Genomic DNA, 115,343 nt, shown 5'->3' with positions numbered 1-115,343 from the left:
ATTATCTTGATAATAATGAATGTCTAGACTATATCCTAATCCTTCATTTATGGTAGAATCTTTTATCGTATCTCCAACTTCAATCGTTGCTACAGCATCTGATAATGCTCCATCAATCTCCCACTTAGTGTTACTTCCATTTATATTGTATTGCTTTGCAAATAAGTTGACTGCTGGTGCGCTTGTAAGTACAAGTACAAATGCCATTATTAATGTTACTAACTGCTTTTTCCTTTTCATATTCTTCCTCCTCTAATTGTTATCTATTTCAACGCTGCCTTTAGCATGAAGTCCAAATGTCTAAATCCATCTCTAAAACTTCTAAGATGGGATTTTCCATCCCTACAATCCTTATTTAATACAACAGGTATTTCTACTATTTTAAAATCACTTCTTGCAAAAGCACCTATCATTTCTGTAGCAAACTCCATGCCTTCTGCACTAAGATGAAGGCTTAATATCGCCTCCTTATCAAACCCTCTTTGCCCACAGTGAAAGTCGGAGATTTGGGTGCCATAAACGCTTCTTCCTACAAAGGATAATAAGGGTACCCCAAAGTATTGATGTAAAAATGGCATCGCCCCCTTTTGAATGCCGCCTCTAAAGCGGTTTCCCATCACCAAACCATTACCTTGTCTTAGTGCTTCTAAAAAAAGATCTAAATGCACAAAGTCGTAGCTCATATCACAGTCTCCCATGATAATATACTTACCTTTAGCTGCTTCAATCCCACCTCTAAGGGCACTTCCATACCCCTTTTTTGCAATATGTACAACTCTCGCGCCAAGCCTTTTTGCCAGATTCACTGAATCATCTGTGCTGCCGTTATCGGCAATGAGTATTTCTGCAACCAGCTTATTTTTATCAATAAACTGCTGTGCCGCTTTGATGCAGCTCTCTATGGTTTTTTCTTCATTTAAGCAAGGCATTAAAATTGTAAGCTCCATTTCCCTCTCCATTGTTTTCATTTTTTGATACAGCTTTTTATCTTTTTAAAGTCTTTTTGTAAAAGCTTTTGATCTAAACTACTAAGTACTGCATATAGAAGTACCGTGACTGTCACAATCTGGGCTCTATAGGTAAAAAAGTAATGCAAATACGAATGATTACTTAGCACACTATATCTTATATAGGGCACTAGCCCTATGAGCATCATAAGGTATAAAAACCAGGTTTCTTGTTGCTTTTTTTTGTATAAGAACAGCAAGCAAAACATTGCAAAGGCTGCTCCTAATATCAGTAATATGACTTCTCCATAGGTCTTTCCAAAGTTAAACGGCACTAAGAGTGCTATATTACGAAATACTGCTCCAATCCACTGATCAGCTAGGCTGCTAGCTACGTCACCAACTGCCCTTACTTGTGCTTGTTCTAAGGCTTCCTTAAAGATATTTGTCTTTAATACCAGGGTACTTATACTCCACTTAGAGAGCCACATCAGTGCATAAGCGCCTGCCCATAAAGCCCCTGCCTTTATACTTAGGCTAAACCCACTTTTAAAATCTTTTAATACACCCTTTCTTTGCCTTATGCAAAGTACCATCACTAGCGGCATTGTGAGCGTAATCGTCTCTGTGGTCAAAAAATCAAAAAATGAGGTTAGCATACCTGCTGTAAAGAAAAGCGGTAAGAGTTTTTCATCTCCTCTGTCTTCCATAAATAATGCAGCTATAGAGACTCCCAGCATAAGGATAAAAGTAGAAATATACTCTAGGCACCAAGGCACCATCACTCCCCCTACACTGATAAATCCTATTATAAAGGCACCCAAAAGTAGCTTTTGCTGCTTCTTAATAAGGAGTACCCCAAGCCAGCTTAGTAAGGCTGTCATCACCACAGCATTTATCCACCTAATCCCTCTTATATCTAAAAACAGCAAAAGCGGTCTTAGGAAAATTATTTGTCCGTGCCAATAACGTGTATAAGGCTGATTGGGTGGTTTATGCTTTGTTACCGCTGCCCTATAAGCTTCATTGGCATTTTGCCACTCCTCTTTGTAATAACTTGCCAGAAGAACAGATTCTAGGGGATGCTGTACATCTAAGCTATAGACAATATTTAAGAGAATCGTATCTGCATAATTATCAATCGTTGTTAATTTCTGCCCCTCAACGACTGTATGAAATAAGGCTTCCTTTTCATCCAAATAGGTGGCTGACTTTTGCGAGTTACTTTCAATACTGCTCCTTGGAATCTGGGCTGTCAAAATCAGTAGCAATACTAAACTTACATTTGTAATACCAAATAGCAATAAGTATTTACATACTTGTTTCATGAATTGTTAGTCCTTTCGCTTTGCTTCACAAGATACTAAAGTTGTATATCATTAGTTTTTATAGTAACAACATTGATTTTCTCTTACAATATTTCCGAACTGAGTGGTAAGTTTTTGCACCCAGTGGTCACTTATTCCATAAATTAGTAGTTAATAAATTGTTTTTATAGTATAATTAATAAATATTCAGACTTTTTACCTTTATAAAAGTGAGGCAGATCATCTTATGAAAATCCTTGTGGTTACTTTCGCGATTACTTTGGCACTCATCCCTGGTGTTATTTTGCGGTATCTTCCTTTTTCAAAACTCCTTGCAGCCAAACAAAAAAAACACCTTATGTTATGCTATATTTTGTGCTTTATCACACAGAATATTGCTTTCTTTACGATTCTAAAAAATACACAAGCTAATCCTGCTGTTTATAAGACTTTAATTACTATTGGTGGTATTTTATATTTATTTGTAAATCTAATGATGATAAAAAATATGTTTTTTCAACATCTCTTTATCTTAGGTATGGTTTCAAATTATGCTCTTGTTCTTCATTCCTTTTCAGCCATTGTACTTAGCCAATATGTCCATAGAATTCCCCCCCATAGACAGCTTATTATGCAAACAGGGATCTATTTACTTCTATTAACTCTTAGCATATATCCTGTTTGGAGACTTCTTAAACATTCTTTTATCTTTAATATATCAAGGGAAGATCATTATTATTGGCATATTATTTGGTTGATTCCCTTTTTACTTTACATAGGCAATACTGTAGTTACAATGAATAGCTGCTGGATTAATACATGGCAGCAGCTTGTTGCAAGGATAACTACAGGCTCTGCTGCATTAGTTGCATGGAAAACAGTGAGTCTTGATTTTAAAACACTACAAGAAAAGCTCTTTCTACAATCAACCAATAAACTTTTACATATTCAAATAGAAGGGATCAAACAGCAAGCACAAACCATCCATGAAAACAATGAGAAAATGCATATTCTTAGGCACGATATGCGTCATCATGTTCAGGTACTCTCTTCCCTGATTCATAGCGGAGAGCTTTCTGCTGCTTCATCACTTCTTGCAGAGCTTAGTGATAACTTACAAAGTATAAAGCCTATTGCTTTTTGTAATAATCCTGTGATCAATTCCGCTTTGCTGGTGTATATTAGCAAAGCCAAAGAAGAACATATCCTTGTTACCTCAGAGGTTGCTATCCCTCAGGATATTCCTTGGAACAGTAATGATATCGCCATACTATTTGCCAATGTCTTAGAAAATGCCATCCATGCAAGCCGCCAACAAAAAGAGGGGCATAAAGAAATCCATATCTTTACAAAATATGATGATCAAAAGCTAGGCATTGAGGTCAAAAATCGTTTTGAAGGTGAGATTTTGTTTAACGACCATGGTATGCCTATTTCACTGGAGAAAGGACATGGTATAGGGATGAGTTCTATTCATGCCATTGTTTCAAAATATCGTGGCAGTGTAATTTGTTCCCACGCGGATCATTGGTTTACTATTCGTTTTATGTTTTCGGAGTGTTTGCTTACAATATAATTATGGTGAACATTTTATACGCATAGGAGGCATTGTATGGAAATTGCAATTGTTGATGATTTAAAAGAAGAACGTATTTTAATTAAAAACCTTGCTGATAAGTATTTCAAAGAAAGAAAAGAACGCTATGATGTGACTCCTCATTTCGAGGAGTTCAAAAATGGAGAAGATTTTCTTAAAAGTTATGCACCCGGTAAATACCAACTTGTTTTTTTAGATATTTACATGGATAAGCTGACAGGTATTGATGTAGCAAAACGCATTGCGTCCTTAGACAAAGCATGTAGTATTATTTTTTTCACTTCAAGCAATGATCACCTATTAGAAGGGTATGATGTCCATGCTGTAGGCTATATTCTTAAACCTGTGGAAAATCATATTGCTTCATTCTATACAGCTCTGGATTATGTCTGTAGCAAAATAGAGCTCGATCAGAAAGGATTGATAGTCCTAACAAATTATGGAGACCTATTTTTGTATTATAGAAATATTTTGTATGTAGAATGCATGGATAAGGCTCTATATATTCATCTTATTGATAGGACACTAAAAGTTATTGGAAAATATAAGGACTACCAACATGTGCTTCTTTCCGATGACCGTTTTTTAGAATGTTATCGCAACATTATTGTTAATATGCACTATATTGATGCCTCTACAGACTGTGATTTTATTTTAAAATCTGGAGAAAAAATTCCCATAAGCAGAAGAAAAAAGGCTTCTGTTATGGGAAAATATATGCTGTATTTTATGAAAGGCTCTGTTGTAAACCATGTATCCATTAACACATAATCGGCAAAGATACCCTGTTTTAAAGTCTTTTTGATGCTTCAGACCAAATGATGCCTTCCTTTTAGATGCTCAAAGTAACTCTAGAAACCATTCTTTTCCCAAATTCTTATTTTTTAATACATAGTTTATTTTCACTTGTACATACTATTTTAAAAAAGGTTAGATTTAATCAATGCCGCCACTCTACTTGAAAGTTCTTTGTTTCAATTAAATGCATTAAATAATACTACTTCTGATGTAGAAAAAATGATTCTTTTAGAAGATTATTTTAGATTCAAAGTAGAAGCTACAGATATTCTAAATATTGTTAATAAACTCATAAATGAATAATAAAAACTGTCTTAAGTAGTAGCTCCTTGATTATAGGAGCTACTTTCATTTTAAAAATTCATTTTGTTTAACACCCTATGTCCACATTTATTTCTTTGAATTACATATACTACTCAATATAGATTAAACTTAAGGAGGTATAAAATGCATTTTTCAGATAGTAAAACTAAAGAAAATCTCATGCGCGCATTTGCTGGAGAATCCCAAGCTCGTAATCGTTATTTATTTTCTGCTGGACAGGCTAAAAGTGCCAAATTGCATGTGGTACAATCTGCTTTTGAATATACGGCTGATCAAGAAAGAGCCCATGCTAAAGTTTTTTATAATCATCTTAAAACTTTCGCAGGTGAAAACATTTGTGTAGATGGTTGTTATCCAGTAGATATCTATGAAGATATTGTTAAACTTTTAAGAGCTGCTCAACATAATGAATATCAAGAATATGAGCATGAATACGCTACATTCGCTAAAATTGCTCGAGAAGAAGGTTTTCCTGCTATTGCTTATTCTTTTTCAAGTATCGCAGCTATCGAAAAGACTCATGGGGATAGATTTGGACAATTTGCAGACCTTATAGAGCAAGATAAACTCTTTAAAGATGATCAAGAAGTTGAATGGCTATGCTTAAATTGTGGTCATATTCATAAAGCTACATCTGCTCCTCAAATGTGTCCCGTTTGCCTACATCCACAAGGATTCTTTATACGCCTTTCTTTATCACCATTCCAATAATCTCTCTTTCTAAGGTATGGTTACTTGTAAAAATAGTCATACCTTTCCTATCTAATGAAAAATTGTTTTTTGCTTTAAGAATTACATATAACGCAACTATCATTAGTGCTACTAATATAGACATAGCTGCAACAACATCATCCAAATTTACTACATATGTAGATAATAGCTAGTCTGTTTGTAGTAAGCGAACTGAAATAATACCTTTTAGAATTAATGTCATCTAATTTACACCAGTCATTTTACTTTTGCCCACTACTGCGATACTCACATATATCCTGAGTCCACTGGTTCAGTCTATAGATTTTAATTGCCTCCCTAGTAGCCACTCTAAAATCACTCCTTTAGAGTTTTTTGACTAACTCAAAAAACTTAAATGTTTTACTTTAAAGTAATTATCTCATAAAAAAGAGGCTACTACTATCTACCTGCTTATTTGACGCTTGCATTAGATCAAGAAAATACAAAAAATAAACCGCTTGAACAACAAAAGAATGTCGTTTAGCGGTTTACTAAAAAGCTCACTGTATATCCTCAAGAAATCTTAATAGAATCGATTGTGGATACGTACAATGGAGGTGAGTTATGGCAAGAACAACTCACGAAATCCATTATATTACATCATTTAAAAACACCCTATACACTTAATTGATTATCTATAAGTTTATGTAAATAATTATTTATCTCTATTTTAGTAAATTTTTCACTTCCGTAATGATTAAATTGTATACTGTATAATCTTTCATAATAATTATTGTTTTCTTGAATAAGTTCACTTATCATATATCTCAATTCCTCTGATAAACTCATATTATATTTTTCAGCAAAATTAATTGCTCTTAAAATATTTAAATCTAAATGAGGATTTTCATGCAAAACAATGTTTAAACACTGTTCTTGCTTAGCTTGCTTATATATTTCATCATAAAGCATTTCTTTTTCAAGATTATATACTATTGCATCAAGATTCAAGAAAACTGTATTTACTAAATTTTCTTCAGATGCTTTAACTTTATTGTTTACAAATGCCCATGTATCTTCAAGTTTCCAAATATCGAATTCTAATGAATTAATTCTAACTTTGTAACCGCCAAATCTATTTTTTTTGTGAGGATATTTGCATAATATATCTTCTAAACTATTTTTTCTTTTTTTCTTGATTACGATATCAAAATCTCGAGGTATATTTCTAAACCCACTTTCTAAATATTCTCTAACACTTCCACCAAATAATAATAATTCATTATCTATACTTAGTTCATTAATCATTTGCTCTGCCATAGGATATACTTGCATTAGCTCTATGAAATCCCTCGATAAATTACTATATGGCATTCTCTCACATCCTTAAGGTAATTTTATTCCTATTAGCTCCTTATATAAATTAACCGCATACGAATCCGTCATTCCTGTAATAAAGTCCGTAATTAAAATTAGTTTATCATATAGCGTAAAGTTTTCAAATGTCTTTTCTGGTTTGCCTTCTTCATTTAATTTGCATATATAAATAAAATTATCAGAAATCAATTTATACAGTTTACCCTCTTTAACTTTTGCACTAGGTTCTTTTTCTGAAAATGCAATAGCTGCTACAAACCTATCTAGTAACCCTTCAATTACATTCTCTCCTACTAACTCTAATGTTAATACTTCTCTATCTATAAAGCAGGTTTGCCTAGTAACCTCTTGAAGTTGCTTCACCAAGTTACTAACTTTTCCCTTACCTAATAGGTCACCTTCAAATTTACAATTCATTATATCATCATAATATTCCATAAATGTATTGCGACAATCCACAAATAAAATTCCTTGCATCGCTACTTTAAAATTTTGCATTGAAATCAAAGAGCTCCCTGGCACCATATTTTCTTCTGCCTTTTTATTTTTTTCATCAAGTTCTTTGAAGATCTCCTTAAGTTGTTCTTCATTTTTTAGAGCCTCCTTTATATTCTTATATGTTAAATCCCAATCTATAATTCCTTTTTTCACTCCATCTTCTACATCTGCTAATAAATAAGCAATATCATCAGATGCTTCAAGTAAATATGTTGCTGCATGACGGCCTTTATCTATACCAGTCTTTTCAAATATCTTATTCGCTACATTATGTTCTGCCACAAAAAAACCAAATTTATTTTTCACTCTAGCTCGTGAATCTGTAGATTTCCAAGGATATTTCATAATTGTTGCCATTGTAGCATATGTAAAATTAACTCCATATTGATCATTCATAAATTGTAGTTTAGATATTATCCTTAGTGTCTGTGCATTCCCCTCAAATCTAATAAAATCTTCTTTTTCTTGTTCTGTTATCGAATCTTTTTTATTCTTTCTTCTGTATTCTTCATTAAATTCATTAAACTCCACACTATGGAACCACTTTGTAAACCATTTTCTAATAATATCTTCCCCATAATGCCCAAATGGTGGATTTCCTAAATCATGAATTAATCCAGCTACAGCCAATAAAGATGATAGCTGGTATATTTGCTTCACTTCACTAAATTCTCCTTTTTCCACTAATTTTTCTCCTATTGCTAATCCAAATGACCTTGCAATAGCAGAGGCTTCTAATGAATGAGTTAACCGTGTTCGTGTAAAATCATTTTCTTGTAAAGGAAATACCTGTGCCTTATCCTGCAATCTTCTAACCGATGAAGATGCTATAATCCTATCATAATCTTTATCAAACTCATTTCTATGACTTGTGACATTAGAACTTGAAATTCTTTGTCTTTCTGTACATAATAATTTTTCCCATTTTAAAATTGTTTCCATTATATTTCCCCCTAAAATAAAAACTCCTCATACAACACACTCTTACTCTGCTGTACAAGGATTAGTTAATTTATCTCTAGCTTTCCAATATAAGTAATTTTTCGTAAATACTCCAAAATCCCCGAAACACTTTTTTGTCAGAGTATTTCGAGGATTTAGTACAATGGAGGTGAACCTATCACTGCGGTATCCACAATTACTTTCAGCGACTATAAATATATGTTCTCATAGGCTTGCCTTTTATGGTAGGCCTATGATATAGGTCTAGGTAGTTTAGTAATAAACCGCGCATATCCATCACTCGTTTTTATAAGGTTTAAGCTATGGTACCTTTTCATGTGTAATAGATCATCTACATTATACGGATCTAGCTCCTCTTTTAATTCATTATAATTCATTTTATCACATCCTGCAATCAACATGTATGATGTATTAGCAGCTTTTAGCTCTCCTCGTATAATTGGAATTTGGCCCAAGTAGTGACAACTAATGATTGGTTTAGCTCCAAATTTAGCAATCTGACTTAATTTACTTCTGAGGAAATCTTGACAGTTTGGGGTTTGGTATAGCTCATCAAAGTACATATTAACCTTTATTAGATTATCCAGCTCCTTAACCAGCCACTTCCTTTGTTGAAGTGCTGCCCATAACTTAGTGAGCCAGTATGTCGCATAGATATCCTTTTCTATTTCTGTAGAAAACATGGTCTCTGGCATTTTTATAAATATAGCTTGTGATTTCATTATCTCTTCTGTTAGGTTAAAATTCTTAGAGCAATCTTTTTTTAACATCATTTCCACATAGGTATTTTGCTTTAGCTTATTTGCTCTATTAAGTATCCCTTGAATAGCACTTATCTTTGTACCTATTACCTCACTGCTTTTCTTATCAACCTCATCTAACTCATTAAGAGCCTCTATATACTCTTGGCAATTCACTTGCTGATTAGTAGGTATTTTATTAATATACTCAGCACGTAATTGGTGCCTTTGAAGTATCCCGAATACATCCCTGATAGGACCATTAGAGATAAATACTGTAACAGCTGCCGCCTCTAGGTATCTCTCCATTCTCGCTCGAAGTTCAGTCTCATCACCTTGAACAGAATTAATAAGTGTCATGAGTTGGCTTGATTGAGCTTTTGAACTTCGATATCTATCAAATACATCATTGCTGTTAGAATATAATTCATTGTAACCTAGCCCTTGCAAGTCCTTTGGGTCTGAGCAATCAATTACCAGACATTTAATACCTTGCTTTTGTAATGCTACCTTAACTTCTTCTGTTAGCTCACAGTTACCACACCAATCAAAAAATACATTTATTTCACTTGCCCTCGCTGAATCTACCCCCATGTTTGATATAAGAGTAGTTTTTCCTGCTCTGGTAGGCCCTATTACGCAAGTTGTTAGGTATTTAAAGTTTCTATCCATAGAAAGATATGCCTTAATACTATTTCCCTTATAAGTGCTTTCTCCTATACACATAACCCCTTTTTGTAGTTCTTCTGGCACCAATACCTCTAGTGTGTTAATATGCTCTATCTTATGTTTTTCTAATAATTCTCTTCCAGGTAACTGTAGTAAATTTTGACACTCTGAAACACTCATCTTATTCCTTTCCACTGATCTATACACACAACTATCATTTAAAGCTTCGAATTTTTTGTTTTCCTTATAAATCAATTCATTATCCCCTTCTATGCTATTAAACCCTTGACAAACAGAAATCACATTGCTTTTACTCCTAGATAGATTAGGACCACTACCTAAAATAGCTATCTGAGTGTCTAGTATTATTTCATTTTTCTTTCGTTTTGTCTGCTCAGATAATTCTATTCGAGTTCTATTAAGTGCATCCGTGAGATTTGTAAGTGTACTAACCTCATTTTTGTTTTCCCCAAAAGCATCGCATATACCATCTAAAACGCTTTGAATAAGCCACAACAGACATATAGCTGAATATTTAAGCAAGTATCCTACTGATACTTTGTTTCGGTCAAGAGGCTTGTATTGCTTCCATTTGTCGAGTGTATGCTTATAGTCAGCATTCCAATATCTCTGATTAATTGGTACAAAATTATAAAATATTCCCACCCTATCCTCTTCTTCTATCACATCAACTATATTTAATATACTGCTAAGAAGAGTGTTGCCCCTAGCATCCGTATCTAGACTAAGGGCATCCTCTTTCTTGTACCCAAGGTTATAACTAACCTTATCCCCTTCAAACTCTTTCACTTTATCAGTTTTCTCTATAGTAACCCTAGGCCATACGCTAGATATTTTCTCCCTAGCAATAGATTCATACTGTCCAGGCACAATAAAATAAAAGCTAACATCATTCTTTTGTATATCAATAAAATAGCTACATCGCATAGGAGATTTAAAACACCATGTTTTTTCTTGTTTGTAGATACGCTTGTTAATCCCTTGGTACATATTTGCTATCATCTTAGCTAAAGCTGAGCTGTTATAGTTACGAATTGATGTATCTGGTATAAGTTTAAGGTACACATATTCAGGCTTAATCATCTTAAAATAATCACTAATTGTCATAGTTTTAGTTAGGGTAAGCTCCATCAATAAGCACCTCCTAACATAGCATTAGCAATCTGTATAAACACGTACACTATAATGGGAATGATTATCCACTTCCTTGCACTTTTTACTCCTACCATGTAGAGCATGAGAGCTACTAATGATACCGTAGTACAAGCTGGTAGACTAGTATCAACAGTCCACATCCATATGCCATGGCACCAATTTTGAAAAGGCTTCACTATCATGTTATCTATAACACCTTGCATAGCACTCTCAATAGTTTCTTTTATCCCTAAATCTATAGCACACAGAGTAGGTGTAGTTACTGCTGGTATATAGCAAATTTGCATAATTACCCCTCCCATCCAGCGAATGCGTTTTTTATATAAAAGTATACTGTAGGAACTGCATAAACACATATAACGCCTATACCATACTTAGCTACTATACTAGGTATACGCTTTGGATCTCCTTCAAGCATTGCTTTACCTATTTCAAATAGAGCCATAAAGATAGCTATAAATGTTATGATTAGCTGAACTAATCCTATACCATCATACCCAAGTTTCTTTACTGGGTTTTCATCAGCTGCTAATAAGCTTTGACAACACATCATAAGTGTGAATCCTATAGTTATTAATCTTATGGCTTTTTTATTTCCTTTTGTCATAACTTCGGTTAGAGCCCTTTCGTATAATGTAGACCCAACAGGTCTTATATAATAGATTTTCAAAATTATTTCCCCTTCCATGTATAATTTCCGTATATTCGGAGATACTTAGATAAATAAAAAATTACGAGGTGATACAAATGATATTTACAACGGCTTATTGCACATTTTTAGTTTTAGATGCAACATGTATCGTTTTGACTTGTATGTTAAGATAAAATTTTCATAAAACAAGCAAAATAGGAATATTTAGCTGACACGAAATCATATAGTGAAGTATGAACGTTGTGAGCGCCAGCGAGCAAGTCATCTTCACGTCTATGCCATATCTATAACCCTTTTAAAATTGATTGAACACTATCTTCTAAACCGCCCCTCATGGCGGTGTTTTTATGTTCTGGAGTGTACTTTTTAATAAGTTCTATTACTTTTTCTTCCGTTATATTCTCTTCCTCTCTCTTGAGTAAATCCACAATGTAGCTACTTAGTTTTTTATTTTCCTTAAGTTCTAGTATCTTTTGTATTACTTCTATCTCACGATCAGGAATATAAACCTCTATTCTCATTTCCACACCACCTGACTTAGCAAATAAAGACCCCTCACATTCTCCCAAACTGCGTAATCGGATATAAATGCTTTAAAGTAATTCTTAAACAACTCTCTGAATTTAAGAGCTCCTCCACCTGTAAATCTAAAATCAAGTTGCGTAGGATAATTCATCTTCCTGAACTCTAAATTAAGTTCCTCTATATAATTTTCTAGTACCTTATCAGTAACCTTGTCACCATTCTTAATAAGATATTTAATCTGATAGTCTGGTATATTTACAAGTCCTGTCTGCTGTAATGCCATTCTGATACGGTTTTCTAAGATGATTGCTCCGAGTTGACAACCAAAAGCAGTACCTGGTACCAACTTGCCATTATCAAATATCATAGCGTTAATAGTAAGTCCCCCTACATCAATTAGGCACACTAACTTATTATTATACCAAGACAAATCACTTAAAGTAGCAGCAGCTCCCTCTGGATATACTTCACAATCTTTTATTCTATCCAAACTTAGTAACCACTCCTTATAATTTCGCCTTGCTTCAATATTACTATAAGTATTAATAGGTAATGCACTCATTACTCTTACTTCCTTATCAGTAGTTGCTTTTTGAATAGCATAAGATACACAAGCCTTTTGAGTAAAACTAGTAGTCTTATCTAATTCTAAATCATGATTTCCTGAACCTACTTTATACTGTTCTCCTGCTATCTTTAAATTAGATTCATATTTATCTAGCGCTTTAGTGACCTTACTCTCAAACATAAATTCTTTGGTATCTGTCCTAACCTTTGTCGCAAAGTATCCGTTATTTATACACATATTCTCCATACATTCACCCTTTCTTTATACGTTGTTTATCCTTACAATATACGTATATTCCGAAATATTTCTGTTTATGACTATTTCTATAGATTTTTTTTACAATAAATGGTATTTTGTATTTAGGGGTGATTTTGTGATAAGTTACATAGGATTAGAAGAGATATTAAGAGAAAGAGGTAAAGATCGCAGATACTTACATGAGGTTGTAGGATTAAGTAATGATACCATTGCTAAGTTTAAAAAAGGAGAAAGTGTAAGTGTATCAGTTTTAGAACGTATATGTTTAGCTCTAAATTGTGACATAGGAGATATTTGTAAGATAAAAAAAAGTCCAAGAGATTGATTACTCTTGGATTTTTAATTCTCCACTAAACAAGATTTTGTCATTTTTTAAATCTTCTACATCATAACTATATCCTTCTTCTCCTACATATGCTGTAATGGCATATAGTGCATTCTTATACATATCACTAGTGTTTTTCATAGCATAGCCTTTTTCATAAATATAAATGATAATTTCCTCTATACCATATGATTTTGTATAGATATCAAGAAAATCGCTAAGTACATCTATAGGATTATTAACATCAAAGTCATCAGGTATTTCTATACCTACTCTAATGTATTTATCCTCATCAACAATCCCAGTCTTTATTTTACTTGCTAATATCTTATATTTACTTAGGATATCATTATTTAGCACCTGTACCATTTGACCATCTATTTGATACTTAGTATTGCTATTTTTTATTGTGTATTTTAATTGTTGTGCTGCCCCAGGCATTATCTCAATCCCTCCATACTGTCCCATAAAACCAGCGCCATCTATATATATACTGCCTACAAACTTACAATCTTGACTTGTATTTTCTACAGATAGATATATATCTTCTTCATAAGCTAGTTTATCCTTCGTAATACCTTTATCTATATAGAGTTGCTTCCCATCAGAACCTATAAGCTCTACTGATATGCAGTCTTTTACATCACAGTGTAAATTGCTATTAGCTTCATTATTAGTTTGTACTATATTCATTTTGCCATTACTTGCTGATTCAACTCCAGAATCACTAGCTTCTATATCACCTATCACTATTCCTATACCTAAAATCAGTAAAAAAACTATAACTACTACTGTAAAAATAAAACCCATAGGATTTTTATAAAAGCTTATTTTTAACTTTGATATCATATTATGCACCACCCTATCTTTTTATAATTATATAAATTATCTGACATATTATCAACTCAATTTAATATTAAATAAAATTTTCGAACAAATAAAAAACGTGGAGCACATGGCCCCACGTTGGCAGTTATTACGGTTATAGCACTATTGCTTAGCTAATTAGATTCTCTTCTAGTCTACCTAGGTGCACAACTCAATCTTATTGGCTAGGCAACTTTCTCGGAAGAAAGGATTGCTTTTGGATCTGCCAACCACCTATTAGTAGTATGTGCAGTTTTTAGTATTTAATACATTCGCTATTTACTTCCTGGTGACATTTCTGCAACTACTTGCTTTGCATCGAATAATAATAGCGTACCTGTAATAAATTTATATTTACCTTCAATAAGCCTATATATTCTAAAGTCATTTACAGTAGGAACTATCTTATATAATAAATCATTAGTATAATACACTCTAACCCCATTCTCTTTCTTGTATTTCATAATATCATCCCCTAATGACATTATTTATAAAAAGATATTTTTAATAATGTAAAAATGCTATTGTCTTTCCTAAGAACATTAATAAAAATTCTCCTATAGCATCTATAAACACAGCTAATATGAGACTGATAAACCCTATCATAAACCCGTATATTATAATAAATAAATTCTCTTTATCAACAAAATATTGAAGCAAAGCTATAGCACTAATTAAGCTACATAGTCCTCCGATAAAAAATAGTATCCATTTCACAACCATTCCAGTTACCTGAAATACAAAAGCAAAAAAAGCTATTATAGGTATTAAAAATAATGCACCTATCTTTAATACAACTATTAGTATTTTAAGCATAATACCTTTTGATTTGTTTAATTCATTATAAATTTCTTCATCAGTAACTGGAGATATTTGTATATCAATATCGTTCTTCATATTCCCCCCTAATTAATAGCATGTACTTAATTGCGTTTTTATATAATAGTATCATATTTCACTATATTTATACAATAAAAAAGACCAAGCTCTGCACCTGGTCTATCTAAAACGATATTTTTATAAAGTAAAAGACCAGGTTCCGCACCTGATCCACCAAAAACTATTATTACTTTACAAATTCACCATTAAACAACCCTATACTAGATTTTTCGTATTCACCTAGATGAAATGCCTCTATTCGTAACTTATTACCTTTTGAAATATCTATAACAATATCTTTAGGCATATCTCCTTTAATTAATGTATGCTCATATCTTAAGTTATCATCTACATATATCTTTATAAGTCTTTCACCTATAGAATCTTGTGAAGCTTTAGGAATACCTAATTTAGCCCTAAACTCTTTATATTCACTATTTAAAGGAAATTCTATATAATTCCCATCTTCCATATGATAACTAGCTTCTAATACCAAATAATTAGTATATTTATTGCCTATATTATCTTCTTCAACTACATTCCATTTATCATTATACGCATAATTAACAAAATCCATACCTATAGCATTTACTCGTTTAGACATATCTTTTATGTCCTGTCCCCAATATGAAATATTTTTGCTACCATCATTTCCTAAATATACCACCCCGTCTTTATAATTTACGGGAATATTTACTAATTCACCAAACTTTCTAAGTGGAACATAAGTACTACCATTGTAAGCTATTACTTCTTGATCTGATACATTCCCATTATAACTAACTTTTTGTGTTTTTAACTCAGCTGTAATTTTAACTCCTGAAGCGCCTATAGTAGCACCTAATAATAGTACCCCAAAAAATCCTAAAATCTTCTTCATATTAATCCTCCTTAAATTATAAACTATATAAATTTTAGCATATTTTAGTATATTCTTACAATAAAAAGAGGTAGGGTTTCTTCCCTACCTCTCAAAACTATTCTTTTATAAATTAAAAAATAACGAAAAACGCTCCAGCATAAATATCCTTTTGTTATATTTTAATTATAAGCTGGTACCCACAACTCATAGAATTGTAGGTACCAGCCCAGCATACTAATTATTATTAAAGCTAGTTGTTCTTAGTTAATAATTGTTTTAATACTATAAACATATATTTTACACTTTCGTTTATTACAGCTACTACAAAAGCTATAAATAATGCCTTTAGCATATACACAACCCAGCCACCTTTCTTGCTATAAGTAACTGGTACCTTAATTATAGTATACTAATATCATAAAAAAATATTCCATATAAAGTTTTACCCATAATAAAAGACCAGGCTCAGCACCTGGTACTTCTAAAACTATTCTTTATCTCAGTATTATTCTTAAAATTAAGCAAGCCTACATAAGTTATCAAATTTATCTCTATAACTAGTTTTAGAACTTCTGTATTGATCTTTAGGTTTCTTTTTATACTTTTCTTGTGCATCCATTACAGCTGTGCAACCTAATCCAATTAATATAGGTGTTTGTGATATTATAAAAAATAATATCTTATATCCTACAACAATCTTCTCAAACAATGATAATGTTCTATTCTCTTTTAATATTTGAGTTATAAAATTTACAGTAAAAGCACATAATAATACAGGAATGTAAATAGAAAAAATTAGTATGTTTTTTACCCCTACGATGTATAATCTTATTGCTGTTCCTATGATGATTGATAAAAATAAAACTGCGATTAATATAAAGAGATTAATACCTGTCATACTATCATCCCCTTTCTACTGATGGCTTCAAAGATTCCCTATACTTATTTTCACATGTTCTAGGAGTTGCTATCCAATCAATTCCAGTACATAAAACAAATATAAGTAAAAGATAGTATACTATACTAATATTTATTTTAAAATTAGTGCCTTTAAATGCTAAATGATTACTTGTAGGAATCATAACAAGATTATTTCCATCATTTATAATATTTATACTTCCACTTATACCAATATATGCAAAAATTAAGACTCCGATACAAATTGATATTTCAAAAACCTTCATCCACTTTCTTGTATTTTCTTGGGGAATAAATGATAAATAATCAATTAACAAAGGGACTATAAACAATCCAAGTGAAACAAAAAAAGCATTCCCATCAGTTACGCCATAACCTAACCACAACCAAGATACGAAAGTATATATAACTCGAAATCCTAAGTTAGCAATTTTATTAGGTTTATCACTTACTTGATATTGAATGCAATTTGTGCATATTTTATGTTTTGTATCATTATCTAGCTTATTACTAGGTTTTTGTCCTTTAGTATTCATACTACACACCCCATCAAATTGTCTGTATATTAAGTATTTTAACACACTTTGTCAATTACAATATGTTGTAGTAAATTAAACACCAAATACAATATGTTGTATATGATTTTTTATACTATATCTTATACTATAAGTATACATCTTATATTTATTTTTTTCAACTAAACAATTCTGCAATTTAGGCATAAAAAAAGAAGGTAGAGCCTAAGCCCTACCTAAACTAATTTTGATACTCTTATTAATATTGTTCTAATGTACTTAGGCACAAACTCTTTCCTATCCCATAACGTACGGTCTGTAATGACTTCCTTGCCTTGTAAGTAATCTATGGTAGCTTTATAGTCACTAAAGCCAAACAATGCTCCTATACGAAGTATGAGTGTTTCTGCATACCTTAAATCCATCTTATCTATAGAGTTCCAATTGCACGCATTCATTTTCACCCCAGCTACCACTAATTTATCTATAGCGGTTACAAGTTCTTGGTCTACTTGCTTAGGTGGTATATAAGTAGGTATTTTAGCCCCGGCATTGAGCTGCTTTATAGATAACCCATAAGTATATTGAAAATGTGGGGCATCTTTAAAGCTACTCCACCCTCCACCCCATTCTAATCCTAAACTTTGTCCAATCTTACCTAACTTAGCTAAAAAGGCTGCATTGTAAGGGTCAGTCTTGGAGTTCTGGATGCAGTCAAAAGCTAAACGCCAATTATGGTAAGAGCTTTTATCTTTACCTCTAGCATTAGTCACAATAGCACCTGGCTTAGTACGACCTTGCGCATACAAGAAATCTTGCCTTTCTGGACTACGATAAGTATCTATAATCTTAGCATCAAGTCCTTGTTTCTTAGCTTCTACTAGTAACTTCTCTGCCAACTCCCTAACCTTTGGGTGTAACTCTTTTATATCGTCACATCTGTCTATACTCATTTTAAAGCCTCCCCTATAGCATTCATTTTAGTTACTATATCTTCTATTAATTGTTCTCTTTCTAGTGCTGTGAGCTTAGGCAATAACTGTTGTAATAGTTTATCTACCCAAGCAAATTTATCAGGTCCAGCGTTAGCATAGCTAAATAATGTCTCTGCTACATTAACTAAAATAACTGTAACCATGCTAGGTACATTCTTCTTTATCCATGGTATAGCTAACACCACAACTACTAAAAATACTACTTGTACAATTGCTAAAATTAAATCAAACATTTTATTTACCTCCTCTATTTTGATACAGCTTCTTTAATATCTTTCATATCTTCTTTAATGCTTGCTAAATCATTTGTAAACTGTTCTACTAGCTTCCTATTAGTCTCTGATAGTTCCTTATTTGTTTCGCTTAGCTCCCTATTTGTGGTGTTAACTTCTACGAGTGTCATTGTTAGCTTATCTTGATTCTCTTGCATCTTCTGCCATATCTTATAAATAAAAAAAGCCAAACCCAATACACAAATAATAGGAAAACCTACCATTTGTATGGCTTGACTTGTGGATGTTATGTCCATAAGCAATTCCTCCTGTCCTAAAAAAAGCATAAAAAATACACCATCTCTGGTGTCTCTCCTATGCCTTATTCAACTTAACAACTGATTATTTGTTTATGCTGCTACTAACTTTTGTTGTGCATATGCTAGTATCTCTGCGGATTCCCCAGCATTAATCCAACCCATAGCCAAGTATAGTGCCACAAGTTCCTGCATCCCCCTAAGTGATTGTGTTCTTTGCTCTACTGCTGCCACTCCAATCCTTGTAAAAATATTATCCTTTACCATAGTTTGCAATGCTTCACTCATTTTAATTTCCTCCTGTTAACAAAGTATTTTTTGCTACTTGTTCCGCTAAAATCCCTATAGCTTGCTCTATTTGATTTAACCTGTTTTCTTCCTGTGGTTTGTCTATATACTCATCTAGCCACACCATATTATTAACATCACATTTCCTTCCTAGATATGATGTATCATATGATAAAATATTTATCATATTTTCCTTAATTACTTCATCACTTAATTCTGATATACATATACAATAACCTAAATCGTTTATTTGTGCATAATATCTCATTAAATCATTCCTCTCATTTTAGTAAAACTCTAAAACTTGCCAATACAGGTCATTCTCACTCACATTAGCTGCATAGACACTTAATGAGGTACTGCTAGTAAGTTCAGCATGTGCAGGTGCTTTACTTGTACCTCCGTATGAGCTTGATAGTATTACTACTGCTTTACTTATATTTACACTAGCTATAGCTACTGTAGTACCACTTGCCGTACCAGCTGCAACAACACCTCTTTGCACACTCTTAATCATGCTAACACCTCCATTCTGTACCTGATATTGTAATAAGGTCTTAACTAGTGCTGGGGTCATATACTTTACATTGCTTGTTGCCACCTGTGCCTCTGCTGTAGTTGCTACCCCATAATTAAGTACACTACCGAGCCCTACATCTGCCTTAGTCGTTCCATGTGGATTCGTCCCACTACCAGGATGCACATAGTTATTTGCACCTATAGCTATCCCATCAAGCTTATTCTTATCTTCCTTGCTCATAAGCCCATTAACTGTTGTACTTGCTAATGTACATAAAGAGTTAATAGCAGCTACTATATTCGTCTTAACACTAGTCATAAGCCCTGTTAATGGCCCCATTTTCTCTAAACAACCACTTATTTGTTCAGCTTGCTCTCCAAGCTTCTGATCTATAATGTCCATGTTTCCATTCTGGTCTTCTATGTTGTAGTTTTCGGTACCTAATGGCTTTTTTAGGTTGTAATTCGTTGTGTAATTAGCCATTTGTTAAATCCTCCTCTCTTATGCCACTGTGAGTGAAATTGGCAAGATAATTATGAGTATATAGCCCTGCTGTATTGTAGGTATTATATGTGTACTCAAAGGTGTAGCTTAAGTGAGCCGGTTTTATCTCATCTATAGTCAGCGTAAGGTCTCCCATATTCTCCGGTATCCCTATCGTACCTACAAACTTAATAATGAATCTATAATTAGCATTATCTTCTATTACTTCAACCTCACCATTTGAATATGACTTGGCTACATCCTCAATCATTTGCTTAGTAGTGGTACCTGTTCCTGCTATCTTTGCCTTAATTCGCTCACGTCTAAAAGTAGTGCTCTTGCTAACATCTACACTAAGACCGAATATCGTTTCATACCTACTAAGTAATTCAGTAGCTGTATTGATAAAGCATTGGTCTATTGTTGTGTCCTTTGCTGTAGCAAGAGCATTAACCTTGGTACTTAGGATTTTTTGAAGCTCCTCCATAGTGGTATTACCTTTATAATACTCTGGAAGTAATTCCATTAAGTCCATTAGTCCACCACCTCTGTTAGAGTCACAGCCCCAAGTATTGGTATCTCAGTACTTTCAATAGCAATATTAGCTGTGCCACTATTTACAAGCAGATTTTCGTAGTCGCTTACTCCAGGAGTAGTGAGGAGGATACTTCCTATCATGGCATAGCTTATAGAGTAGGTCTTAAAGACTGTACTGTTTAGATATTTCTTTAACTTCTCTTCAAAGCTTGCCTTTACTTCTTCTAACGTTTTAGATCCATCCAAAGTGATAGTTGATGTAGCTTCTATTGTTTTAGCTGTAGGGCTGTCTACTGTTACTGTGGCACCTATTGGTCTAACCTCTTCAATATGTGTTGCTACCGTTGCTTCAAGCGTTTCATCAACTTCCTTATTAGAATCTACTATAAGTACCTTTACTGTACCTGCACCGTTCCAAATAGGAAATACTTTACAATCTCCTATCCCTTCAACCTCAAGAGCCCATTGTCTATAGTGATAAGTGTTTCCGCTTGTCGCAGGCATACGAACCTTATTGTAGAACCGATCACGTAAATTTTCATCGTTTTCCTCTTCCTGACCACTTAATAAAATAGCCGTAAGGTTAGCTGTTATTCCACTGATGTTATCTAAGCTTTGTAGAGTTCCAGTATAGGTGTTACCGATATCACCATATTGCTCACATTCTGCCTTGTATTCACCTACAGTGATAAACTCTATAACTTTATAAGTTGTATCTTCTATTGCCCACCTAGTCCCTATGGGGACTACACCACTGGTAATTATTTTACGAATAGCCTTTGTCGCTTGCTTCCTACTTAAACCAAAATCAGCTACACATCTGTCTAAGTATATCCCAACCGTAGTATCACTAAATACAAGATTTAAGAAGTTGTTTAGCTCAAAGTAAGTCTCTGCCAGCTTCAAGGCACATGGAGCCAATGCATCATAAATGATACTTCCCTCTCTCTTGTCTACATCACTTGTTACACCTTCAAGCATACTGCTTAAAATATTTTCATAAGTCATATTTTCAAACACTAAATACTCACCCCCTTGCTGGCAGTAATCATTCCATAAATCGTTACGGCATCGAATTCACACAGTACCTCATCACCCTCAAAGGTAAAGTTGAAATTGACTACATCTGTTATTCTGTCATCTTGAAGCAAAGCCTCCCTAATGAGCCTTTTCATTTCAATACGTACATAGGTCATATCTTGACCAATAAGCTTGTTAAACTCAATCCCATAATTAAAGCTATAGATAGGATAATCGTACTTTTCAGTATCAAGTATCTTATATATAGCTTGTTTGAGTGCTTCTATATCGCTTGTAGTGCCTTGTATCTTTTTGGTAGTAAGTTTATACGTCTTACTCGTTTCTGTTTCTGTAGCGTCTATTTCCATGTCATACAGCTTGCTACTAGGAAGCATCTTCAATCACCTCCTCAAGAATGTAGAAATGAAGTGAAGCACTGTTTTTTAGGAGCCTAACCTTCTTCCCTATATCCTCAATTTTATTATAGTTAGCCTTTTGGTTTCCTATAATTCTTTCCTCAACCAATTTTAATGGTCCTTCTCCTATTTCCATAACTAATGGATTAACAGCTGTGATTGTACCTACACTGATTGAAGGTATATTAGTAATTTCTTCAAGGATAACAAACTCTTGACCACCTTCATTTCTAATGAGATTAAGTTTCATACCCACTTGCCAGGATTTAATGATAAACCTCTTAAGCTCACCACTAATTAACTCAGAAGGTATGACAAGTTCCTTGCTTATTCTAATGGCTAAAGGGTTGATACTCTCCACTGTTCCTGATAAAACTTGTGTAGTCTTTAAGTTATTCAGATAACCTACTATTATTTTTTTAATCGATTCTATATACATAGCTCTACCTCCATGGTATGGACTGGCAGGAAGTGATGAGTCACATTTTTGACAATAAGTCTCTTGTTTACTCCGATATCTGAAAGCTCAGCTAGTACACTCGTTCCTGCCCTTACTCTTGTATCTCCAAGGCACTTTAACTCCAATGTTTCTAATTCTCTATTATAAAGTTTTAATAAGGCATCTGCCTTACTCTTAATAGTTGCATCATTAGAGCTTTTATCTTCTTCCTCGTAATACTGCAATATGCCCCATTTTGAAAAGGAATCACTATCCTTGGCTATATATACGTCTACTCTACCACTTTCTTCATTCTTTTTGATAAGCTTAATAAGGTTGTAGGTATTCGTATCTATAGATTTCTCATAGTTAAAATCATAGCATAGACTACCTTCACCTAGTATCAGATTAAGCTTTAGTTCCTCAAGATTTCTAAGAGCAATATATCCAAACTCATCTCTTAGACAATATTTTCTAGATGTAGCTAAAAGTGTATCTCTTATAGCCTCATAAATCACATCTAACCATGTTTTATTATCTTGCACACTCGTTGGAAGTTTATACCCTGTAGGGGTGACATTTCCTTTTCTTAGATTAAAATAAAGGCAAGCTCTAGTTATAATGTCAGCCACCTCCATGTTTTGAATGACCATGATGTCTTTCGCCTTTAAGTATCGCAGTTGATCATAAGCCACAATAGGTACTTTTTTAGCCTTACTCCTTGAGTTTTTAAAGACATAACCATAAAATATGTTGGTTCCTTGGTACCTAAATCGAATAACTGATCCATTATAGATATCAAGCTCATCATCTAGATAACTAAATTCAAGCTTTCCACATCCATTATTTAGCGGATCCGAGTAGCTAATAGAAGTAACTAACTCACTTATTTCAGATATTTTACCATCTTTTTTATTCTCTACAAAAAATTCAAAACTCATGGTATATTAATCACCTGCCCTACACGAATAAGGTTAGGATTTTTAACTTTATCCTTATTTGCATCATATATGGTCGTATATTTGGCTCCATTCCCATAAAATCTCTTAGCTATACCCCACAATGTATCGCCACTTTGAACCATATAGGTAGTAGGTTTTTTAGGATTACTTGCCTGACTAGATGCATTTGCTTTTTGAGCAATCGTCACTTTTTCCTTGATGACTACATCTTGTCTTTTAGCAAACTCTTGGTATTCAATAAGTTGAAAGGTTACAAACTTATCACCTTCCTCACCTGCACGCTCAATTATAGTCATGCTCTCTATAAGTACCTTTGTGCTGATATCTTCTCCAATACCATTAGAAGCAATAAACCACATCGGCTTTTTGTATCCCTGCCATGCTCTAAATATCTTCAAGTATTCATCAGGACTAATAAAGTAATTGGGTGTTTCTGTGTATATCGGTGGCTTAGCTGGTAATTCACATTCAAAGCTAAAAGATCTCAATTCAACATGTGTAGGAATGACAACTTGACCTAATTTGAGCACTTCATACTTTTCATTAGCCTGTGCATATTTAACTTCTATTTCTTCTGGATTAACTGGAAGTACTAGCTTAGTTGTTCCACTATCAAAGTACACTTTATAATTACTCAACTTATCACCCCTCTGCACAAATTTCTATTTCTTCAATCATAATGTCCCTTATATGCTTAGCCACCATGTCAACATCTGTTTCTTTACTTATTGGACCAGTAAACTGTATGTTAGTATTAGGTGCCAACGTAGCTGTAGAAAATTTATTGATATACTCCCTCTCAGCAATATCCTTTAGGTATTGCAAGTCTTGTTTATCCATATTAATTTCTACTGCTTTACCACCTTTACCTGTGACTTCTATTGGATTATCAAAACCGGTAAAAGGGGTTCCGAACTGTAAGCTTTTAAAGATATGGTCTATCTTGCTAAAATCACCAAATGAACCTAATACATCTTCTCCATTAAACATATTTCGCAAATCATCAAGCATTGTACTTATACCATTGCTCATTCCTTTACTTCCATAACTTCCACTTTGGTATCCTGTTTTAAATTCTTCGTTTAAATCCAGAAAAGGGGCCTCTGGCATAAATCCTTTCCAGTAATCCTTTTTACCTAAATTAACACCAGGTAACATATTTAATAAATCTATTGTGGAATTTGTAAGCCATACAAAACTATTAAATATAGCTTTAACAATATTATCTATTGTATATCCTACACCTATGAATGCATTCACTATAGCACCTGTAATAACGTATACTGTTCCGTACACATTACCCATTACGCTATTAAACCAATCTCCAAAAGTTATCCATGCATAAGCTAGTCCCATTGTGAGGCCTATTCCAATTGATAAAAGACCACCTGTCACAAATAATCCTTTAGCAAGCGTAGATATATTTGTTATAGCCGAACCAATCATGGAGCCACCTAAAATTGATACAAATAATCCTGCAACTTCTCTATTTTGATCTATAATAGTCCCTAGCTCAATAAAACCATTTATAAGCCACAATACACCATTAGCAGCTCCATTAATTCCATTTATTATGCTATTTGTAAAAGCATCAAACTTAGGATTATTTATAAGGTCACTTATTTTTTCCATTGTAGGTTCAAACTTTTTAAGTGCATTGTTTGAAATATCATTCCAAACATCACCAAATGTACGTTTCATCTTTTTTAAGTCATTATTAATATCATCACTCATTCCAAACATAGCATTTTTAATAATATCTGCTGTTAACATACCTTTTGAGGATAAAGCCTTTAATTCTCCTTTTGATTTACCTGTATATTTTGCTATAGCCTCTGCGATTTTAGGAGCATTTTCGATAATACTTCTAAACTCATCACCTTGAAGTCTTCCTGCTGCCATTGCCTGTGATAACTGTAGCATTGCACTTTGTTGTTCTGTTACACTTGATCCACCTAATCTAAATGACTTCTGTACTAACTCAGTAAACCCTATAAGCTCATCATTACTTCCAAATGCATCACCAGCCAGCATACCCATTTTTGAAACAGCACTTGCCATATCAGCATACTTTCCTCTAGACCTTTCAGCTGCATTAAATATCTTTTCTTGTAATTCAACCTGAGTCTGTAATCCATCATTAATTAACGCAAGCCTTGATCCTGTATTTGCATATGAATCAGTAATATCAATAGCTTTTTTAACAGTTATAAGAGAACCTAATGCTACAGCAAGCTTACTTATGCCACCAGCAGCTAAACCTGCGCTTGCTCCTGATTTTGAAAGTTTAGTATTAAAAGTGTCAGTAGCTCCTGAAGCTTTTAATATTTTATTTGTAGCCTTGTCCGTACCAGCTATAACTTGACTAATTGTCTTATTGTAGCCATCATATAGTTTGAATGTTGCTTCTAATGTAGGCACATACTCACCTCCTTCCTTTTTTAGCTTTTAGCCTATTAAGCTTCTCTTGTTCTTTTTTCTCTTGTTCCATCCTTTCTATGATGGATGCATAGACCAAGGCTTTCTCAGTTTTTGGTAGTTCAGCTAATTCATGTGGAAACCGATGGAGCTTTTGGAGAACAAAATGAGCTACTAAGAACTCAAAGTTATTCTCCTTAATTAGTTTTTTGCCTCTTCTATTAATTCCTCATCTTCAACATCTAATCCACTAAGTTTCTGGACTTCTTGTGTTAACACAGAAAATTCACCTACATAAAGCAATTCTTTTAGTGCATCTACATTGCCTAATGCACCAAGTGTTTTTTGCAATTCTGCATTATTTAAATCTGGGAATACTACCGCACTTGCTGTGAGCGCTTGCACATATTCAGTTTGATTGAATGTCTGATTACCTTTTTTATCCATTTTAGTATACTTTTTAATAAGTAGCTCATTCTCTTTTTGAGTAATAGGTTTGATTACAAACGGTACTACTTTACCATCCTCAACAAACCTATTACTTACTATAACCTCTTTGTTTTCTATTCTTACTGGGTTTAAAAAGGCTTGTAAACTTTTACTCATTATCTAATCCTCTCCTTTTATAAAAAATTAGAGGGACGTAAGCCCCCTTTAGTGATTAACGATAGTTTTGTGGTAACTGGAACAACTCAAGTGCATCAATGTCGTCAAAAGTAAAGTCCGTATCAATAGTGATAGGGTCTTCTGATTGATCATCTAGTTTAGCAACTGGTATGGTAGAAAGTAGCACGTTACTTAATACCACATCCTGCGTACCGATAGTACTTTGTTCATCCATGTTTTTAACTTGGATTTTTAGTCCACCATAATTACCATTCTTAATATAATCTACTGCTAAGCGAAGCATATCACTATTCATAAAGTACATAGTCATAGAACCAGTACCTTCAGCTCCAGTGACTTTATGCTGTACCATCCTATGCCCGAGCATTCTTCTTGACTGCACTTGTAATTCCAGTTGAGCTGAAAATGACGAGATTTCAAAGAGTTCTCGGTTTTGTCCATCAATAGTAATATAGGCTTTACCCTCTTTAGAGGATATGGTGTCGGCCAATCTTACGTAATTATCTGACATACTCATTCTCCTTCCTATCTAAGATTTACAGTGATGTAGAATTTCTCTGCACTATCCACTGTTTGGATATAGCAATCAATAACGACTGCATCTTTATCTGCACCTATCGTAACCGTTACATCATCCGGCACAAAGTTCTGTATAGCTTGCAAGCGTTGCAATTCTTTGAAGTATTCTACAAGGCTAGCTTTAAGTAAACTTCTACCTTCCTCATTATTATTAATTTTACCCATGTAATTTGCTTCAAAAATCTTGGTTACATCATTATTGATATTATCAATCACTCTTACCGTTCTGTTTTTTCTAAAACTTTTTGCTTTATCTGCAGTAAAGGTAATAAACGAGTTAATATCATAGACTGCTGTAACATTCTGCGAAGTATCTACTTTAAAGATGAATTTACCTGCGTTAATGGCCGTTTCCATTTCTGTTTTTGTCATACGTGGACTTACATCAACAGCACCTATATACTTTTGATTGGTATTAGACTGATTGATATACGCCCCTGCTGTGGCTCCTGCTACCCAAGCTGTGCACTGTGCCGCCGTAAGCGTTGTTCCATCAACCATTTTCACCCCATTAGCTACATTGATAACAGCTTCGCTATCTGCAGCATGGTTGGCTAATACGGCTTGACAATAAATTCCCTCGTCACTTCTCATGGCTTCAATCCAGGTGTTAATGGCTGTTTTAGCCGATGTGTCGATAGATCCTTCCTCTAAACTATCATAGGGATAGCACAGGGTGTTGAAAATAACTGTCTTTAAAGCTGTAAGAGCCGCCGTAATCGCATCTGAATCTCTAGCAATTCCTAAATTATACACAATAACCTTCTGTGCTAGTTTAAGTGCTTCACCTGTTAAGAATTTATCTGCTGCTGTAGCATTCTCTGGCCATTCGGAAACATCGGTTGCTGTAATAGCATACATGTCTCCTTCAGTTCCTACTGACATCTCCTGAAGAATAACGACTATTCCTCTATCACCTGGCATAATACTGAGTGGTTCATTGGTTTTAAAATTAATGTAACAACCTGGAAGGACTTTGTTTTGTGAATTCCATGTACCTGCCATTTTTCTCCTCCTTTACAAACGTGTATTCGTTGTTTCTTTCTGCATTTTTATAAATGCTTCTTGGTTGATTTCTCTATAATTCACATCAAATAAAAAGTGCAACACCTTATCCGTAGTGTTGCACCGCTTATTGAGTATCCTTATTTTAAAATCATCTTTCTTAATTAAATCAAATTTTCTTAGTAGGCTTGTTTGAACATCTTGTATATCATTATTGATTGCTTTACTCCCACTAAAATAGGCTACATCAAAGCTAAGGGTTGCTTTTGACTTCATATGAAGTAACTTAGAATAGTCTTCCTGAATAAGGTTAATCATAAAAGAAGGTGTTTTGAAGTTTTGAGGAATATCCTCATCATAAACCGTATAAGCTGGATAGATTTCCTTAAGCTTTCTAGCTATGCATCCTTTAATGCTACTTATCATGCTTTCTATTCACCCTCTCTACTTCTTTTTTAAACTCTGTTTCTAATGTCTTATTGACCTTAGCTACTGATTTTTCTAGCATAAACCTACCTTTAACAAATCCAACTGTAACCTGTGCTTTTACAATGCGATGACCATAATTGACATAGGAGGCGTAATCTGCAATATTGTAAAGTCTTTTCTCTACACCATTAGCTGTTCGCTTAGTAGGTGATACGTACCATTGCTTCTTCATAAATCCGGTATCTACTGGTGTATTTTGTTTAACTTCTGATTCCCCTACATTAACAGCTTTAGTTAACACACGCTCATCAATCTCTTTAATATCACTTATCATAGCCATTAATTCCTTGCGATACTTCTGAATAGCCATTTGATTAGCACGCTGATTCGTATTCATAGGAATTCCTTCCTCTCAACGCTAAACTCAATATGACTGGTGTAAGGAAAGCCTTCACCTACTGCAAGCTCTACAGTATTGCCGTTACGTTGTGTAACAACTACCTTGTCACCTTCCTTGATATCTGTATCTCTTGCACAAAATAAGATATGTCGATTAACAAGCTGAGGAGCTCCCTCGCTTGCTTCGGTTAAGCTACTTTTGCTGTACTTACAAGGTATATTATCACAAACCATTCCATCTTTTTCATGTGTAATGTCTCCCTCAGTTATTTCTTGAAAGCGATAAACGGTCATCTTATCTTTCCAGAGCCTAGCTAATGGATTCATCTTCTTAGCCTCCTAAAAGTATTAAGCTGTGCGGTATAGTTGAACATAAAAGAAGGGTTTTTGATACGCTCTACAATCATTTCTGTAGTGGAAACATATTGGATAGTTGTATCCCCTTCACGTATGCTCTTAACGTGATCCTCCTTATCCTCAGACAGAGAGAGACCACTTTGCTTAATAACATCAAAGCACATCATGGCTACTACGTTCTCAAGCCTTTCAGGGATACTTGTTAGATTACAGTAATTAAGTACTTCATCGGTAACCATGCCTACTGTAAAAGTAACTAATGGTTCATCTTGTGATAACTTAAGCAAGCCTTTTACTTTATCAAGTACCATTTAGCTTCCTCCTTTACAATAATAAGGGTAGCAAATACTACCCCTATTAAGATACGGTGATAACGCCTACTTGGTCTGCATAGGGGAAGGATGGCATAGCTGTTGCTACTGCCTTAATCCACTTAGCTACTGGATCATTTGTTGCATATTGCTCTACTAAGATGTTTCCAATCATTTCGATATCTACATCACCTTTTGTAGCCAATTCGATTTCCTCAGCTGTAGGACCATAGAAAGTATCACCCATCTTACCCTCTGGCATTAAAACAAGAGCATTTTCAGCTAAATAGCGTTTAGTTGTATATGTACCTGCTTTAGCTTGTACACGATACATAGCATCATATACTGCGATTTGTGGAAGGGATTGAGCTACTAAAAACTGATTAAGCTGAGCAGAGGTAAGCAACATGGCTGAGTTAACACCAAATACCGCCGAACGAATAGATGCATCTTTAAGTAAGATATTAAGATTTTTTGTACTGGTTAAGATACGAGAAGGTTTAAAGCCTGTGTTCGTGTTGATTGTAGTACACATATCAAAAATATCTTGAAGGATATCTGGTGTACCAGTAGCCCATGTTTTACTTGCTTTGTGGGCTGCATTCATTCCATAGTCAATGGTTGCCTTTACACCATTCTCATTGACTTGAATCTTTCCTGTACTGAGGGCTTCAAGGCGCATAGCCTCCACTCTAACTAATACTGAATTTACAAGTCTATCCACTGTGTTGAACAGATCACTGATAATACGTTTTTCTTCTGCTGATGTCCTTGGATTGTTAAGTGCAATAAGTGTTTTCTCATCCACTTTTTCTTTTCTTTTGATTAATGCAAGGTCTTGGAAACTTTTGCTTCCACCCTCTCTGCTTCCAATTTCGGCTTCAGTATCAAAAGCATGTACGCTTGCTGCTACTGGCAAATTGCTAGCACCTTTAATCATTTCAATGTCTAATGCATCTGTTTTTTGGCTTGGAAAGAGTGTTTCACCTACCATTGGTGGTAATGCTCTTGCCTTTGTATAATCAATCAATTCTTTTGGGGTTAATAATTCTTCGATTCTTGGCATTAGATAGCCCTCCTTATCTTAATTTAATTTCTGGACATGCTGTTTTAAATGCTGCTGTTGCTACATATCCTGCTACATTATCACCTTGTAATCTCTCAGCCATTACATACCCTTCAACCATTAGTGATGCTGGTTGTGAGCCCTCTGTAACGTCTACAGTGTGGAATAAAATCCCTACTGGTGTTGCGGATGGTGTATAGGTACTTGCTGAATAAGTAACTGTTACCACGTTACCTGTGGCATCAATCAAACTACCTGCAATAGCCCATTTCTTTCCATTGCTATCTGCTGTAATTCCTGTGTTGTTAATTGTAGTAGAAAAGCATACATGATGCTCTGCTGCTAAAAACTCTGGTGTATTATCATAATTCACTGTTTTTGCGTACATTTTTCTATTCCTCCTTTATTTAATTGCCCAAGGGTCAAACGCTGGTGCCTGTGTTGTATTTCTTTGAGCTGCCATGCTAGCCCCTAAACCTTCTTTACCAGGATTCCCACCACCATTTGGATTATAGTTTTGTTTGATTTGGGCTTCACCAAACATAAACTTAGTATCATCTGCCTCACTTAAAGCCTTAAGCTTAGCATCTAGTAATGTCTTGTAATCCTCATTGTCTTTGGCTTCAAACGCATCAATAAGAGCCATAACAGCCTTCGCATTTTTAGCCTTGTACTTACCGACCAACTCTGTATTAATGGCTTCTCGTGCAAGCTTGGTAACTTCCGCTTCATGTTCTTGCTTCTGTTTAGCAATAGTCGCTTCATGCTCCTTAATTTTAGTTTGCAAAGCTTCAACATCAGGGTTACCTTTCTTTAGATCCTCGATTGTTCCATTAGCTGTGGTAAGCTGACCTTCAAGGTTCTTCTTTTCACCTTTTAACGTCTTTACTTCATCCTCCAGTTTCTTGGTGTCTCCTTTAGCTGCATTGATATCTGTCCCATTTTCAGCCATAATTTTGTCAACAATAGCTTTTCTGTCCTCTTCTTTGATGTCTTTTAATAATCCTTCTAGAAATTCTCTTTTCATCCCTATATCCTCCTACGATTTTTACGTGTTATCATCACATGGATTTGATAGTTTTACGTCATTCCGGACATATAAAAAGCACTAAGTAGAAGTTACTCACCACTCCCCCTCTCAACTGGTGGTTTTCGCTTAAGATTTACTTAGTGCTTTATTACGACACAATATTCAGTTCTCTTATTCTATAATTCATTTATCAGCTTGGCAGAGCTGAAATACATAAGGAAAGGCGGTGTTGCATATGGTAGCAAAAAATACTAAACAAACTAGTTCTAAAGTTGCTTCTACTGCTTCTAAAATATTACAAGATAGCAGAACAAGCAAAGCTTCAAAAAGTGTTGCTGGAAGTGCTTTATCACAAGCTAAACCAAAAAAGAAATAGTTTTACAAGTAGAGCGTGGCAATTAAATGTCACGCTTTTTCACATTGCTTAACAATATCTAAATTATTATCTTTCAATACCGTATAAATTGCCTCCGCAAGCCTTTTTACAGTTTCTTCTCCCAAGTCCAAGTAATACATATCTTCTATCCCATGGAGAACTTCATGTATTAGTGTAACCTCATTTAGAGCATTGCTATTAGTGGTGCTTAAATCAATCTGTTGTTTGTCATAATCAATAGTTCCATAGCATTCTTTGCCTTCAATAAATAACGTTTGTTTTGGTTCTACAGATTCAACCTTATAAGTTTTCCATCCTATTTTTACTTTATCTATCATCTTACAACCTCATTTTTTACATAAAAATAGCACCTACTCATTCAACTAAGTAAGTGCCTATTTGGTATTTATTACTTTATTAGCATCATCTTCTGATATTTCATCATACATCAAATCTTCACCAATATAGATGCAAGATTGTTCTGGAGCATCAACCCATGTTTTAGTATCAAAATCATACCTTTCAAAACTTCCATCAATTCTTCTGTATAACCTATCTACCTTACCTTTGCTATACCCATATGCAAAATAAAAATCTTCCATATACTCCACCTCCCTCTATATTTGTTCAATATTTAATGGTCTTTCTAACTTTGACGATAGTTCAAACATCTTAATTGTTAAATTTTTCTTTTCTTCTTGACTTGTTGTATCAAGTCTCATTTTTTCATATAACTTGTGCATATCTCCATTTTTCAAATTGAAACTCTCTGGAGTATGAAACTGCACTTCAAATCTTTGACCATTTAAACCTTCAAATATACAGTTCACTCCATTATATGGGTTACGCTTATCTAACCATGTATTCTTTACCTTTATTGTCTTATACCCTTTATCTACTAAAGAATTACAAACAGATTTATATGAATCAACAAACGTATTTTTATCAGATTGATATGTATATCTAATAACATCATTAGTATTGCTAATAGTTTTAGAAATAATATCTCCATCAAAGCTATTCATACTATCACTATTAACTTTCCGAATAAATGACTCTTTGGTCTTTAATCTGTATTCCAATCCAACCATACTAACACTAGTTCGGTTAGATATCTCTACAAGGTCTTTTGTAATATCTGGCTCATTTTTAATGATTGTATTGTATGAATTAGTTTTTCTATATTCAGTATTTAATAATTTCCACTTCTCATTATCAGTATACTTCAACTCTTGGAAGGCTTCAATAGATTGAGGTACTTCTTTTCCAAGGACTTCTTTATACTGGTTCCATTGCTTTCTGTCTTCATAAAGTCCTTTGAGTTTCTTCTCGGCAAGTTCTGCTTCTGGTACTCCTTTAACATATCGGTCATACCATTGATCATATTTCATATCTTCCCATACTTGTATGCTCTTACCTGTCTCAGGGTTACGTGCTGTTCTCTCGCTAATATACTTATCAACATCATTAAAATAAGGTAGTGTGGTGCATCTGCAACGGTTATGCTTGGGTGGAAGTGTTTCCCCTACAATACCTTTGCCTACATCAAATACTTCACCATCTAGTGGGCTACAATCATGGCAAGTTCTTAGATCCAGTGTAGCTGACCACTCGTACTTCTCTATTCCGTCCTCTATGTACATCTTTTGAGTAGCCTGCTCCATGATAAAGCTTCCCTCAGTGTGTAGTAATCTATAAGCATCCTTTGTCTTTGCATCAAATTGCTTTGCAAATTCTGGTGCCAATACTTTAGGATTTCTCCCTTGTATGAGCATTGTAGTAAGAGATTCATTCAGCTTGTATAGCATATGATCCTTTTGTTTCCACAACCTAGCAGAATAATTGGCCCCATTAAATGGGTAGTTAATAAGCTCATCAATAAGCACTGGATTAATCTGAGCAAATTCTGAATGAAATCCCTTATAACAATCTATATTCCACCAAGTTCGGTAATAGGACTCTGTATAAGCATTTTGCAAAATCTCTCTACCTTTTTGTTCATATTCAGTAGCATAGAGTTTTTGCAATACGACATCTATTTGCTTTTGAAGTGCTTCATACCTGGTTATTCTTGCCTTTATTGACATGTTATTAAGTTCAAGGTTATACTCTCCCATATATTCTTTAGCCATGTCAATAAACTCTTGAAGCTCCCCTATCTCTGCACGTGTTAAAAGCTTCTGTGCTTCTTGAAAGGTAACATTATTTTCATTTGCATAACGAATATAAAAAGCATTAACTACGTTAGTGATTTCCTTTTGTGCTTGCTTAAAAGCTTTTTCCAAACCCTTATAGTAATCTGTAATAAGTTTTTCTCCAGCTAGATATTTAGCCTCTTGCCTTTTAATCCAATAAGTATGATTATCCATTAACTACCACCACCTATTAGTGGAGGCTCCTGATCTGGCTCCTGTTCCTCAAGGTAAATGAGTTCTTGCTCTACATCTTCCACCCATGGATGATTCTTTAAGAGTGTTCTTCTAGATATAACACCGAAACTATTTTGAGCAATTTGAGAAGCCTCTAACTCATTCTTTATAGAGTTTCTAGTCCATGTTTGATTAATGGAAAAATATTCGTTCTTTCCTAGACTCTTTGCCATGAGCCTAATGAGTTTATTAAAGCCTGGTCTAAACTCAATTTCCATGAGTGATGCCTTTAGTTCAAGTGGTGCATACATGAATTTAAGTGCTTCTCCTGAGCTATTCGAATAACCACCTTCTGGATGAGGGTCTAGTCCTTGCCCTTGTTCATAGATTTGTTTTCTACAAATTTCTAAAAGCTTGTTTCTCGCTTCTACTGGAATATCAACAGCTATCGTTTGAACTCCTGACTTATCATCAGCTCCCATACTTTCCATGTTGATAGCCTTATATTTCTTTAAGTCTTTTCTGAACTCATCTAAATCAGTACCTCCATAGTTAGTAAGTACCCATATGAGCTGCTGAATGTCATCAATATCATTAACATACCCACTTAATACGTTATCCATAACATCAATAAATGGTTTAATCTTAGTTAAGTCACTATCTTTGATGTTATTATTGGGAAACTCAATAAATGGTACCTCTCCAAAATCATGTTGATAATAATTACTTTCTGTGCTCTCACCAGTATCAATATTGACTGAAACAAATCGATTAATGCTTTCAATATCATTCAAGCTAATAGCATTCTGTTTCTTGCGAAATGTAGTACATCCCTCTTTATCCCAATACTCATATACTGTGTAATAGTTGTTTGTTGAATACGTACTACCATCATCAAAGTATTCTGAGTAAACACGAATAACTGCAGCTAAGTCCTTAATCAATCCATTTGAGTAAATAGGAATGACTTGAATAGGATTAACCGGTGCATACTTAAATTCTTTACTATCGCTATCCTTCCATACATGCAGCCATGCATTGCGATAATTAGAAGCATCTACACAAAGTTCATTACAATACTTCTCGTAATTGTCTCCCAGCATCTTCTTAATCTTCTCATTAAGCTCTTTCTTCCCTACATCAAACGTAGGCGGATATGAGAATAAATAAGATGCTTTTTGATTTACAAGTTGAGCATGGTAATCATGAGGGATTCTATTGTCAGCTGCTCTTAAAGGATTATCTTCTTTTTGCTTGTTTCTATTAGCTGGAGCTGAATCACTTAATATATCATTCTTGTGTGCATAGTACATTCTCGCTACTTTGCATTGCTTAATATACTCATCATGTCCATTTTTATAGCGTTCTAAAATCTTTTTAAATTGTTCTAACTCTATTGCTGGCATTGCCTACCTCCTCTCTTTTGGCTTTAATACTGAAATACCACCTGAACACTTATTAAATGCCTCGGCAACTCCAGTTGTGGCATCAGGAGCATCATCATTTTTGTTTTTACCTTCTCTTTGATATTTAGTCATGGCCTTATAGTACTCTGGCCATCTATCTCTCCAATTTACTGGATAATAAATATGATCCATAACCCAGGTAGCATTACTAAGTATACGGGCGTTCTTATTTTGGCTTTGGTGAAACCATTTGATTTTAGTTTTATTACTACCAAACTTCTCTCTTAATATCCTTTCTACAGCTCTAGCAAATCCTCTACCACCATTATTGCTTTCAATAGTGGATACATTTACGCTATTCTGGTAAAGCCTTCTAGCTGTTTCTTCTTCTGTAGTCTCCATAGGATCCTTGGTGTAATAAATATCTAAAATATAAGCCTCTTTGTTATACTCACCGTAGATAATGTTGCATAAATAGTCTGAGCCTTCATCTGCTGTGTCACTATAGGATGATATACGTGTAAATAGTAAATTACCTTTATCATCCTTAGGCAACTGTATATAGGTTTTAAAGCTACTATATAGGCAGCCTTTAAGGTCTATTGGTTCCTGCTGATAGTTTGCACTTGCTATATCCTCACCCATTGCCTTAACTTTCATGTCGTAAGATTTCTTAGAAAGTATCTCACTACAAAGCATAGACCCATCAGATTGTACAGCCTTCATGTTTATGTGTTTAACTTTAATGCCTTGTTCCTTGAAATGCTCCTGGGCCTTACCTGCTAGATCACCACTTGCCCATCTAGTCATGATTATAATAATCTTTCCGCCTTCTTCAAGACGTGAAAGCATTGTGTTAGTAAACCAATCCCAATGACCTTCTAATACATTTTCATTGTAGGCTTCTTTAGCACTTTTGATTAAGTCGTCTATTATCATGATAGAAGCTCCAAATCCTGTGGCTGTTCCTCCTGGTGATGTGGCCAGATAGTTATTGTATCCACCTTCTAATGACCATAGGCTCATAGATCCATCCCCACGCTTAACTCTTACACCCGGAAACACATCACTAAACACGGGCTTAAGGATATCGGCTTTTTCTTCTTGTATGGAATTTCTTACAGACTTTGCAAAGGTAGTTGATAAGGTGTCATTATAAGAACCTGTCATAACCTTCTCTTGTTGGTTCTTACCAAACATCCACTCAACAAACAAAGAAGCTGTACGACTCTTTCCATGCCTTGGTGGCATATTAACAATAAGGACTTGCTCATCTTGTGCTTCATAGAAGCTTTGTAGTGTGTCACATAACTCTATAAGAAATGGTCTATCATCTTTGTAAAACTTAGGTGCTTTAAGCTGGCAATAAAAAAAGAACCTACGTTTTGCAAGTTCTATCTTAGCTCCTAAAGTTATTATATTTTTATCTATGTTTTGCACATGTATTTACCTCCTACATAAGTCAATCACCAAAGATAATTTTTTGTTATATGTGGTTACTATTTTTAACTAAACGCTGATTTTACAAGCTTTCTTAAAATCAAATTTACTTAGAATGTATAAAGTTTAGTATTTATATGCTTTTTAGCCACCTTTTGCGATTTTTAGAAGCTGTTCTTCGGTTAGATTAGCATATGGGTTATTTACATTTCCACTATGCTCTATATCTTTTTTATCTCTCCATTCTTCTGGCTTTCTATTCTTTAACCAGAATATTTGTGCCGTAGTATCAGGAGCTATTTCTTTAGTTACTACTTTTGTAGGCTGCAATTCATACTTCCCTGTATCAGAATTTAATACTGGCTCTCTAGTAACTTCTTGATAACTGTATCCGAGAGCTCTTTTAAGAAGTGCATTTTCTACTTCTCGATCAACTACCTCTTTTCCTCTTTTTAAGGACTCAAAAAACTCAATATACTTAACCTTGTACGTATAAAATGTCTGAATGCTAATTCCTAAATTCTTAGTTATTTGTTCATCAGTAAGGCCATCCCTAGCCCACCCTTCAATCTCAACCAATCTTGGTAATACATGAGTTTCATATTTTGATTTTGCCATGACCCTACTCCTTTCTTGAAATAAAAAAAGCACCTAGTGTGGCTAGAGAAGTCATTTAACTCTCCTATACCATCTAAGTGCTTTTGTTCACATTACCATATTAACACATTTTTTAGGTCTACTACTGACAACTTTATGAAATATGCTTATTAGTTTTCCTTAAACCACGATTTTCTGCAAATATACTCCGTGCTTTTCCTAGGTACCTGTATACGGTGCGTTCATCACAATGTATTTGATTAGCTGCATAAATAACTCTCCTAGTAAACTCATTACGCTCTATCTCTTCTGATGGGTTCTCAAAATAAACTAATTGCACAACTTTTTTAATATCAGACCCATTGTATTCATAAGCTAATTGCTTTAATGTTTCCTCAACAGCAAGTATATCCTCAAGCTCGCCCTTCTTTTCGATTACTGCTTTGTCAGCTCTCATCATAGCAAGCTCAGTGGGAGAACAGATGTTGTTAGTTTTAATATCATTGTTTTTAGACTTCTCAATAGCCTCTTTGTATATCTCTTCTTTAACCTGTTCAAATGTCTTCCCAAGCCTAGCATAATATCTAAATGCCTCTGTAGCATAATCTCTTATATGGTCTTTTCTCATTATTTCACCCCACATTCTCAAGTATTTCTTTTACTTCCTCTACCGATGTAACAATATAAGCTCTACCTCCAGTAGTATTTATTTTTCTAATCGTGTTAGCTTGCAGATCCGAAAGCACTCCTACCTTTGGTCTTTTTACTTCAAACCCTACAAACAATCCCCTATAATGACCTATGATATCAGGAGTTCCTTTTGAGCTGTAACTGCTACCACTATGAGCCTTAAAGAACCAGCAATCATTCCTTGACTTTAAATACTTCAATATATCTTTCTGGATGTTAGATTCTAACGGAATATCTTTCATCTTTTTCACCTCATTTTCAAAAACTAGACCACACTAGACCACTGGAAAAAGGCTAGTGGTCTAAAAAAACAGCCTTCAAACCATTGGTATTACTACATTTAGTCCCCTTAGACCACCTAGACCACCAAATTTAATATACTATATATATAAGTTGATAACAGAGACTAACTCAACTCGTTTTGCAACTTGATTTCTTTATAGGTGTAAAAGTAGTGGTCTAAGTGGTCTAGTGGTCTAAATGTAGTATTATCAAGGGTTTAAGAGTATCGTTTCCTAGACCACTACCTAGACCACACTAGACCACTGGAGCCTATTTCTTCTTTATTTAAACTTATTTATGTAAATAAAAACAAGTTACTCAAAGTCGAATTTTATTTGATGTAAGATAATTGGTTATCCAATTTAAGCGTTTCTAAAATCTCATCAATCTTGGCGATAACATCTAAAGAGTAGTCAATTTGCTCCCACATATTCACACCAAGTTCAGCGAAAAGAACCATCTTAACATTGTCATAGTCCTTGGTAGCTCTGTTAATACCCATCTTATTTTTTATGTACCTTCCATAGTTGAATTTAGTTCTAGTTCTGAGTCCAATAAGCTTTTCAGTACGATCTAATCTGTCAGTAATTTCTTTTAGTTTAGTCTCATGATACGTAACAAGTTCTTTACTTACTTTCTCCATTTTTATGAAGTACTGCCTTGTAAACTTCCCTTTAGCGTTACGTTGCAACATGCATAACTCTTTGGCCATATCTATAGTAATTGCATGATCCGTAATTTCTGTCCAAGGATTTTTAGGATTATTGGTCAAACATTTTTGTGTGACCAATTCAAAATCTTGATGTTCAACGAATCCATATTCTAGCATTCTTTCAAACCATTGTTTATATGGGGTCTTAATTTCTAAATACTCATGCAACTCTCTACCACTTACTAGCTGCTTACCATCTTTAACCTCAATGTTTAATAACTCGTACATATTTAGCACCTCCTAAAGGGTAGCCTAAAATTCAGCCACCCTGTGTAATTTAAAAATCAGATTTTATCTTGTTACTAAATGGCCATCATCATTAAACGTTATCCACTTTAAGCCTGGATTAAAATAAACTTCATCGTTTGTATCACTATCTGCCGAACCTTCAACTTTCTTGTTAAATAAACTACCTGAATATAAAACATTAAATCTCCATATCCCATGCTTATCATAATTTACTTCTAAGAGTGTTCCGTCCGAGCAAGATAGTACCCCATCAGTACAATCAAAGCTTTCAAATTCTTCACTAAGTTCTCCCTCTATTTCTATTAAATCGTCACTTGCACCAGTAATCATTGTTCCTTTAATCTCTTCCATTTACTTTTCCACCTTTCAAACTTATATTTTATTTATTTATGTTCTTTAATGAACTCAATCCACTCTTCTTTTGTGAAGTGCATATTATCTAAGCTCATCCATAGGAATATATCAAAGTCCTCCCCTATCTCTTCAACTCTTATATTCTTATATACCGTTTCATCAACTTCTTTACCACAGTTTCCACATACAATCCATGAATGACAAGTATAGTCAGCCTCACTCCATTCCATTTCAAGCTCTCTTTTGCCACAATAAGGACACTTGCTATTCTTTCTTATTTCTTTCAATAACTTTGTTTGTTTCTTACATATCTCCCTTGCATATTTTATAGGTATATTACACTTTCTAGCATATCTTTTAGGCTGTTCATATATACTTTTTAACTTTTTCATACTCTCAAACCCTTTCAAACTCTGATTTTATCCATCTAAACCTACTTCTTTGAATTGATCGCACACATCATCATTCTTGTGTAGACCACCATGAAATTCACACTCAACATTACCTGTATCCCATACACCTTCTGAATACTTGCATATTACACAGCACCCTTTTGGGTTCTTGTCAATAGCATCACATACTTTGTTGAACACACTCATTAAATCTTTATATGCTAAATCCTCAGATTCTTCTTTTGTGTGTCCCTGCTTCTGATAAAAAACTACATCTTCCCAATAATTAAATTCTTTCTGTTCCATTTCTTGCATTACTACCACCACCAAATTTGGATTTGTTACCATTTGACTTTTCCTTTAAACTCTTGTTCCTTATTCCAATCAACCTCAAAACCACAATGTTTACATATAGGATGGCTATCACATATGAATGTTTTACAATGTGGGCAAAAATAAGCTACACCCAATTCATTATCATATTTCCAAAGTTTAGGTTTAGATTCTAATAAACTTAGTTGTCTATTCATGATCTCACCTCACCAAATTATTATTTTTTAAATTGCTATAAAATCGTTTATCTTGGATATACTATGCATTATTAACTAATAAGGAGGGCACAATATGTCTTTTTATAATTATCCAAAGATTCTTTCTGCATATAAAGCTTTACAACGTGCGTATGAAAATCCATACTTTAATATGGATGCATTTTGCACCCACATAGGTTTAAGTCGTGAACAAATAGATGGTTTTTATCTGGTATCAAGTAAAATAATTGATGGAGATCTTAACCTAGCTAAAGATTTAAATCATGAGCTTAATTCTATAGAAAACACTGCTGATCAAATTTATAAAGGACTTCAGGGGAGCTATTAGGCTCCTCTATCAAAAATTCATTCTTAAATAAAAAGACTTTACCACTAGAATAAAGTCCTTCTACTCTCAAAATGGCATCTTCTCATCTTCCTCTGGAGGCTCAAAATCACCTTCAAAATAAAATTGAATAACCCTTCCTTGTTTACCATTTATTGATTTTCTTACCTGGGTCCTCAGCTTATCTCCATCCATTAAGGTTTGTATATAGCCGCGCTCACCAAAACCTTGTAACATCTTTTTGTAGCTTTGTCCCTCTTTATTACAAAAGTCCTCAAATACTTTGGGATACACATAGTAAAATACTCCTCTTACACCACTTCTTTCAATAAGCCCATAGATCTCATTGCTTGGTATGTTCTTCTCAAAGATAAACCTATTCTTATTAATGCTCATCCAGTCCTGGGTATCGTTGTAAAATTTCTCAACAATGTCTGTTTCGCTTTTACTTTCAACTTGGTTTAAGATAAATGTTGCCATATCAAGCGTTCTTTTAAGCAAAACGTTTTGGTCTTCATCTGGATTGAAGTAATTGGCGGATAAAAAAACATCTATAGCCGATATAAACGCCACAGCAGATATATTGGAACTTTTCTTTGTAGAGTGGGCCTGTCTAAGTGCATCATCAATAATCTTATTAAGCTGCTTAAGCATCTTTACAATATCGTGTAGCTTATCTTTACCTAGATACCTTGAAACAATATCTTTCCCAATGGTGCCGTAATTCCCGCCGATAAACTCGTAAACGCTCTTTGCATCTGCGTCTTGAGCGAATGGCTTGCCGTAAAGTTCTATTGTTCTTGTGCTTACACCTGACATTGTACTGGGTGTAATAAACGGTTCTTCACCATTGGCCAAAATAATACTTCGCCACTCTCCTCTAGATTGCAATCCACCTTTTTTATTTCCTCTAAGCCTTCCCTTACCTTCAGCTAACCGATAAGCATCTGTCTCTAGCTTTGCCTGGTCCTTACCTGCTGCTTGACGCTCATTAAGTCCAAGAGGTAAGTCATTCATATAGCTAGCCATAAATTCAAGACCTACACTCGTGCTATTATATGTCTGCATAAGCTTTGTAGGATCACCCCATACACTAAGTGCTAGGTTAAGACATGCCGTTTTACCACCCTCTGTATCACTCCAGTTATACAGATAAAAGATACGTTGTCCTAGTGGCCTTAAAAACGGAGTAGCACATGCTGCCGCTATATAAGCTCTAATGATCGGACTACTTTCTCTGTGTCTACTTACGAAGTTAATCCAATCATTAAGTTCACCTTTTGTTTTGTAGCCATTAACCCACATCTTAGCATTGCTCTCTACGTCTACAATCAAATTATCATCACCATATGGCAAAAACCTATCATCATGCCATCCTAGCTGAGTAACACACTCACATTTATTTAAAATATCAAAATTAACAGCCTCTAGCTCCTGTAGGTACCGTACTAAAAACTTAGCATTTTCACTCGTTACTGTTATCCCTACATCAGCAAGTCCAACTAAGTTCCTGCTTTGAAACACTATGGACCTCTTCTCGATGATATAATGCCACCTGCCGTCACGCTTATAGGCCAGTTCAACCTTTTCCTCATCTGTCTCAATATTCCTAATGCGCTTTGACAAGACTAAAGGAGTCCTACATATATGGCGCCATTCTTGCGCTTGAGCATTAAACATATATACACCACTATCATCAATCCTATAGTTGTTGAGCTGCTTGAGCTTAACAGGTGAGCATTCTATAACGCTTTCTATTACTTGGCTAAGATTTACCTTAGTAGCAGCTTTAAGCTGCATGTCTATTAGCTCACGAACCTTCTCCTTGTCCTTAATCTTAGTGTACATATCGCTAGGATCCTTGTAGGAAGGAAGGCTAAATACATAGACTTCACCTTTATAGTCGCCTTCTTTTAACTTCTCAAGCATTTTACCAATAAACGTTTCTCCGCCTTGGTCTGGCTCTTTATGTAGATATACGCGCTCAATACCTTCTAAATACTTACACCAATCTCTCTTAAAAGTAGCAGCTCCAGGTACACCCATAGTAGGCTTACCTAAAACCCATAGGGTTTGTGTATCTGATTCACCCTCTACTAAAACAACCTCTTTAGTAGCTCTGATTTTATCTAACTTCCATAAGCCATAAAGGCATAAGTCTCCGCCTTTACCCCAGCTAAAGCGCATGGTATGATTATGCCCGTATCTTATACGGTTTCTTACGAACTTACCTTCAGTGTCCATATAGGGTATAGCTATACCCAATTTAACGTTTTTAATCTTAAGTTTCTGTAAAAATTCTACTGTAAACCCTTTATCTGCTGCGTAATCGTCTAGTGTATAAGGCATAATCTTATCACTTTTTCTAGGTGTGCTTTCCGTATCATAGCCAGCCATTTCTAAAAGCTTTTTGTAAGCCTCTTTGCTATTAATACCCTCTATCTTTTCTAGAAACGTTGTAGGGTTGCCTTCTTCACCACACGCAAAGCATTTATAGAGCCCATTTGTTAAACTTACTGAAAATGAAGGGTTACTGTCTTGATGAAAAGGACACAGTCCTATAATGTTATCTCCACTTTTCTTTCCTTGCTTGACATATGGTGTATAGAACTGTTCCCAGTTAATCCTTCCATCAATATCAACGTTAGTATCCAATTCTTAACCTCCTTCATCATAAGTTAAAGGCGGGTGACTAACCCACCTCTATATTTAAAATGGCATATCATCTGGTTCGCTGTCTTGAGCTGGTACACCATCACTTGAAACATACTCATCTACAATATCTGTAATTGCTATCTTTCTTGTTTGTTCCTTAATCATTTGGCTGTAACTAGCCATTTGAGCCGCTGTATCGGTATCAAGTACACTATCAACTGTGAATACTGCTTGGCTATAAACAATTCCATTCGCATTAGTAGCCTTCTTAAGAGTGATCTTAACGATTACACCTGAGCTCTTATGTCCTTTCATAATAATTTGCTTCATGATGAAGTTGCTAATGTTCTTAAGACTTGAAGGTGGTAGTGTTAAGAGCTGTGGGAACATAGACCCTTCTGTAAGCACATAGACGCGATGCATGTTTTTGCAAGCCTTACCATTACCATCTGAACCAAACTTATTGTGAGGGCAGTTCTTACAGTTTCTACCGCTACTGCCTACTTTGCCATCCATACTACTACATTCTGGTGCTTGGTTTGCTCCTTCGTATTTAGCTGGCCAATAAGCATTGATAGGGTGATGATCTACAATTACACCTTTAATTTCCTTCACCACATCAGGGTTCTCTTCATCCTCACCAGGCACTTCAAAGGCAAGACCACCACCAGAAGGAATCTTTATACGATCAAAGTCAAAGAGTTCTTCAAGACCATCCATCTCCTCAGCCATAGCTACAACGATTTCCTCTGGTAATGCTGGTACTTCAAATTTAATTACTGCGATTTCGTTTTTTTCTTTCATGTTACTTACCTGCCTTTCTTAAATTAATAACCGGCTTCTCAAATACGTTTACAAGACCATCTAACCATTTTGGAAGCTCATCATCGTTATCTTCCATCTGCTCAATAACTGCACTTCTAAGTGATTGTGCATTAACTTGCTCTTTGATTAAATCACCTAATCCGTTCTCCCTTAAAGCCTCAAATAACTCGTCCTTTTTATCAGCCCTAGCACTTGCAAATACTTTGTTTGTCATACTAAAGCTAGTTCCTGCATGTACGAACTTAGGAATCTCATCCTCTGTCATAATGCTGAGAAGCTCTTGTTCTGCAGACTCTATCTCTGCACTCACTTCCTTTGTGATTTCTTCTAATTCTGCTTTTCTATCTTTTAAATTTTTCAGCTTGGTAGCTGCTTCTAATACTCTACTCACAATGTTCCCTCCAGTGTAATATAAGGGGAGTAAATCCCCTTATTAATTAACAAACAACTTCAATATTTTCTATCCCTTCAAGCTCTTGTGTGAGATAATCTTTAATGCGAAACATTGCTTCATTCCTCCAAGCTCCACCATCCGCTTCAAATAATGCTGCTTCTGGGTTATCCCTGCCTTGGCGCATTCTAAATACGAACTTACTAGCCACTTGCTCAATTTCCGGAAAACTTCTATAAGTTGCTAATTGTGCTGGGTTAGGCACCAATACATAACCCTTTTGAGCTAATCCCGTTTTAATCGTAACCGCTTGGCTCACACCATCATCTGAGGTATCTTTCACAACGTTATCTGTTACATTACCAACTACTCTAAGTACGATTTCCTTATCTTCACCTGCAACGAACGTGCTTTGAAGCATAATATTAAATTTTTCAACCTCCATAAAAGAACCAAGGTTAATACTAGGTAGAAGTGCATTACACTCCATATAGGCTTCTCTAGCCATATCTCCTCTAAGCTCTGATAAGAGAACAACGGTATTAGGGCTCACTACATGAATAAGTAGCTTTTCTGAGAATTTTTTATCCATACCTGATTTAATATAATCCACTAAAGCAGTTAAGGTCGTTGCTTTAATAGCTGCTGGTTGAAGACCCTTTACTCTATATAATTCTGATGTGGCGTAACTTTGTCCATTTACCTCCATGACTTCTGTTTTTCCTAAACCTACCACATATTGTAAAGCTTCTTTTGTCATTGACATATTCTATTCCTCCATTTTTTTATTAGTTAGCTTTTGCTTTCTTTAAATCAATAACGCCTTCTTGCTTAACTACTTCTTGCTCAATTTCCATTTGCCCTGCGATTTGTCCACCGATTTCAGCAGCCTTTACTTGTCCAGTTTTTAGATCTTTATCAATCATGATACTGGTTGAAATAGACTTAACTGGTGCAAGTGTAGCCTTTGCTTGAATAGAAATATCTGCTACGGATCTATTGCCATTAGGCGCAAACTCTAAAACAATTGTTACCTTGCGCTTTGCTTTTTCAGAAGTGTTTGGATCCTGGATATTATCAAGAACTTTTTAAATCTCTGCATTAGCTTGCTCAGCCAATGCCCCTTTTGCTATTGTCGATAAATTAATTGCATTGTTTTCCATACCTACTATTCCTCCTTAAATTCTATACATACTGCATCATGCTCACGTTTGTATTCGATGCTACTTACCTCATAATCTGGGTTTTCTACATCCACTACTTTTGCTGTGGCCATCTGCGGATAATCAAAGATTAACTTTCCTAGGCTTGCATACAGTCCCATTACATTCAATTTATCACCTTCTTCATCTTTATTTTTTTATCATTTCTAGAGCATAAAGCTCCTCATTATCATTAAAAAGTTGGGTCAACCTTACATTGTTAAAGAAAGTTCAGTAAGCTCTTCTATAAGCCCAGAAATAGTATTTTTATCAAGTGACATTTCACTATCTTCAAATCTAACAACTACAACCTTGTTTGATACTTCATATTCCCCAAACTCACCTTTATAGGTTACGGTTCTGGAGAGCTCTTGGAGCTTTCTTTTCACCTTGCTTGGCTTTGGCTGTTCTTCGATAGCTTGGATAGGTTTTTCGCTATCTTCATCACCTTTTGGCACTTCATAATGCTTTTTCTCAATAGATGGTTCCTCTTCATTACCAAACAGTGCATCGGCTAACTCATCCGCTGTCTTAGGTTTTTCATTGGATGCTACCATTCCTAGTGTCTTCTTGTACTCTGTTTGATAATTAAAGGCTGAACCTTTAGTAATCTGTAATTCATCCATAACCTGGTTAACTGTGTAACCCTTTTTGTAAAGTCTCATTGCGTCCTCTTTTTTAGTTGCCATTTCAGCATCCCCCTCATAATCTTTTCCATATTTTATTTTGTTGTACTGCCATCTATAAGCACTTGCTTCCCTTGTAGATAGCTTAGATTCTCTAGCAATGTCCTCTACTTCCGTAATACCTCTGTCTAATAACTGGTAGACTTTTAGCTTATTCTGCATCTGCTTGCCGATGGACTCCATCTTCTCAGCATCTTTCTTTACTTCAATGCCATACTCCTCGCATAGATCCATCATCTGATCCAAGGTAACAAGTTCTTTTCCACATAGCTCAAGCTGTTCAAAAACTTTGTTCATAGTGTCTTGGAGCTTTTCATTGTCGAAGTCATAAAATTCCTTAAGTACGATAATAAACGCACTAGCACAAAGGTTTAATGTTTGATTGCTGCTCTCAAGTCTTGCTGTATCTATCTCCTTTTCCAACTGTTTAGCCATAGCTACCATATTCTGAGGATGCCTCACAGGTGGATTGAAAGGGATCTGCTTGCGTTGCTTGTTTTTACCCATTGCTTTTTCCTCCTAGCTTAGTAAATCTCGCCAATTATCTACTACCTTTTTGGCTATATCTTCTTTAGCTTGTAATGCGGTATAAATCTGTTCGTCTATTGTGTTAGGTACAATAAGCTGTATGTAAGTGCATGTATTTTTTTGACCTATCCTGTGCGTTCTGGCAAGTGACTGAGCGTAGTCAGCGTAGTTGTAACCAAGAGAGTAATAAACTGCTGTGTCTGCTGCTGTTAAAGTAATACCTAGCCCAGCTGTCTGTATCTGAGCAATAAAGATTTTTACACTTGCTTCTTCTTGAAAGCGCCTTACTTGCTCTCCACGGTCTTTTATCTCTCCGTAAATAAGACTGTAATCAATCCCCTTATCTTGAATCATTTTAACAATCGCCTTAATCTCATGAACAAATTTAGCAAAGATAACAAGTTTACGACCACTATCAAGTACAACATCCTCTATAACCTCTTCGAGTACTTTAAGCTTGCTATTACCTAGTTGCTTAACCTTATCTTCATCCTCCAGCTGTGCAAATCCACCTGTAAGTTGTTGAAGTCTTAAAATCCTTGTAAGGACATTCGTAGCCACTACCTCTCCTGTCATTTGATCATTTTCAATAGCTGTAATAGACTCCTTCTTTAATTGCTCATACGCCCTACGCTCTTCGTTGCTAAACTCACAGTAACGTTTGATAAATACTTGTTCCGGAAGGTCAAGCGCCTCCTCTTTGCATACTCTATAAGCAATGCTATGGGCCTTTTCAACCAACTCTGGTAAATTCCTATAGCCAATAATTTCATGATTTTCATAGCCACCGAATTGAGCATACCTATTTCTAAATGCTACATAGCTTGTACCAAAAATGTTTTTATTTAAAAATCGATACTGACTAAAAAAATCTAGCGGATTGTTCTGCACAGGCGTACCTGTTAAGATAATACGATATTTCGCCTTATCACCTAGCTTATGTATACCTTTGCTCTGCTGAGCTTGCGCGTTCTTGATACGCTGACTTTCATCACACACAATCATATCCGGCTTAAAAGCTACTAACTCCTTTTCTAACCTCCAAGCACTTTCATAATTAATAACCGCTATTTTAAGCCCACTGAAGAATCCTATATCTAAACTATTTAGTTTCTCTAAGCGTTTATCCCTAGTGCCTGATAAGTACTGTATGTTATATGGGAAGTCTGCGAATTGACTAAGTTCTTTGGGCCATACTGGACATACACTACTTGGCGCAATAATAAGTACCTTATCAATCTCTCCTCGTATATACCTTGTTCCCATAATGGCTATGGTCGTAAGTGATTTGCCAAGTCCCATATCGAAAAGTATTCCGAACCCATCATTTAATAGCGCCATGTTAAGACCCTTTATTTGATGCGCATAAAGCGTTGCTTTAACAGGTGGTGTTACACTACTTATTACTTTATCTGAAAGCTTTATAGCCTCTGTTGTTTCTTTGTTACCTCTTAGCTTTTTGCCTAAAGCAACAAAGTCATTCTTAAAATCTGTGTCCTCATGTCCAATGCGCCACAGCTCTTCAAGGTTTTCAAGGTTAATAGGTATCTTCCAAGACTTATTTTTCCTATCCCATTCACGACCAAGTATCTCATTAACACGCTTATATTGTTCATTCGTTAAGGAATCCACCCTAATATAATCTCCATCTATTAAATAGCGCACTTCTTTTCCTCCTTAGCCATTCGTTCAAGCTTTCCCTTAATTGCTTTTACTGATTTATTACCTAGTTTTAAAGCTATATCGTGGTAGTTATAACCTTGAGCTTTTAGCTGCAGTAATAAATCAATCTGCTCTTTGGTCCATACACTATGTGGATCTGCACGAAGAGGTCTCGCCATAACCTTTAGCTCAATAAGCTTTCTATATATAGCGCACTCTGTTCTATTCAACAATACTGATAACTGCCTATTGGTGTACTTGTATTGATTAACCAAGAATATAAGTTGCTTTTCTTCACTACGGCTCCACGGTCTACCATTGAATTTCGCATTAGCTTTATCTGATTGTCTTTTTATGTCTGCCCACTTAGGTTCTGGATACCCAAAATCACCAGGCTCCATATATTTAAAGTTAACTTTATCCTTATTTTCCTTAAGCCATTTCCATAGGTCTTTTGGATAAACAATTAAAAACGTAGTTGTGATAAACTTCTTTTTCTTAACAGGTATCCCATGTGCAATTAAATAGTCTCTGCAAGAGGAGTTCGGCTTTTTATAAAGGACTTGAGCCACCCTATTAAAGGTGATGTACTCTCCTGCATCAGCAATGGCACCCAAACCTAATCTATAGGACTTGTTATCAATAGAACTGAGTGTTCGATTAAGCCTATTAGCAATGGCTTCTACTGAAAGTTGTCCATAGCTTTCTTCTAGGAACTCAATCTCCTCCTTAGTCCATTTCTTGCCTCTTCCCAAAAGGATCACCCCCTAATTGTTCAATAGCCTTCATCCCTACTGCTGCTACATGAACAGCTTCATGAATGATTTCTAATGCTGTTTCTACTAGGACCTGCGTACGTAATACCAGTTCAGGTGTATAAGCATTATTTCTAATAAGTCTCCACAGCTTCTCGTGCTCTTCGGCTGTATCTACTAAAGCTTCTGATGCTTCTTCAAGTTCCTCTTTGATATAACCGTAAACACCCATCCAATCACTGAATGCTTCTCTGTTTACTAGATTAAAAGACGTTTCTTCCTTCACAAGGTTTTTGATAGCTTGTGATATGTACAAGTCGTGTTCTTCTTTACTTCCTGCTAGCATGATTAACACCTCGCTTACAATAGACTACACTAAGCTTTTTACAGTAGTCCTTAACTCTTAACTTGGTTCCATTTTCTAGCACAGCGTATTGTCCTTCAAATTCATCTTCTAGCACAATCCCTCGTTTATTACCATGTTTTACGATGGCACCTGTATCTATTGGCTTACCATTGCTGTCACGAATTATTTCTTTATATAGCATTGTTACCGCCCCTTAATTGTGCTATACTAGCACTGGATATTTTATTTAATTGCATTATTTAAGTTTGCCGACTTAGATAATGCTTTTTTCTTTTTCAACATTCCATCTAAAACCTATAGATGCTTTATCTCTTTTAGCAGCATCTCTTATTGTTTTACAGTCTGTATAGTTAGCTCTAGCTGCTGCACTTAATGTGCTATACTCTGCAATAACTTCTCCTGTATCCAGATCTAATTGCTGCACCTCTACTGCTCTTACTGGAGTACACTGGCGTTGCATTAGTTTACTTCTTTTTATTACATCTAAATTTTCAACTCTATTATTAGATTTATTTCCATCTTTGTGATAAACTACATAACCTTTAGGAATTTCTCCAACAAACAGCTTATACACCCATTCATGCGCCCTACACTCAGTACGTTTACCGTTTATCTGTATTGCCATGGTTTGGCTTGTACATTTAGTGCCATGATATGGTAGTCTGTAAACGCATCTATTAGACTGAACTCTTAACCATGATCTATATCTACCATAGCTACTGACTTGCCATCTGCTTCCTGGAATATCTCGCCATACTTCATCTAAAATAACTTCTTTAGCTAGAAGCTCTCTTAACTTACTAAGTGGTGTATCTATTGGTAAAAGATAACAATTTAAAAGTTTAATCTTACGTCCTATTGATGTTCTTAAAGAGCCTACTGTTCTTCCTGTAATGCCAGATAGCATTTGCAAATCTGTAAACTTACGTTCTCCGGTCATTGGGTCAAATAATAATAAGCTTTTAGACATAATCTAAACCTCCTTATAGATATTTCTAACCCTATTACTTGTCCTATGCTTAATTTTCATAAGCTCTTTATTATCTGTCACTACTAACCAGTGGTTGTAGTCAAGTCCTCTGCTTCTAATAAGTATCTTTTGCTTTTTGTTAGGTGCCTTACCTTGCTTCATCTTTGTACACCTCCTCGAATAACTGTTTTATAGATGGAATTAACCCATAGACAACAACTATGTACAGTGGTACAATAAACCACTCTCCTCCTACTGTGATAATTCCTCTTTCATACGCCATATCGTACATCATGATGGCTTGTACAATTATTAATGGTAATAATAGTTTCTTTTTCACTTTTCCTACCTTCTTTATTTGTAATTTTCTAAATTCACCTTTACAATATAGTCATCAGCTCTGCCAAGCTGAAATACTAATGAGAAAGGTGGTATTATTTATGAAACTAAATCCAGATTGCATTAGAGATATCTTGTTCACCGTCGAAGAAGTAATCCAAGCCCCACATCACACCATGAGGTTACCTGAAAAATATGATAGGCTTGAAAAATATTCTGATGATGAGATTTTGTATCATATAAAGCAATGTGAATTATCATATCTTGTCAGAAAGGTTCATTGGTTAATGCAAGGTTGCTTGGTATATGATCTTACTCCTGTGGGGCATAAATTTATAGCTGATATACGTTCAGATAATATTTGGAATAAAACCAAAGATATTGCAAAAAATGTCGGTTCATTCTCTCTTGATTCACTTTCTACAATAGCTGCCAATGTTATATCTGATCTTATTTCATCTCAATTTCGTTAGTTACCACAATCACTTTAATCAGAAGCTCTGTTGGCCCATTAGCAGAGCTTTTCAACTCATATTCAACAATATTCTTAAGCTCAAAACCATCAAGCTTTATAATTGTAGAATTTTCACTTCTTTTAATAGTTAATTTCTGTAATTCATCCATCACTATTTCTCCCCTATGCTACACCGTATTTAATCGCCATTTCTTTTACTATGGCTATGTACACTTCTCTTAGCCTTGCATCAGCTGCTATCACATCAAGCTTAGTTATCTTATTAGACTTACTTGTGCTACCAGTTTCTTCTAGTACTTTACGCTTCATGTTTGTTTGCCTTATTCCTAGCTTTGCCTTGGCTCTACTGTCCAAAAGGTCATAGCTTTCTTTTCTAATTACTTGGATATTTTCATTTCCACCAAGCTTTTGGGCTATACGGTTAACTAGGTTTGTTGTCTCTGTTCTCCATGCTGCTGGATCAAGTGTAATTGTATCCCTGATAGCTTGTACTTCCTGTTTTACTTCTAAGGCTGTAGCCTGTGCCTTCTCTGCTTGCTCCCTAGCGTCTTTAAGGGCTTTTGCGTTAGCAATGATTAAGTCCTCTAAGCACATAGGTTGTTTTAGCTGTTGTTCCATCTCTTCAAACTTTGTTACATATTTGGCTGTAAATACAATTCCTTTTTCACCTGTCATTTTATTTGCTACCATATCGCACCCTTTTCTGGTCAATAGATAGCATGGCCTTTCTTGGTTTTGCTTATCTATATATGTGCTTTCTAAGAAGAATGACCCCAGCGGAAAATTGCGTTCGGCTAAAACTACACAATATCCTCTTATTTTTTCTAGTAAATCAGAGTGTCTTGTTTCACACATTTCAGCTACTTCCAAACTTGATATTGCTTTTATCTGCTCTTGACTAACTAAACTACTCATATGTATCACCTTTACTTTCTTGATTTGATAGTGTTATCAGTTCTTTTGCTATATCCTCCACAGGCATTCCATAAATAACAATCGCTAAATCCATTAAAAACTCTTCTCTATCTTTTTCCATTATTTCTCCTTACTTATATAATTGTTCAGGTATTAAATCATTAGGCGTAATTCCTAAACCCCTACATAAAGCACATATCACTATCAATGTAGGATTGTCGTTACCATCATTTTCAAGTTGAGAGATATAAGATCGAGAAATACCACTCATATCACTTAGACGTTTTGTTGTTAATCCTCTTTTTTTTCTTATTTGTTTAAGTCTCAGTATGTCACTCATGTTGTCATTTCTCCTTTTTTTGTTTTCTTTTAGTGTCTTTAATCTGCAAAAAAAAGATTATCTATACTTTTCCCCAAAAAATCTGCAACCTTTTTAGCTTCTGACAACGTAAATTCTTTATTACCCTGCTCTTTTTGGCAATAGGTATTTACATTTATACCTATTATTTCAGCCATTTCTGCTTGTGTTTTATCATACTTAACCCTAGCCGCCTTAACATTATTAGAATTTATTGCAATACACATTTTCCTCACCTCCTTGTACACTTTTGGAAACAATTTAGTTTCTTCAAGAAAACAATAACACTATTATATGCACTATGTCAATAGTTTATTACTAAAAAAACCATAAAAAATATTATTTATGGTATACTTATTATATTTTTTACTATAAAATGGGTATGTAATTATTTTTGAGCTTGTTATATAATGATATTAGGTGGTGATTATATGCAAGAAATACACAAACGAATAAAATTAGAACGAGAAGAGCATAATCTAACACAAGAAGAATTAGGCACAAAATTAGGTATTGGGAGATCAGCTATATCGAATTGGGAGTCCGGAAGGAAAACTCCTGATGGTAAAACGCTAGATAGTCTAGCTAATATCTTTAATTGCTCAATCGATTATTTATGGGGACGAACAAATGTAAAAAATGCACATGTTATAAATAGACAAATAAATGGCAATAATGTAAAGATAGAAATAGATGAAGATTATTTTAAAAAATGTACTCCTTCAGACATAAAGCAAATATTAGATGATATACAGTCTGCTGGGTTTGATGTAAAAAAATTTATTGATAGTTAAAACACTGCTAATCCAAATTAGTAGTGTTTCTTTATTTTATATGTTATGTCGATATGTCGACACCAATTATTGAATAATATACATTATAATATTCTAAATAGCATAAAAATTATATTTATATTGATAGCTATTATGCTAAATGATATAATCAAAATAGAACGTATGTTCGATTTTTAATAGGGAGTTGATTATTATGAAGGAGTATTTTAAGTATATTTATAGAATAACAATTAATAATGAACCATTTTACATATCTAATACTAAGGAGATGCGAGATAATGAAAAAAAGAGCAGTAGCGTATTGCCGATACTCAAGCGACAACCAAAGAGAGGAATCGATAGAAGCTCAAACGAGAGCTATTAAAGACTTTACAGAAAAAAATAACTACCATTTAATAAAAATATATGCAGATGAAGCAAAGTCTGCCACAAGCGATAATAGACCACAGTTTCTAAATATGATAAGAGACTCTAAAAAAGGACTATTCGATATAGTTATAGTCCATAAATTAGATAGATTTTCAAGAGATAGATATGACAGCGCATTTTATAAAAAAGAACTCAAGAAAAACAAAGTACGTTTAATTTCCGTGCTTGAAAATTTAGACGATAGCCCTGAATCAATTATATTGGAATCTGTTTTGGAAGGAATGGCAGAATATTACTCTGCTAATTTGTCAAGAGAGGTTATGAAAGGAATGAAGGAGACAGCGTATCAATGTAAACACACTGGTGGTAAGCCACCTCTTGGATACGATGTTGCAAAAGATAAAACTTATACTATCAACGAATATGAAGCTGATACTGTAAAAATAATTTTCAGTATGTATTCAAAAGGTAGTAGCTATGGGGGAATACTTAAAGAACTAAAATTAAAAAACAGAAAGACAAAGCTTGGTAAAGATTTTTCTAAAAGTGCTATTACTACAATTATGAAAAATGAAAAATACAAAGGGGAATATGTTTTTAATAAAACAGGGCAAAAGCAACAAGGAAAAAGAAACGTATACTTAAAATCAGAAGATGATATCATACGTATATCTGGAGGAGTTCCAAAAATAGTAGAACCAGAAATGTGGGAAAATGTAAATAATAGGCTTAATAATAGTAGTCAAGGATATAAAGCTGCTCAAAAGTCAAAAGAAATATATTTACTTAGCGGAATAATTGTATGCTCTAATTGTGGTGGAGCTATGGTTGGAAATAGAAAATTTAGTGGAAGGAATAAGTCTTTATATGTAACATACGAGTGCAATACTAGAAAAAGGACTAAGAATTGCCAAGCAAAATCAATTAATAAAGATTTAGTTGAAGGTATTATAATAGAGTTTTTAGAAAACAATTTGTTAAGCTATACAAATATATGTAATATAGCAGACATAGTATTCGAGCAAGCAAAAAAAACAAATAGATATATGCCACAAACAATTTCTAATATAAAAAGAGAGATTCAGAAAACACAGACTGAAATAGATAATATAGTCTCTGCTATAGCTGCTGGAATGTTTCATCCCAGTATGAAAGAGAAAATGGATATATTAGAAAGTAAAAAATCTGATTTAACGCTAAGATTGTCTGATGCAGAAATAAAACAAAAAAGCGTTGTTCTACCAAGTAAACAACGTATTATAGAGTGGCTAGAAAGTAATAAAAACATAAAAAATAAACCTTTGGAGCAACAAAGAGTTATCATCCAAAAGTTTATTAAAAAAGTCATTGTGCATCCTGACAAAATAGAATTAATATCTGTTGTGGATGCCGACAATGGAGGTGAGGGGAATCGAACCCCTGTCCGAAAGCCCGGATATTGTGGTCTCTACCATCATAGCCTTATCTTTGACATTCCCTCTACCAAGCTCCTAAAGGCTGGCTCTTGGTTTCAGTAGCTTCATAGTATTCACGTTGCCGCAAAGCTTTGGCAGGTGAAGGGTCCGCAAGTCGAAGCCCGGATCTAGGCTGCGGAGGGCCTAGGCGGACTGCTGCAAACTAGGCAGCGATTGCTAAATTATCTTCAGCGTTTAATTTTAATGCCAGCTTTTAACGTAGACTCCGGCGTACTACGGATGGCTGCCCCTATAGACGTGACCCCCGTCGAAACCAGTGCACCCCCTTATTGTATCAAACTCCTAATGCTAGGAACTTGAATTGGAATCCTGTTATATCTCAAGGATTCGATAAAGGGCTGAAGGTTTGATGTGGCCAATCGACTGTTTGGCACTATAAGTTTTTAATTTTAAAGTCGCGTTCATGCTGACGGCGTACATCTTTCTTGGCAATGTCATCACGTTTGTCGTGAAGCTTCTTACCACGCGCAAGTCCCATTTCTACCTTAACGAGACTCCCTTTGATGTAAACCTTAAGGGGTACTAATGTGAGTCCCTTTTGTGCAATCATCCCAATAAGCTTGTTGATTTCCCTCTTGTGAAGTAGGAGCTTACGGGTACGCAAAGGGTCTTTATTAAAAATGTTACCATGCTCGTAAGGGTTAACGTGCATATTCAGAATAAATGCTTCCCCATCTCTGAGCTTAATAAAGCTTTCTTTGACAGAGCAGCCCCCTTGACGAATGGATTTCACTTCTGTTCCTGCTAGCACAATGCCTGCTTCATAGGTTTCTTCTATAAAATAGTCATGATATGCCTTTTTGTTATTGGCAATGAGTTTGTAGCTAGTGCGATCCTTTGCCATGCGTTCTCCTCCTTCTTTATGGAATGAATGGTGCATTTCTTATTATAACATAAATTGATAAACTTGCAACCTTTTGCGCCTTCAAATTGTTTCCATAAAACCAGATCCTTATTCATTTTTTGAATCTTTGAGCATTTCTTCAATACTACCCCGACAACGTCTTCCCTTACAACATCCCGTCATAGCACCTGTTGCTTGTTTGATTTTATCTAAGCTATCTGCTCCACCTGCAATAGCTTCTTTGATTTTAAGTCGTGTCACTTGCGTACAAGGACATGTTTTGGTCAATTTATCTTTGATGTATTCTTCTGCTGTCATATTTACTTCCTACTTCCATCCTTCTTTGATCGTTTCATTAAGTATTAAGAAGAATAAGGTCAACTGACCTCATTCTCCTTGTGTTTATCCTTTTTAACCAATTTACTCAGAAAGCGCTTTGAGCGCTACTTGATTAAGGAGCCCCCAAGGCTTATTAAAATGTGGTTGGAAGAAGAAATCTACCATAGCTAATTCTTCCACTGTCATTTTATTTTGCAAAGCAAGGGAAAGGGTATTCATGATTTCATTTAAATCATAGGCTGAGGCAATTTGCCCTCCTAAAATGCGTCTTGTTTGCTTATCATATACGAGTTTAACTGTTGCCTTTTCATAAGTTGGCATAAACTCAGGGCGATAGTTCTCCTCAATAACCGCTGAAGCAACTTCATATTTATTTATCTCCTTGGCCTCTTCTTCCGTTAGGCCTGTAGATGCTATATTGAACTGATAAATTTTAATACCAGAAGTCCCTTGAGTGCCCATATACTTAAGCCTAGGTTCTACTAAATTATAGGCAATAAGTGTTCCCATACGTACAGCATTGGTTGCCAGTGGAATATAACGTTTGTCCTCTGCTGGATTATAACGTACCATACAACAATCTCCTGCTGCAAAGACATCCGGTTCACTCGTACGCATATAATCATCAATCACAATAGCCCCATTGGGTAAAGTTTCTAAGCTTTCTTTTACAAGTGCTGTATTAGGTTTAAAGCCAATACAAAGAATTACAAGGTCTGCTGGGTAGCTGCCTTTAGTGGTTACTACTTCCTTAACCTTACCTCCTTCTCCCTTAAAGCTTTCTACCTCTTCACCTAATGCTAAATGAATGGCATGAGTAGTAAAGGCTTTTTCTGCTAAATCGGTTATTTCTTTATCTAGATATTTACTCATTATACGTTCTTGGGCGTCAATGAGTGTTACCTCTTTACCTTTCATTTGGAAGGCCTCTGCAAGCTCTACACCAATATAACCTGCTCCTACTACAACTATCTTCTTAGCCTCTTTTGTTTTTTCAATAATGGCTTGTGCATGATTATAATTTTTACAAAGAACGATATTTTCCTGGTCCCCTCCCGGAATAGACGGTACGATTGGCCAAGAGCCTAAAGTGAGTATTAATTTATCATAAGTATCTTGTTTGATCTCTTGAGTTTTTAAATCTTTCACACGAATAGTTTTATTTTTAAAGTCAATGGCGAGTACGTCATGTTCCATATAAGTTGCTACACCTAAAGCTTCAAGGCCTTGTGGTGAGTTATAAAAGAGCTTCTCTGGATTACTTACTACGCCTCCTACACTAAGGGCAATGCCACAAGATAAAAAAGAAACAGTGTTATTTCTTTCATAAACAACTACCTCAGCTTCTGGATATAACTTCTTTGTATTGACAATAGCTGCCGTTCCTGCATGTGTACATCCTACAACGATTACCTTCATCATTAAGCCTCCGTTCTCTATCAGGATTAATTAAATTACTTTATACTCATTATAATATACACAAAACAAAATATCAACGGAAAACCATTCTTATTTGATATTTTTTTAACTTAACTCTTCTATGGCTAGCACACCTTGCACCTCACTAATTAGACTTACAACGCCTTCATGGCCATTTTTATCTTTAGCATGTAAGGTTACCATGGCTCCTATTCCTGTTTCTTCACTCTTACTAGGTGGTAAAAAATGTAGAGAAAGTAGCTTATAATTGTATTTTTTTAAACACTCAATAAAAGGTTTTATATCTCCCGTATCTCTAAACTCTATATAAAGCTCCATATAACTGGATTTCGCTAAAATCATATTATCTAGCTTTTGTACAACAGCCATAACCACAAAAATAAAAACACACCCAATAATGGCAGCCGAATAATAACCTACTCCGATGGCTAACCCCATGGTCGCAGAAGCCCATAAACCAGCTGCAGTGGTTAATCCCTTTACCTGTTGCTTACCCGTAACGATAATCGTTCCTGCACCTAAAAAACCTATCCCACTGATAACCTGGGCACCCAACCTTGCAGGATCACTCATCCCTCCATAAATGTGCCACATATAATCATTGATAATCATCGTCAGTGTAGCTCCTATACAGACTAGAATGTGCGTTTTAAGTCCTGCTGGCCTTCTTTTTTTGATACGGTCTGATCCGATAATTCCCCCACATACACAGGCTAACGCTAATCTTAAAATAATTTCTAACGTTGTCATTTTATCTCCCTCATTTTCATTATTTGCTTGTTAGTTCTGCTTCATTCTATGTAACTTCTTGCAAAAATTGATGGTTTTTGCAAGAAAAATGCTATTAGTTAAATATAGCCTACTTACTTATTTAATTACTTTATATTGCTCCTTCACACCCTCTAAAAAGTCATCCCAATGTTCTAAAATAAGACGTGGACATTCTTTACCTGTAAAAGCTTGATGTGTTTTAATATCTTCTATTTTAAGATGATACGTTTTCATCAAATAGGCAATAAGCTTTTGCGCATTTTGTTCAGCCTTTTTGTAATCTCCTGATTCGCATATTTCAATCCCTATACCGAAATAATTTCCTTCTTTTTTCCCTGCATGAAAAGCAACCTCTGTAACGGGAATAGCTTGTACCATTTCTTGATCATCTACTGCAATATGCCAGGAAGTGCTACTGGTATTGGTAGGATTGCTTAAAAAATCTCTTTCATTACGTGCAGTACTCTTAGGATTTGCCGTATTATGAACGACTATCTGTTTAATCTTACGTTTAATATGTGGTCTTTTACCAGTATCCTCTAACAAATCCACTACAAGAGGTATACCTACTGCCTTTTCTACTTCTTCAGCAACAAGTGGCTTTTGGCCAAATCGGATAAGAAAACCTGCCATCCCTATCAAGCTAAAAAGTACTAAGCACGTCGCCAATAATCGTCCTCTTTGACTTTCTTTTTTCTTTTTCATTTTATCCCCCTGTAAATTCTCATTATTTACCAAATATTAGCAAAATATTTATTTCTTTCTCATATTTTTGCATTATACTACAAGTTCATCTCGAATGCTATGCTTCCATTTTTATACTTTACCATTATTTAAGGGATAGACTTTTGCCTATCCCTTGTTTACTGTTTATTTTTTGAAACGATAATAATAAGGTGAAGTGTTATTATCAATAATCTCAAATCTATAACCTTGTTCCTTATAGTAGTGAATGATTTGAGGTAGTGCTTGGCAAGTTGTTTTATTTTTCGAATTGCAGTGTGCTAGGATAATCTTACATTCACTTTTATCCCGTGATTTTTTGGCATTGCGTAAGAGTTCACTTGGTGAAAGTCCTGGTTTCACTCCATCTTCTAGATTCACATTCCAATCAAAAATTTTATACCCTCTTTCTGTGAGCTCATTATAAAAGTTTTGATTGAGCCTCCCTGCACTTCCTCCTGGGAAACGAATAACCTTAATATCTAAATTTTCTCCAAGCACTTCATTTATAGTAGCAAGTGTCTTATCCATCTCCTTTATAAAGGCTGATGGGCTATTGTATATGGTTTTAAAGTTATGGCTATACGTATGAAGCCCTATACCATGACCTTCTTCATAAATACGTTTAAGAATAGCTTCACGTTGCTTAATTTCCTTGCCTACTATGAAAAAGGTCCCCTTTACTTGCTGCTCGTTTAAAACATCTAAAATTTTACCTACTAAGGGGGTAGGACCATCATCAAAGGTTAAATAAACAACCTTCTGAGACCTATTTTCTGTTACTTCTTTTGAAGGAGGTGAAGGAATATCCATGGCTAAGCTTCTTAAATGAGTCATCCCTAAAATACCTATTAAAAGACTCGTGTATAAACTACACTTTAAAAATTTCTGCATCTGCTTTTACCTCGCTTAATTTACACTTTCTTTTAAATCTCACGACGCTAGTATATGCAGAATTTCTGTTTTTATAAAAATAGAAAAGCCTGCTAAGAAACACTTACTTTACTCTGGGGGTTAAGTAGAGTAAAGTAAAGCTTCTTAACAGGCTATTTCTTTAATTTAGTAGGTGCTTACTCTACTACTACACCTTTTTTCAAAATAAGGTTTGCATAAAGTGCACTTTCACTTGTTGCTACAATAGCATAGGCTTTTTTAGCCCTTTCATAAAATTCAAAGCGTTCTACATAATCTATTTCTGGAAGTTTTCCTTCATGTTTAGTGATGATAGCTTTGTAATCATCCCAAATAGTTGGTACAACCTTATCCCCTGGGACAACTTGCATCAGTCCTACAGGTGCTTTAGCATACGTATCTAGTGGGAAGAAAGGTAAGATGGCTTCTAAAAGTTCTGTTACAGTATGTCCATCACATCTTACAAGTCTTTGGGCATAGTCTGCTGCTGGGAAGTTGCCATCAGCAAAAATAATCTCATTGCCATGTCCCATTTCCATCATAATTTTCATCAGTTCAGGTGGTATAATAGCTGGTATTTTTTTTAACACAGTGTATCACCTCTATTAGCATTTTTTATAAAGAGGACCAAATGCTTTACAAGCACGATAATCTGCCCCTTCTAAATCAGTTGTACCAAAAGCTCCCCAAGTTTTTGGACGGAAGATCTTTTCTTCTGGTACGTTGTGCATAGCTACTGGAATACGAAGCATAGAAGCTAAGGTAATAAAGTCTGCTCCTACGTGACCGTAGTTAATAGCACCGTGGTTCGCTGACCAAGCATTCATTACACTGTATACATCTTTAAATGCACCTTCTCCTGTAATTCTTGGTGCAAACCAAGTTGTTGGCCAAGTTTTGTCTGTACGTTTATTTAAGATATCATGTACTTCTTCATCTAAATCAACTGTGTAACCCTCTGCAATTTGAAGAATAGGTCCTAATCCTTTTACAAGGGAAATACGTGTCATGGTAACAGGCATTCCTCCTTTGGTTAAGAAGCAAGAAGAATAGCCGCCTCCTCTGAAGTATTCATCACTATTTGCAGGTGGCCACTCAGTAGCATCTAAGCATTTTTGAGCCTCTTCTTCTGTAATATCCCAGAATGGTTTCATAATAGGTTTACCCTCTGCATCTGTTTGCTCACCTGTTCCATCTAAAGTAGTAGAACCAGAGTTAATAAGATGGATAATACCATTTGCAGCAAGTCCTTCTAATTTTTTACCTGTAACACGTTCTACAGCTTCTGGACTCCAGTAAGTACGTACGTCTGAGAAGATAGAAGCTGTATTGGTAAGTAAGTGACCAAATAACATCGCCACACCATTTAAACAGTCATTTTCTGTTGCTACAACAAATGCTTCTCTTATACCGTTCCAGTCAAAAGAAGAGTTCAGGATAGCTTCCATAAAGTCACCATTTGGCATATGGTCTGTCCATTGTCTTTGGCCTTGGAAACCAGCTGCAATGGCATTATGTCCTTCAGCTTCTTCTGCAAAACCAAGCTCTGCAAGCTTTGGATTACCAATCATAAGGTCACGTGCAATTAAAGTCATTTTTACAACATACTCCCATTGAGCATCTTTTTCTTCACGACTTCTTGGATTTTTATTGTAATCTGGACCTTCTTTACAATTTGCTTTTGTCCAAGCCATTGCTTTTTCAAATTCTTCATGATCATAGATACCTTCGTTTACACGACGAATGAACTCTGACATATCGATGTACTCATTACGCATACCTAAGTAATCGCTAAAGAAATGAGGATCTACGATAGAACCAGCAATACCCATAGATACACTACCCATAGATAAGTAAGATTTATCTTTCATGGTTGCTACTGCAAGACCTGCTTTAGCAAAAGCTAAAAGTTTACCTTGTACATCTTCTGGAATAGAGTTATCTGTTAAATCTTGTACATCTCTACCATAGATTGTGAAAACTGGAAGACCCATTTGATCATGACCTGCTGCTGCTGCTGCAAGGTAAACAGCTCCTGGTCTTTCTGTTCCATTAAAGCCCCAAATAGCCTTTACGCGGTGTGGGTTTTGATCCATTGTTTCACTACCATAGCACCAGCATGGTGTAACAGTAATAGAAATACCTACATTTTCTTTTTGAAATTTATCTTCACAACGTGCTGCTTCTGCTACACCACCAATGGTTGTATCAGCAATCACACACTCTATTTTTTCACCACTTGCATGGCGAATGTTCGCTTCTAAAAACTCAGCTAAAGCCTTTGCCATTCCCATTGTCTTGTCTTCTAATGATTCTCTTACACCTTTTCTTCTTCCGTCAATAGTTGGTCTAATCCCTATTTTAGGTAATCTTCCATTTAAGCGAAATCCATTATTCATTTTTATTTCCTCCTTATTGATCGACCTTATAAACTATTCTGATTTCAATGGCCTTCCGCATATACCTTTCACTCATTTATTGGTATATAAAAGGTATATGTTTTTGTACATTGATTATCTTACTCTTAATTTAATCGTTTTCTCTGTTTTTGTCAATATTTAAGTATTAAATTTTATAATTAAGTTGATATTTTAACATTTATACTAGTTTTTAAATCTATTTCTAGTTATTTTTGCTTTAAAATTGGTATATGTTTTATATACCAATTTTAAGTTTTTATTTATCATTTTTCTCTTTTCTATTGCTTAGTTGGTATACCTCTAGTATAATTTAGAGAAAATGGATTATACCCTAAAAGGAGCTCAAACAATGAAAGTTTCAAAATCTAGTCTCCCGCTCTATAAACAAATTTATGAAGATTTAAAAATACAAATTCAAGAAAATCACTATGAGGAAGGTTCCTTTTTACCTGCCGAACGCGTTCTAAGCGAACACTACCAAGTGGAACGTCTCACCTTACGTAAAGCTTTAGCTCTTTTAGCGGAGGAAGGTTATCTGCAAAAATTGCCAGGTGCAGGTAATAAAGTACTACGTCCAGCTTCTTTTAACGTCACCTCTCAAGAAGCTCACTCTATTGCTTATATTTTACCTACCTCTTCTGGTGAAGAAGCTCCTCAACCCTATCATATGGAAATTTGTAATTATCTCGAAAAATATTGCAAAGAGGAAGGTCTTGATTTGATTTTCACTAAGGTTAGCCCTTCTTCGCCTTTGCCTGCCTTTTTGGCTAATCCTTCTTCTATCAAAGGGATTATTTGGGTAGGTGATATTGATGCAAGTTTCTTAGAACTAGCCCGTCTTAATCATATTCCTTCCATTGTCATCTCTAATCAATCACCTCATTTTGCCTGTATTAATAATGATGACATTAATTGCAGCTACACTGCTACAGAACACCTTATTCAAAAAGGATGTAAAAAAATTGTCCACATTGCCGGTCTTATAGGTTATATCAGCCGCTTCAATCGTGTAGAGGGTTATCGCCGTGCCTTACTTGTCAATGGCCTTACCTATTCACCTGAATACGTTGTGTCTGGAGACTGGAGTTTTACAAGCGGCTATAATAGCATCTCTACCCTTTTAGAAAAAGGAATCCCTTTTGATGGTATTGCGGCTGCTAATGATATGATGGCTTTAGGGGCTATGAAGGCCGTAGTTGCTGCAGGTCTTAAGGTACCTGAAGATGTGAAAATCATTGGTATTGATAATATTGATCAGAGCAAAACCTCTATTCCAGCCCTTACTACAGTTTGCATTGAACAACGTAGTATTGCGCAGCTTGCCTTTCTTTTTTTAAAGCAGGCTATTGCTGGTACCCTTATTCCAGAAGAAGTTTTAATTCCCGGCAGGCTTATCGTGCGTGAGACCACTTAATATGAAAAGCTTTTGCTACAACAACTAAAGCGTATTGCAAGCCTCTTAAGACCTTGCAATACGCTTTAGTTGTTGTAGCTATGAAAACTTAGAAATGATTAAAAGAAAATAGAAATACCATGTTCACAGTTGAAGCTTTGACCTGCTTCAAGCAGGATAATATCACTTTTTTCTTGTAATACAAGACTATCATCTACATAATCTGCATGACCTTGCCAAGGTTCAATACATACAAATGCACCTTCATTGGTTGGACTCCATACCCCTAAAAAAGGAAAATTCTTAAAATCAACAGTTAATTTTTCTGGGTGTTTTTTAGAAACAAGAGACATGGATTGACTTGTATAATGGGTCCATATAAGTACACCTTCTTTTTCAAAAAGGTCTTTACTAAGAGGTATACGAGATGTTTTAAAAGGTTTGTATGCTTTAGTTAAATAGACATCCTCATTAATGAGAATCTGAGTACTTTCTTCTTCCTTCTCCCATACTAGCTCATAATCTTCCATTGTTTCATCGCTAAATCGTGGACAGTTAAAGGCAGGATGAGCCCCTATTTTAAAAGGCATTGGCATCTTATCTTCATTAATCACCTCATACTCTATACCTAATCGGTTTTCTACTAGGGTATAATGAATTTTTAGGCAAAAGTCATAGGGATACATAGCTTTAGTTGCAAGTGAACTTCTTAAAGCAAAGGTGATTTTACAATCCGTCCTTTTCTCTATTTCAAATTCATAGTCTCGTGCAAAACCATGAGCAGGTATTTTATAGCTCTTACCTCCTATAACATATTCATTATCTCGTACTTTACCTACAATAGGAAAAAGAACAGGCGTATGTCTTTTCCAGTATCTTTCATCAGCATTCCAAATATACTCCGTGCCTTTTGGATCTGTTAAACTGGTGAGCTCTGCACCAAAGCTTGTTAATTTTACTGTCATCACATCATTAGTTAATGTATAATTCATTACTCTACCACCACACCTTTTTTTAATATTATATTAGCATATAAGGCGGCTTCACTGGTAGTTACAACTGCATAAGCTTTTGCGGCTCTTTCATAAAAAGTATATTTGTTGATAGGTAAAACCTTGCTACTATCTCCACCGTGCTTATCAATAAGCTCTTTGTACGTATCCCAAATGACTGGAACAACAGGGTCATTAGGAAGCACTTCCATAAGAATAACTGGATTTTCTACATAAGGATCTAAGGGCATGAATTTTAAAATAGCATCTAAAAGTTCTGGTACGCCATGCCCATCGCAACGAATCACACGTTCCGGGTGCCCAAAACGTGGATAATTGCCATCTGCAATAACTAGTTCATCCCCATGTCCCATTTCCATTAGAACCTTTAGAAGTTCTGGTGTTAAAATGCTTGGTATGCCTTTTAGCATATTGCCTCACTCCTCTTATTTTGTAATGGTTCCATCTAAATCCCATAGATCAGTCCAGTCCTTTGCACTTTCCCAAAGGAATACCTGACCTTTAATAAGGCGACTATTGCCTTCCACTGTTTTCATGGCTTCCATTTCTTCTGGTGTGAGGGGATCTTCTATGGTACATCTCAAGTTGCTTATATATTCCTTTTCATAAATAGAAAACGGAATGGGAATTTGTCCACGTTGTACAGCCCACTTAAGGCATACTACAGCTGGGTGAATATTATGTTTTTTAGCAATTTCTACAACAACGGGTTGCTCTATATCGCAAAGGTCCTCTGGTGTTGTATCCCTATCAGGGCGAGTAGGTGAACCAATTGGACAAAAGCCAATAGGTTGAATACCATTTTGTATGCAGAAGTTATACAGTTCTTCTTGCTGGAAGCAAGGATGAAGTTCCATTTCATTGGCTACTGGCTTAATTCTGCAATCTCTAAGTAAAAGTTCAAGCTTTGGAATCGTCATATTAGATGTACCGATATTTCTTACCAGTCCAGCATCTACTAAACGTTCCATCTGACGCCATGTCTTCATATAGTTTTCGTGGATATAAGGCACAGCATCTTTACTACGTGAATCCACTGAGCAACCTGGTGCATGATAGTTAGGGAATGGCCAGTGAACAAAGAAAAGGTCAATATAATCGAGTTTAAGATCCTTTAAGCTTTTAGCACAAGATAAAAGGACATCCCCTTCACCATGCATGTTATTCCATACTTTAGAAGTAATAAAAAGTTCTTCTCTTTTTACTTCTCCACTTTCAATAGCTGCTTTAAAAACCTCACCAATTAAATGTTCATTACCATATACTGCTGCACAATCAAATAAACGATAGCCCGCACGAATAGCCCCTCTTACAGCAGCTGAAACTTGTTCGGGTGTAAAACGGTCTGAACCAAAGGTTCCCATACCTATTGCAGGGATTTTTTCACCTGTATAAAGGGTACGTTGTGGTACTAAAGCTGGGTTAATGCATTCACTCATTTTCATCTCTCCTTTTCATTTTAATTTCTATTTATAGCAAATTCTTTGCTAAAGTAGCATTTTAGTCTGCCCATCTCTTTACAGTTACTTGGTCAAGTAGCCTTTCATAATCTGCTTGTTCAAAGCTTCCTGTTGCCGCTGTAAGCGCATTAGCTGCTGAAACAGCGACTGCTCTTTTAATGATTTCTTCTATAGCTTCTCCTTTTACAAGACCTACTGCAAAACCAGCAATCATGGAATCTCCACATCCGACTGTATTCACTGCTTCAATAACAGGTGGTTTGCCTTGATAAGTTCCTTCTTCACAAACCACTAATACCCCCTCTTTTCCTAGAGAAATCGCCACAATGGGAATGCCTGCTACTTGAAGTTCCTTTGCAACACCAGCTATTTCCTCTAAGCTTTGTAGTTTTTTCTTTGTAATAGCTTCTAGCTCATCCCGATTGGGTTTAATCATGGTTGGTTTGCTTTTTAAGATCTCTACAAGTAGGTTGCCACTTGTATCCACAATGACTTTTCTACCTGCCTTTTTAGCAATGTCTACTAGTTCATTATAAATAGTGGCACGGATCCCCTTTGGAATGCTCCCTGAAAGGGTCACCACTTCACTCGTTTTAAGAAGCTCTTTAAATTTTTCTATAAAACGAGCTTCCTCATGTGCGTTTAAAGTAAAGCCTGGCTCTAAAAACTCAGTATGTCTACCATTTAGAAGGTCTTTGATATTAATGCAGGTACGTGTCTCAGCTTCTACTTTCACAAATTGATGAGAAATCCCTCGTTCATCAAGGCGTTCTAAAACCCAGTCTCCTGCATGACCCCCTACAAACCCTGTGGCAATCACCTCTTCTTTTAAAAGCTGAATCACCTTTGTTACATTTAGACCCTTACCTCCTGGTGTTGCTGTGCATTCTTTCACACGCATGACTTCGTAAGGCTTGTAATCCTCTACGGTATAGAGTTTATCAATGGCTACGTTCAACGTAACAGTTGTAATCATCCTTTATTCCCCTTTCTTATTAGTCATTAAGGAGAAGTATTTTCCCTTTAACTTGACTAGGGTTTTTGTAAAGCTCAAAAGCTTCCTTGACATCTTTCATCGCAAATTTCTTAAAAATAAGTCCTTCATCAAATTTTAACGCTCCTGTTGCAAAATAATGGGCTGTAAGCTCCCATTCTTTGCCTGGAAAAGGTGCACTATAAGACATCCAAGAGCCCGTTAAAGTAAATTCTTTACGATTCATGTTTTCAAAAAGTTTAGGGGTGAATTCTAAGTTTTTAGTAGGTGTTCCTACAAAGCAAACATGCGCTTTATTACTGGCTACTTCAAAAGCCATTTGCATAGTAACAGTATTACCTGCTGTTTCAAAAACATAGGGATAGCCTTTACCGCCTGTAATAGCTTTTGCTTTTTCCATAAAATCTTCTTCTAAGGTATTAATGATTTCATCTGCACCTAAGCGTTTAGCAAGTTCAAGACGTTCTTCACTTATATCAAATACAACAACCTTTCTGCTGCCAAAGATTTTCGCCCACTGCATTGTAAAAAGGCCAATCGTCCCCCCTCCTAAAATGGCTACATATTCACCACCTTTGTATTGATTACACATAAGCCCATGAAGAGCTACTGTAGAAGGCTCAAACATAGCACCTTGCTCATAAGGAATAGTATCTGAAAATTTAACAGCATTAAGAGCTGGCATCACTACATATTCTGCAAAACTCCCTTGCTCCCTTGAACCAATAAAGCTATAGTGCTTGCAGAGAGAGTAGTTACCATTTTGACAGTCTTCACACTTTAGGCAAGGAACTAGGGGTGCACCAGATACTCTGTCCCCAATCTCAAAACCTGTAACGCCTTCACCTATCTCTACTACATCTCCTGCAAACTCGTGTCCTAATACAACAGGATAAAAATGTGCACCATTATGAAGAACACGCGGTACATCTGAACCACAAATACCTGTTGCACGTACTTTTACCTTAACACAACCTGGCTTAATGCAAGGTGTTTCATAATCGTCGTAACGTATATCTTCGTTCCCATATAACACTGCTGCTTTCATGCTCTTTCCTCCCTTATAATTCTTCCATTAAACCTTCAAGCTTTTGATAAAGCTTTTTATAGATTTCAAAATAATGTGCATAACATTGTGCATTTTCTTTGTTAGGCAAATGGACACGTTTGATAGCCACAGTCTTCTCTACCGCTTCATCAAAGTCCTTATAAAGTCCTACCCCTACACCCGCTAAAAGTGCTGCTCCTAAAGTAGTGGCTGTATCAGAAGCTGGCACACTTATCTTTTTACCGGTTACATCTGCTTTGATTTGTGTCCATACCTGGCTATTGGCTGCACCTCCCATAGCATGTAACTCTTCTACCTCAGCCCCTGCCTCCTCTGCAATATCCAGATTATGCTTAAGTGAATAAGCCACTCCTTCAAAACTCGCACGAATCATATGTGCTCTTGTTTTCGCATAGTCTAGCCCAAAGTAAACGCCCCTTGCTTTCGGGTTCCAGATCGGTGAACGCTCACCTGCCATATAAGGCAAGAAAACTAAACCTTCGGAACCAGGTGCAACCTCACCTGCTTCACTACTCATCTCTTCAAAAGAATGGGTTCCCTTTTCTTTAGCTAGCTGCCTTTCAGCTGCACCAAACTGTTCTTCAAACCACTTGATCACACCTCCGCCACCTACTGTACCTCCTTGCAGGAGCCAAGTATTGGGAACGACATGATAAGAAAGAATCAGGCGCTTATCTGCTCTATAGGTATTTGTACAAATACTCATACCACCAGCTTGCCCACCTTGCTCCTGGGTTTGACCATTATGTAAAACACCTGCCCCTAACGTACCACATGCTGCATCCAGTCCTCCTGCTACAACAGGTATACCGACTTTAAGTCCCGTTTCCTTAGCGGCTTTCTCTGTAACATACCCTACTACTTCATGGCAATCATAAAGAGGAGGTAACAAGCTTTCTTTTATTCCTAACTTCTTACAAAGCTCCTTATCCCAAGTACCTTGGCGCATATTAAAACATTGATACCCATATCCTTGTGATTTATCTTGACTAAGCTTTTCGGTAAGCTTATAGACAATAAAACTATTTGATTGTAAAATCTGATGTGTTTGAGCATAAATCTCTGGACGATGCTTCTTGTACCATAAAATTTTAGGAAGGGTATAACTTGGTTCGAGAGGGTTACCACAACTTTCAAAAATTTCTTCCTCACTTATCTGCGCCTTGATTTCTTCACAAATGGCTTTAGCTCTTGTATCCATCCAAATAGGAGTTGGGCATAATACCTTCCCCTCTTCATCGATTGCAATAGCTGACCAGCTTTGCCCATCTACACCAATGCCCCTTATTCTTTCTACCTCAATCTGATTCTCTTTCAAAAGAGCCCTAAGGGTACTAGCTACTGCTTCCCACCATTCTTCTGGTTCTTGTTCTGCCCATCCCTTTTTAGGGTAATAGACTTTATAGGCACCCGACTTCTGGGCAACGACTTCACCATTTGTTTTAAAAAGTGCTACCTTACAAGCTGAAGTGCCAATATCTATCCCTAATAAATAGTCTGTCATACTTGCCTCCTTTCTAACGAAACGTTTCGTTTTTTAATATATATAGCTTTACTCTCTATTTTTAGTCAATACAGACTCTCCCATTAAAAGTTCAGTAGGTAAATTAATCGTTTCTCCAGCTGATATACCTATTCCTGCTAAGCGCTTTAGCATCATATGTGCTGCACTTTGTGCAATTTGAGTAATAGGCTGAGAAATAATGGTTAATTTCGGTTTAATGACTTGTGCGAGATGTAGATTATCAAAGCCAATAAGCGAGATTTGTTCCGGCATCTTAATGCCAAGCTCATTAAGGGCAATAATAGCTCCTAACGTCATTTCATAATTCGTTACAAAAACAGCGCTTAAATGAGGTTCACGTTTAAGAAGCTCTTTGAGTGCACTATGACCACCTTCTACTGTATAGTCACCATAGCTAATCAAGTTTTGATTCGGTAAAATGCCTTTTTTAATAAATGCTTGATTATATCCGAGTAAACGTTCATTAGAGGTGAAAACATCTTTGGGGCCACAAATGATCCCTATGTCCTTATGCCCCTTTTGCAGAAGATGCTCAATAGCCTTCTGCGAGGCTTCAATATTGTTAACAACCACTGCATCTACTGGAAGGCCTTCAATTTTACGGTCGATTAGCACCACCGGCAAATTCTTGCTAAGGGGTAGTTGTAGATGGGCTCCATCACTGGAAACAGGCATGTTAATAATGCCGTCTACCATTTTATTAACTAAAAACTCTGTGGCTTCATATTCAAGCTTTGCATCTGTTCGGCAATCACATACTAATATCCCATAGCCATTTTGCCTGAGTATATCTTCAATACACGTAATAATACTCGTACAAAAAATATTACTAAGCTCTGGAATAACTACACCGATTGTTTTTGATTTATTAGTTTTAAGTCCTCTTGCAAATTCATTGACGTGAAAATTGAGTTCCTCGATGGCATTTTCAATAGCTATCCTGTTGGCTTCTAATACGTTACCGCCATTTAAATATTTTGAAATAGTTGCTAAGCCTAAGCCTGTTTGTTTGGCTATATCTTTAATTGTTGCTGCCAAAATAGTCACTCCAACTCTTTAGTATTTTCCTTGGCATCCACATACTTTAATACGGTTTTTTACAAGCTCTTTTACATTGCTTCGTCCTACTTTAAGATAGGCTTTAGGATCAAATGTTTCAGGGTTTTTGGCTAAAACAGATTTTACCCCTTCACTAAAAGCCACTCGCAGTTCAGTAGCAAAATTCACTTTACAGATGCCTCTTTTGATACATTCTATCACATCTTCATCAGAAAGTCCTGATGCACCATGTAAAACAAGTGGAATGTTTATAACCTTTCTTATTTCTGATAAGCGATCAATATCTAACTTAGGTGTACCCGAATAAAAACCATGAGCTGTTCCAATGGCTACAGCTAGTGAATCAACACCTGTACGTTCTACAAACTCTTTTGCTTCAAGTGGATCGGTATAGCCTGCATCCTTTACTTCTAAATCATCTTCTTTACCGCCTACTTTACCTAATTCTGCTTCTACAGGTATCGCATTAGGCCTTGCTGCATCCACCACTCTTTTAGTAAGCGCAATGTTTTCTTCAAAAGAATAGTGAGAACCATCAATCATAATCGATGTATACCCAGCCCTTAAAGCTTGCATTGCGAGTTCGAAGCTATCTCCATGATCAAGATGCATCACTACAGGAACACTCGCCTTATCAGCCATGGCTTTTGCATTAGCATAAAACTGTTCCACACTTGCGTACCTTACGGTTGAAGAAGTGGTTTGAAGCATGATAGGAGCTCTTAATTCTTCTGCTGCTTCTACTGCTGCTTGAACCATTTCCATGTTTTCCACATTAAAGGCACCAATCGCATAGCCGCCTTCTTGTGCTGCCTTTAAAATTTGTTCAGATGTTACCAGTGGCATATTTTCCTCTCCTTTTAAAGCGAAACGTTTCGCTTTTATGGTTTTTATAAAGATAAAGAGTATGGGTTAAACACACTCTTTATCTTTATTTACTTTAGTTATCGACAATAACCGTTAAGTACATTATACATTATTTTAAATTTTTTTCAAACTATTTTTTGTATTCTAGTATATTTTATTCATAAAGAATAGGTTTGATATCTTCTGCATCCATATTGGTTTTATCATACCATTTAAAACCTGTGTCGATAAATTCTGGATTCGTTTCACCTTTGTAAGCTTTATAAGCTGCTTGTACTGCTGCATATCCCATACCTACAGGGTCTTGAGAAACAGCACCTGCCACTGTACCTGCTTTAATTGCATCAAGAAGTAATTTACCTGAGTCAAAGCCTACCATTACAAGATCTGTTTTATTAAGTTCTTTTGCTGCATTCATAACACCTGCCATACTACCTTCATTAGCACCAAACATTCCTTTGATATCTGGGTTAGCTGTTAAGATAGCTTTAGCTGCTTCTGTTGATTTTGCATGGTCACCTTCACCATATTGTACAGGAACAACTTCGATATTAGGGAATTCTTTTTGCATGGTTTCTACAAACCCGTCACGTCTATCGATACCTGTTTTACTTGTTTGGTCATGTACAATAAGACCTACTTTTCCTTCTTTGCCGATAAGTTCTGCTAAATGACGTGCCACTTCACTAGCTGCTGCATAGTTATCTGTTGCACAAGTTGTTTTTACAATAGGGCTATCTACACCAGAGTCAAATCCGATAACAGGGATCCCTGCTGCTTCTGCCTTTTCAAGGTAAGGTGTAGCTGCTTTAGAGTCAAGTGCTGCAAGACAGAGTGCTTGAGGTTTTTTTGCAAGGGCTGCTTGAAGCATATCCAGTTGTTTATCTACCATTGCTTCTGTTTCTGGGCCTTCAAAAGAAATTTCAATACCTAATTCACTAGCTGCTTTTTCTGCTCCTAATTTAACTGCTTGCCAGTATTGATGTTGGAATCCTTTGGATACAAGTGGAATATAAATTTTCTCAGGTCCAGTTGTTTCTGCTGGAGCAGGTGCTGCTGCTTCTGTTTTTGCTGGTTCTTTAGAACTTTCGGGAGCAGGTGCTGCTGCTTTTTGTCCACATCCTGTACTAAGTCCCATAACAAGTGATAAAGCTAATCCTAAAACTAATGATTTTTTCATTATTTCTACCCCTTTCAATAATTAAAATTCTTAAAAATGTTTATTCTGAAACTCTGTAAAGAGTTTAGAAACATAAGTATCTTGAGTGGATGCTTTTAACGTTTACGCATTTTATCAAGTAATACTGCAAGTACGAGTACACCACCCGTGATAACAATTTGCCACTCTTGTGCCACACCCATTACTTTAAGTCCATTGGTTAAGGTACTGATAATAAAAGCACCAATAACTGTTCCCAAAATAGTTCCTTCTCCACCTGACATAGATGTTCCACCAATTACTACAGAGGCGATAGCATCTAATTCATAACCTTGACCAAGAGCAGGCTGGGCAGAATCTAATCTAGCTGCCATTACCACACCTGCTACCCCTGCAAAGGCACCACAAAGAGCAAAGATAGCTGTCTTCCATTTCTCTACATTGACTCCTGAAAGTCTTGTTGCCTCTTCGTTACTACCAATTGCAAAGTTATAACGCCCTAATTTGGTTTTATTAAGGATGATGGCTGCAATAACGGCCATTACTGCAAAGATGAGAATCCCGTTGGGAATGCTGTATTTACCTTCTGCTCCAAATTTAATAAAGGAACCCACTGTAATCTTTCTAAAGCTTGGTGTATCACTAAAATAAATAGGTTTTGTTCCTGAAAGAACTAAAGATAAACCTTTTGTTACCATCATGACACCTAAGGTTGCGATAAAAGGCTGTAACTTTAATCTTGAAACTAAAGTACCACTTATAAACCCACAAAATGTTCCTGTTATAATAGCTACGATAATCCCTACCCATACAGGAAGCCCCATAGTAGTGATCGTTACACCTGCCATGACAGATGAAAAGGTCATAACTGTGCCAATAGAAAGGTCAATTCCTCCTGTGATAATAACAAAGATAATACCTAATGCCAAAATACCATTTACACAGGTAGAAAGCATAATGGATACCACATTATCAAAGGTCATAAAGTAAGGTGAGGCAAAGCTAAAAAAGATAAGTAATAAGATAAGTGCCCCAAAGGCTAAGAATTTTTGAGCTCTTGCTGGATTAATAAAATTTTTCAAGCTGATCCCTGACTGATTTTTACTGACTTCATTTTGCATTGTTTGTTCCTCCTTCTATAAAGTACCCTCTTGTTAGGCCTCTCTCTTTGTCGCGTATTTCATAATTTCTTCCTGAGTTGCGTCTTTAATATCTAGTTCACCGGTTATCCTGCCTTCACACATGACCACAATACGGTTACTCATACGTAAGATCTCTGGTAGCTCGGAAGAAATCATAATAATTGCTTTTCCTTCTTTTGCCAGTTGAGAAAGAAGCTTATAGATTTCGCTCTTAGCTCCTACGTCAATTCCCTTTGTCGGTTCATCAAAGATTAAAATATCACAATCTCTTAAAAGCCATTTTGCAATAACGACCTTTTGCTGATTACCACCTGAGAGATTTTTCGCTTTTTGCTTTGTGCTTGGAGTTTTTATAGAAAGTTTATTGACATACTCCTGACTCATTTCCGTAATGGTACTCATATTGGTGAAACCAAGCTTATTTGTATACCTATCAATGGAAGCTAAAGAAATATTTTGTTCAACCGTCTCACTTAAAGTTAAACCATAACGCTTTCTATCTTCTGATAAATAGCCTATCCCATGATTTACAGCATCTAAAGGTTTTGTAATTTTAACTTTTTGACCTTTGACGTAGATTTCTCCACTTTCAAATTTATCTGCTCCAAATATAGCGCGAGCCACTTCAGTTCGACCTGCTCCCATTAACCCTGAAAGACCAAGTATTTCTCCTTTATGTAATTTGAAGCTAACATTTTTTATCGCTTTACCCCGATTAAGATTTTTAACCTCTAATACTACATTTTCTTTATCCGTATAATTCTCTTCATTAGCTGTTTCAAAAATAGTACGTCCTACCATCATATTGATGACCTGACTCATTTCTACCTCAGCAGTATTGACAGTATCTACATACATGCCATCTCTCATGACAGTAATACGGTCTGTAATCCTTTTGATTTCCTCCATACGATGGGAGATATAAACAATGCCTACTCCCTTTTCTTTAAGAAGTTTAATCATTTTAAAGAGTTCTTCTGTCTCTGACTCCGTTAAAGCAGTTGTTGGTTCATCCATAACCAAAACAGATGAATCAAAAGAAAGAGCTTTGGCTATTTCTACCATCTGCTGCATGGCTACTGTAATTTTACCAACCTTTGTTTTAGGATCGAGTTTAAGATTCATTTTATCAAACAGAACTTGTGCACGCCTATTGGCTTCTACATCATTAACAAATGCCTTGTTCTTACCTGTAAATTCTCTTCCTATAAACATGTTTTGAGCAACTGTTAAGTGGGGCATTAAGTTAAGCTCTTGATGAACAATACAGATTCCCATTTCTTGCGCTTCCTTTGTTCCACTTACATGAATCTCTTTTCCTTTATAAATAATCTTTCCTTCATCCTTTGTATAAACACCTGTAAGGATTTTCATAAGTGTTGATTTACCTGCTCCATTTTCTCCAACTAAGGCATGGACTTCACCAGCCTTTAAGTCAAACCTGCAGTGATCTAAAGCATGCACACCAGGGAAAGATTTGTCTATGCCTTCCATTACTAAAAGTCTCTCTTCCAAGCCTACCACCTCCATATTATTCTTGGCTTTCTCTTGTGCTTTTTCTTATATGTCTAGTCTACTGCTTTTATAAGAAAATTTTAATCAAATATTCCATGCTAAAAGTTTAAATTTCTACTCTTAATTAAAGATTCCAAATAATTTTACATGTTTTACACTTAGACTTTTTTCTTTAGTGCATAAAAAGAGTCCTATTCACAAAGAATCTTTTTGTTCTTTTGTTAATAGAACTCTTTTTATGTTAATAGAACTCTTTTAAGCTATTTAATAATAGGATAAAGTAATTTTTGATTTTCAATTAAATACAGGGTTTCTTTATCAATAAACTTGTAGCCTGTATCTATAAACTCTGGTATCTTTTTCCCCCTATAGACCTCCAAACCATTTTTTACTGCTAGGTAGCCCATATTAAAGGGCTTCTGAACAATAATGGCATCTATAACATCTTTTTCTAACGCATAAATAATGGTATTCGAACTATCAAATCCAACTACTTTAATTTTCCCTGTAAGCCCCAACTCTTGTACTGCATCACAAATCCCATCTGTAGACTGCTGATTAGCTCCTATTATGCCCTTTAAATTGGGATATTTTTTTAAAAGCTCTTTTGTTACCTTATAGGAACCTTGTACTGTCCCTTCACAATAAACTGTAGGATGCATTTTAAGGAAAGGATGACGCTGCATTTCTTCTTTATAGCCTTGTTCTCTTTCCTTTGCTGTACCTGTCCCTTCAACAAAACTTACCATGGCTACTTCTCCACCTTCTTCTATAGCACTGGCCATATACTGGGTTAGGGCACGAGCTGCCTCTATATTATTGGTCGCTACATGCTGGATGTTTTCTATCCCCTCGGTTTTAGAATCTACCGTTAATACCGTTATCTTTTTAGCTTGAGCTTCTTCTATCAGCTCGATAAGAGCCTTCGTATCTGCAGCTGCAATGATGATAACATCTGCTTTTTCATCAATAGCTTCTTTAAGAGCTTGTTTTTGCGTTTCTATATCTTTTTCTAAAAGTGCACCTTTCACTTCTAAAATGGCATTTTCTTCTTTTGCTGCTAGTTCAGCTCCTTGCATAACCGTTTGCCAAAACTCAAAGTCAGAGGAGACCGATTTAGGAATGAGAACGATCTTAATAGAACCTTTTTCTTTAAATTCCACCCATTTAAACCCAATAATATTAACAAGGATGATTAAAATAGCAGCTACAACTATCATCCATTTTTTAATTTTTTTCATTTACCTCCCTCCCATTCTGTCAATGCTGGAATTGTCACAGTTACCTTTGTCCCCTTACCTAATTCACTTTGATAGCTTAAGCCATATTCCTGCCCAAAGTAAACTTGTATTCTTTGATGTACATTTTTAATAGCTACACCACCCTTTGTAATCGCTAAAGATATAGGTCTTGTTAAAATCGTCTCCATTTGTTCCTTCGTCATACCTTTGCCATTATCTTGTACAGATAAAATAACATTATCACCTTCTTTATGCCCTTCTATAAAGATAAAACCTTCTTCGTCCTTATCTTTAATACCATGATAGATCGCATTTTCAACAAGGGGCTGTAAAATGATTTTAACTGTTAAATATTCATAAATATTAGGGTCGATACGGATACTATAGTTAAGCTTTTCTTCATACCGAATCTTTTGGATTTGCAAATAATATTTGATGTGCTCAATCTCATTAAAAAGTGGAATGACTTCTGCTCCCTTACTTAAACTTAAACGAAAATATTTGGCAAGTGCAGACGTCATTAAAACCACCTTATCATTTTCTTTTCTTTCTCCCAACCATATGATTGTATCTAAAGCATTATATAAGAAATGAGGATTAATTTGAGCTTGCAATACCTTCAGTTCACTCTTGCGTAAATCTGTTTCATTTTCTTTTATCTTTCTAAGGAGGGCACGAATTTCCCAGAGCATGGTATGTAATGAGCCTGACAGATTTTGAATTTCCTTGGTATTCGTTTCTATATCGATGTTGACGCTCAAATCACCTTTTTCTACTTGGCTCATAATATCTTCTAGTTCAAGTATCGGCTTAGAAATCTCTTGTGAGATTTGACCCGCTACAATAAGTGAAAGTACCACACAGATAAGAGAAATGACCCCAATAGTAAGAAGGATATTGGTCATAGAAAGCATAAATTCATTGAAATAGGATACGCCAACTACTGTCCAGCCAATCTCTGGTAAGGTATGGACTGTGACAAGCTTCGTCTTATCTTCCTTTTCCATAAAGCTTCCTTCTACCTTTTGTTGCACACTTGTTAAGTTTTCTGACTTAAGTCCTGAGTAAATAAGCTGTTGTTGAGGGTGATAAATAATATCCTTATTCTGACTCATGATATAAACATAACCTGTATTCCCTAACGTAATTTGATTGCAAATATCTGCTAGTTTTTTATAACTCATATCAATTAGCATAACGCCTAAAACTTCTTTTGTTTTTTTATCAATGATACTTCGACTTACAGAAAATACCCATGTATCATTATTTTCTATGTAGTTTTGGATATGAGAGAGTGAAACAACAAAATTCCCATTGGCATGGATGGCTTCCTTATACCAATCCATTTCTTCCACGTTAATATAATTTTTGATTTTATATTGGTCGTTATCAACTAACCTTACCCCATTGGTTCCAAATACAATAATGGATTCAATATCATTGGCAATATTGGCATTCATTTTAAATTGTTCAAGGGTAGGCATCTCATAAACTAATTCTCCTATTACTTCTTTTTTAAGCATAGAACGAATTTCCGAGTCTTGCGAGAGTACCCAAGAAACTTGTTTCATATATTCTACATAAGATTCCACATTACGTCCTAACTGCTTGATGATTTCATAGGAATAACTATGGGCATTTTTTTCTGTAACTGTTGTAATTTTATAAAGGAAAAAGCCATCTAAGATTAAAATAATAGACATAATTAACGTAAAAAAATAACTAAAAATTTTTTCCCTTAACGTACGGGTTTTAAGCCCTTTTTTCATCTTCTCCCCTCCCTTTCAATTTTTTATATTGGGAGGGGGTAAGCTTAAATTGCTTTTTAAAGAGTGTGCTAAAATATTGAGGGTCGATATAACCAACTTGTTCTGCTATCTCATAGGTTTTAAGAACTGAATATTGCAAAAGCTCCTTAGCCTTTTCAAGACGATACTGAGTAATATATTGAATAAAGGTGCAGCCTGTTTCTTTTTTAAACACTGTACTAAAATAACTGGGGCTTAAATGAATTTCTTGACAAATCATTGTAACAGAGAGATCTGGCATGTGATACTTCTCTTCAATAAAACGCATAATATTTTGCATATACTGTTTATTAGGTGTTGCTTGTTCCTCGATATAAGCTTGACACTTATCATAGACTGTCATTACCCATTCACTGATAGCCTTAATTGTTTTTTTCTCTTGAATCTCACTCATAGTATTTAAAGTATCTGGAAAAATACTAATAATAGTTTCATCTAATTGCACAAATTTTTTAAGAAGCCTACTTACTAATATATTCCATATATTTTGACACTCTTCCTGACTCATGCCACTCTTTTCCATACGGACTACAATTTCCTTTAATATCTCCCCAAATAAAACTTTATTATTAATAGCTCCTACGAGTCTTTGTTCCCATTCTAGCCATTGATTTTTATTGTTCATACCTAAAAAGCTCAAAGAAGCTTCTTTCGTAATAATACGATTCGTTCCTAAGAAAAAACGATTTAAAAGGGCTTCTCTTGCTTGTTTATAGGACACCCCTATTTCGCCTATGACAGGAACTAAACCTCCTACTCCTACCGTTACTGTAATACCTAATATGCGTGTAATAGCCTGCTTTAAAGTTGCAATATAACGGTAGTAGGTATCTTCATCTCTTTCTTGTCCTAAATAAAGTAATGCATTTTTACCTTCCAGTTCTAAAATAATTCCTTTTCCTTCTGTTTCTACCATCTCACCTAGTACATTGCTAATGGCAAAGTTAGTAAGTTCTTTACTTTTCTTTTGTTCTCCCTTAATAGTCATGTCATAATCTAGAAGGGCTATACCATAACAGACCCTATTTAGAGGTAATTGGGCTATTTCACATTTCCGTTTAATGAGTCCTTCTTCAAGGTCATTAAAAATAATGTTTTCTATACACTCCTGTCTAAGTAACGTATTAGAAACAGAAATTGCTTTTTGCATTTTAAGTTTTTCAGATTGGTTTAATTTTTCCTCATTTAATTTATGAATAAGTTTCTTTAAAAGCACTTCCATTTCTGCCTTCGTAATAGGTTTTAAAATATAATCCTCTACACCTAAACGAAGTGCCTCTCTTACATAACTAAATTCATCATAGCCTGTAATTAAAACAATTTTCATATTCGGATAAGTTTCACGTACTATTTTACTCATGGTAAGTCCATCCATTTTAGGCATATTGATATCTAATAAAATAATATCAGGTGAAACGTTTCGTATCAGCTCTAGTCCTTTCTCACCATCTTCTGCGTCACCTACCATTTCTAATCCTAACTCCTGCCACTGTACTAAATCTCTAATGCCTCTTCTCACAATATTCTCATCATCAATTAATACTATTTTATACATGCCTCTTCCCCTTCTCTCTATTAATAGAATGATTGGCTATTTAAACTGAGCTTGAAGCTTAATTACAAAAATATTGTTATTATTAATTAATATTCCAAATTAATTATACGTCATAAAGTTTATTTTGCACAGTAACTATTCAACATATTATTTATTTATTGTTTATTTTTATAAATATCGATCTTATTATATTTCTTAACTATTAAAAAATAAAGGAAAAAGCTATATCTCTTGTGCATAGCACGAGATATAGCTTTTTCCTTTGAACGATGTATTAAAATGAAAGGATTATCTTTGGAGTAACACTTCTTTTTCATAACGTTTTACTTCATCTATCCAATCAGTGCCAACAGGCATTTGATTTTTCATTAAATAATATTCCCATACTGCTGCAAATGGTGCAGTTTTCATTTCTTCTAGTACTGCAAGTCTAGAAGTATAGTCTCCTTTAAGCTCAAGTTCTTTTAAGTAATCAGTAGGCTCTAGCATTGCAATAAGAAGTGCTTTCCTCATATTGCGTGTACCAATAATCCATGCTGCAATACGATTAATACTTGCATCAAAGAAGTCAAGTCCAATATGTGTTCTTTCTAAATAGCCACCTCTTACAAGTTCTTTTGCAATCGCTTGAAGCTCATCATCTAAAATAACAACATGATCACTATCCCATCTTACTGGACGGCTTACATGAAGAAGTAAACCTGGCACAAATGGCATAACCGCTGAAACTTTGTCTGAAATCACTTCTGTAGGATGGAAATGCCCTGCATCTAAACAAAGCAGTTTATGATGAGTCGTTGCATAACCCATATAAAATTCGTTTGAACCTACTGTATAAGCTTCTGCTCCAATACCAAACACTTTTGATTCTACAGCATCTAAGTTGTAGGCTTCATCAATAGGTTCTTCGAAAATTTGGTTCAGTGAATCCAAAAGACGTTCACGAGGTGCTTTACGGTCCACTGGGATATCTTTATAACCATCTGGAATCCAGTAGTTCGTTACAGCTGGTGTGCCTAATTCCTTACCAAAATAAGCTGCAATTTTACGAGAAGCAATGCAGTGTCTAATCCAAAAATTTCTGATTTCATCATTGGCATGAGAAAGAGTAAAGCCATCTTCACTCATTGGATGTGAAAAACAGCTTGGGTTAAAATCAAGGCCAATCCCTTTTGCTTTTGCCCAGTTTACCCAATTTGTAAAATGCTCTGGCTTAAGTTCATCTCTCTCTACTTTTTGGCCATTGGTTTCTGCATAAATAGCATGTAAATTTAAGCGTAGTTTACCTGGAATAAGAGACATAGCTTTATCAATGTCTGCACGAAGCTCCTGGGCTGTTCTTGCTTTACCTGGGTAGTTTCCTGTTGCTTGAATACCACCTGTAAGCTGTCCATCTGGATTTTCAAAGCCACTTACATCATCACCTTGCCAGCAATGCATTGAAATAGCTACTTCATCTACTTTTTTGAGGACGTCTTCTATGTCAATCCCCCATTTACTGTAGTAATTTTGGGCTAACTCATAGCCTTGCATAATACGTTCTTGTTCTGTCATTTGACTACCCTCTCCTTGTTTTTATTTTTTAATAGGTGTTTAATTAATTAGTAAACGTTTTCATGAAAATGTTTTCATTCATTAACAATACAATAACATATCCACCTTTTTTTATCAATCATTTTGTTGAGATAGGGATTAATTTTAATAAAATAACTATGTAACTTAATGAAACTTATAACTATTGAATAAAAAGCTATTTTCTTTCTTAATTCCTTAAAATTCTACTTAATATAACCAAATATTATGTCTTAATTTTGTGTATATAGTATAAATTTATATATTTAATTGAATTTTTGTCTCTTTTAAATTAAACTATAGATTGGTATTTTATTTTACTTTAGAAAGGCAGGTACATCATGTTCCTATTCAATAAGCATAAGCAGTCTACCATACATTTAAAATCTTCTTTTTTATCTCAACTTAAATTTAAAAAACGTTCTTCTGAGCCTTCTTCCAAGAAGCCCTCAAAAAGCAACACCTCCTCTAAAAAACGCTTTATTCCCATAAAATTTAATCTTGTGGGAATGTGTATTGCTTTTGCCATTATCCCACTCCTCATTATTAACCTCATTTCTACATCTGTATCACGTCAAGCTTTATCAACAACGACTTCTAAGCTTACGGGTCAAACAATTAAACAGGCTGCAAATAATATAGAGACAACCCTTGATTCCATAGAAAACATCGTTGTAGATTTTGTTGTATCTATTACTACTCAAAGTGCTACTTTTAATCAATGTTTCTCCAATGATACCTTTGTAAAATTAAAAGCTAAAACAGCCCTACAATCTGAACTGATTTCTTTAAGTTCACTTTATCGCTCTTTCAATGATGTAGCGGTTGTTTGTGAAAATCAAGATCTTTATGTTACAGGTAGTACCATTCCTCATGAAGATTTATTTGAAGTTTTCAATTTAGAGTTAGGAAATGATTTGCTTTGGAAGGTTGGTTTAGGTTCTTCCTCTGACCATCTCTTTGTTATCAAACCTATTGGTAGGTCCAAAAACACTCAAGGTGTCTTCTGTGGAGATATTAATACTACCCAAATTACCAATACACTAAAAGATATTGAGCTTTTAGACAACTCTCTTCTTCTGCTAGTAGACCCTAATAAAAATATTCTCTACAGCAGCGTGCCAGAAAATACAACTATTGAGGATGAGTTTTGGTCAACTATACATACAGGGGAAAGCTTTGCTTCTACTACTCTAGATTCTAACCTCATTACCTATGCTACTCTCTCAAATGGATGGATATTAGCAGTTAAAACACCTCTAGCTTCACTTACCAACCAGCTTCAAGCTGCAACACTTTTAACTTGGTCTTTAATCCTTCTTACAAGTATTTTAGCTGTTTTGGTTGGTCTTACCTTTGCTAATAAGTTTTCGAAACCTATTATTGAGCTCATGAAATTAATGAAACAGACAGAAAACGGGGATTTAACGGTATCTATCACCCCAAAAGGTCATAATGAAATTACCCAACTTTGTCAAAGCTTTAATGTGATGGTTCATAACATGAAGGGACTCCTTCACCAAACACAATCAGTCATTGCCGATACACTAAAAGATAGTGAAGTCCTATCCTCCTCTACCAAACAATCGGTCGAAACCTTTAATGAACTTGCTCACTCTGTGGAAGATATAGCGGCTGGTACTACTCAGCAAGCCGAAGATGCTCAGGAAGGTACTTCTTCTATGATTACTCTATCTGATAGCATTCAAACTGTTTCACAAAAATGTAATGTTATTTTTCAAAATGCACAAGGTGCAACCCATATGATTCAAGAAGCAACCCATACTATTGAGCAGCTTAATCAAACGATGGCTTCTTCCATCCAAATCTCTGGTGACATTAATACAAGTATTTTAGAGCTCGAAGAGCTTAATAAAGGTATTGAAAGTATCATGCATCTTTTAGATGGTATCAGTGGTCAAACCAACCTACTTGCACTTAATGCAAGTATTGAAGCTGCTAGAGCAGGAGAGGCTGGTAAAGGTTTTGCTGTTGTTGCTCAAGAAGTCCGTAACTTATCTGAGCAATCGAAGGCTTCAACTATTAATGTAAGACAAGAACTTACTAAAATAGCTGATAAAACAGACTCTACCATGTCTCTTATTCAAAAATCGAATACAATTTTTAATGCCCAAAGTCAATCTGTTGAAAAGACCTCTAGCCTCTTTAGTCAAATTATAAAAGCGCTTCAGCAAATAACGACTGACTTAGAGGATATTAATCAAGAAACTCAAGATATGGAAAAACTTAAAGCTCAGACTGCACAAAAAATCGAAAACATTGCTTCTGTTACAGAAGAATCGGCTGCAGCTACCGAACAAATCAGTGCACTCAGCGAGGAGCAAAAGGCTGTTATGGAAGGGCTTTCAAAGCTCTCTATGAAGCTTACTGAAGCTATGGATGGGCTTCAAAAGGCTATTCAAGTTTTTAAATTATAAAAATAAGAGAGACTTGCAAAACTCATTTTTTAGTTTCGCAAGTCTCTCTTATTTTTTATTCGTTTCTGTTTTATTCATGAGAAGGAAACATTTGATCGGGTCTACTCTCATCTGTAGACCCCCTTATAATAAGCTTTCCTTCAATGGTACGTCGCTCTTCCTTTGTAATAAGACGATTGATTTTAGCATTAAGAAGTTTAACTACCTCTACAGCTATACGGTCTAAAGGCTGCTTATAGGTAGTCAAATTAGGCTGAATAATCTTGCAAAGTTCGATATCATCAAAACCTGCTACTGCCACATCCTTTGGAATGGAGAAACCCTTTTCCCTTAAATACCCTATAGCCCCTATTGCCATAATATCATTGGAGGAAAGAATTGCTGTGGGTCTTATGGGTGTTTCCTCCATAAAATAGCGAGCACCCTCATAGCCACCACTCATCTCATAGTCGGCGTAATAAATCAAATCTTTCATAAGATGAAGTCCTTGTTCTTTTAAACAGTCCTCATACCCTTTACGCCTCTCATTAGCTACCTTATAGCCTGAATTCCCATCAATATAAGCAATACGCCTATGTCCCAAAGCGATAAGGTGCTGAGTAAGTGCATACATTCCCTTATAACCATCTATGACAACCGAACTAATCTCGCTGTCAAATTCAAAATTATCCATAAATACAATAGGTAATCTTTTAGATAAATCCATAATATTTTTAATATCCTTCTTATTACCTCTATAAGTACACATAATCATGCCATCCACATTACGCGTCATTAAGTCCATTACTGCACTTTGCTCGGCAGTCTTATCCTCTTCTAAACAAACCAAAATCAAGCGATAACCCAGCCTTTTAGCCTGCTCTTCAATATGCTTAAATAACTTAATGTGATAAGGATTTTCATAGCTAGGAACGATAACTGCAACAACTTTAGATTGCTTCTTTCTCATCCCTCTAGCTAGCATACTAGGTGTATAGTGGAGCTCTGCCATGACACTCTCAATTTTTTGTCTTGTTTCTTCATTTACAGGAGCTGTATTATTTAAAACCCGAGAAACAGTCGCCACTGAAACTCCTGCACACTTTGCAACATCTTTAATGGTAGCCATTCGCACAAGTTCCTTTCCTTTTTTTACAGTATAGCCTTTCTAAGGAGACCTGACAATTCTTTTAAATAAAAAAGTTATCAAAAAGCCTCTTTCTTGCCTCTTGATAACTTTTAATTTATATTACCTATTTTGCACTATAATGCTTCTGTTCAAAAGATTCCCTAACGATTTGTCTACCTTCATTTAAGCTCTTAATAGTGCCTACTGCCTTCATTTGCATCAGCATATTACCTATACAAGAAGCCTCGATAGGCCCTGCTACAACCTGTTTGCCTGTAGAGTCCGCTACACGCTGGCAAAGGTATTGGTCTTGAATACCGCCTCCTACCATGCGAACTGTCTCAATTGATTTTCCTGTAATGTTTTCAAACATTTCAAGAACCTCTTTATAGTGAATAGCTAATCCATTATAAGCAGCCTTAGCAATATCCCCTACTGTTTCTAAAGTCACACCATACGTTTCTTTACAGTAAGCAATAATTTCTTTTTCCATATTAAGTGGTGCCATAAAACGATCTGCTGTTGCATCCACTGCAAAATCACAATTTGATTTTTGTACTTCTGCAATAATATCAGGGAAAGAAAGATTTAAGCCTCTTTCATTCCATACCTTACGAAGCTGTTGTAAAAACCATAAACCATTAATATTTTTAAGGTAACGAATGGTTCCTTCTACACCACCTTCATTTGTGATATTAAAGTCCTTAGAATTTTCACTTAAAATAGGTTCTTGTAATTCCATTCCCATTAAGCACCATGTTCCACAGCAAAGATAAACTTCATTTTCTGTTTCAAGAGGTGCACCTGCTACAGCTGAAGCAGTATCATGACTACCTACTGCTACTACTTTTACTTCACCTAAGCCTGTTTCTTCTTGAATAGCTGCAGTTAAAGTACCTACAACTGTACCTGGCATAACGATAGGTTGCATTTTATCAAGTGGAAGCCCTAAAGCTTCAAATAATTCTTTAGAATAAGTACGTGTTTTTGCATCTAAAAGGGCGCCTGTTGAAGCAATACTGTATTCGTTAAAGGTACTACCTGTTAAGAAGTAAGCAATAAGGTCTGGCATAAAAAGCCATTTCTCACCGTAGTTTTTAACTACTTCATTTTGTGTCATATCATAATAAAGTTGATAAACGGTATTAAAGCTCATTTTTTGAATACCCGTAATATCATACAGTTTGCTATCTGTAATATGGTTATAAAATGCATCCATTGTTTTACTTGTACGCGCATCTCTATAGTGAATAGGGTTTGTAAGTAGTCTACCATTTTTATCAAGCCATGCCCCATCTACTCCCCATGTATCAATTCCAATAGAAGTTACTTCAATATCAGAGCGTTGTGAAAGTTTTTTTAACCCTTGTTTAATCTCATGAAAAATACGCATAAAGTCCCAGTAAAAAGTATCTCCTAAATAAACAGGGTCATTTGTAAAACGATGTATTTCTTCTAAGTTTAATTTACCCTCTTGCATCGTTCCTAAAATAAGCCTTCCGCTAGATGCGCCTAAATCAATTGCTACATATGCTTGTTGTTTCATAGCCTTCTCCCTTTCTACACTTATATTTTATCTTTTTTTATAATAAAAATACCTGCTAAAAACAAAAGAGCAAGCTCTTATGACTCTAAGCAGGTTTATTTAACTATAAGGCCTCCCAAATCTGTGGATCCGGATGAGGTATAACAGCACTATGAAGATACATGCCATTTTCCAAGAGGGCGCCTTTAGCTTTTTCCATGGAAGCCTGTACCGCTGCTAGTTCGCCGCTGAAAAGCGCGAAGGCCTTCCCAGTCATCCCCCTTGCCATTCGAATCTCTATTAATTTAGTTGGACTTGTTTTAACAATTTCATCTGCTATACCTACAATCGAAGCAACTGAATAGCCCTCGATAATACCTACAGCTTCTGGATTTCCCTTTTCGCATGCACCATAAAGTGCTGGAATGAGGCTTTCATCTGGATTACCTAGTAAATAGGTATCAATAAGTACTGTATCAAGAGGAGGTTTAGCCGCTACCTCTAAAGCAGCCTTAACAGAAGAAAGTTTGCCTGTAAATAAAATAATATACTTACCTGGACAGACTACTTGTGAAATGAGCAACTTAATATCAGCTGCTTTTACCATACTATCTGCCGCTTGAAGCCCTAAGGCAATAGAACGGTATTCAACAATACCCAATGATTTCATTTCTGTCATCTAAGCCTCCCCCTTTCTATCACAATTTCTTGCTTAGTTACACTGCTTACCACTCCATTTATACTACTATGAAGATTTGTACTTATGCCATCTTCACTGGCTGTGGCAACCAGCTTACCCTTAAATACTTCCTCGCCTACTTTAACAATTGGAATAGCTGGTTTACCTACATGTGCTACACAGGATAAGTAAACTCGCTCTACATTAAGAGGTTCTTCTATCCACCTTGCGTGCTTGTCATAAAGACGAATGCTTAGTTTATCAAGAAGTCGATCAGCTGGTACATGTACCTTCGCTCCTACTTTCACATCAGTAGGTTCCTCATGTGGCCTTATACCGTTTTTTAAAAGTTCCTGTTTAACTGTCATCATAAACTGTGAGGGCATTAAATCATGATGACAGGCGAAATACGAACAGATATTACAACCACAACAGCCTAAAGCTGTCTTTAAAGCTCCACTTTGAGAAAGCAGTCCATTTGCAAAAGCATTCATTAATTTGTGTGGTTCTACTTGATGTCCTAATTTATTTCTAGGGCATAAATCTGTACACATCTGACATTGTGAGCAAGAAGACATCACACGTTTCATACTATTCCAATCAATCACTTGTTTGATACGGTAAAGCTCACTCTCCTTGGGAAAAAGTAAAATAGCTTTAGTCGTTTTGGTTACATAATCATCTTTTGAACCAAAACTCCCCATCATAGGACCACCTACAAGTAATTCATAGTCTGAATCAAGTGGTTTAACCTGTTTAATAAGCTCTCTAAAAGGGGTTCCAATAGGTACCTTGAGTATAAGGCTTTCCTCTACTGCTCCCCCAATCATCACATATTTTTCTGTTACAGGCTGTTTCTCATAAAGAACCTTATATATATTTAATAAGGTCTCTACATTAAGCTCTATTATTTTTTGACTACTTGGAAGCTTGCCTTTTGCCACAATCCTCCCTGTACAGTGATAAATAAGTGTTAATTCATCACCTGCTGGATAAATATTAGGAAGGGCACATATTTCTATGTTTGCATTCAACTGGGTCATTGCAGACAGTTTGTCTATGAGCTTTTGGTGTTTCTTTTTAATGCCCCACACAGCTTTTTTAATTTGAAGTGTCTCAAGCATTTGGCGAATGACCTTTAAGATCGCCTCGCCATAGTGTTCCATCAGCTCATAGTCTGTATAAATAAGCGGTTCACATTCGGCACCATTAATCACTAAATAGTCCATGTCTTTGACTAACTTTATGTGAGTAGGGAAACCTGCTCCACCTGCCCCAATAACGCCTGCCTTGTAAACCGCGTCTTTCAGCTCATCAAACGTCATACAATCCCCCTCTTTTCTATCTTTTATTCTAAATGATTTTCATCATCTACGATGCCGACTATAGCTGCATCAACGGGTGCATTACTATTATCAATACTGCACCTTGCCCCACTGCCTGTTGTAATGAGTACAATTTCGCCTACACCTGCTCCTACTGTATCGATAGCGATGAATCTTTTTTTGTTTTGATCAACGAGTTCAAGTGTTTCTACTAAAAGAAATTTGTTTCCAACAAGAGCTTGATGCTTACGTGTTGACACAATGCTTCCTATTACCTTTGCTATAGTCATACTCTCGTTCTCCTTTTCTTACTTCATAATAATGGCATGTTGTTTACAGCTTGCACCTAAGGCATTCGCTTCATCTGTATCAATATGCATTTCAAGGGTAAAGCTAGGATGTACCCTGATTTGAACATTATCAAAGCGTCCTTTTCTTTCTCCACCCATTTCTACAGAAACAATTTCATTATCCTCCACACCTAAAAGGGCTGCATCTTTTTCATTCATATGAATATGTCTTTTCGCTACGATGCAACCTTCTTCAAGATAAAGTGCACCCTTAGGACCTACGATAGTAATAGGTGAAGAGCCTTTAATTTGTCCTGATTCTCTAATAGGTGGGTTAATCCCTAAACGAATAGCATCTGTTTTTGCAAGCTCAACCTGTGTTTCTTTTCTTACAGGTCCTAAAATACGCACATTTTCGATAACTCTTAAATTAATACCAACGATCGTTACACATTCATTGGCTGCATATTGTCCACCCATAAGCTCCTTTTTAGGATGAAGAGTTGCACCTTCTCCAAAGAGGATTTCAAGATGTTCCTTTGTTACATGTAAATGCCTTGCTGAAACCCCTACTGGAATTGCTTTTTGAGTAGGACTTACACCTTTTACTTCAGATTGAACTTTAGAAGATGTCATTTCCTTTCCAAGTTCTTTTTGAATTGCTGAGAGTATCAGCTGCTGCAAATTATTTTCGTGAGTAGCCAAGCTTTCCACCCCTTATTTAGAATTTAGGAAGAATCTTTTCGATATCTGAGTGTGGTCTTGGAATGACATGTGTTGCTACAACTTCACCTAATCTAGCTGCTGTAGCTGCACCTGCTTCTACTGCAGCTTTAACAGCACCTACATCTCCTCTAACCATTACACTTACAAGACCTGAACCGATTTTTTCTGAACCAACAAGTTCTACATTAGCTGCTTTAAGCATCGCATCGGCTGCCTCTGTGATCGCTACTAAGCCTCTTGTTTCAATCATACCTAATGCTTGATTATTCATTATTCTTTTCTCCTCTCTACTTTCTACTTTAGGATTATTTTCTTTTATACTTTCACTAACCACTTCTTTTTTGGCACTTACTGTCTTCGTAGTCGCTTCTTTTTTCATTGCTGCTTTTTTGGTTGCAAGTTGCGTTTCCGTTTTTACTACTCCCTCATTTTCTGCCATGGTTATCACCTACTTGTTTAATTTTTGTGCACTATGAAGGACAAGTTTTTGAACTTCTTCATGGGGATGACTAATGGTAATAGCAGCAGCTAGTTTACCTAACCTTGCTGCTACCACCTTCCCATGTTCAATTGCTTCTTGTACGTCTGAGATACTACCTTGTATCACAATGGATACGAGCCTGCCTCCAAGCGCTCTTTCTGTTGTAACAAATTCTACATCTGCTGCTTTTAACATAGCATCTAATGCCTCAATAGCGGCCACGTTTGCTGCAACTTCTAATACGCCTATCGCTTTCATGCTCCCACTCTTCCTTATGTGCTCTTATTTTTGAACTGGTAATATTTTTTCAATGTCACCGTGTGGTCTTGGAATAACATGTACTGCAACAAGATCACCAAGTCTTGATGCGGCACTTGAACCTACTTCTGTAGCTGCTTTAACAGCACCTACATCTCCTCTTACCATTACAGTGATTAATCCAGAACCGATTTTTTCTGTTCCTACAAGTACTACATCTGCTGCTTTTACCATTGCGTCTGCTGCTTCAATTGCTGCTACTAAACCTCTTGTTTCTACCATTCCTAATGCTTCTTGTTTCATCTCTAAATCCTCCTATACATTTTGTTTTATTTTTATATACAATTGATTTTAAGCATTTTCTCCAAATCTTCATCAGGACTTGGAATCACATGAGCCGCTACATAACCTGCAATTTCATTTGCGGCTCTTTTACCTACCTCAACAGCTTCTGTTACATCGGTTACACTTCCTCTGAACTTCAGCATAATGAGAAGTGGTACGGGTAAGGCATCGGCATTAGCCGGTTTATTTTTGTCAATTGCTTCAATAGTGACATTGGTTGCTTTACAAGCTGCATCTGCTACGTGGAGTGCTGTTGCAAGTCCATATACCTCTAATAATCCTACTGATTTTCCCATAGACTTACCTCATTTACTTGTTAATATAGGCAATTTTGATACCTGCTTGCTTCATGTTAACAGCCATTGCCTCATTCATTTCATCTAAACCAAAACGGTGAGTAATTAATTTATGAATTGGAACACCGATTCCCTTAGCACGTTTCATAAACTCAAAGGTGTTGATATAGTCTCTATAAGTATACACCCAAGAACCTACTAAAGTAATCTCTTTTTGACAAAGGTCAAAGTGTGGATTAATGGTTGCATCACCGTTATTAACGAAGAAACCAAGTTCACAAAGACCGCCACCACGACGGATAAATTTATAAATGTTAGAAGCTGCTGCTGGTGCGCCTGTACATTGGAAAGCAAAGTCTGCTCCACCATTTGTTTGCTCAGTTACAAAGGCAAGCATTGCATCAAAGTCTTTAAAGTCTTTGAAGTTAACAGTCAGGTCTGCACCAAACTCTTTTGCAAGTCCTAAACGTTGACTATCACCATCTACTGCAATAATATTTTGAATACCCATTGTACGAAGTACAGCAATGACTGTAAGTCCGATAGGGCCACAACCTTGAACAAGTACTTTGCTACCAAAGCTTAAAAGATTTGTTGTTTTTGCTCTTTCTACGGCATGCATAGCTACTGCAAAAGGTTCTACTAAGATACGGTCATCTAAAGAAAGATCACTTACATTAAAAATAGAAGACCCTTTTCTTAAAATAATGTATTCTCCAAACCAACCATTGAAGCGGTATGCATCATCTGGCAAGAGACCATATACATCCATATTACTACTTAAGTTAGCTTTTTCTGGTTTAATAGTGGTGTACTCATCATCTCCTGTAAGGGTTACACATGTAACTACCTTATCTCCTACTTTAAGAGGTTTACCCACCATGTCTTTTGTTACATTTTTACCGATTTTAACGATTTCACCTGTACCCTCATGACCTAATACAACTGGGATAAGACCAAATGGATCGTTTTTGTATTCGTGAACGTCTGTTCCACAAACACCACAACCTTCCACTTTTACAAGTACTTCATCCTCATTAATTTCTGGAATAGGATATGTTTTTACTTCGATTTTTTCTTTTGCTGTTAAATAAGCACATCTTGCTTCTTTTGGAGTAGCCCCTGTTTGAGCTGGTGATGCTGTACTTACTTCTCCTTGTAAGCTTTTAATAACTTCTGCCACAATGGCTTCGATATTGTTTGTAGTATATTCCACGTTGCTTTCCCTCCTACCTAATATAAAGTGCCTCTGCCATGACACATCTTCTTGCTTTAGTAAAACTTTGTGCGTTCGTCAGTCCTTCACCTGTTTTGCTAGCAATCGTAAAGGTGGTATAGCCTTCTCCACCAAAACCAATTCCTGCATAAGATGGTGCATTTTTTACATAAATGGCTGTATCTAGCACTTTGCCATATTTTGTAAGATTATGCACATTGGAAGAGTGCATATGTGCTGAATGTCTATTGCCGCCTTCAAGCTTGTGGGCTATTGCGATTCCTTCATCTACATTGGCTACGCGAACAATTCCTAAAATAGGCATCATTAACTCTTCAACAACTAAGATGTGATTCTCATCTGCCTCAAATATAATACAACGTGTATTTTCTGGTGCATCAATACCAATTGCTTTTAAAATAACTGTGGCATCGCGCCCTACAAAGTCACGGTTAATTATTTTCTTACCGTTCTTTTCAACCAATACAGTTTGTACAAGCTTTTCAATTTGTTCACCTACTAATTTATAGCAGTCGTTTTCAGCTTGCATATAATAAAGAAGCTCATCAGCTACTTCATTTACAACAATGACTTCTTTTTCTGCAATACAAGGTAGGTTATTATCAAAAGTTGCACCATTTATAATATCGGCTGCAGCCTTACGAATATTAGCTGTTTCATCTACAAGTACTGGAGGATTTCCAGCACCTGCTGCAATCCCTCTTTTACCACTTTGTAAAATAGCTTTTACAACACCTGGACCACCAGTTGCCACTAGAAGTTGTATATCAGGATGTTTAAAAAGGATGTTACCTGATTCAGCAGTAGGCTTCATAACTGTTGTTACTACATTGGTAAGTCCACCTGCTTCTTCAGCTGCTTCGTTTACTAATTGTACCGCTAAATTAGAAGTTTGTGCTGCATTAGGATGAGAATTAAATACTACTGTATTTCCTGCTGCAATCATCCCAATAGCATTACAAAAAACTGTTTCTGAAGGATTTGTAGAAGGAGTAATAGCTCCTACCACACCAAAAGGTCCTCTCTCTACAAGAGTAAGTCCTTGGTCTCCTGTCCACACCTTAGGTTCAATACATTCTGTACCTGGTGTTTTCTTTGCTACTAATTCATGCTTCAAAATTTTATGTCCAACTTTTCCCATACCTGTTTCGTGAACAGCAAATTCTGCAAGAAGTTCTTTGTTTTCCATAATTTTTTCACGTATACGGGCAATTATTTTGTCTCTAAATTCAAGGGGCATTACTTTAAGTTCTTCTTCAGTCTTTTTGGCAGCCTCAATAGCCTCTTCCATGTTATCGAATACACCTTTTCCTAAGTTAATTTTAGGAAATACTAGGGATGCTTTATGAGCTACCTTATTACCAGTTAACTGCCTTGTCACTTCTGCAACAATCTTCTCTAAATCTTTTTCATTCATTTTTTGGCACCCTCCTCATGCAAAGCTCACGCCGTAACGTGCTAGTTCAATATCTTGACCTGCTGTACCGCCACTTACACCTAAGCCGCCAACTACCTTGCCGTTTAGTGTAATAGGATAGCCACCACCTAATGTGATTAGCTTGTTACCATCTAACATGCTTAGGAGTCCCTCCAGGTCACCACCCTCTTTTACAAGATAAGCGAGTTCATGGGTGGGCATTTTTAATGCTGCTGATGTATAGGCCTTCTTTAGAGCAAGTTCATAGCTAACGATATATGCATCTTCCATGACTTGTACGCTGATAGGATTTCCCTCTTTCGATACAATAGCCATTACCGCATTCACGTTGTTATAGCGTGCATAAGCTTTTATTCTTTCTATTAATTGATTGGCTAATTCTAAGGTTAATTCCATAGGCTACCCTCAATTATTTATTAAGTTGGCTAAGTACTTGTTTAGTGATACGAGCTATAAGTTCTGCATCTTGAGTAGGAGCTGCTTTTGTTTCTTTTTTATCTGTACATGTACATACTCTATTTTTGCAGTTTTCTTGATGTGTACAAGCTTCATTCTCTGGTTTTGTGCAGAGTCCTTCTTTTTCGATACATGGGTGTTTACCTGGTACATTGAAGCTTTTACGTAATTCAATAAGACGTTTAACTTCTGTATTTGGAAGTTCTTTTGCTCCACCTAACATTTGTGCTCTGTAAGATAACTCAGCATAGAACTCTAAGCTTTCCATTTTGAAGTAAGCTGCCATTAGGTCTACACCCCAAGATAAAGCACCATGGTTTGCAAGTAATACAGCATCATGTGTATTGAAGAAAGGTTCAATAGCATCTGGAATTTCCATTGTTGATGGAAGACCGTATGGTGCGATTGGCACTTCGCCAAGGAAAATAGTTGCTTCTGGCATGATTTGTTTATCAAGTGGAATACCTGCAATTGCATGAGCTGTTGCATACATTGGATGCGCGTGAACAACTGCGTTTACATCTTCTCTACATTCATAAACACGAAGATGCATTTTTATTTCTGAAGAAGGTTTATGAATACCATCTGATTGAAGGATATTACCTTTCATATCAATTTTACAAATCATATTAGGTGTCATGAAGCCTTTACTTACACCTGTTGGTGTACAAAGGATTTCGTTAGGGCCAATCTTCATAGAGAAGTTACCATCATTGGCTGCTACCATTCCTCTGTTGTATACTCTGTTACCAATTTCACACATTAATTTACGCATTTCAAATTCATTTACAAACATAATTCTACCTCCGTATTTTTTGTTTATTGTTATTTTGTGTTGTTTTTTCTTTGTTTGTCTTTATAATACCACTAATTACACAGAAGTTCAATGTTTTTTTATACTAAATTTAATTATTTTTTAAAAGAAAAGAGGTCTATCTAAAAATAGACCTCTTGGGTTGTTATTATACTTTCTTATTCACAAATAATAGCTTGAATAGTGTTGTCTTTACAGTATCTTACCCACTCTTCTGAAAGGGGTGCATCTACTACAATATAGTCAACTTCCTTTAACTCCATAAGCTTATACATGGACTTCTTTTCAATCTTTGTACTATCAATGGCCAGTATAATCTCTTTAGCGCAGCTAATCATGGCCTTTTTAATTTCTATTTCTAATTCATTGGTATCCATAAGCCCTCGGTGTAAATCTGCACCTTTACAAGAAATAACTGCTTTATCTGCATAGTAGTTACGAATATTATCTTTTGCAGTAGGTCCAATAAGGGATAAGGATCTTTTCCTCAAAGTACCACCTGTTGAAAGAATATTCAGTGCTTCGTGATTGCTCAGTTCGGATAAAACACTAATGGAATTGGTAATTACCGTTAAATGTTTCTCTTTATCAATACGTTTAGCAATTTCTAGGCACGTTGTACTCGGATCAAGCATAACCACTTCATTATCCTTTAAAAGTGATGCTACAGCTAAAGCAATTTTTTGTTTACCTGTGATGTTTTGTTTGACACGTGTATTAAAAGGTGTATCCTCTGCTTCTTTTCCATTGCTCGTTTCTAAAACTGCTCCACCATAGGTTCTCTTTAAAATACCTTGTTTCTCTAACTTTTCCAAATCACGTCTAATGGTTTCTTCTGTTACGTCAAAGGCTTTACTTAACTCAATGACTTTAACAGACTCTTCCTTTTCAATCTGTTCTATAATGCGCTTTTGTCTCTCTAAAGCAAGCATAGAACACCTCCTACCCCTAATGTTGTATTTTGTTTAATTCTAACACAGTCTTTTCTTTTTTTAAATATATTTCTTAAAAATAATCCACTTTTCCTAAAAAACAATATGTTTTTATGTGGATTTAAATCTATTATCATTAAAAAACCACAAAAAACCAAGTCCCTAAATTGCAAAAAAGAGCATTTTGAAATGAAATGCTCTTTCTCTATCCCTTAGTTTATTCTTCTTCTATTTGCCCTTCTTGCTTTGTAAATTCCTCTTCACTTACTAATCTAAAGTCTACTGAACGCAAGATCTTATCTGCTTTTAAAACTTGAACATAAACCTTATCACCTAATCGATAGATTTGTTTTGTATGCTCTCCAATCCAGCGATGCCCTGGCTCATCATAGATATAATAATCATCTGCCATTTCATTAACATGAACTAGACCTTCAACTGTATTAGGAAGTTCCACATAAATCCCCCAAGAGGTGGTACCAGTAATAACTCCTGTGAAAATTTGCCCCACATACTGCTCCATATACTCTGCTTTTTTTAGCTTAATAGTCTCACGTTCTGCTTCCTCTGCCCTTCTTTCACGAAGTGAAGATTGCTTACAGACCTCTGGCATACGTTCCGCAAAGCTAGCTTCTTTTTTTCCTTTCAACTCACCATGTAAATTTGCTTTAATAATACGATGGATTTGAAGGTCTGGATAACGTCTAATAGGGGAAGTAAAATGACAGTAGTAACGAGCCGCTAATCCAAAGTGGCCTGTACACTCAGGTGTATAACGCGCTTGCTTCATAGAACGAAGTAAGAGGTGACTAATGATATTTTCCTCTGCCGTATCTTGAATGGTTTCAAGTACCTTTTGAAAATCCTTTGGATGTACCTTTTGACCAGCTCCTTTAATATTGTATCCAAAGTTATTAATAAACTCCGTAAGTGCCAATACTTTTTCAGGATCTGGATCTTCATGACTTCTAAAAACAAAAGGCTTTTCCTGCCAATAGTAATCTTCTGCTATGGTCTCATTACAAATAAGCATAAATTCTTCTATAATACGTGTAGCTACGTTGCGATCATAGGGCTTAATATCCAGAGGTGTGCCTTCTTTATCTAAAATCACTTTGGTTTCCTCAAAATCAAAATCAATAGAGCCACGTTTCATACGCTTTTTACGTAGAAGTGCTGCTAAATCTCTCATATTCTCAAACATAGCAAGAAAATCTTTATAACGTTCTTTAAGCTCTATGTCTTCATCCACTAATATTTTCTTTACCTGAGTATAACTCATACGCTCATCGATTTTGATGAGCGTCTCCATAATCTGATGACTTTGCACATTTCCATTATGGTCAATATCCATCATGCAGGTAAGTGCTAAGCGCTCTACCCCTGCATTTAAGGAGCAAATACCATTACTTAGTTTATGTGGAAGCATGGGGATTACGCGGTCTACCAAATAAATACTCGTGCCACGTTCTAGGGCTTCTTTATCAAGAGGATGCTTATCCTTTACATAGTGGGTGACATCAGCAATATGAACCCCTAAACGATACATGCCATTATCTAACTTTTCTATAGAAATGGCATCATCTAAATCTTTAGCATCTTCACCATCAATAGTGACCATCTGCACATCCCTTAAATCTGTGCGTCCTCTCTTCTCTTTATCAGATACTTCTGTAGGGATACTTTCAATCTCTTGCATGACTTCTATTGGAAACTCCTGTGGCAAATCATACTGATAAATAATAGATAGGATATCGACTCCTGGGTCGTTAACATGCCCTAATATACTAAGTATTTTCCCTTCTGGATTACGTCTTTCCTCTGCCCAATCTGTAATTTGAACGAGTACTTTGTGACCTGTTACAGCTCCTTTTGCCATTTTCTTAGGAATAAAGATATCCCTAGCGTATTTCTGATCATCTGGCACAACAAAACCAAAGTTTTGACTCTCCTGGTAAGTCCCCACCAAACTTTCTGGTCCTCTATTTAAAATTTCAATTATCTCAGCCTCTGCCCGCTTCTCATTTGTCTCAGGACGCGTAATACGACACATTACACGATCCTTATGAAGTGCACCATTGACTCCAGAAGCTGGAATAAAAATATCTTTGCCCCCTTCATCTAAAATAAGGAAACCAAACCCCTTTGGATGCCCTTGGAAGGTTCCTGCTATAAGATTATAGGTTTGAGGAATGGCAAATTTACCTCGTTTCGTTCGGATGATCTTACCTTCTTTTATAAGCTCTCCTAAAAGGAGCTCCAATTCATTTCTATCAGATAGTGGTATTTGAAGCAAAATAGCAATCTCCTTAATTTTCATAGGTACATAACTAGGATGCTTCATCATATCCAGCAGGGTTTGCTTTCTTTTTTCTAAAGTCTCTATTTTCTCTGTACTCATCCTTACCATCTCTTTTCTGTATAGGATTTTTATTGCCTTTCTAAAAGGATTCCCTTCTTTCATTTATTATATCATATTTCTCTATTTTTTATTAAATATTCTGCTGCTACACTTCTATACTCTAGCTTAAAATTCAAAAAGGACAGTTATAAAAATCCCCTTTAATTAGAGGGATTTTTATAACTGTCCTTTTAAGACTACTAAAGAAACATAATCACAAAACCAAGTGCTATAAATACACCTGCTGTAATTTTTGTCCATTTTTCAAATTTACCTTCTAGGCTATGCTTTTTGTTTTTATCCCAATAGCTTCCACCTGCATTACTTGCACTACCACCGATTGAACCAAGACCAGCTGACTTACCTTCTTGTAATAAAACAATCGTAATAATAGCAAGTGCTGCAATAATGAAGATAACAGTAAGAATAATTTTTAATACTTCCACTCTTAAAGCCTCCTTCAAACTCTTTTGTCACACCTTTTTTTATCATAGCATACAAGACCTTAAAAAGCAACTCTCTGTCTATAACTCACACAACTACATCATCATTTGCATGTTTTGCATCATGCCTTGCATGGCCATACCAATGGCTAAACCCAGTCCTGTAAAAAGAGCTTCATAAAGAAGAACAACAATGGCTGCTTTTTTAGTACTAGTATGTGTAAGTACAGAGTAACCAATAATTAATATGAGTATACTTACAATAGAAGGAATGGTCACAAGATTGACAAGAGTCATCATGGGTAAGTTTTTAGCCAACTCTGCTGCATCAAATAAAATAGGTAAGCCTAATACAGTTGTAGTTGTCGGAATAAAATAACCAATAAGACGATCAAGACACATCCAACCAGCAGAGGTCATCATCGCTAATAAATTAAGTACATAAAGACTACCAAACTTACATTTATCCTTTGCAATTACCTTGAAAATTTGCAAACCAATGGCACTAAGTAATGCTCCAAAAAAAACACCTACAAGCCCACCAATCAAACCGGTTACTTGTGCAAGCATATATTTTTGCTTAAGCATATTTTCAGCGATACCTTGCATCCTGAATTGATTATAAATTGCCTCTACTTGAACAGGATTAGCAAAAGTTAAAATAAGAAACAGTGCTGTAAAAAGGATAGTACCCACAACTGCTACGCTTGTTCCCTTAGGTGGATCTGCATAAAAATTCTCTTCCATCATCTTCCTAGGTGCTACAAACACATTGATAAAATGCTTATACCAAGGTGTAATCACGCGTGTCTCTTCTTCAATAATCTTTTCTCTGTCTACAACAGCAAATCCACCATCTAGTAGATCTCTTTCCTGACTTTGAATGGAACTATTTTCTTCACTCATTTTTTAATCCCCCATCTTTATCCTATCATTATCATCTAAAAATATTTCCAATTTGTATTAAGTTGTTTTCCTATTTTTTACCTAATATGTAGTTGGAATAAGATAATTATATAATAAATTTTCTGATAAAACAATTTACAAACTCACTATATTTTTTTTGTTAAAAAAGCTTCAAATAGTTAAAATTGACTAATGAGTCATTTTATCTTCCCTCTTATTAAAAGAAAGCCTATCCAAACTATTTTATACGTTTGATAGACTTTCTTTATGCTTCGTACTATTATTTATTATTAATTTAAATTAAAAAAGGATTTTTTACCTCTAAATTCAGCAATATCTTCTAGTTCTTCTTCAATTCGAAGAAGTTGATTGTATTTTGCTACACGGTCTGAACGCGCAGGTGCACCTGTCTTGATCTGCCCTGCATTGACAGCTACTACAATATCTGCAATCGTATTGTCTTCTGATTCTCCTGAACGGTGTGAAACAACAGCTGTATAGCCTGCACGGTTTGCCATTTCAATAGCATTAAAGGTTTCTGTGAGCGTACCAATTTGATTAACCTTAATAAGGATGGAGTTTGCCACTTTTGCTTCGATTCCTTTTTCAAGAATAGAGGTATTTGTTACAAAAAGATCATCTCCCACAAGCTGAATTTTACTACCTAAACGTTCTGTGAGGAGTTTCCATCCTTCCCAATCATTTTCTCCTAAACCATCTTCAATGGAAATAATAGGATACTTATTAACAAGAGCTTCATAGTAGTCCACCATTTCTTCAGAGGTACGTACCACTTCTTTTCCTGTCATTTTACTTTCACCTTTAAAATAATATTTTTTATCTTCTTTGTTATAAAGTTCAGAGGCTGCTGCATCCATTGCAATAAAAATATCTTCACCAGGTTGATAACCTGCCTTATGAATAGCTTCCACAATGAGATTTAAAACATCATCTGCTGTAGCAAGGTCTGGTGCAAAACCACCTTCATCTCCTACACCTGTTGCTAAGCCTTTACTATTTAAAACTTTTTTGAGTGTATGGTATACTTCTACACACATCCTAAGTGCTTCTTTAAAGCAAGCTGCTCCTACTGGCATAATCATGAACTCTTGTAAATCAACAGTGTTATCTGCATGTTCACCACCATTTAAGATATTCATCATAGGGACAGGAAGTACTTTTGCGTTCACACCACCTAAGTACTGATAAAGCGGCATCCCTAAGGCTTGTGCAGCAGCTTTAGCAACAGCCATAGAAACAGCCAAGATAGCATTGGCACCTAGCTTTGCTTTTGTAGGTGTCCCATCTAGATCGATCATTGTTTTATCAATAAGGGCTTGGTCTAAGGCATTCATACCAATAACTGCTTCCGCAATAATATTATTCACATTGTCTACAGCTTGCGTCACACCTTTACCTAGGTATCTGCTCTTATCTCCATCACGGAGCTCAATGGCTTCTCTTTCCCCTGTAGAAGCTCCTGAAGGAACAATAGCTGTCCCTAAATAATCTCCCTCTACTAGCACCTCTACTTCTACTGTAGGATTTGCTCGTGAGTCTAATACCTCTCTTGCAAAGACATCTAAAATTTCTATATAGCCTTTCATATAAAACCTCCCTATCCTTATTTTTTCATATATTTTATCCAAGAGAATAAAAAATTATGCAAAAAGACGCTTTACCCCTTTTAAGTAAAGCGTCTTTCGGTCAACATGAAACTCGCAATTTCTTAAACAAACCTAGTTAGCTACGCTAGGCTTATTCCTGTTAACAATGGTTAGATTTTTTTGTGTTGTCATTTACTTTGCTAAAGCTTTTTACAAGAAATTACTTAATCAGTAAAGATTCTCCTGTCATTTCTTGTGGTTTGTTAAGTCCCATCATTTCTAAAAGAGTAGGAGCAATATCTGCTAGCTTGCCGCCTTCTTTTAAGGTTACCCCTTCCTTATAGTTAACAAGGATAAATGGTACAGGATTTGTAGTATGAGCTGTAAACGGCTCATTATTGATGTAATCCATCATTTGTTCTGCATTACCGTGGTCTGCACAAATAAAAGCTTGGCCACCTGTTTTTTCAATAGCGGAAATTACTTTGCCTACCGCAGTATCTACAGCTTCAATAGCCTTTTTAGCTGCTTCTAAAATACCAGTATGTCCTACCATATCTGGATTGGCGAAGTTAGCAATAATCACATCATATTTAGCTGATTCAATAGCCGCCACTAATTTATCTGCTACTTCTGGTACACTCATTTCAGGTTGAAGATCATACGTTGCTACTTTAGGAGAAGCAATAAGTGATCTTTCTTCACCCTCATTAGGTTCTTCTACTCCACCATTGAAGAAGAAGGTAACGTGAGCATACTTTTCTGTTTCAGCAATACGTAGTTGTGTTTTTCCCATTTTAGCTAAATATTCACCAAAGGTATTTGTAAGCTCTTCTGGAACAAAACATACTTCCTTATTGGGAATAGTCACATCATATTGAGTAAAGGTTGTAAAGCTGCATCCAATCCTTTCTCTTTCAAAGCCTGTGAATTCTGGATCACAAAATACCCTGGTCATTTCACGTGCACGGTCTGGTCTAAAATTAAAGAAGATGATACTGTCTTCTTTTTGGATGGTAACAGCCTGACCTTTTTCAGTGATAACAGTTGGAAGCATAAACTCATCGTTTACTTCCATTGCATAAGAATCTGCAATAGCTTTTACTGGGTCTGTTGCCTCCACACCTTTTCCAAGAGCGATGGCATCATAAGCCTTTTCTACACGTTCCCATCTATTGTCACGGTCCATTGCGTAATAACGTCCTGAGATAGAAGCTATCTTTCCTACACCGATTTCTTGCATTTTATTAACAAGTGCTCCCATAAATTCTTTAGCAGAAGCTGGAGGTGTGTCTCTTCCGTCTAAAAAGGCATGAACATAAACCTTTTCTAACCCTTCTTTTTTAGCCATTTCAAGGAGCCCATAAAGATGCTCAATGTGGCTATGTACCCCACCATCTGATAATAAACCAAATAAGTGAAGAGCACTCTTATTTTCTTTACAAACATTCATGGCTTTAATAAGTGCTTCATTCTTAAAGAAATCACCATCTTGAATCGCCTTTGTGATACTTGTCAGTTGTTGATAAACAATACGTCCCGCTCCCATATTAAGGTGACCTACTTCGGAGTTACCCATTTGGCCATCTGGAAGTCCTACTGCCATACCACTTGCATAGCCTTTCACTGTAGGATATTGTTTCATAATACGATCTAAATTTGGCTTGTTTGCCTCATAGACAGCATTGGCTTCATGTATTTCATTTACTCCAAATCCATCAAGGATGAGTAATAATGTTGTTTTTTTACTCATTTTAAGTTCTCCTTAATCTTAGTAGTTTACAATGGAAGCAAACTCTGGTTTAAGACTTGCTCCTCCTACTAAACCACCATCAATATTGCCCATATTGAATAATTCGTTAGCATTGCCTCCGTTAACAGAACCGCCGTATTGTACACGTACTTCATCTGCTACTTCTTTACTATATATTTCAGCTACAACAGTGCGGATAGCAGCACATACCTCTTCTGCTTGCATAGAAGTAGCTGTTTTACCTGTTCCAATAGCCCAGATAGGCTCATAAGCAATGACTACTTTTTTAGCATCTTCTGCTTTTACATCTTTAAGAGCTATTTTAGTTTGAAGACGTACAAGGTCAATAGTAATGCCTTGTTCTCTTTCTTCTAAGCTTTCACCTACACAAATGATAGGTACAAGATTGTGCTCAATGGCTTTTAATACTTTTTTATTTACTGTTTCATTGGTTTCTGCAAAGTATTGTCTTCTTTCAGAGTGTCCAAGAATCACATATTTTACACCTAACTCTACAAGCATAGATGGTGCAATTTCACCTGTATAAGCGCCACTTTCTTCAAAGTACATATTTTGTGCACCTACAGCAATGTTTGTTCCCTTAGTTGCCTCAAGAACAGCTGGAAGGCATACAAAAGGTGGGCAAAATACAACATCCACTGCTTCTGTGTTTACTTGGTCTTTTAAAGTATTTACTAATTCTACAGCTTTAGCTGGAGTCATATTCATTTTCCAGTTACCAGCAACAATTTTTTTACGCATCTGTCAAACACTCCTTTGGTTTTATTGTTTTAATCAAGTGATTTTAAGAATTAATGTTTATTTATTATCCGCTGCTGCTACACCTGGAAGTTCTTTACCTTCTAAGAACTCAAGTGATGCACCACCACCTGTAGAGATGTGGCTCATTTTATCAGCAAAACCAAGACGTTTAACAGCGTTTACAGAGTCTCCTCCACCTACTACTGTTGTTGCATCAGCAAGATCAGCTACTGCGCCGCATACTGCAAGTGTACCTGCTGCAAAGTTTTCAAATTCGAATACACCCATTGGTCCATTCCATACAACTGTTTTAGCACCAGCTAAAGCATCTTTGTAAAGTTCGATTGTTTTTGGTCCGATATCAAAGCCTGACCAACCCGCTTCGATTGTGTCTACTACAGCTCTTTCTGTATCGTTAGCAAATGTTTTACCTACTACGTGGTCAACTGGAAGTAAAAGTTTAACGCCTTTTTCTTCAGCTTTTTTAACCATTTCTAAAGCATAAGCCATTTTGTCTTCTTCAAGAAGAGAGTTACCTACTTCTTGACCTTGAGCTTTAAGGAATGTATACGCCATACCACCACCGATGATGAGTGTATCTACTTTATCAAGAAGGTTGTTGATTACAGCAATTTTATCAGATACTTTCGCACCACCAAGGATTGCTACGAATGGACGAACTGGATTTTCTACAGCTTCGCCTAAGAATTTGATTTCTTTTTGCATTAAGTAGCCTACTACGTTTTCTTTAGTGAATTTAGTTACACCAACGTTTGAGCAGTGTGCACGGTGAGCTGTACCAAATGCATCGTTTACGAATACTTCGTTATCGCAAAGTGCTGCAAGCTCTTTTGCATAAGCTTCTGCATTTTCATCTTTACCGTATTTTGTTTCTTCTACTCTGTAACGCGTGTTTTGAAGTAATAATACTTCACCTTCTTGAAGCTCAGCAGCCACTTTTTGTGTTTCTGGTCCTGTTACTTTAGCGTCATCTACGAATTTAACTTCTACGCCAAGTCTTTCAGAAAGAGCTACTGCAACTGGAGCTAAAGATAACTCAGGAACAGCTTCCCCTTTTGGTTTACCAAGGTGAGAGCAAAGGATAACTTTTGCACCTTGATCTAATAATTTTTTGATTGTTGGGATTGCACCATCAATACGGTTGTAATTTTGAATAACGCCTTCTTTAAGTGGCACGTTAAAGTCACAACGAACAAGGACTTTTTTACCTTGAAGATTTGCTAAATCATCTACTGTTTTTTTGTTTAACATGAGAATTCTCCTTTCAAATTTCCATTATTTTGTATTGATTAATAGCTAAAAGGGCCCAGTCCTATAAGTCTAACCTACAAGACCGGACCCTGTTAGGATCTTATAATCACTTCTTTATGTGTTTGCTAAAAATTAAGCAAGTTCAGCGAAGTATTTGATAGTTCTAACCATTTGGCTTGTGTATGAGTTTTCATTGTCATACCAAGAAACAACTTTAACTAAAGTTTGTCCGTTTCCAAGTGATGTTACTTTTGTTTGAGTTGCATCAAATAAAGAACCATATGTGATACCGATAATATCTGAAGATACTAATTCTTCTTCTGTGTATCCAAATGACTCAGATGCAGCTGCTTTCATTGCAGCATTGATATCTTCTTTTGTTACTTCTTTATCTACTACAGCTACTAACTCTGTAAGTGAACCTGTTGGAACTGGAACACGTTGTGCACCACCATCTAATTTACCAGATAATTCTGGAACAACAAGACCGATAGCTTTAGCTGCACCTGTTGAGTTAGGAACGATGTTTGCAGCAGCAGCTCTCGCTCTTCTTAAATCTCCTTTTGGATGAGGACCGTCTAATGTCATTTGGTCACCTGTGTAAGCGTGAATTGTTGTCATAGTACCTTTAACAATTGGAGCTAATTTGTTTAATGTAGCTGCCATTGGTGCTAAACAGTTAGTTGTACAAGAAGCAGCAGAAATGATAGTGTCTTCTTTTGTTAATGTATTTTCGTTTACACTGTAAACAACTGTTGGAAGGTCATTACCTGCTGGAGCAGAGATAACAACTTTTTTAGCACCTGCATCAATATGTGCTTGAGATTTAGCTTTTGATACATAGAAACCTGTACACTCAAGAACTACATCTACACCAAGTTCTCCCCATGGAAGATCTGCAGCATTTTTTTCAGCATAAATTTTAATTTCTTTACCATCTACAACGATAGAATCTTCTTTAGCTTCCACTTTATCTGCTAAAGCATATCTACCTTGAGCCGAATCGTATTTTAATAAGTGAGCTAACATTTTTGGGTTAGTTAAATCATTGATTGCTACTACTTCATACCCTTCTGCACCGAACATTTGTCTAAATGCAAGACGTCCGATACGTCCAAATCCATTAATCGCTACTTTTACTGCCATTATTGGTTCCTCCTTAAAATTTGCTTTTAATTTTTATATTCAAATCGTTCATTTTATTATTTGCATAATGGAACGATATGATACCTTGTTCATTTTACAACTTTTTACGCTTTTTTTCTACACTATATCGTTAATTTTTTAATTATTTCTTGTGCAACACTTTCATCAATGATGAGATAGCCTCCTTCAATAAGCTCTCTAGTGGCTAGAAGTGCACTTGCTTTTGACTCACCACCTGCTATAGCAAGCCGTAAAGGAATTTGTTTTGCAATAGCTGGAGATACTCCTATCGCCTGTGAAGCATACACAATATTACCTTCTGTATCGAAATAATGCCTAAAAGCTTCTGCTACTGCTTTTTTACTTTCTAACTTTTCAATGACCTCTGAAGGCTCATTTCTCCGTCTGGCCATTTTCATGGCACTACCTATACCAAATATTATCATATCGGTTTCAGTGAGTTTATGCAACACTTTTTGTATAGTCGGTTCTTGCTTTATCAGTTCAATCGAGGAACTACTAAGATTATCGGGTAAGGTGAAAAGTTCATATTGCGCACCTATTTTCTTTGCCAACTCTACTGCTACAGTATTCGCTTGAAATTCAGCACGTCCACCTACGCTCCCTCTTGCGGGCATAACCATTAAGTTTTTATAATTTCCATGCTGCCTGGGCATAAATTCTACCATTTTTGCAATAGTTGTCCCACCTGTAATAGCAATGCTGAGATTATCTCTTAGTAATCCCCCTAACATGCTAGCACAAGCCATACCCAATCTTTTCTTAACCTCTTCGTCTTGATCTGCATTTCCTTTCACAATAACCACTTGTTTAATCCCTAAGCGTTTTTCTAGTTCTTGCTCTAACAAAGAAGCTCCTTCTAATACTTGAAGTGGTAAATATAAACTGCTTAATATTTTTTCTCCTTCACAGGTTATCCCTATGCCCATGTGAGAAATCTCTACTAAGCCTTGTCTAGATAAAACCTCTACTTCTTTGCGAATAATACGCTCAGAAGCTTGGAGTACCATAGCTAAACCTCGTCTTCCAATAGGACCTTGTTCTGCTACTACCTGTAGAACATGATACCTTATCTTAAACAAGAGGGAAAATTCTGGAATAAATACATCAAGTGCAGTTATTAAATTTTGCATTTTTCACTCCTTGGGAACATTTTTAACCCACAGTGTCTTTTTACGTCCCATACTAGTATTGTATAAAATTTTTTAACATTAATCAATATTTTTCTTACAAATTTATAACTACTCTTATTTATATTTCTCTATTTTATAAAAATTAACCACTTGAGTTTTCTTTATTCTGCTGATACTTTACCCTATCACTGTCTATTATAAAAGATTTGTTCATCAAAAAAAGTTTTTGCAAAATTTGCAAAACCTTTTGAATTTACTTAAACTGAAAATGTCATTTCTTCTGTAGTAAGCGATTTATTTTCATCTAAAATCGTCATGGCAATATTAGAGGCATGATCTGAAATACGTTCTAAATTGCTGATTGTATCTAAAAATACTACACCTGATACTGAACTACATTTATTTTCAGCCAAACGTTTAATATGACGTGAACGAAATGTCTCTTCTAAGCGGTCAACTTGTTGCTCTAAAGGCATGGCTTTTTTAGCTATAGTCTTATCACCAAATTCATGGGCTTGTAAAGAAAGCTCAAAACAACTTACTGCTGCTTCATAAATTTCTTGTAATTCTTGATGAGCGATTTCTGAAAGTGATAAATCATCTTTGATAAGAATTTCTGCTAATTCTGCAATGTTTTCAGCATGGTCACCTACACGCTCAATATCACTAACCGTATGGAATAATCCTGTAATAATAGAATGTTCTTTTTCTGAGATAGGTGAATTCGAGAGCTTCACTAAATAATGGTTAATACCATGTTGTAATTGATTAATGATTTTCTCTCGCTTGTAGACTTCTTCAATCTTATTTTCTTTTTTTTCAAGCAAAGCTTCCATGGCAGTCTTTACGTTTTGCTCTGCTAAATTTCCCATACGTACCACTTCTTTAACAGCATTTTCTACTGCAAAGGAAGGTGTTTCTATGATACGTTCATCTAAATGCTGAAGTTCGCCTTCTAGTTCCTCTTCTCCACCTGAAATAATTCTTTCAGCTAAATAAACAAGTACTCCTGCAAATGGGAATAACAAAATGGTATTCACTACATTAAATACTGTATGTACAATACTTATCTGTGTCACTTCAATGCTCACTGCGCCTAAATTAGGTACTAAAAGTTTAAAGCTAATAAATGCAATAATTGCAAATACTACTGAACCAATAAAATTAAATAAGAAGTGAATCATAGCTGCACGTTTTGCATTTTTACTTGCACCAATACTTGAAAGAATAGCAGTAATACACGTTCCGATATTTTGTCCTAAAATAATATAGATAGCTGAATTCCAAGGTACTAAAGCTGCTGTTGCCAAAGCTTGTAAAATACCAACTGAAGCTGAAGAGCTTTGAATGATAGCTGTTACAAGGGCTCCTACCAAAATACCCAGTAAAGGATTATCACCTAATACCACAAAAAGACTTTTTACTTCTTCTAAAGTTTCAAGTGGTTTTGCTGCCTGACTCATCATATCAAGTCCTAAAAATAAAGCACCAAATCCAAATACAATTTGACCAATGTGTTTGATATGTTGTTTTTTAGCAAACATGGTCATAACTACACCTAAGACAATACATAAAGGAGCAAGCACTGAAGGTTTGAGGAAACTCGTCCATTCCCCTAGAGCAACAATCCATGCAGTAATTGTTGTTCCTATATTAGCCCCCATAATGACCCCTACTGCTTGTGCAAGTGACATGAGTCCTGCATTTACAAAACCAACAACCATAACTGTTGTTGCAGAAGAGCTTTGAATAAGTGCTGTTATACCAGCACCAACAAGTACACCTAGAAACCGATTATTTGTTAGTACACCTAGTAGGTTTTTCATTTTGCTCCCAGCAGCTTTTTGTAGCCCTTCTCCCATATACTCCATCCCAAAGAGAAAGAGACCAAAGCCTCCTAAAAAACCTAATGCTATACTAAGCCAACTTATCTCGTTCATCATTAACCTCCCTAGCAAGTTTTCACACCAACTTATTTTAGCATTATCTATTTTGATAAACAAGTTCTATTTATTATTTCAGGAAAATATTTTTTACGACATATTTTGTACTCTATAGGTTAAACTTCTTAAAAAAACTACGTCTTTCCCCTTATTTCAGTTGTTTTCCTTGTTGCCAGACAAAGGTAAATTGATAGTAAATTGCTTTTATTTGTCCCTTCTCTTTTTTTATTTGTTGGAGTAATGTCCTTTTAAAAACTTCGGCTTTTTGAATAATTTCAGAGGAAATCTCCTTATTTCCATACTTCATAGCCATATAGGCATAAATAATTTCACCTAATTCCTCTACCAAGCCCTTTTCGTCTCTACTTATTCGTTTTAAGTAGTTAAGAAGTGTTTCTTCTAATCTTAACCCTGCTCCTTTTCTATCCATATAAAAAAGAATCTCTCTAAAAATAAGATTTAGTTTTCTTTTTTCGTCTGCCTTTTTATACTTTTGATTTTTATAGCTTTTTATACCTGTGTAATAACCTAAGACCAATACAATCAAGAAAATAATTAACTTAATCCCTAAATACATTAACTTTTTAATAGGTATAGGTGAAAAAAACTTTTTATCTTCTATTTGCTCTTGAGCCTTTTTTTGTATTTCCTGACGCATTTCTTCTTCTGTAAGTGAAACTTCTCCTACAAAGGAAGAGTAATTATTTCTGGATCCATCTTGTTTTTGCCAAGGTGCATAGCGCCCCTCCCTATAAGCTGGAGTAGGTTCAAAAGGAATCCACCCTATTCCTTCTATATATGCCTCCACCCAAGCATGGGCATTTTTACTCCTTATTTTATATACATTGCTTGCTACTTTTTCTTTATAATCCACTACATACCCTTCTACATATCGCATAGGAATACCTAAACACCTACCCATAACTGCCATTGCTGTAGCAAAATAGGTACAGTAGCCTTCTTTGCTTGTAAATAAAAAATATTCTAATAAATTTTCATCTTTTGGCACAAAAGCAGGCTTTAAGGTGTAAATATAATGATCTAAATACGCTTCAATAGCCTTTAAGCGATCATAGTCAGTGGTTGCCTCTTGTGTCACTTCTTTACTAAGTACCTGAATGGTTTGAGGTAAATCTTCTGGAAGAGCTGTATAATTTTTTCTTATAAATGCCGCTCGCTTGGTAAATACTTCTGATAAGTTTTCCTTTGGTAGCTTAGCTTCTAATAACTTTCGTTCTACTCTTCCTTTTAGTTCTTCTCTTAATAAAATTACATCAAGCTTTCGTCCCTGTTCGGCATAAGAAAATCCTTGTAAAGCTCTGAGCTTTTCTTGTACTTCTTCGCTACCAAGATTAAATTCTGTAAAGTATATCCTATAACTACTTCCTTTACCTTGCGCACGATGAGTCCGTATTGTGGCATCCGCTTCTTCTTGCTCAATTGTTTTTTTATCCCTCTCAAAACTACTGGTTTTAAGAGGATAAAAAACGCTTTTTGTCTTAATAGTACGGTATTCAATACGTGCATTTCTTTGTTTTACAAGCTTTGAAATATCTTCTCCTACCATGCCATAATAAAACTCATATAAATCCAGTATGTACTCTTCTGTTTGCCATGGTAATTTTTCCTTACTCCTTTTCCAACCTGTACCTGTAAAACAATCCTTTACACTGCCAATTAAATAGAGAGTACCTGATGTCTTCCTATCCATTTCTACATAAAGAGGCGTTTGATCTTGTACTTTAATTTCTCCACCTAAAGTACTTTCCTCTTCCTCTCCGCTAAAACCTAAAGTAAATTCACCTCCACCTCTCCCTACTAAATAATTTATTTCCTCTTTTAGAGTCAATACCCCTTCCTTCATCGTATGCAATAGTGCTTTTGTACGTTTCCATTCCATTGGCTCATTACTAGCTGGAAACAAACTGCTTATACCAACTATAACTAAAGCAATTGGCATCAAGTAAATAACACCCTCTTTACTCTTACGGATTTCGATTTCTTTATCACTCCATTTAGCCCCTACTTCTAAAAGTGTAAATATTAAAAAACAAAAAAGAAGGTTTACACTTAGGCTCGGCTGATAATACTGTTTTAACGTACAACCTATTAAAAAGATAAAGCTTCCTATTGCTACTATTGTTTTAAGACGACTTTCCTTATGGATTATATAACTCCCTAGGCTAACCCCAAAAGTAAAAGCTGTAAATAAGATAAAGCCATAGCCTTTATGATAATTTTCTATTTTACCATCATAGGTGTTATACCACTGTATTATTTCTTTTAATGTTTTCCCTAGTTGAAGAGAAAAACTTTTTAGGAATAAAAGACTCCCTATTATAACCATCAGGAGTATCAAATACAGTAATAACTCTTTTTTATAATAATCTATTAACTTAATTATCCCTATGCATCCTGCCACTAAACCAAATATGGTGGCCCAATGTAGATAAAATGCTCCATAATCCTGCCCAATTAACATCCAACCACTGGCTAAAAGCATACAACTTATTAACTCATAGAAAATAACACTTCTTTCTTTGAACATCTCCCCTCCTCCCCCCTTTTAAGAATTTCATAGAGGTGTTCTTGATGATGTATGATATACGTTTTAATACCTTGGTTCTCTAGTTCTTCTTTTAATGCATACACTTTTTCATCCAAATGTGGAATAATAAGTAAAATAGTTACTTTATTCCCTTTTTTTATCTGTTCTAAAACAGCACACCCTAATTCAGCATCTAGCAAAGAAGTGAGTACATAAACGTCATTGAAACTTTGAGAGGTTCTAATTCTTTTTAGCAAAGTCCCTATAGAAAGGTCAGAGTAAAATTTAAAGTCTGTTGTACGCTTATAAAATTGCCAAAAATCTTTTTCATTATGAATTGTACACTCTTTTATCCCATTTTGCTCATATACTATTTCGTATTGAATATGCCTATTTTGATAATACCAACCTAGACTTAAAGCTCCTGTTAATAGGCAATCTTCTCGCACGACCTGTTCAAAAACTTCTCCCTCTAAACGTCTTAAGTCCATTAACAGGTATTGACTAAGCTCCATAGGCTCTGTATATTGACGTACGAGAATTTCACCTTTTTTAGCAGATGCCTTCCAGTGAATAAATTTTCTTGGCTCCCCTCCTGTGTATTTCTTTACATCACTTTCTAAAAAACCCTCCCTTCCCCCCATATGATAAGAGAGTGTTTTGGGATCTTCATCTAAAGTTGTCAGCATTAATTGCTCTAATTCACAAACCTTAGGTAAAACTGTTAATTTAGGTCCCCACATTACTGGGTAATTTACTCTAAACAAATAGAGAAAATCTGTAATCTCTATACTTTTTACCCCTACTGCATATTCCCCTCGGTATTTACAACATAGCATTGTTTCTCTTTTTATTTCATCTCCTGGCAATAAGCAATATACCGTTTCTAACGCATCTGCTTGAATAGTGGAAAATTCTTGATGAAAATATAACTTAATATGTGAATATGTAAGATAATCTTTATTTACTAGTTTAAAGTAATAAGGTACTAATTCACCTTTTACTACTTTTCTTTGTCCTACCTCTTGATAAAAATGAAGACGTAAGTAAACATACGCTGTATATCCCCATGCAATCACTGGTAAAATTACTAAACTATAAAAGAGAAGATAAGCTGTTGTACCTCCATAAAAACTTACAAAAATGACTGATAATATAAGGCTTATACTTAAGAGTATACGATTTCTAACCACAAGCTTTCCCCCTACTAAATAGGTATTTTAATTTTTCCTACAATTTGCCCAAGTATCTTTTCTGGTGTAAGTCTATTGATGGTAGCTTCAGGTGCTAATAATAGACGATGCTGAAGTACTGGGTCAATCATAGCCACAATATCATCAGGAATAATATAGTCCCTGCCACTTACATAAGCTTTAGCTTGTGCTGCACGTATAAGAGCCAAGCTTCCTCTTGGACTTACGCCTAGCTGGATCGCCTCATGCTGACGTGTTTGATAAACTACTTCATAAATATAACCTATTAAATCATCACTCACTGCTACTTCTTTTACCTCTTCCTGCATCTTACACAGGCTAGCTACATCTAATACTGCATCTATTTTTTTACGTCCTTTATTTCCTAGGAAATTTTTAATCATCTGCTTTTCATCTAAGCTACTGGGATATCCCATAGAGATTCTCATCAAGAAACGATCCATTTGAGCTTCTGGTAAGTTATACGTTCCTAAATAATCTATAGGATTTTGAGTAGCAATTACCATAAAAGGTTTTGGCAACTTATAACTTTTGCCATCCACTGTTATTTGCCTTTCTTCCATCGCTTCTAAAAGGCTAGCTTGTGTTTTAGGTGATGTACGATTTATCTCATCCGCTAGTACAATAGAACTCATAATAGCTCCTTGTACAAATTCAAATTGTCCAGAT

General features: G+C 35.6%; 132 protein-coding genes, 1 other RNA gene and 1 pseudogene (2 of these 134 running past the window's edge). 11 read left to right on the top strand and 123 right to left on the bottom strand.

Translation table 11 applies throughout. The features are described 5' to 3' along the window. The 3 genes in view from CS063_RS01720 to CS063_RS01710 are tightly spaced (at most 23 nt apart) and all read right to left on the bottom strand, a layout consistent with a single transcriptional unit that may run on beyond the window. Positions 1-240, bottom strand: partial view of a stalk domain-containing protein gene (locus CS063_RS01720; protein WP_099447987.1) — the 5' end (the start) only. 1,410 nt of this gene lie to the left of the window's left edge; the window shows 240 of its 1,650 coding nt (coding positions 1-240); its start codon is at positions 238-240; its stop codon lies off the left edge, out of view. Between the two features lie 23 nt (positions 241-263). Then, entirely contained in the window at positions 264-947 is a 684-nt protein-coding gene (locus CS063_RS01715) for a glycosyltransferase family 2 protein (protein ID WP_180270639.1), read from the bottom strand. Between the two features lie 17 nt (positions 948-964). Then, on the bottom strand, positions 965-2,275 hold the full coding sequence (locus tag CS063_RS01710; RefSeq protein WP_099447985.1) for a hypothetical protein: 1,311 nt from the start codon (positions 2,273-2,275) through the stop codon (positions 965-967). A 226-nt stretch (positions 2,276-2,501) separates the two neighbouring features. Between CS063_RS01710 and CS063_RS01705 the strand changes: the two genes are divergently transcribed. From CS063_RS01705 to rbr, 3 genes are all read left to right on the top strand, one after another. Beyond that, positions 2,502-3,830 carry a sensor histidine kinase gene (locus CS063_RS01705; protein ID WP_099447984.1) on the top strand — a complete coding sequence of 443 codons (1,329 nt, stop codon included), beginning with the start codon at positions 2,502-2,504 and terminating at the stop codon, positions 3,828-3,830. Positions 3,831-3,866: 36 nt separating this feature from the next. Continuing rightward, positions 3,867-4,622 (top strand): LytR/AlgR family response regulator transcription factor, encoded by a 756-nt coding sequence (locus tag CS063_RS01700; protein WP_099447983.1) that lies wholly within the window; start codon positions 3,867-3,869, stop codon positions 4,620-4,622. A gap of 474 nt (positions 4,623-5,096) precedes the next feature. After that, positions 5,097-5,684 carry a rubrerythrin gene (gene rbr, locus CS063_RS01695; protein WP_099447982.1) on the top strand — a complete coding sequence of 196 codons (588 nt, stop codon included), beginning with the start codon at positions 5,097-5,099 and terminating at the stop codon, positions 5,682-5,684. A 636-nt stretch (positions 5,685-6,320) separates the two neighbouring features. Here the strand turns inward: rbr and CS063_RS01685 are convergent. The 7 genes from CS063_RS01685 to CS063_RS01655 form a co-directional block, all read right to left on the bottom strand. Next, a complete protein-coding gene (locus CS063_RS01685; RefSeq protein WP_099447981.1) occupies positions 6,321-7,019 on the bottom strand; it encodes a hypothetical protein in 699 nt (232 codons plus the stop codon). A 12-nt stretch (positions 7,020-7,031) separates the two neighbouring features. Further along, positions 7,032-8,462: a dGTP triphosphohydrolase gene (dgt, locus tag CS063_RS01680; protein ID WP_099447980.1), complete on the bottom strand. Its 1,431-nt coding sequence runs from the start codon at positions 8,460-8,462 to the stop codon at positions 7,032-7,034. Positions 8,463-8,713: 251 nt separating this feature from the next. Further along, positions 8,714-11,044: a type IV secretory system conjugative DNA transfer family protein gene (locus tag CS063_RS01675; protein WP_099447979.1), complete on the bottom strand. Its 2,331-nt coding sequence runs from the start codon at positions 11,042-11,044 to the stop codon at positions 8,714-8,716. Continuing rightward, complete coding sequence (locus tag CS063_RS01670; RefSeq protein WP_099447978.1) at positions 11,044-11,355, bottom strand: hypothetical protein; 312 nt, start codon at positions 11,353-11,355, stop codon at positions 11,044-11,046. Before CS063_RS01670 ends, CS063_RS01675 begins: the two co-directional genes overlap by 1 nt. A 2-nt stretch (positions 11,356-11,357) precedes the next feature. Next, positions 11,358-11,738 (bottom strand): hypothetical protein, encoded by a 381-nt coding sequence (locus CS063_RS01665; protein ID WP_099447977.1) that lies wholly within the window; start codon positions 11,736-11,738, stop codon positions 11,358-11,360. A 266-nt stretch (positions 11,739-12,004) separates the two neighbouring features. Beyond that, positions 12,005-12,241 (bottom strand): hypothetical protein, encoded by a 237-nt coding sequence (locus CS063_RS01660; protein ID WP_099447976.1) that lies wholly within the window; start codon positions 12,239-12,241, stop codon positions 12,005-12,007. Continuing rightward, complete coding sequence (locus tag CS063_RS01655) at positions 12,238-13,059, bottom strand: ParM/StbA family protein (RefSeq protein ID WP_099447975.1); 822 nt, start codon at positions 13,057-13,059, stop codon at positions 12,238-12,240. Before CS063_RS01655 ends, CS063_RS01660 begins: the two co-directional genes overlap by 4 nt. A 127-nt stretch (positions 13,060-13,186) precedes the next feature. On the opposite strand from CS063_RS01655, the gene CS063_RS01650 reads away from it, so the two are divergent. Next, positions 13,187-13,396: a helix-turn-helix domain-containing protein gene (locus CS063_RS01650; protein ID WP_180270638.1), complete on the top strand. Its 210-nt coding sequence runs from the start codon at positions 13,187-13,189 to the stop codon at positions 13,394-13,396. Here CS063_RS01650 and CS063_RS01645 read toward each other — a convergent pair whose 3' ends face one another. From CS063_RS01645 to CS063_RS01500, 29 genes are all read right to left on the bottom strand, one after another. Then, on the bottom strand, positions 13,397-14,245 hold the full coding sequence (locus tag CS063_RS01645; protein ID WP_099447973.1) for a hypothetical protein: 849 nt from the start codon (positions 14,243-14,245) through the stop codon (positions 13,397-13,399). Positions 14,246-14,538: 293 nt separating this feature from the next. Then, positions 14,539-14,727: a hypothetical protein gene (locus CS063_RS01640; protein WP_099447972.1), complete on the bottom strand. Its 189-nt coding sequence runs from the start codon at positions 14,725-14,727 to the stop codon at positions 14,539-14,541. A 40-nt stretch (positions 14,728-14,767) separates the two neighbouring features. Further along, positions 14,768-15,160 (bottom strand): hypothetical protein, encoded by a 393-nt coding sequence (locus CS063_RS01635; RefSeq protein WP_099447971.1) that lies wholly within the window; start codon positions 15,158-15,160, stop codon positions 14,768-14,770. Positions 15,161-15,329: 169 nt separating this feature from the next. Further along, positions 15,330-16,022, bottom strand: a complete 693-nt coding sequence (locus CS063_RS01630) for an NPCBM/NEW2 domain-containing protein (protein WP_099447970.1) — start codon at positions 16,020-16,022, stop codon at positions 15,330-15,332. 499 nt (positions 16,023-16,521) lie between these two features. After that, on the bottom strand, positions 16,522-16,902 hold the full coding sequence (locus CS063_RS01625) for a hypothetical protein (RefSeq protein ID WP_099447969.1): 381 nt from the start codon (positions 16,900-16,902) through the stop codon (positions 16,522-16,524). A 4-nt stretch (positions 16,903-16,906) separates the two neighbouring features. Then, complete coding sequence (locus tag CS063_RS01620; protein WP_099447968.1) at positions 16,907-17,458, bottom strand: hypothetical protein; 552 nt, start codon at positions 17,456-17,458, stop codon at positions 16,907-16,909. A gap of 215 nt (positions 17,459-17,673) precedes the next feature. Next, positions 17,674-18,390 carry a M15 family metallopeptidase gene (locus CS063_RS01615; RefSeq protein WP_099447967.1) on the bottom strand — a complete coding sequence of 239 codons (717 nt, stop codon included), beginning with the start codon at positions 18,388-18,390 and terminating at the stop codon, positions 17,674-17,676. Further along, positions 18,387-18,665 carry a hypothetical protein gene (locus tag CS063_RS01610; protein WP_099447966.1) on the bottom strand — a complete coding sequence of 93 codons (279 nt, stop codon included), beginning with the start codon at positions 18,663-18,665 and terminating at the stop codon, positions 18,387-18,389. Before CS063_RS01610 ends, CS063_RS01615 begins: the two co-directional genes overlap by 4 nt. A 14-nt stretch (positions 18,666-18,679) precedes the next feature. Continuing rightward, positions 18,680-18,961 (bottom strand): hypothetical protein, encoded by a 282-nt coding sequence (locus CS063_RS01605; RefSeq protein WP_143452424.1) that lies wholly within the window; start codon positions 18,959-18,961, stop codon positions 18,680-18,682. Positions 18,962-19,054: 93 nt separating this feature from the next. Beyond that, a complete protein-coding gene (locus CS063_RS01600; RefSeq protein ID WP_099447964.1) occupies positions 19,055-19,249 on the bottom strand; it encodes a hypothetical protein in 195 nt (64 codons plus the stop codon). Between the two features lies 1 nt (position 19,250). Next, positions 19,251-19,517, bottom strand: a complete 267-nt coding sequence (locus CS063_RS01595) for a hypothetical protein (RefSeq protein ID WP_099447963.1) — start codon at positions 19,515-19,517, stop codon at positions 19,251-19,253. Between the two features lie 18 nt (positions 19,518-19,535). Beyond that, on the bottom strand, positions 19,536-20,252 hold the full coding sequence (locus tag CS063_RS01590) for a hypothetical protein (RefSeq protein ID WP_099447962.1): 717 nt from the start codon (positions 20,250-20,252) through the stop codon (positions 19,536-19,538). Further along, complete coding sequence (locus CS063_RS01585) at positions 20,245-20,787, bottom strand: putative phage tail protein (protein WP_099447961.1); 543 nt, start codon at positions 20,785-20,787, stop codon at positions 20,245-20,247. Before CS063_RS01585 ends, CS063_RS01590 begins: the two co-directional genes overlap by 8 nt. Continuing rightward, positions 20,787-21,809 (bottom strand): baseplate J/gp47 family protein, encoded by a 1,023-nt coding sequence (locus CS063_RS01580; RefSeq protein ID WP_308415403.1) that lies wholly within the window; start codon positions 21,807-21,809, stop codon positions 20,787-20,789. Before CS063_RS01580 ends, CS063_RS01585 begins: the two co-directional genes overlap by 1 nt. Then, entirely contained in the window at positions 21,809-22,204 is a 396-nt protein-coding gene (locus CS063_RS01575) for a DUF2634 domain-containing protein (protein WP_099447960.1), read from the bottom strand. The genes CS063_RS01580 and CS063_RS01575 overlap by 1 nt, the downstream gene beginning before the upstream one ends. Continuing rightward, the gene (locus CS063_RS01570) at positions 22,194-22,664 is read right to left on the bottom strand and encodes a hypothetical protein (protein WP_099447959.1); all 471 of its coding nucleotides are present in this window, start codon (positions 22,662-22,664) and stop codon (positions 22,194-22,196) included. The genes CS063_RS01575 and CS063_RS01570 overlap by 11 nt, the downstream gene beginning before the upstream one ends. Beyond that, positions 22,655-23,605, bottom strand: a complete 951-nt coding sequence (locus CS063_RS01565) for an XkdQ/YqbQ family protein (protein ID WP_099447958.1) — start codon at positions 23,603-23,605, stop codon at positions 22,655-22,657. Before CS063_RS01565 ends, CS063_RS01570 begins: the two co-directional genes overlap by 10 nt. Beyond that, positions 23,602-24,264 (bottom strand): LysM peptidoglycan-binding domain-containing protein, encoded by a 663-nt coding sequence (locus CS063_RS01560; RefSeq protein ID WP_308415402.1) that lies wholly within the window; start codon positions 24,262-24,264, stop codon positions 23,602-23,604. The genes CS063_RS01565 and CS063_RS01560 overlap by 4 nt, the downstream gene beginning before the upstream one ends. Positions 24,265-24,268: 4 nt before the next feature. Further along, on the bottom strand, positions 24,269-26,047 hold the full coding sequence (locus tag CS063_RS01555; protein ID WP_099447957.1) for a tape measure protein: 1,779 nt from the start codon (positions 26,045-26,047) through the stop codon (positions 24,269-24,271). Positions 26,048-26,245: 198 nt separating this feature from the next. Beyond that, a complete protein-coding gene (locus tag CS063_RS01545) occupies positions 26,246-26,650 on the bottom strand; it encodes a phage tail assembly chaperone (RefSeq protein WP_099447955.1) in 405 nt (134 codons plus the stop codon). A gap of 55 nt (positions 26,651-26,705) precedes the next feature. Then, positions 26,706-27,182: a phage tail tube protein gene (locus tag CS063_RS01540; protein WP_099447954.1), complete on the bottom strand. Its 477-nt coding sequence runs from the start codon at positions 27,180-27,182 to the stop codon at positions 26,706-26,708. Between the two features lie 14 nt (positions 27,183-27,196). Continuing rightward, the gene (locus tag CS063_RS01535; protein ID WP_099447953.1) at positions 27,197-28,255 is read right to left on the bottom strand and encodes a phage tail sheath subtilisin-like domain-containing protein; all 1,059 of its coding nucleotides are present in this window, start codon (positions 28,253-28,255) and stop codon (positions 27,197-27,199) included. 12 nt (positions 28,256-28,267) lie between these two features. Then, positions 28,268-28,681: a phage tail terminator family protein gene (locus CS063_RS01530; protein ID WP_099447952.1), complete on the bottom strand. Its 414-nt coding sequence runs from the start codon at positions 28,679-28,681 to the stop codon at positions 28,268-28,270. Next, positions 28,671-29,081 (bottom strand): HK97 gp10 family phage protein, encoded by a 411-nt coding sequence (locus CS063_RS01525; protein ID WP_099447951.1) that lies wholly within the window; start codon positions 29,079-29,081, stop codon positions 28,671-28,673. The genes CS063_RS01530 and CS063_RS01525 overlap by 11 nt, the downstream gene beginning before the upstream one ends. Then, positions 29,078-29,410, bottom strand: coding sequence for a hypothetical protein (locus CS063_RS01520; RefSeq protein WP_099447950.1), 333 nt, complete (start codon positions 29,408-29,410; stop codon positions 29,078-29,080). Before CS063_RS01520 ends, CS063_RS01525 begins: the two co-directional genes overlap by 4 nt. Further along, positions 29,407-29,751 (bottom strand): head-tail connector protein, encoded by a 345-nt coding sequence (locus CS063_RS01515; RefSeq protein WP_099447949.1) that lies wholly within the window; start codon positions 29,749-29,751, stop codon positions 29,407-29,409. The genes CS063_RS01520 and CS063_RS01515 overlap by 4 nt, the downstream gene beginning before the upstream one ends. A 46-nt stretch (positions 29,752-29,797) precedes the next feature. Further along, positions 29,798-30,817 carry a major capsid protein gene (locus CS063_RS01510; RefSeq protein ID WP_099447948.1) on the bottom strand — a complete coding sequence of 340 codons (1,020 nt, stop codon included), beginning with the start codon at positions 30,815-30,817 and terminating at the stop codon, positions 29,798-29,800. A gap of 13 nt (positions 30,818-30,830) precedes the next feature. After that, positions 30,831-31,205 (bottom strand): hypothetical protein, encoded by a 375-nt coding sequence (locus tag CS063_RS01505; RefSeq protein ID WP_099447947.1) that lies wholly within the window; start codon positions 31,203-31,205, stop codon positions 30,831-30,833. A 15-nt stretch (positions 31,206-31,220) separates the two neighbouring features. Beyond that, positions 31,221-31,844, bottom strand: coding sequence for a phage scaffolding protein (locus CS063_RS01500; RefSeq protein ID WP_099447946.1), 624 nt, complete (start codon positions 31,842-31,844; stop codon positions 31,221-31,223). Between the two features lie 238 nt (positions 31,845-32,082). Here CS063_RS01500 and CS063_RS17550 point away from each other — a divergent pair, with 238 nt between their 5' ends. Beyond that, positions 32,083-32,223 carry a hypothetical protein gene (locus tag CS063_RS17550; protein ID WP_180270637.1) on the top strand — a complete coding sequence of 47 codons (141 nt, stop codon included), beginning with the start codon at positions 32,083-32,085 and terminating at the stop codon, positions 32,221-32,223. A gap of 29 nt (positions 32,224-32,252) precedes the next feature. Here the strand turns inward: CS063_RS17550 and CS063_RS01495 are convergent, their stop codons facing one another. The 13 genes from CS063_RS01495 to CS063_RS01435 all read right to left on the bottom strand — a co-directional run bounded on the left by CS063_RS01495 (position 32,253) and on the right by CS063_RS01435 (position 41,244). Beyond that, a complete protein-coding gene (locus tag CS063_RS01495; RefSeq protein ID WP_099447945.1) occupies positions 32,253-32,561 on the bottom strand; it encodes a hypothetical protein in 309 nt (102 codons plus the stop codon). 57 nt (positions 32,562-32,618) lie between these two features. Then, positions 32,619-32,825, bottom strand: coding sequence for a hypothetical protein (locus CS063_RS01490; RefSeq protein WP_099447944.1), 207 nt, complete (start codon positions 32,823-32,825; stop codon positions 32,619-32,621). Positions 32,826-32,840: 15 nt separating this feature from the next. Next, on the bottom strand, positions 32,841-34,592 hold the full coding sequence (locus tag CS063_RS01485; protein ID WP_099447943.1) for a minor capsid protein: 1,752 nt from the start codon (positions 34,590-34,592) through the stop codon (positions 32,841-32,843). Beyond that, positions 34,592-35,998: a phage portal protein gene (locus CS063_RS01480; protein WP_099447942.1), complete on the bottom strand. Its 1,407-nt coding sequence runs from the start codon at positions 35,996-35,998 to the stop codon at positions 34,592-34,594. The genes CS063_RS01485 and CS063_RS01480 overlap by 1 nt, the downstream gene beginning before the upstream one ends. A gap of 3 nt (positions 35,999-36,001) precedes the next feature. Next, positions 36,002-37,438: a phage terminase large subunit gene (gene terL / locus CS063_RS01475; protein WP_330400951.1), complete on the bottom strand. Its 1,437-nt coding sequence runs from the start codon at positions 37,436-37,438 to the stop codon at positions 36,002-36,004. Positions 37,439-37,582: 144 nt separating this feature from the next. Continuing rightward, on the bottom strand, positions 37,583-38,056 hold the full coding sequence (locus CS063_RS01470; RefSeq protein ID WP_099447941.1) for a transposase: 474 nt from the start codon (positions 38,054-38,056) through the stop codon (positions 37,583-37,585). Between the two features lie 133 nt (positions 38,057-38,189). Next, entirely contained in the window at positions 38,190-38,663 is a 474-nt protein-coding gene (locus tag CS063_RS01465) for a hypothetical protein (protein ID WP_099447940.1), read from the bottom strand. 4 nt (positions 38,664-38,667) lie between these two features. Beyond that, on the bottom strand, positions 38,668-38,967 hold the full coding sequence (locus CS063_RS01460; protein ID WP_099447939.1) for a nuclease: 300 nt from the start codon (positions 38,965-38,967) through the stop codon (positions 38,668-38,670). Positions 38,968-39,338: 371 nt separating this feature from the next. Then, entirely contained in the window at positions 39,339-39,947 is a 609-nt protein-coding gene (locus CS063_RS01455; RefSeq protein ID WP_099447938.1) for an antA/AntB antirepressor family protein, read from the bottom strand. Positions 39,948-40,010: 63 nt separating this feature from the next. Continuing rightward, a complete protein-coding gene (locus tag CS063_RS01450) occupies positions 40,011-40,319 on the bottom strand; it encodes a hypothetical protein (protein WP_099447937.1) in 309 nt (102 codons plus the stop codon). 32 nt (positions 40,320-40,351) lie between these two features. Further along, a complete protein-coding gene (locus tag CS063_RS01445) occupies positions 40,352-40,714 on the bottom strand; it encodes a hypothetical protein (RefSeq protein ID WP_099447936.1) in 363 nt (120 codons plus the stop codon). Between the two features lie 27 nt (positions 40,715-40,741). Then, positions 40,742-41,062: a hypothetical protein gene (locus CS063_RS01440; protein WP_099447935.1), complete on the bottom strand. Its 321-nt coding sequence runs from the start codon at positions 41,060-41,062 to the stop codon at positions 40,742-40,744. Further along, entirely contained in the window at positions 41,056-41,244 is a 189-nt protein-coding gene (locus tag CS063_RS01435; RefSeq protein ID WP_099447934.1) for a hypothetical protein, read from the bottom strand. The genes CS063_RS01440 and CS063_RS01435 overlap by 7 nt, the downstream gene beginning before the upstream one ends. A gap of 94 nt (positions 41,245-41,338) precedes the next feature. Here CS063_RS01435 and CS063_RS01430 point away from each other — a divergent pair, with 94 nt between their 5' ends. Beyond that, positions 41,339-41,593, top strand: coding sequence for a hypothetical protein (locus tag CS063_RS01430; RefSeq protein WP_099447933.1), 255 nt, complete (start codon positions 41,339-41,341; stop codon positions 41,591-41,593). A gap of 66 nt (positions 41,594-41,659) precedes the next feature. Here CS063_RS01430 and CS063_RS01425 read toward each other — a convergent pair whose 3' ends face one another. The 14 genes from CS063_RS01425 to CS063_RS01375 all read right to left on the bottom strand — a co-directional run bounded on the left by CS063_RS01425 (position 41,660) and on the right by CS063_RS01375 (position 51,971). Further along, a complete protein-coding gene (locus CS063_RS01425; RefSeq protein WP_099447932.1) occupies positions 41,660-44,245 on the bottom strand; it encodes a DUF927 domain-containing protein in 2,586 nt (861 codons plus the stop codon). A 54-nt stretch (positions 44,246-44,299) separates the two neighbouring features. Further along, positions 44,300-45,049: a hypothetical protein gene (locus tag CS063_RS01420; protein ID WP_099447931.1), complete on the bottom strand. Its 750-nt coding sequence runs from the start codon at positions 45,047-45,049 to the stop codon at positions 44,300-44,302. A 1-nt stretch (position 45,050) separates the two neighbouring features. Further along, positions 45,051-45,461, bottom strand: a complete 411-nt coding sequence (locus CS063_RS01415) for a gp33 family protein (protein WP_308415401.1) — start codon at positions 45,459-45,461, stop codon at positions 45,051-45,053. A gap of 46 nt (positions 45,462-45,507) precedes the next feature. Continuing rightward, on the bottom strand, positions 45,508-46,227 hold the full coding sequence (locus tag CS063_RS01410; protein ID WP_099447929.1) for a hypothetical protein: 720 nt from the start codon (positions 46,225-46,227) through the stop codon (positions 45,508-45,510). A 22-nt stretch (positions 46,228-46,249) separates the two neighbouring features. Then, entirely contained in the window at positions 46,250-46,387 is a 138-nt protein-coding gene (locus CS063_RS17545) for a hypothetical protein (protein WP_180270636.1), read from the bottom strand. A gap of 242 nt (positions 46,388-46,629) precedes the next feature. Beyond that, positions 46,630-46,794 carry a hypothetical protein gene (locus CS063_RS17540; RefSeq protein ID WP_180270635.1) on the bottom strand — a complete coding sequence of 55 codons (165 nt, stop codon included), beginning with the start codon at positions 46,792-46,794 and terminating at the stop codon, positions 46,630-46,632. Between the two features lie 81 nt (positions 46,795-46,875). Continuing rightward, positions 46,876-47,856 (bottom strand): hypothetical protein, encoded by a 981-nt coding sequence (locus CS063_RS01405; protein ID WP_099447928.1) that lies wholly within the window; start codon positions 47,854-47,856, stop codon positions 46,876-46,878. A 12-nt stretch (positions 47,857-47,868) separates the two neighbouring features. Next, on the bottom strand, positions 47,869-49,542 hold the full coding sequence (locus tag CS063_RS01400) for a DEAD/DEAH box helicase (protein WP_308415400.1): 1,674 nt from the start codon (positions 49,540-49,542) through the stop codon (positions 47,869-47,871). Beyond that, positions 49,530-50,294, bottom strand: coding sequence for a hypothetical protein (locus CS063_RS01395; RefSeq protein WP_099447927.1), 765 nt, complete (start codon positions 50,292-50,294; stop codon positions 49,530-49,532). Before CS063_RS01395 ends, CS063_RS01400 begins: the two co-directional genes overlap by 13 nt. Further along, positions 50,269-50,640, bottom strand: coding sequence for a hypothetical protein (locus CS063_RS01390; protein WP_099447926.1), 372 nt, complete (start codon positions 50,638-50,640; stop codon positions 50,269-50,271). The genes CS063_RS01395 and CS063_RS01390 overlap by 26 nt, the downstream gene beginning before the upstream one ends. After that, on the bottom strand, positions 50,624-50,842 hold the full coding sequence (locus CS063_RS01385) for a hypothetical protein (protein WP_099447925.1): 219 nt from the start codon (positions 50,840-50,842) through the stop codon (positions 50,624-50,626). Before CS063_RS01385 ends, CS063_RS01390 begins: the two co-directional genes overlap by 17 nt. Positions 50,843-50,914: 72 nt before the next feature. Next, positions 50,915-51,631 carry an HNH endonuclease signature motif containing protein gene (locus tag CS063_RS01380; protein ID WP_099447924.1) on the bottom strand — a complete coding sequence of 239 codons (717 nt, stop codon included), beginning with the start codon at positions 51,629-51,631 and terminating at the stop codon, positions 50,915-50,917. Positions 51,632-51,634: 3 nt separating this feature from the next. Then, on the bottom strand, positions 51,635-51,793 hold the full coding sequence (locus CS063_RS17535) for a DUF6906 family protein (RefSeq protein WP_180270634.1): 159 nt from the start codon (positions 51,791-51,793) through the stop codon (positions 51,635-51,637). Beyond that, positions 51,780-51,971 (bottom strand): hypothetical protein, encoded by a 192-nt coding sequence (locus CS063_RS01375; RefSeq protein ID WP_099447923.1) that lies wholly within the window; start codon positions 51,969-51,971, stop codon positions 51,780-51,782. Before CS063_RS01375 ends, CS063_RS17535 begins: the two co-directional genes overlap by 14 nt. Positions 51,972-52,071: 100 nt before the next feature. Between CS063_RS01375 and CS063_RS01370 the strand changes: the two genes are divergently transcribed. After that, positions 52,072-52,443: a DUF2513 domain-containing protein gene (locus tag CS063_RS01370; RefSeq protein ID WP_099447922.1), complete on the top strand. Its 372-nt coding sequence runs from the start codon at positions 52,072-52,074 to the stop codon at positions 52,441-52,443. Here the strand turns inward: CS063_RS01370 and CS063_RS17530 are convergent. Genes CS063_RS17530 through CS063_RS01355 form a run of 5 tightly spaced genes read right to left on the bottom strand, consistent with a single transcriptional unit; the run spans position 52,421 to position 53,945 of the window. Then, the gene (locus tag CS063_RS17530) at positions 52,421-52,594 is read right to left on the bottom strand and encodes a hypothetical protein (protein WP_180270633.1); all 174 of its coding nucleotides are present in this window, start codon (positions 52,592-52,594) and stop codon (positions 52,421-52,423) included. The two genes, CS063_RS01370 and CS063_RS17530, sit on opposite strands and share 23 nt — an antisense overlap. A gap of 13 nt (positions 52,595-52,607) precedes the next feature. Further along, on the bottom strand, positions 52,608-53,360 hold the full coding sequence (locus CS063_RS01365; protein ID WP_099447921.1) for a Rha family transcriptional regulator: 753 nt from the start codon (positions 53,358-53,360) through the stop codon (positions 52,608-52,610). After that, positions 53,353-53,481 (bottom strand): hypothetical protein, encoded by a 129-nt coding sequence (locus tag CS063_RS17785; RefSeq protein WP_308415399.1) that lies wholly within the window; start codon positions 53,479-53,481, stop codon positions 53,353-53,355. The genes CS063_RS01365 and CS063_RS17785 overlap by 8 nt, the downstream gene beginning before the upstream one ends. 9 nt (positions 53,482-53,490) lie before the next feature. Further along, entirely contained in the window at positions 53,491-53,700 is a 210-nt protein-coding gene (locus CS063_RS01360; protein WP_099447920.1) for a helix-turn-helix domain-containing protein, read from the bottom strand. A gap of 38 nt (positions 53,701-53,738) precedes the next feature. Beyond that, positions 53,739-53,945, bottom strand: coding sequence for a helix-turn-helix transcriptional regulator (locus CS063_RS01355; RefSeq protein ID WP_099447919.1), 207 nt, complete (start codon positions 53,943-53,945; stop codon positions 53,739-53,741). Between the two features lie 204 nt (positions 53,946-54,149). Here CS063_RS01355 and CS063_RS01350 point away from each other — a divergent pair, with 204 nt between their 5' ends. Together CS063_RS01350 and CS063_RS01345 are read left to right on the top strand one after the other, a co-directional pair. Continuing rightward, positions 54,150-54,512: a helix-turn-helix domain-containing protein gene (locus tag CS063_RS01350; RefSeq protein ID WP_180270632.1), complete on the top strand. Its 363-nt coding sequence runs from the start codon at positions 54,150-54,152 to the stop codon at positions 54,510-54,512. A gap of 236 nt (positions 54,513-54,748) precedes the next feature. Next, positions 54,749-55,834: pseudogene (locus tag CS063_RS01345) on the top strand (recombinase family protein); the annotation flags it as partial. 440 nt (positions 55,835-56,274) lie between these two features. On the opposite strand, the gene ssrA reads toward CS063_RS01345, so the two are convergent. The 9 genes from ssrA to CS063_RS01300 all read right to left on the bottom strand — a co-directional run bounded on the left by ssrA (position 56,275) and on the right by CS063_RS01300 (position 63,784). Beyond that, positions 56,275-56,622, bottom strand: a transfer-messenger RNA (tmRNA) gene (gene ssrA, locus CS063_RS01340). A 107-nt stretch (positions 56,623-56,729) separates the two neighbouring features. Beyond that, the gene (gene smpB / locus CS063_RS01335; RefSeq protein WP_099447917.1) at positions 56,730-57,200 is read right to left on the bottom strand and encodes an SsrA-binding protein SmpB; all 471 of its coding nucleotides are present in this window, start codon (positions 57,198-57,200) and stop codon (positions 56,730-56,732) included. 108 nt (positions 57,201-57,308) lie between these two features. Continuing rightward, positions 57,309-57,518 carry a (2Fe-2S)-binding protein gene (locus CS063_RS01330; protein ID WP_099447916.1) on the bottom strand — a complete coding sequence of 70 codons (210 nt, stop codon included), beginning with the start codon at positions 57,516-57,518 and terminating at the stop codon, positions 57,309-57,311. 102 nt (positions 57,519-57,620) lie between these two features. Continuing rightward, positions 57,621-58,961 (bottom strand): FAD-dependent oxidoreductase, encoded by a 1,341-nt coding sequence (locus CS063_RS01325; protein WP_330400950.1) that lies wholly within the window; start codon positions 58,959-58,961, stop codon positions 57,621-57,623. A gap of 102 nt (positions 58,962-59,063) precedes the next feature. Next, a complete protein-coding gene (locus tag CS063_RS01320) occupies positions 59,064-59,729 on the bottom strand; it encodes an MgtC/SapB family protein (RefSeq protein WP_099447914.1) in 666 nt (221 codons plus the stop codon). A gap of 117 nt (positions 59,730-59,846) precedes the next feature. Further along, complete coding sequence (locus CS063_RS01315; RefSeq protein ID WP_099447913.1) at positions 59,847-60,455, bottom strand: peptidoglycan recognition protein family protein; 609 nt, start codon at positions 60,453-60,455, stop codon at positions 59,847-59,849. A gap of 165 nt (positions 60,456-60,620) precedes the next feature. After that, complete coding sequence (locus tag CS063_RS01310; protein WP_308415398.1) at positions 60,621-61,367, bottom strand: polysaccharide deacetylase family protein; 747 nt, start codon at positions 61,365-61,367, stop codon at positions 60,621-60,623. 176 nt (positions 61,368-61,543) lie between these two features. Continuing rightward, complete coding sequence (gene fucU / locus CS063_RS01305) at positions 61,544-61,975, bottom strand: L-fucose mutarotase (protein ID WP_099447912.1); 432 nt, start codon at positions 61,973-61,975, stop codon at positions 61,544-61,546. 15 nt (positions 61,976-61,990) lie between these two features. After that, positions 61,991-63,784 (bottom strand): L-fucose isomerase, encoded by a 1,794-nt coding sequence (locus tag CS063_RS01300; protein ID WP_099447911.1) that lies wholly within the window; start codon positions 63,782-63,784, stop codon positions 61,991-61,993. 370 nt (positions 63,785-64,154) lie between these two features. Here CS063_RS01300 and CS063_RS01295 point away from each other — a divergent pair, with 370 nt between their 5' ends. Beyond that, positions 64,155-65,219, top strand: coding sequence for a GntR family transcriptional regulator (locus tag CS063_RS01295; protein ID WP_180270631.1), 1,065 nt, complete (start codon positions 64,155-64,157; stop codon positions 65,217-65,219). A 98-nt stretch (positions 65,220-65,317) separates the two neighbouring features. Here CS063_RS01295 and CS063_RS01290 read toward each other — a convergent pair whose 3' ends face one another. The 15 genes from CS063_RS01290 to rhaA form a co-directional block, all read right to left on the bottom strand. Further along, on the bottom strand, positions 65,318-66,190 hold the full coding sequence (locus CS063_RS01290) for an aldose 1-epimerase family protein (protein WP_099447909.1): 873 nt from the start codon (positions 66,188-66,190) through the stop codon (positions 65,318-65,320). After that, a complete protein-coding gene (locus CS063_RS01285) occupies positions 66,190-66,621 on the bottom strand; it encodes an RbsD/FucU family protein (RefSeq protein WP_099447908.1) in 432 nt (143 codons plus the stop codon). Before CS063_RS01285 ends, CS063_RS01290 begins: the two co-directional genes overlap by 1 nt. 15 nt (positions 66,622-66,636) lie before the next feature. After that, positions 66,637-67,650 (bottom strand): aldo/keto reductase family protein, encoded by a 1,014-nt coding sequence (locus CS063_RS01280; protein ID WP_099447907.1) that lies wholly within the window; start codon positions 67,648-67,650, stop codon positions 66,637-66,639. A 61-nt stretch (positions 67,651-67,711) separates the two neighbouring features. Next, positions 67,712-68,647 carry a 1-phosphofructokinase gene (pfkB, locus tag CS063_RS01275; protein ID WP_099447906.1) on the bottom strand — a complete coding sequence of 312 codons (936 nt, stop codon included), beginning with the start codon at positions 68,645-68,647 and terminating at the stop codon, positions 67,712-67,714. Between the two features lie 19 nt (positions 68,648-68,666). Continuing rightward, a complete protein-coding gene (locus tag CS063_RS01270; protein WP_099447905.1) occupies positions 68,667-69,713 on the bottom strand; it encodes a galactitol-1-phosphate 5-dehydrogenase in 1,047 nt (348 codons plus the stop codon). A 13-nt stretch (positions 69,714-69,726) separates the two neighbouring features. After that, the gene (gene xylB / locus CS063_RS01265) at positions 69,727-71,238 is read right to left on the bottom strand and encodes a xylulokinase (RefSeq protein WP_099447904.1); all 1,512 of its coding nucleotides are present in this window, start codon (positions 71,236-71,238) and stop codon (positions 69,727-69,729) included. A gap of 48 nt (positions 71,239-71,286) precedes the next feature. Beyond that, the gene (locus CS063_RS01260; RefSeq protein WP_180270630.1) at positions 71,287-72,297 is read right to left on the bottom strand and encodes a LacI family DNA-binding transcriptional regulator; all 1,011 of its coding nucleotides are present in this window, start codon (positions 72,295-72,297) and stop codon (positions 71,287-71,289) included. An 18-nt stretch (positions 72,298-72,315) separates the two neighbouring features. Further along, on the bottom strand, positions 72,316-73,164 hold the full coding sequence (gene fba / locus CS063_RS01255; protein WP_099447903.1) for a class II fructose-1,6-bisphosphate aldolase: 849 nt from the start codon (positions 73,162-73,164) through the stop codon (positions 72,316-72,318). Between the two features lie 175 nt (positions 73,165-73,339). Continuing rightward, a complete protein-coding gene (locus tag CS063_RS01250) occupies positions 73,340-74,365 on the bottom strand; it encodes an ABC transporter substrate-binding protein (RefSeq protein WP_099447902.1) in 1,026 nt (341 codons plus the stop codon). Between the two features lie 95 nt (positions 74,366-74,460). Continuing rightward, on the bottom strand, positions 74,461-75,465 hold the full coding sequence (locus tag CS063_RS01245; RefSeq protein ID WP_099447901.1) for an ABC transporter permease: 1,005 nt from the start codon (positions 75,463-75,465) through the stop codon (positions 74,461-74,463). A 33-nt stretch (positions 75,466-75,498) separates the two neighbouring features. Continuing rightward, on the bottom strand, positions 75,499-77,016 hold the full coding sequence (locus tag CS063_RS01240) for a sugar ABC transporter ATP-binding protein (RefSeq protein ID WP_408640882.1): 1,518 nt from the start codon (positions 77,014-77,016) through the stop codon (positions 75,499-75,501). Positions 77,017-77,261: 245 nt separating this feature from the next. Beyond that, positions 77,262-78,242 (bottom strand): substrate-binding domain-containing protein, encoded by a 981-nt coding sequence (locus CS063_RS01235; RefSeq protein WP_099447900.1) that lies wholly within the window; start codon positions 78,240-78,242, stop codon positions 77,262-77,264. Further along, positions 78,239-80,011 (bottom strand): sensor histidine kinase, encoded by a 1,773-nt coding sequence (locus CS063_RS01230; RefSeq protein ID WP_099447899.1) that lies wholly within the window; start codon positions 80,009-80,011, stop codon positions 78,239-78,241. The genes CS063_RS01235 and CS063_RS01230 overlap by 4 nt, the downstream gene beginning before the upstream one ends. Next, positions 79,995-81,605: a response regulator gene (locus CS063_RS01225; RefSeq protein ID WP_099447898.1), complete on the bottom strand. Its 1,611-nt coding sequence runs from the start codon at positions 81,603-81,605 to the stop codon at positions 79,995-79,997. Before CS063_RS01225 ends, CS063_RS01230 begins: the two co-directional genes overlap by 17 nt. A gap of 288 nt (positions 81,606-81,893) precedes the next feature. Continuing rightward, the gene (gene rhaA / locus CS063_RS01220) at positions 81,894-83,159 is read right to left on the bottom strand and encodes an L-rhamnose isomerase (RefSeq protein ID WP_099447897.1); all 1,266 of its coding nucleotides are present in this window, start codon (positions 83,157-83,159) and stop codon (positions 81,894-81,896) included. Positions 83,160-83,518: 359 nt separating this feature from the next. Here rhaA and CS063_RS01215 point away from each other — a divergent pair, with 359 nt between their 5' ends. Further along, the gene (locus CS063_RS01215) at positions 83,519-85,615 is read left to right on the top strand and encodes a methyl-accepting chemotaxis protein (protein WP_099447896.1); all 2,097 of its coding nucleotides are present in this window, start codon (positions 83,519-83,521) and stop codon (positions 85,613-85,615) included. A 70-nt stretch (positions 85,616-85,685) separates the two neighbouring features. Here the strand turns inward: CS063_RS01215 and CS063_RS01210 are convergent, their stop codons facing one another. The 28 genes from CS063_RS01210 to CS063_RS01075 form a co-directional block, all read right to left on the bottom strand. After that, entirely contained in the window at positions 85,686-86,723 is a 1,038-nt protein-coding gene (locus CS063_RS01210; RefSeq protein ID WP_099447895.1) for a LacI family DNA-binding transcriptional regulator, read from the bottom strand. A gap of 124 nt (positions 86,724-86,847) precedes the next feature. After that, positions 86,848-88,269 (bottom strand): rhamnulokinase, encoded by a 1,422-nt coding sequence (locus CS063_RS01205; RefSeq protein WP_099447894.1) that lies wholly within the window; start codon positions 88,267-88,269, stop codon positions 86,848-86,850. 103 nt (positions 88,270-88,372) lie between these two features. After that, a complete protein-coding gene (locus CS063_RS01200; protein ID WP_308415397.1) occupies positions 88,373-88,927 on the bottom strand; it encodes a BMC domain-containing protein in 555 nt (184 codons plus the stop codon). Next, entirely contained in the window at positions 88,924-90,252 is a 1,329-nt protein-coding gene (locus CS063_RS01195) for a 4Fe-4S dicluster domain-containing protein (RefSeq protein ID WP_099447893.1), read from the bottom strand. The genes CS063_RS01200 and CS063_RS01195 overlap by 4 nt, the downstream gene beginning before the upstream one ends. A gap of 23 nt (positions 90,253-90,275) precedes the next feature. Next, positions 90,276-90,542, bottom strand: a complete 267-nt coding sequence (locus CS063_RS01190) for a EutN/CcmL family microcompartment protein (RefSeq protein ID WP_099447892.1) — start codon at positions 90,540-90,542, stop codon at positions 90,276-90,278. 18 nt (positions 90,543-90,560) lie between these two features. Beyond that, entirely contained in the window at positions 90,561-91,178 is a 618-nt protein-coding gene (pduL, locus tag CS063_RS01185) for a phosphate propanoyltransferase (protein WP_099448188.1), read from the bottom strand. A gap of 85 nt (positions 91,179-91,263) precedes the next feature. After that, on the bottom strand, positions 91,264-91,539 hold the full coding sequence (locus CS063_RS17455) for a BMC domain-containing protein (protein WP_143452432.1): 276 nt from the start codon (positions 91,537-91,539) through the stop codon (positions 91,264-91,266). A gap of 177 nt (positions 91,540-91,716) precedes the next feature. After that, positions 91,717-92,007 (bottom strand): BMC domain-containing protein, encoded by a 291-nt coding sequence (locus CS063_RS01175; protein ID WP_099447890.1) that lies wholly within the window; start codon positions 92,005-92,007, stop codon positions 91,717-91,719. 24 nt (positions 92,008-92,031) lie between these two features. After that, complete coding sequence (locus CS063_RS01170) at positions 92,032-92,310, bottom strand: BMC domain-containing protein (RefSeq protein WP_099447889.1); 279 nt, start codon at positions 92,308-92,310, stop codon at positions 92,032-92,034. A 32-nt stretch (positions 92,311-92,342) separates the two neighbouring features. Next, on the bottom strand, positions 92,343-92,648 hold the full coding sequence (locus CS063_RS01165) for a BMC domain-containing protein (RefSeq protein ID WP_099447888.1): 306 nt from the start codon (positions 92,646-92,648) through the stop codon (positions 92,343-92,345). 13 nt (positions 92,649-92,661) lie between these two features. After that, complete coding sequence (locus CS063_RS01160; protein ID WP_099447887.1) at positions 92,662-93,864, bottom strand: zinc-dependent alcohol dehydrogenase; 1,203 nt, start codon at positions 93,862-93,864, stop codon at positions 92,662-92,664. A gap of 13 nt (positions 93,865-93,877) precedes the next feature. Then, a complete protein-coding gene (locus CS063_RS01155; RefSeq protein ID WP_099447886.1) occupies positions 93,878-95,302 on the bottom strand; it encodes an aldehyde dehydrogenase family protein in 1,425 nt (474 codons plus the stop codon). A gap of 15 nt (positions 95,303-95,317) precedes the next feature. After that, positions 95,318-95,719 carry a GlcG/HbpS family heme-binding protein gene (locus CS063_RS01150; protein WP_099447885.1) on the bottom strand — a complete coding sequence of 134 codons (402 nt, stop codon included), beginning with the start codon at positions 95,717-95,719 and terminating at the stop codon, positions 95,318-95,320. A gap of 13 nt (positions 95,720-95,732) precedes the next feature. After that, positions 95,733-96,575, bottom strand: a complete 843-nt coding sequence (locus tag CS063_RS01145; RefSeq protein WP_099447884.1) for a class II aldolase/adducin family protein — start codon at positions 96,573-96,575, stop codon at positions 95,733-95,735. Between the two features lie 176 nt (positions 96,576-96,751). Further along, positions 96,752-97,525: a DeoR/GlpR family DNA-binding transcription regulator gene (locus CS063_RS01140; RefSeq protein WP_099447883.1), complete on the bottom strand. Its 774-nt coding sequence runs from the start codon at positions 97,523-97,525 to the stop codon at positions 96,752-96,754. A gap of 217 nt (positions 97,526-97,742) precedes the next feature. Continuing rightward, on the bottom strand, positions 97,743-99,926 hold the full coding sequence (gene rnr, locus CS063_RS01135) for a ribonuclease R (protein ID WP_099447882.1): 2,184 nt from the start codon (positions 99,924-99,926) through the stop codon (positions 97,743-97,745). A 200-nt stretch (positions 99,927-100,126) separates the two neighbouring features. Then, positions 100,127-100,372: a preprotein translocase subunit SecG gene (gene secG, locus CS063_RS01130; protein ID WP_099447881.1), complete on the bottom strand. Its 246-nt coding sequence runs from the start codon at positions 100,370-100,372 to the stop codon at positions 100,127-100,129. 93 nt (positions 100,373-100,465) lie between these two features. Continuing rightward, the gene (locus CS063_RS01125) at positions 100,466-101,275 is read right to left on the bottom strand and encodes a hypothetical protein (protein ID WP_099447880.1); all 810 of its coding nucleotides are present in this window, start codon (positions 101,273-101,275) and stop codon (positions 100,466-100,468) included. Positions 101,276-101,565: 290 nt separating this feature from the next. Further along, positions 101,566-102,882, bottom strand: a complete 1,317-nt coding sequence (gene eno / locus CS063_RS01120; RefSeq protein ID WP_099447879.1) for a phosphopyruvate hydratase — start codon at positions 102,880-102,882, stop codon at positions 101,566-101,568. 220 nt (positions 102,883-103,102) lie between these two features. Then, the gene (gene gpmI, locus CS063_RS01115) at positions 103,103-104,635 is read right to left on the bottom strand and encodes a 2,3-bisphosphoglycerate-independent phosphoglycerate mutase (RefSeq protein WP_099447878.1); all 1,533 of its coding nucleotides are present in this window, start codon (positions 104,633-104,635) and stop codon (positions 103,103-103,105) included. An 18-nt stretch (positions 104,636-104,653) separates the two neighbouring features. Beyond that, a complete protein-coding gene (gene tpiA / locus CS063_RS01110; RefSeq protein ID WP_099447877.1) occupies positions 104,654-105,397 on the bottom strand; it encodes a triose-phosphate isomerase in 744 nt (247 codons plus the stop codon). 57 nt (positions 105,398-105,454) lie between these two features. Further along, complete coding sequence (locus CS063_RS01105) at positions 105,455-106,669, bottom strand: phosphoglycerate kinase (protein WP_099447876.1); 1,215 nt, start codon at positions 106,667-106,669, stop codon at positions 105,455-105,457. 132 nt (positions 106,670-106,801) lie between these two features. Continuing rightward, a complete protein-coding gene (gap, locus tag CS063_RS01100) occupies positions 106,802-107,815 on the bottom strand; it encodes a type I glyceraldehyde-3-phosphate dehydrogenase (RefSeq protein ID WP_099447875.1) in 1,014 nt (337 codons plus the stop codon). 122 nt (positions 107,816-107,937) lie between these two features. Next, positions 107,938-108,969, bottom strand: coding sequence for a sugar-binding transcriptional regulator (locus tag CS063_RS01095; RefSeq protein ID WP_099447874.1), 1,032 nt, complete (start codon positions 108,967-108,969; stop codon positions 107,938-107,940). Between the two features lie 257 nt (positions 108,970-109,226). Next, on the bottom strand, positions 109,227-110,909 hold the full coding sequence (locus CS063_RS01090) for a Na/Pi cotransporter family protein (protein ID WP_099447873.1): 1,683 nt from the start codon (positions 110,907-110,909) through the stop codon (positions 109,227-109,229). Between the two features lie 151 nt (positions 110,910-111,060). Beyond that, on the bottom strand, positions 111,061-113,460 hold the full coding sequence (locus CS063_RS01085) for a transglutaminase-like domain-containing protein (RefSeq protein ID WP_099447872.1): 2,400 nt from the start codon (positions 113,458-113,460) through the stop codon (positions 111,061-111,063). Further along, entirely contained in the window at positions 113,424-114,653 is a 1,230-nt protein-coding gene (locus CS063_RS01080) for a DUF58 domain-containing protein (RefSeq protein WP_099447871.1), read from the bottom strand. The genes CS063_RS01085 and CS063_RS01080 overlap by 37 nt, the downstream gene beginning before the upstream one ends. Positions 114,654-114,667: 14 nt before the next feature. Continuing rightward, positions 114,668-115,343: the 3' portion of an AAA family ATPase gene (locus CS063_RS01075; protein WP_099447870.1), read on the bottom strand. It continues 257 nt past the right edge of the window; the window shows 676 of its 933 coding nt (coding positions 258-933); its start codon lies beyond the right edge, outside the window; the stop codon is at positions 114,668-114,670.

This window comes from Sporanaerobium hydrogeniformans (assembly GCF_002735925.1).
In the GTDB taxonomy this organism is placed as follows: domain Bacteria; phylum Bacillota; class Clostridia; order Lachnospirales; family Cellulosilyticaceae; genus Sporanaerobium; species Sporanaerobium hydrogeniformans.
This window is presented reverse-complemented; position numbering and strand designations above follow the sequence as displayed.

Coding starts and splice junctions, on each gene's coding strand:
- CS063_RS01715 (WP_180270639.1), bottom strand. CDS start 947: ATGGAGCTTACAATTTTAATGCCTTGCTTAAATGAAGAAAAAACCATA.
- CS063_RS01710 (WP_099447985.1), bottom strand. CDS start 2,275: ATGAAACAAGTATGTAAATACTTATTGCTATTTGGTATTACAAATGTA.
- CS063_RS01705 (WP_099447984.1), top strand. CDS start 2,502: ATGAAAATCCTTGTGGTTACTTTCGCGATTACTTTGGCACTCATCCCT.
- CS063_RS01700 (WP_099447983.1), top strand. CDS start 3,867: ATGGAAATTGCAATTGTTGATGATTTAAAAGAAGAACGTATTTTAATT.
- rbr (WP_099447982.1), top strand. CDS start 5,097: ATGCATTTTTCAGATAGTAAAACTAAAGAAAATCTCATGCGCGCATTT.
- CS063_RS01685 (WP_099447981.1), bottom strand. CDS start 7,019: ATGCCATATAGTAATTTATCGAGGGATTTCATAGAGCTAATGCAAGTA.
- dgt (WP_099447980.1), bottom strand. CDS start 8,462: ATGGAAACAATTTTAAAATGGGAAAAATTATTATGTACAGAAAGACAA.
- CS063_RS01675 (WP_099447979.1), bottom strand. CDS start 11,044: ATGGAGCTTACCCTAACTAAAACTATGACAATTAGTGATTATTTTAAG.
- CS063_RS01670 (WP_099447978.1), bottom strand. CDS start 11,355: ATGCAAATTTGCTATATACCAGCAGTAACTACACCTACTCTGTGTGCT.
- CS063_RS01660 (WP_099447976.1), bottom strand. CDS start 12,241: ATGAGAATAGAGGTTTATATTCCTGATCGTGAGATAGAAGTAATACAA.
- CS063_RS01655 (WP_099447975.1), bottom strand. CDS start 13,059: ATGGAGAATATGTGTATAAATAACGGATACTTTGCGACAAAGGTTAGG.
- CS063_RS01645 (WP_099447973.1), bottom strand. CDS start 14,245: ATGATATCAAAGTTAAAAATAAGCTTTTATAAAAATCCTATGGGTTTT.
- CS063_RS01640 (WP_099447972.1), bottom strand. CDS start 14,727: ATGAAATACAAGAAAGAGAATGGGGTTAGAGTGTATTATACTAATGAT.
- CS063_RS01635 (WP_099447971.1), bottom strand. CDS start 15,160: ATGAAGAACGATATTGATATACAAATATCTCCAGTTACTGATGAAGAA.
- CS063_RS01630 (WP_099447970.1), bottom strand. CDS start 16,022: ATGAAGAAGATTTTAGGATTTTTTGGGGTACTATTATTAGGTGCTACT.
- CS063_RS01625 (WP_099447969.1), bottom strand. CDS start 16,902: ATGACAGGTATTAATCTCTTTATATTAATCGCAGTTTTATTTTTATCA.
- CS063_RS01620 (WP_099447968.1), bottom strand. CDS start 17,458: ATGAATACTAAAGGACAAAAACCTAGTAATAAGCTAGATAATGATACA.
- CS063_RS01615 (WP_099447967.1), bottom strand. CDS start 18,390: ATGAGTATAGACAGATGTGACGATATAAAAGAGTTACACCCAAAGGTT.
- CS063_RS01610 (WP_099447966.1), bottom strand. CDS start 18,665: ATGTTTGATTTAATTTTAGCAATTGTACAAGTAGTATTTTTAGTAGTT.
- CS063_RS01605 (WP_143452424.1), bottom strand. CDS start 18,961: ATGGACATAACATCCACAAGTCAAGCCATACAAATGGTAGGTTTTCCT.
- CS063_RS01600 (WP_099447964.1), bottom strand. CDS start 19,249: ATGAGTGAAGCATTGCAAACTATGGTAAAGGATAATATTTTTACAAGG.
- CS063_RS01595 (WP_099447963.1), bottom strand. CDS start 19,517: ATGAGATATTATGCACAAATAAACGATTTAGGTTATTGTATATGTATA.
- CS063_RS01590 (WP_099447962.1), bottom strand. CDS start 20,252: ATGGCTAATTACACAACGAATTACAACCTAAAAAAGCCATTAGGTACC.
- CS063_RS01585 (WP_099447961.1), bottom strand. CDS start 20,787: ATGGACTTAATGGAATTACTTCCAGAGTATTATAAAGGTAATACCACT.
- CS063_RS01575 (WP_099447960.1), bottom strand. CDS start 22,204: ATGCTTCCTAGTAGCAAGCTGTATGACATGGAAATAGACGCTACAGAA.
- CS063_RS01570 (WP_099447959.1), bottom strand. CDS start 22,664: ATGTATATAGAATCGATTAAAAAAATAATAGTAGGTTATCTGAATAAC.
- CS063_RS01565 (WP_099447958.1), bottom strand. CDS start 23,605: ATGAGTTTTGAATTTTTTGTAGAGAATAAAAAAGATGGTAAAATATCT.
- CS063_RS01545 (WP_099447955.1), bottom strand. CDS start 26,650: ATGAGTAAAAGTTTACAAGCCTTTTTAAACCCAGTAAGAATAGAAAAC.
- CS063_RS01540 (WP_099447954.1), bottom strand. CDS start 27,182: ATGTCAGATAATTACGTAAGATTGGCCGACACCATATCCTCTAAAGAG.
- CS063_RS01535 (WP_099447953.1), bottom strand. CDS start 28,255: ATGGCAGGTACATGGAATTCACAAAACAAAGTCCTTCCAGGTTGTTAC.
- CS063_RS01530 (WP_099447952.1), bottom strand. CDS start 28,681: ATGATAAGTAGCATTAAAGGATGCATAGCTAGAAAGCTTAAGGAAATC.
- CS063_RS01525 (WP_099447951.1), bottom strand. CDS start 29,081: ATGAATACGAATCAGCGTGCTAATCAAATGGCTATTCAGAAGTATCGC.
- CS063_RS01520 (WP_099447950.1), bottom strand. CDS start 29,410: ATGAATCCATTAGCTAGGCTCTGGAAAGATAAGATGACCGTTTATCGC.
- CS063_RS01515 (WP_099447949.1), bottom strand. CDS start 29,751: ATGGTACTTGATAAAGTAAAAGGCTTGCTTAAGTTATCACAAGATGAA.
- CS063_RS01510 (WP_099447948.1), bottom strand. CDS start 30,817: ATGCCAAGAATCGAAGAATTATTAACCCCAAAAGAATTGATTGATTAT.
- CS063_RS01505 (WP_099447947.1), bottom strand. CDS start 31,205: ATGTACGCAAAAACAGTGAATTATGATAATACACCAGAGTTTTTAGCA.
- CS063_RS01500 (WP_099447946.1), bottom strand. CDS start 31,844: ATGAAAAGAGAATTTCTAGAAGGATTATTAAAAGACATCAAAGAAGAG.
- CS063_RS17550 (WP_180270637.1), top strand. CDS start 32,083: ATGGTAGCAAAAAATACTAAACAAACTAGTTCTAAAGTTGCTTCTACT.
- CS063_RS01495 (WP_099447945.1), bottom strand. CDS start 32,561: ATGATAGATAAAGTAAAAATAGGATGGAAAACTTATAAGGTTGAATCT.
- CS063_RS01490 (WP_099447944.1), bottom strand. CDS start 32,825: ATGGAAGATTTTTATTTTGCATATGGGTATAGCAAAGGTAAGGTAGAT.
- CS063_RS01485 (WP_099447943.1), bottom strand. CDS start 34,592: ATGGATAATCATACTTATTGGATTAAAAGGCAAGAGGCTAAATATCTA.
- CS063_RS01480 (WP_099447942.1), bottom strand. CDS start 35,998: ATGCCAGCAATAGAGTTAGAACAATTTAAAAAGATTTTAGAACGCTAT.
- CS063_RS01470 (WP_099447941.1), bottom strand. CDS start 38,056: ATGGCAAAATCAAAATATGAAACTCATGTATTACCAAGATTGGTTGAG.
- CS063_RS01465 (WP_099447940.1), bottom strand. CDS start 38,663: ATGAGAAAAGACCATATAAGAGATTATGCTACAGAGGCATTTAGATAT.
- CS063_RS01460 (WP_099447939.1), bottom strand. CDS start 38,967: ATGAAAGATATTCCGTTAGAATCTAACATCCAGAAAGATATATTGAAG.
- CS063_RS01455 (WP_099447938.1), bottom strand. CDS start 39,947: ATGTACGAGTTATTAAACATTGAGGTTAAAGATGGTAAGCAGCTAGTA.
- CS063_RS01450 (WP_099447937.1), bottom strand. CDS start 40,319: ATGGAAGAGATTAAAGGAACAATGATTACTGGTGCAAGTGACGATTTA.
- CS063_RS01445 (WP_099447936.1), bottom strand. CDS start 40,714: ATGAAAAAGTTAAAAAGTATATATGAACAGCCTAAAAGATATGCTAGA.
- CS063_RS01440 (WP_099447935.1), bottom strand. CDS start 41,062: ATGGTAACAAATCCAAATTTGGTGGTGGTAGTAATGCAAGAAATGGAA.
- CS063_RS01435 (WP_099447934.1), bottom strand. CDS start 41,244: ATGAATAGACAACTAAGTTTATTAGAATCTAAACCTAAACTTTGGAAA.
- CS063_RS01430 (WP_099447933.1), top strand. CDS start 41,339: ATGTCTTTTTATAATTATCCAAAGATTCTTTCTGCATATAAAGCTTTA.
- CS063_RS01420 (WP_099447931.1), bottom strand. CDS start 45,049: ATGAAAGAAAAAAACGAAATCGCAGTAATTAAATTTGAAGTACCAGCA.
- CS063_RS01410 (WP_099447929.1), bottom strand. CDS start 46,227: ATGTCAATGACAAAAGAAGCTTTACAATATGTGGTAGGTTTAGGAAAA.
- CS063_RS17545 (WP_180270636.1), bottom strand. CDS start 46,387: ATGATTGATAAAGATCTAAAAACTGGACAAGTAAAGGCTGCTGAAATC.
- CS063_RS01405 (WP_099447928.1), bottom strand. CDS start 47,856: ATGGGTAAAAACAAGCAACGCAAGCAGATCCCTTTCAATCCACCTGTG.
- CS063_RS01390 (WP_099447926.1), bottom strand. CDS start 50,640: ATGCTAGCAGGAAGTAAAGAAGAACACGACTTGTACATATCACAAGCT.
- CS063_RS01385 (WP_099447925.1), bottom strand. CDS start 50,842: ATGCTATATAAAGAAATAATTCGTGACAGCAATGGTAAGCCAATAGAT.
- CS063_RS01380 (WP_099447924.1), bottom strand. CDS start 51,631: ATGTCTAAAAGCTTATTATTATTTGACCCAATGACCGGAGAACGTAAG.
- CS063_RS17535 (WP_180270634.1), bottom strand. CDS start 51,793: ATGAAGCAAGGTAAGGCACCTAACAAAAAGCAAAAGATACTTATTAGA.
- CS063_RS01370 (WP_099447922.1), top strand. CDS start 52,072: ATGAAACTAAATCCAGATTGCATTAGAGATATCTTGTTCACCGTCGAA.
- CS063_RS17530 (WP_180270633.1), bottom strand. CDS start 52,594: ATGGATGAATTACAGAAATTAACTATTAAAAGAAGTGAAAATTCTACA.
- CS063_RS01365 (WP_099447921.1), bottom strand. CDS start 53,360: ATGAGTAGTTTAGTTAGTCAAGAGCAGATAAAAGCAATATCAAGTTTG.
- CS063_RS17785 (WP_308415399.1), bottom strand. CDS start 53,481: ATGGAAAAAGATAGAGAAGAGTTTTTAATGGATTTAGCGATTGTTATT.
- CS063_RS01360 (WP_099447920.1), bottom strand. CDS start 53,700: ATGAGTGACATACTGAGACTTAAACAAATAAGAAAAAAAAGAGGATTA.
- CS063_RS01355 (WP_099447919.1), bottom strand. CDS start 53,945: ATGTGTATTGCAATAAATTCTAATAATGTTAAGGCGGCTAGGGTTAAG.
- CS063_RS01350 (WP_180270632.1), top strand. CDS start 54,150: ATGCAAGAAATACACAAACGAATAAAATTAGAACGAGAAGAGCATAAT.
- smpB (WP_099447917.1), bottom strand. CDS start 57,200: ATGGCAAAGGATCGCACTAGCTACAAACTCATTGCCAATAACAAAAAG.
- CS063_RS01330 (WP_099447916.1), bottom strand. CDS start 57,518: ATGACAGCAGAAGAATACATCAAAGATAAATTGACCAAAACATGTCCT.
- CS063_RS01325 (WP_330400950.1), bottom strand. CDS start 58,961: ATGATGAAGGTAATCGTTGTAGGATGTACACATGCAGGAACGGCAGCT.
- CS063_RS01320 (WP_099447914.1), bottom strand. CDS start 59,729: ATGACAACGTTAGAAATTATTTTAAGATTAGCGTTAGCCTGTGTATGT.
- CS063_RS01315 (WP_099447913.1), bottom strand. CDS start 60,455: ATGAAAAAGAAAAAAGAAAGTCAAAGAGGACGATTATTGGCGACGTGC.
- CS063_RS01310 (WP_308415398.1), bottom strand. CDS start 61,367: ATGCAGAAATTTTTAAAGTGTAGTTTATACACGAGTCTTTTAATAGGT.
- CS063_RS01300 (WP_099447911.1), bottom strand. CDS start 63,784: ATGAATAATGGATTTCGCTTAAATGGAAGATTACCTAAAATAGGGATT.
- CS063_RS01295 (WP_180270631.1), top strand. CDS start 64,155: ATGAAAGTTTCAAAATCTAGTCTCCCGCTCTATAAACAAATTTATGAA.
- CS063_RS01290 (WP_099447909.1), bottom strand. CDS start 66,190: ATGAATTATACATTAACTAATGATGTGATGACAGTAAAATTAACAAGC.
- CS063_RS01285 (WP_099447908.1), bottom strand. CDS start 66,621: ATGCTAAAAGGCATACCAAGCATTTTAACACCAGAACTTCTAAAGGTT.
- CS063_RS01280 (WP_099447907.1), bottom strand. CDS start 67,650: ATGAGTGAATGCATTAACCCAGCTTTAGTACCACAACGTACCCTTTAT.
- pfkB (WP_099447906.1), bottom strand. CDS start 68,647: ATGATTACAACTGTTACGTTGAACGTAGCCATTGATAAACTCTATACC.
- CS063_RS01270 (WP_099447905.1), bottom strand. CDS start 69,713: ATGAAAGCAGCAGTGTTATATGGGAACGAAGATATACGTTACGACGAT.
- xylB (WP_099447904.1), bottom strand. CDS start 71,238: ATGACAGACTATTTATTAGGGATAGATATTGGCACTTCAGCTTGTAAG.
- fba (WP_099447903.1), bottom strand. CDS start 73,164: ATGCCACTGGTAACATCTGAACAAATTTTAAAGGCAGCACAAGAAGGC.
- CS063_RS01250 (WP_099447902.1), bottom strand. CDS start 74,365: ATGAAAAAATCATTAGTTTTAGGATTAGCTTTATCACTTGTTATGGGA.
- CS063_RS01245 (WP_099447901.1), bottom strand. CDS start 75,465: ATGCAAAATGAAGTCAGTAAAAATCAGTCAGGGATCAGCTTGAAAAAT.
- CS063_RS01240 (WP_408640882.1), bottom strand. CDS start 77,016: ATGGAGGTGGTAGGCTTGGAAGAGAGACTTTTAGTAATGGAAGGCATA.
- CS063_RS01235 (WP_099447900.1), bottom strand. CDS start 78,242: ATGAAAAAAATTAAAAAATGGATGATAGTTGTAGCTGCTATTTTAATC.
- CS063_RS01230 (WP_099447899.1), bottom strand. CDS start 80,011: ATGAAAAAAGGGCTTAAAACCCGTACGTTAAGGGAAAAAATTTTTAGT.
- CS063_RS01225 (WP_099447898.1), bottom strand. CDS start 81,605: ATGTATAAAATAGTATTAATTGATGATGAGAATATTGTGAGAAGAGGC.
- rhaA (WP_099447897.1), bottom strand. CDS start 83,159: ATGACAGAACAAGAACGTATTATGCAAGGCTATGAGTTAGCCCAAAAT.
- CS063_RS01215 (WP_099447896.1), top strand. CDS start 83,519: ATGTTCCTATTCAATAAGCATAAGCAGTCTACCATACATTTAAAATCT.
- CS063_RS01210 (WP_099447895.1), bottom strand. CDS start 86,723: ATGGCTACCATTAAAGATGTTGCAAAGTGTGCAGGAGTTTCAGTGGCG.
- CS063_RS01205 (WP_099447894.1), bottom strand. CDS start 88,269: ATGAAACAACAAGCATATGTAGCAATTGATTTAGGCGCATCTAGCGGA.
- CS063_RS01200 (WP_308415397.1), bottom strand. CDS start 88,927: ATGACAGAAATGAAATCATTGGGTATTGTTGAATACCGTTCTATTGCC.
- CS063_RS01195 (WP_099447893.1), bottom strand. CDS start 90,252: ATGACGTTTGATGAGCTGAAAGACGCGGTTTACAAGGCAGGCGTTATT.
- CS063_RS01190 (WP_099447892.1), bottom strand. CDS start 90,542: ATGACTATAGCAAAGGTAATAGGAAGCATTGTGTCAACACGTAAGCAT.
- pduL (WP_099448188.1), bottom strand. CDS start 91,178: ATGACATCTTCTAAAGTTCAATCTGAAGTAAAAGGTGTAAGTCCTACT.
- CS063_RS17455 (WP_143452432.1), bottom strand. CDS start 91,539: ATGAATAATCAAGCATTAGGTATGATTGAAACAAGAGGCTTAGTAGCG.
- CS063_RS01175 (WP_099447890.1), bottom strand. CDS start 92,007: ATGAAAGCGATAGGCGTATTAGAAGTTGCAGCAAACGTGGCCGCTATT.
- CS063_RS01170 (WP_099447889.1), bottom strand. CDS start 92,310: ATGAAACAAGAAGCATTAGGAATGGTAGAAACAAGAGGTTTAGTAGCA.
- CS063_RS01165 (WP_099447888.1), bottom strand. CDS start 92,648: ATGGGAAAATCAGTAGGATTATTAGAGGTATATGGACTTGCAACAGCA.
- CS063_RS01155 (WP_099447886.1), bottom strand. CDS start 95,302: ATGAATGAAAAAGATTTAGAGAAGATTGTTGCAGAAGTGACAAGGCAG.
- CS063_RS01150 (WP_099447885.1), bottom strand. CDS start 95,719: ATGGAATTAACCTTAGAATTAGCCAATCAATTAATAGAAAGAATAAAA.
- CS063_RS01145 (WP_099447884.1), bottom strand. CDS start 96,575: ATGTTTGTAAATGAATTTGAAATGCGTAAATTAATGTGTGAAATTGGT.
- CS063_RS01140 (WP_099447883.1), bottom strand. CDS start 97,525: ATGCTTGCTTTAGAGAGACAAAAGCGCATTATAGAACAGATTGAAAAG.
- rnr (WP_099447882.1), bottom strand. CDS start 99,926: ATGAGTACAGAGAAAATAGAGACTTTAGAAAAAAGAAAGCAAACCCTG.
- CS063_RS01125 (WP_099447880.1), bottom strand. CDS start 101,275: ATGAGTGAAGAAAATAGTTCCATTCAAAGTCAGGAAAGAGATCTACTA.
- eno (WP_099447879.1), bottom strand. CDS start 102,882: ATGAAAGGCTATATAGAAATTTTAGATGTCTTTGCAAGAGAGGTATTA.
- gpmI (WP_099447878.1), bottom strand. CDS start 104,635: ATGAGTAAAAAAACAACATTATTACTCATCCTTGATGGATTTGGAGTA.
- tpiA (WP_099447877.1), bottom strand. CDS start 105,397: ATGCGTAAAAAAATTGTTGCTGGTAACTGGAAAATGAATATGACTCCA.
- CS063_RS01105 (WP_099447876.1), bottom strand. CDS start 106,669: ATGTTAAACAAAAAAACAGTAGATGATTTAGCAAATCTTCAAGGTAAA.
- gap (WP_099447875.1), bottom strand. CDS start 107,815: ATGGCAGTAAAAGTAGCGATTAATGGATTTGGACGTATCGGACGTCTT.
- CS063_RS01095 (WP_099447874.1), bottom strand. CDS start 108,969: ATGCAAAATTTAATAACTGCACTTGATGTATTTATTCCAGAATTTTCC.
- CS063_RS01090 (WP_099447873.1), bottom strand. CDS start 110,909: ATGAACGAGATAAGTTGGCTTAGTATAGCATTAGGTTTTTTAGGAGGC.
- CS063_RS01085 (WP_099447872.1), bottom strand. CDS start 113,460: ATGTTCAAAGAAAGAAGTGTTATTTTCTATGAGTTAATAAGTTGTATG.